Annotated in this window: 112 protein-coding genes, 1 tRNA gene and 1 riboswitch (1 of these 114 only partly in view); of the genes, 62 read left to right on the top strand and 51 right to left on the bottom strand. The window is 70.5% G+C overall.

The genetic code is table 11. The annotated features are described in order from the left end of the window. Positions 1-64: 64 nt before the first annotated feature. The 4 genes from MKK69_RS24155 to MKK69_RS24170 form a co-directional block, all read right to left on the bottom strand. Positions 65-1387 (bottom strand): SufB/SufD family protein, encoded by a 1323-nt coding sequence (locus tag MKK69_RS24155; protein ID WP_243972097.1) that lies wholly within the window; start codon positions 1385-1387, stop codon positions 65-67. Positions 1388-1390: 3 nt separating this feature from the next. Beyond that, a complete protein-coding gene (gene sufC, locus MKK69_RS24160; protein ID WP_243972099.1) occupies positions 1391-2143 on the bottom strand; it encodes a Fe-S cluster assembly ATPase SufC in 753 nt (250 codons plus the stop codon). A gap of 222 nt (positions 2144-2365) precedes the next feature. Further along, positions 2366-3835, bottom strand: coding sequence for a Fe-S cluster assembly protein SufB (gene sufB, locus MKK69_RS24165; protein WP_243972101.1), 1470 nt, complete (start codon positions 3833-3835; stop codon positions 2366-2368). 69 nt (positions 3836-3904) lie between these two features. Continuing rightward, positions 3905-5074, bottom strand: a complete 1170-nt coding sequence (locus MKK69_RS24170) for a cysteine desulfurase family protein (protein WP_243972103.1) — start codon at positions 5072-5074, stop codon at positions 3905-3907. 265 nt (positions 5075-5339) lie between these two features. On the opposite strand from MKK69_RS24170, the gene MKK69_RS24175 reads away from it, so the two are divergent. Both MKK69_RS24175 and MKK69_RS24180 read left to right on the top strand, forming a co-directional pair. After that, entirely contained in the window at positions 5340-5996 is a 657-nt protein-coding gene (locus tag MKK69_RS24175) for an alpha/beta hydrolase (RefSeq protein WP_243972104.1), read from the top strand. 88 nt (positions 5997-6084) lie between these two features. Further along, complete coding sequence (locus MKK69_RS24180) at positions 6085-6471, top strand: response regulator (RefSeq protein WP_243972105.1); 387 nt, start codon at positions 6085-6087, stop codon at positions 6469-6471. Between the two features lie 223 nt (positions 6472-6694). Here MKK69_RS24180 and MKK69_RS24185 read toward each other — a convergent pair whose 3' ends face one another. The 3 genes from MKK69_RS24185 to MKK69_RS24195 all read right to left on the bottom strand — a co-directional run bounded on the left by MKK69_RS24185 (position 6695) and on the right by MKK69_RS24195 (position 10340). Then, on the bottom strand, positions 6695-7864 hold the full coding sequence (locus tag MKK69_RS24185) for an acetyl-CoA acetyltransferase (RefSeq protein ID WP_243972107.1): 1170 nt from the start codon (positions 7862-7864) through the stop codon (positions 6695-6697). Positions 7865-7930: 66 nt separating this feature from the next. Next, the gene (locus tag MKK69_RS24190) at positions 7931-9649 is read right to left on the bottom strand and encodes an IlvD/Edd family dehydratase (RefSeq protein WP_243972108.1); all 1719 of its coding nucleotides are present in this window, start codon (positions 9647-9649) and stop codon (positions 7931-7933) included. A 121-nt stretch (positions 9650-9770) separates the two neighbouring features. Then, positions 9771-10340: an NUDIX domain-containing protein gene (locus MKK69_RS24195; protein ID WP_243972109.1), complete on the bottom strand. Its 570-nt coding sequence runs from the start codon at positions 10338-10340 to the stop codon at positions 9771-9773. Between the two features lie 197 nt (positions 10341-10537). Here MKK69_RS24195 and MKK69_RS24200 point away from each other — a divergent pair, with 197 nt between their 5' ends. From MKK69_RS24200 to MKK69_RS24230, 7 genes are read left to right on the top strand one after another with little or no spacing between them, the layout of a single operon-like run. Beyond that, complete coding sequence (locus tag MKK69_RS24200) at positions 10538-11068, top strand: hypothetical protein (protein WP_243972111.1); 531 nt, start codon at positions 10538-10540, stop codon at positions 11066-11068. Then, a complete protein-coding gene (locus MKK69_RS24205; RefSeq protein WP_243972113.1) occupies positions 11065-11316 on the top strand; it encodes a monovalent cation/H+ antiporter complex subunit F in 252 nt (83 codons plus the stop codon). Before MKK69_RS24200 ends, MKK69_RS24205 begins: the two co-directional genes overlap by 4 nt. After that, on the top strand, positions 11313-11597 hold the full coding sequence (locus MKK69_RS24210) for a monovalent cation/H(+) antiporter subunit G (protein ID WP_243972115.1): 285 nt from the start codon (positions 11313-11315) through the stop codon (positions 11595-11597). Before MKK69_RS24205 ends, MKK69_RS24210 begins: the two co-directional genes overlap by 4 nt. Beyond that, on the top strand, positions 11594-11845 hold the full coding sequence (locus MKK69_RS24215) for a Na(+)/H(+) antiporter subunit B (RefSeq protein WP_243972117.1): 252 nt from the start codon (positions 11594-11596) through the stop codon (positions 11843-11845). Before MKK69_RS24210 ends, MKK69_RS24215 begins: the two co-directional genes overlap by 4 nt. Beyond that, positions 11842-12618: an MnhB domain-containing protein gene (locus tag MKK69_RS24220; protein ID WP_243972118.1), complete on the top strand. Its 777-nt coding sequence runs from the start codon at positions 11842-11844 to the stop codon at positions 12616-12618. Before MKK69_RS24215 ends, MKK69_RS24220 begins: the two co-directional genes overlap by 4 nt. 2 nt (positions 12619-12620) lie before the next feature. Beyond that, entirely contained in the window at positions 12621-13022 is a 402-nt protein-coding gene (locus tag MKK69_RS24225; RefSeq protein ID WP_243972296.1) for a sodium:proton antiporter, read from the top strand. Next, positions 13019-14773: a complex I subunit 5 family protein gene (locus MKK69_RS24230; protein ID WP_243972120.1), complete on the top strand. Its 1755-nt coding sequence runs from the start codon at positions 13019-13021 to the stop codon at positions 14771-14773. The genes MKK69_RS24225 and MKK69_RS24230 overlap by 4 nt, the downstream gene beginning before the upstream one ends. Positions 14774-14780: 7 nt before the next feature. Here MKK69_RS24230 and MKK69_RS24235 read toward each other — a convergent pair. The 3 genes from MKK69_RS24235 to MKK69_RS24245 form a co-directional block, all read right to left on the bottom strand. Continuing rightward, a tRNA-Thr gene (locus tag MKK69_RS24235) sits at positions 14781-14856 on the bottom strand. Between the two features lie 108 nt (positions 14857-14964). Then, a complete protein-coding gene (gene aroB / locus MKK69_RS24240; RefSeq protein ID WP_243972122.1) occupies positions 14965-16110 on the bottom strand; it encodes a 3-dehydroquinate synthase in 1146 nt (381 codons plus the stop codon). An 18-nt stretch (positions 16111-16128) separates the two neighbouring features. Then, positions 16129-16740, bottom strand: coding sequence for a shikimate kinase (locus MKK69_RS24245; protein ID WP_243972123.1), 612 nt, complete (start codon positions 16738-16740; stop codon positions 16129-16131). 269 nt (positions 16741-17009) lie between these two features. Here MKK69_RS24245 and MKK69_RS24250 point away from each other — a divergent pair, with 269 nt between their 5' ends. The 3 genes from MKK69_RS24250 to MKK69_RS24260 all read left to right on the top strand — a co-directional run bounded on the left by MKK69_RS24250 (position 17010) and on the right by MKK69_RS24260 (position 18751). Next, complete coding sequence (locus MKK69_RS24250) at positions 17010-17162, top strand: histidine kinase (RefSeq protein WP_243972125.1); 153 nt, start codon at positions 17010-17012, stop codon at positions 17160-17162. Positions 17163-17164: 2 nt separating this feature from the next. Then, positions 17165-18100 (top strand): site-specific tyrosine recombinase XerD, encoded by a 936-nt coding sequence (locus MKK69_RS24255; RefSeq protein WP_313900881.1) that lies wholly within the window; start codon positions 17165-17167, stop codon positions 18098-18100. Between the two features lie 132 nt (positions 18101-18232). Continuing rightward, positions 18233-18751, top strand: a complete 519-nt coding sequence (locus tag MKK69_RS24260) for a MarR family winged helix-turn-helix transcriptional regulator (protein ID WP_243972129.1) — start codon at positions 18233-18235, stop codon at positions 18749-18751. Between the two features lie 67 nt (positions 18752-18818). Here MKK69_RS24260 and MKK69_RS24265 read toward each other — a convergent pair whose 3' ends face one another. Then, positions 18819-19184, bottom strand: a complete 366-nt coding sequence (locus MKK69_RS24265; RefSeq protein WP_243972131.1) for a c-type cytochrome — start codon at positions 19182-19184, stop codon at positions 18819-18821. Positions 19185-19523: 339 nt separating this feature from the next. Between MKK69_RS24265 and MKK69_RS24270 the strand changes: the two genes are divergently transcribed. The 7 genes from MKK69_RS24270 (at position 19524) to xseA (ending at position 25635) form a co-directional block, all read left to right on the top strand. Beyond that, positions 19524-19754, top strand: coding sequence for a hypothetical protein (locus tag MKK69_RS24270; RefSeq protein WP_243972133.1), 231 nt, complete (start codon positions 19524-19526; stop codon positions 19752-19754). A gap of 164 nt (positions 19755-19918) precedes the next feature. Beyond that, positions 19919-20182, top strand: coding sequence for a hypothetical protein (locus MKK69_RS24275; protein WP_243972135.1), 264 nt, complete (start codon positions 19919-19921; stop codon positions 20180-20182). A 117-nt stretch (positions 20183-20299) separates the two neighbouring features. Continuing rightward, positions 20300-20557, top strand: a complete 258-nt coding sequence (locus MKK69_RS24280) for a DUF6894 family protein (RefSeq protein WP_243972137.1) — start codon at positions 20300-20302, stop codon at positions 20555-20557. Between the two features lie 160 nt (positions 20558-20717). Then, positions 20718-20921, top strand: coding sequence for an Rmf/CrpP family protein (locus tag MKK69_RS24285; RefSeq protein ID WP_243972139.1), 204 nt, complete (start codon positions 20718-20720; stop codon positions 20919-20921). Beyond that, positions 20921-22249, top strand: coding sequence for an MFS transporter (locus MKK69_RS24290; protein WP_243972298.1), 1329 nt, complete (start codon positions 20921-20923; stop codon positions 22247-22249). Before MKK69_RS24285 ends, MKK69_RS24290 begins: the two co-directional genes overlap by 1 nt. Before the next feature lie 181 nt (positions 22250-22430). Beyond that, positions 22431-23903, top strand: coding sequence for an MDR family MFS transporter (locus MKK69_RS24295; RefSeq protein WP_243972141.1), 1473 nt, complete (start codon positions 22431-22433; stop codon positions 23901-23903). Positions 23904-23952: 49 nt separating this feature from the next. Continuing rightward, positions 23953-25635 carry an exodeoxyribonuclease VII large subunit gene (gene xseA / locus MKK69_RS24300; protein WP_243972142.1) on the top strand — a complete coding sequence of 561 codons (1683 nt, stop codon included), beginning with the start codon at positions 23953-23955 and terminating at the stop codon, positions 25633-25635. 159 nt (positions 25636-25794) lie between these two features. Here xseA and MKK69_RS24305 read toward each other — a convergent pair whose 3' ends face one another. Together MKK69_RS24305 and MKK69_RS24310 are read right to left on the bottom strand one after the other, a co-directional pair. After that, on the bottom strand, positions 25795-27273 hold the full coding sequence (locus MKK69_RS24305; RefSeq protein WP_243972144.1) for a PepSY domain-containing protein: 1479 nt from the start codon (positions 27271-27273) through the stop codon (positions 25795-25797). Beyond that, the gene (locus MKK69_RS24310) at positions 27267-29450 is read right to left on the bottom strand and encodes a TonB-dependent receptor (protein ID WP_243972146.1); all 2184 of its coding nucleotides are present in this window, start codon (positions 29448-29450) and stop codon (positions 27267-27269) included. Before MKK69_RS24310 ends, MKK69_RS24305 begins: the two co-directional genes overlap by 7 nt. Before the next feature lie 279 nt (positions 29451-29729). Continuing rightward, positions 29730-29924: riboswitch (cobalamin riboswitch) on the bottom strand. A gap of 349 nt (positions 29925-30273) precedes the next feature. On the opposite strand from MKK69_RS24310, the gene MKK69_RS24315 reads away from it, so the two are divergent. The 4 genes from MKK69_RS24315 (at position 30274) to MKK69_RS24330 (ending at position 35393) form a co-directional block, all read left to right on the top strand. Next, the gene (locus MKK69_RS24315) at positions 30274-31983 is read left to right on the top strand and encodes a methyl-accepting chemotaxis protein (RefSeq protein ID WP_279598590.1); all 1710 of its coding nucleotides are present in this window, start codon (positions 30274-30276) and stop codon (positions 31981-31983) included. Between the two features lie 211 nt (positions 31984-32194). Then, positions 32195-33094, top strand: coding sequence for a substrate-binding domain-containing protein (locus MKK69_RS24320; protein ID WP_243972300.1), 900 nt, complete (start codon positions 32195-32197; stop codon positions 33092-33094). Between the two features lie 308 nt (positions 33095-33402). Further along, on the top strand, positions 33403-33771 hold the full coding sequence (locus tag MKK69_RS24325; RefSeq protein ID WP_243972150.1) for a HigA family addiction module antitoxin: 369 nt from the start codon (positions 33403-33405) through the stop codon (positions 33769-33771). 248 nt (positions 33772-34019) lie between these two features. Next, positions 34020-35393 (top strand): RluA family pseudouridine synthase, encoded by a 1374-nt coding sequence (locus tag MKK69_RS24330; protein WP_243972153.1) that lies wholly within the window; start codon positions 34020-34022, stop codon positions 35391-35393. On the opposite strand, the gene MKK69_RS24335 is transcribed toward MKK69_RS24330, so the two are convergent. Then, a complete protein-coding gene (locus MKK69_RS24335) occupies positions 35360-36073 on the bottom strand; it encodes an alpha/beta fold hydrolase (RefSeq protein WP_243972155.1) in 714 nt (237 codons plus the stop codon). The two genes, MKK69_RS24330 and MKK69_RS24335, sit on opposite strands and share 34 nt — an antisense overlap. A gap of 159 nt (positions 36074-36232) precedes the next feature. Here MKK69_RS24335 and MKK69_RS24340 point away from each other — a divergent pair, with 159 nt between their 5' ends. The 4 genes from MKK69_RS24340 to MKK69_RS24355 all read left to right on the top strand — a co-directional run bounded on the left by MKK69_RS24340 (position 36233) and on the right by MKK69_RS24355 (position 38600). Next, positions 36233-36592, top strand: coding sequence for a hypothetical protein (locus tag MKK69_RS24340; RefSeq protein ID WP_243972157.1), 360 nt, complete (start codon positions 36233-36235; stop codon positions 36590-36592). 52 nt (positions 36593-36644) lie between these two features. After that, positions 36645-37310, top strand: coding sequence for an HAD-IA family hydrolase (locus MKK69_RS24345; protein WP_243972159.1), 666 nt, complete (start codon positions 36645-36647; stop codon positions 37308-37310). 46 nt (positions 37311-37356) lie between these two features. Then, complete coding sequence (locus tag MKK69_RS24350; protein ID WP_243972160.1) at positions 37357-38148, top strand: ATP12 family chaperone protein; 792 nt, start codon at positions 37357-37359, stop codon at positions 38146-38148. A 137-nt stretch (positions 38149-38285) separates the two neighbouring features. Beyond that, complete coding sequence (locus MKK69_RS24355; protein WP_243972162.1) at positions 38286-38600, top strand: hypothetical protein; 315 nt, start codon at positions 38286-38288, stop codon at positions 38598-38600. Between the two features lie 19 nt (positions 38601-38619). Here MKK69_RS24355 and MKK69_RS24360 read toward each other — a convergent pair whose 3' ends face one another. Together MKK69_RS24360 and MKK69_RS24365 are read right to left on the bottom strand one after the other, a co-directional pair. Continuing rightward, entirely contained in the window at positions 38620-39111 is a 492-nt protein-coding gene (locus MKK69_RS24360; RefSeq protein ID WP_243972164.1) for a glutathione peroxidase, read from the bottom strand. An 80-nt stretch (positions 39112-39191) separates the two neighbouring features. Further along, on the bottom strand, positions 39192-39725 hold the full coding sequence (locus MKK69_RS24365) for a hypothetical protein (RefSeq protein WP_243972166.1): 534 nt from the start codon (positions 39723-39725) through the stop codon (positions 39192-39194). A gap of 137 nt (positions 39726-39862) precedes the next feature. On the opposite strand from MKK69_RS24365, the gene MKK69_RS24370 reads away from it, so the two are divergent. Continuing rightward, complete coding sequence (locus MKK69_RS24370; protein WP_243972303.1) at positions 39863-41251, top strand: aminotransferase; 1389 nt, start codon at positions 39863-39865, stop codon at positions 41249-41251. Positions 41252-41337: 86 nt separating this feature from the next. On the opposite strand, the gene MKK69_RS24375 is transcribed toward MKK69_RS24370, so the two are convergent. After that, entirely contained in the window at positions 41338-42237 is a 900-nt protein-coding gene (locus tag MKK69_RS24375; RefSeq protein ID WP_243972168.1) for a LysR family transcriptional regulator, read from the bottom strand. Between the two features lie 173 nt (positions 42238-42410). Between MKK69_RS24375 and MKK69_RS24380 the strand changes: the two genes are divergently transcribed. After that, positions 42411-43673, top strand: coding sequence for an MFS transporter (locus MKK69_RS24380; RefSeq protein ID WP_243972170.1), 1263 nt, complete (start codon positions 42411-42413; stop codon positions 43671-43673). Here MKK69_RS24380 and MKK69_RS24385 read toward each other — a convergent pair. Together MKK69_RS24385 and MKK69_RS24390 are read right to left on the bottom strand one after the other, a co-directional pair. Continuing rightward, positions 43599-44921: an HlyC/CorC family transporter gene (locus MKK69_RS24385; protein WP_243972172.1), complete on the bottom strand. Its 1323-nt coding sequence runs from the start codon at positions 44919-44921 to the stop codon at positions 43599-43601. The genes MKK69_RS24380 and MKK69_RS24385 overlap by 75 nt on opposite strands. A 60-nt stretch (positions 44922-44981) precedes the next feature. Further along, positions 44982-46460, bottom strand: coding sequence for a hypothetical protein (locus MKK69_RS24390; RefSeq protein ID WP_243972174.1), 1479 nt, complete (start codon positions 46458-46460; stop codon positions 44982-44984). A gap of 286 nt (positions 46461-46746) precedes the next feature. Here MKK69_RS24390 and MKK69_RS24395 point away from each other — a divergent pair, with 286 nt between their 5' ends. The 5 genes from MKK69_RS24395 (at position 46747) to MKK69_RS24415 (ending at position 51700) form a co-directional block, all read left to right on the top strand. Next, positions 46747-47145, top strand: coding sequence for a DUF3775 domain-containing protein (locus tag MKK69_RS24395; RefSeq protein WP_243972176.1), 399 nt, complete (start codon positions 46747-46749; stop codon positions 47143-47145). A gap of 10 nt (positions 47146-47155) precedes the next feature. After that, entirely contained in the window at positions 47156-48445 is a 1290-nt protein-coding gene (locus tag MKK69_RS24400; protein ID WP_243972178.1) for an App1 family protein, read from the top strand. Positions 48446-48654: 209 nt separating this feature from the next. Continuing rightward, positions 48655-48912, top strand: a complete 258-nt coding sequence (locus tag MKK69_RS24405) for a hypothetical protein (RefSeq protein WP_243972180.1) — start codon at positions 48655-48657, stop codon at positions 48910-48912. Positions 48913-49058: 146 nt separating this feature from the next. Then, complete coding sequence (locus MKK69_RS24410; RefSeq protein ID WP_243972182.1) at positions 49059-51260, top strand: primosomal protein N'; 2202 nt, start codon at positions 49059-49061, stop codon at positions 51258-51260. 77 nt (positions 51261-51337) lie between these two features. Next, positions 51338-51700 (top strand): STAS/SEC14 domain-containing protein, encoded by a 363-nt coding sequence (locus MKK69_RS24415; protein ID WP_243972184.1) that lies wholly within the window; start codon positions 51338-51340, stop codon positions 51698-51700. A 58-nt stretch (positions 51701-51758) separates the two neighbouring features. Here the strand turns inward: MKK69_RS24415 and MKK69_RS24420 are convergent, their stop codons facing one another. The 6 genes from MKK69_RS24420 to MKK69_RS24445 all read right to left on the bottom strand — a co-directional run bounded on the left by MKK69_RS24420 (position 51759) and on the right by MKK69_RS24445 (position 56031). Next, positions 51759-52148 (bottom strand): hypothetical protein, encoded by a 390-nt coding sequence (locus MKK69_RS24420; protein ID WP_243972185.1) that lies wholly within the window; start codon positions 52146-52148, stop codon positions 51759-51761. Between the two features lie 387 nt (positions 52149-52535). Further along, a complete protein-coding gene (locus MKK69_RS24425; protein WP_243972187.1) occupies positions 52536-52742 on the bottom strand; it encodes a Trm112 family protein in 207 nt (68 codons plus the stop codon). Positions 52743-52754: 12 nt separating this feature from the next. Then, positions 52755-53420 (bottom strand): LON peptidase substrate-binding domain-containing protein, encoded by a 666-nt coding sequence (locus MKK69_RS24430; RefSeq protein ID WP_243972189.1) that lies wholly within the window; start codon positions 53418-53420, stop codon positions 52755-52757. A gap of 49 nt (positions 53421-53469) precedes the next feature. Beyond that, positions 53470-54384, bottom strand: coding sequence for a thioredoxin (gene trxA, locus MKK69_RS24435; RefSeq protein WP_243972192.1), 915 nt, complete (start codon positions 54382-54384; stop codon positions 53470-53472). 71 nt (positions 54385-54455) lie between these two features. Continuing rightward, a complete protein-coding gene (locus MKK69_RS24440) occupies positions 54456-54923 on the bottom strand; it encodes a hypothetical protein (protein WP_243972194.1) in 468 nt (155 codons plus the stop codon). Between the two features lie 124 nt (positions 54924-55047). Further along, positions 55048-56031 (bottom strand): glutathione S-transferase family protein, encoded by a 984-nt coding sequence (locus MKK69_RS24445; RefSeq protein WP_243972196.1) that lies wholly within the window; start codon positions 56029-56031, stop codon positions 55048-55050. Between the two features lie 274 nt (positions 56032-56305). On the opposite strand from MKK69_RS24445, the gene MKK69_RS24450 reads away from it, so the two are divergent. Next, complete coding sequence (locus MKK69_RS24450) at positions 56306-56530, top strand: hypothetical protein (RefSeq protein WP_243972198.1); 225 nt, start codon at positions 56306-56308, stop codon at positions 56528-56530. An 11-nt stretch (positions 56531-56541) separates the two neighbouring features. Here MKK69_RS24450 and MKK69_RS24455 read toward each other — a convergent pair whose 3' ends face one another. Then, a complete protein-coding gene (locus MKK69_RS24455; protein WP_243972200.1) occupies positions 56542-57510 on the bottom strand; it encodes an alginate O-acetyltransferase AlgX-related protein in 969 nt (322 codons plus the stop codon). 73 nt (positions 57511-57583) lie between these two features. On the opposite strand from MKK69_RS24455, the gene MKK69_RS24460 reads away from it, so the two are divergent. From MKK69_RS24460 to MKK69_RS24475, 4 genes are all read left to right on the top strand, one after another. Continuing rightward, entirely contained in the window at positions 57584-58699 is a 1116-nt protein-coding gene (locus tag MKK69_RS24460) for an SPL family radical SAM protein (RefSeq protein ID WP_243972305.1), read from the top strand. A 26-nt stretch (positions 58700-58725) separates the two neighbouring features. After that, positions 58726-59244 (top strand): 2'-5' RNA ligase family protein, encoded by a 519-nt coding sequence (locus MKK69_RS24465; protein WP_243972202.1) that lies wholly within the window; start codon positions 58726-58728, stop codon positions 59242-59244. A gap of 38 nt (positions 59245-59282) precedes the next feature. Continuing rightward, positions 59283-60020, top strand: a complete 738-nt coding sequence (locus MKK69_RS24470; protein WP_243972306.1) for a phosphatase PAP2 family protein — start codon at positions 59283-59285, stop codon at positions 60018-60020. 147 nt (positions 60021-60167) lie between these two features. Continuing rightward, complete coding sequence (locus tag MKK69_RS24475) at positions 60168-61466, top strand: Gfo/Idh/MocA family protein (protein WP_243972204.1); 1299 nt, start codon at positions 60168-60170, stop codon at positions 61464-61466. 23 nt (positions 61467-61489) lie between these two features. Here the strand turns inward: MKK69_RS24475 and MKK69_RS24480 are convergent, their stop codons facing one another. The 6 genes from MKK69_RS24480 to flgF are packed head-to-tail and all read right to left on the bottom strand — an operon-like array spanning position 61490 to position 65864. Beyond that, complete coding sequence (locus tag MKK69_RS24480; protein WP_243972206.1) at positions 61490-61945, bottom strand: hypothetical protein; 456 nt, start codon at positions 61943-61945, stop codon at positions 61490-61492. Continuing rightward, entirely contained in the window at positions 61924-62337 is a 414-nt protein-coding gene (locus MKK69_RS24485; protein WP_243972208.1) for a HEPN domain-containing protein, read from the bottom strand. The genes MKK69_RS24480 and MKK69_RS24485 overlap by 22 nt, the downstream gene beginning before the upstream one ends. Positions 62338-62357: 20 nt before the next feature. Further along, the gene (gene flgH / locus MKK69_RS24490; protein ID WP_243972211.1) at positions 62358-63107 is read right to left on the bottom strand and encodes a flagellar basal body L-ring protein FlgH; all 750 of its coding nucleotides are present in this window, start codon (positions 63105-63107) and stop codon (positions 62358-62360) included. Between the two features lie 57 nt (positions 63108-63164). Beyond that, on the bottom strand, positions 63165-64295 hold the full coding sequence (flgA, locus tag MKK69_RS24495; RefSeq protein ID WP_243972213.1) for a flagellar basal body P-ring formation chaperone FlgA: 1131 nt from the start codon (positions 64293-64295) through the stop codon (positions 63165-63167). A 25-nt stretch (positions 64296-64320) separates the two neighbouring features. Then, entirely contained in the window at positions 64321-65112 is a 792-nt protein-coding gene (gene flgG / locus MKK69_RS24500; RefSeq protein ID WP_243972215.1) for a flagellar basal-body rod protein FlgG, read from the bottom strand. An 11-nt stretch (positions 65113-65123) separates the two neighbouring features. Further along, positions 65124-65864 (bottom strand): flagellar basal-body rod protein FlgF, encoded by a 741-nt coding sequence (gene flgF, locus MKK69_RS24505; RefSeq protein ID WP_243972217.1) that lies wholly within the window; start codon positions 65862-65864, stop codon positions 65124-65126. Positions 65865-66119: 255 nt separating this feature from the next. Here flgF and fliL point away from each other — a divergent pair, with 255 nt between their 5' ends. The 5 genes from fliL to MKK69_RS24530 all read left to right on the top strand — a co-directional run bounded on the left by fliL (position 66120) and on the right by MKK69_RS24530 (position 70175). Beyond that, complete coding sequence (gene fliL / locus MKK69_RS24510) at positions 66120-66683, top strand: flagellar basal body-associated protein FliL (RefSeq protein WP_243972220.1); 564 nt, start codon at positions 66120-66122, stop codon at positions 66681-66683. Between the two features lie 64 nt (positions 66684-66747). Continuing rightward, entirely contained in the window at positions 66748-67962 is a 1215-nt protein-coding gene (gene fliM / locus MKK69_RS24515) for a flagellar motor switch protein FliM (protein WP_409564871.1), read from the top strand. A gap of 120 nt (positions 67963-68082) precedes the next feature. Beyond that, the gene (locus tag MKK69_RS24520; protein ID WP_243972222.1) at positions 68083-68589 is read left to right on the top strand and encodes a DUF6468 domain-containing protein; all 507 of its coding nucleotides are present in this window, start codon (positions 68083-68085) and stop codon (positions 68587-68589) included. Further along, positions 68586-69437, top strand: a complete 852-nt coding sequence (locus MKK69_RS24525) for a MotE family protein (RefSeq protein ID WP_243972224.1) — start codon at positions 68586-68588, stop codon at positions 69435-69437. The genes MKK69_RS24520 and MKK69_RS24525 overlap by 4 nt, the downstream gene beginning before the upstream one ends. Positions 69438-69575: 138 nt before the next feature. Next, the gene (locus MKK69_RS24530; RefSeq protein WP_243972226.1) at positions 69576-70175 is read left to right on the top strand and encodes a cysteine hydrolase family protein; all 600 of its coding nucleotides are present in this window, start codon (positions 69576-69578) and stop codon (positions 70173-70175) included. Between the two features lie 36 nt (positions 70176-70211). On the opposite strand, the gene MKK69_RS24535 is transcribed toward MKK69_RS24530, so the two are convergent. From MKK69_RS24535 to MKK69_RS24550, 4 genes are read right to left on the bottom strand one after another with little or no spacing between them, the layout of a single operon-like run. Next, positions 70212-71504 carry a leucine-rich repeat-containing protein kinase family protein gene (locus MKK69_RS24535; RefSeq protein WP_243972228.1) on the bottom strand — a complete coding sequence of 431 codons (1293 nt, stop codon included), beginning with the start codon at positions 71502-71504 and terminating at the stop codon, positions 70212-70214. A 3-nt stretch (positions 71505-71507) separates the two neighbouring features. Then, a complete protein-coding gene (locus tag MKK69_RS24540) occupies positions 71508-71699 on the bottom strand; it encodes a DUF1192 domain-containing protein (protein WP_243972230.1) in 192 nt (63 codons plus the stop codon). A 10-nt stretch (positions 71700-71709) separates the two neighbouring features. Continuing rightward, positions 71710-72930, bottom strand: a complete 1221-nt coding sequence (locus tag MKK69_RS24545) for a phosphopentomutase (protein ID WP_243972232.1) — start codon at positions 72928-72930, stop codon at positions 71710-71712. A gap of 2 nt (positions 72931-72932) precedes the next feature. After that, positions 72933-74570 (bottom strand): ABC transporter ATP-binding protein, encoded by a 1638-nt coding sequence (locus MKK69_RS24550; RefSeq protein WP_243972235.1) that lies wholly within the window; start codon positions 74568-74570, stop codon positions 72933-72935. A gap of 93 nt (positions 74571-74663) precedes the next feature. On the opposite strand from MKK69_RS24550, the gene MKK69_RS24555 reads away from it, so the two are divergent. The 5 genes from MKK69_RS24555 (at position 74664) to MKK69_RS24575 (ending at position 80599) form a co-directional block, all read left to right on the top strand. Beyond that, complete coding sequence (locus tag MKK69_RS24555) at positions 74664-76088, top strand: CoA transferase (RefSeq protein ID WP_243972236.1); 1425 nt, start codon at positions 74664-74666, stop codon at positions 76086-76088. Positions 76089-76119: 31 nt separating this feature from the next. Next, complete coding sequence (locus tag MKK69_RS24560; protein ID WP_409564872.1) at positions 76120-77031, top strand: lytic transglycosylase domain-containing protein; 912 nt, start codon at positions 76120-76122, stop codon at positions 77029-77031. Positions 77032-77114: 83 nt separating this feature from the next. Continuing rightward, positions 77115-78017: an alpha/beta hydrolase gene (locus MKK69_RS24565; RefSeq protein ID WP_243972238.1), complete on the top strand. Its 903-nt coding sequence runs from the start codon at positions 77115-77117 to the stop codon at positions 78015-78017. 289 nt (positions 78018-78306) lie between these two features. After that, positions 78307-79641 (top strand): O-antigen ligase family protein, encoded by a 1335-nt coding sequence (locus MKK69_RS24570; RefSeq protein WP_243972240.1) that lies wholly within the window; start codon positions 78307-78309, stop codon positions 79639-79641. A gap of 628 nt (positions 79642-80269) precedes the next feature. Further along, positions 80270-80599, top strand: a complete 330-nt coding sequence (locus MKK69_RS24575) for a hypothetical protein (protein WP_243972242.1) — start codon at positions 80270-80272, stop codon at positions 80597-80599. Here the strand turns inward: MKK69_RS24575 and MKK69_RS24580 are convergent. After that, on the bottom strand, positions 80589-81026 hold the full coding sequence (locus MKK69_RS24580) for an acyl-CoA thioesterase (protein WP_243972244.1): 438 nt from the start codon (positions 81024-81026) through the stop codon (positions 80589-80591). The two genes, MKK69_RS24575 and MKK69_RS24580, sit on opposite strands and share 11 nt — an antisense overlap. A 59-nt stretch (positions 81027-81085) precedes the next feature. Continuing rightward, positions 81086-82795 (bottom strand): pyrroloquinoline quinone-dependent dehydrogenase, encoded by a 1710-nt coding sequence (locus MKK69_RS24585; RefSeq protein WP_243972312.1) that lies wholly within the window; start codon positions 82793-82795, stop codon positions 81086-81088. 161 nt (positions 82796-82956) lie between these two features. On the opposite strand from MKK69_RS24585, the gene MKK69_RS24590 reads away from it, so the two are divergent. Both MKK69_RS24590 and MKK69_RS24595 read left to right on the top strand, forming a co-directional pair. Then, the gene (locus MKK69_RS24590) at positions 82957-83265 is read left to right on the top strand and encodes a type II toxin-antitoxin system RelE/ParE family toxin (RefSeq protein WP_243972246.1); all 309 of its coding nucleotides are present in this window, start codon (positions 82957-82959) and stop codon (positions 83263-83265) included. Beyond that, on the top strand, positions 83262-83582 hold the full coding sequence (locus tag MKK69_RS24595) for an addiction module antidote protein (protein ID WP_243972247.1): 321 nt from the start codon (positions 83262-83264) through the stop codon (positions 83580-83582). Before MKK69_RS24590 ends, MKK69_RS24595 begins: the two co-directional genes overlap by 4 nt. A 3-nt stretch (positions 83583-83585) precedes the next feature. Here the strand turns inward: MKK69_RS24595 and MKK69_RS24600 are convergent, their stop codons facing one another. Further along, positions 83586-84119 carry an ankyrin repeat domain-containing protein gene (locus tag MKK69_RS24600; RefSeq protein WP_243972249.1) on the bottom strand — a complete coding sequence of 178 codons (534 nt, stop codon included), beginning with the start codon at positions 84117-84119 and terminating at the stop codon, positions 83586-83588. A 139-nt stretch (positions 84120-84258) separates the two neighbouring features. Between MKK69_RS24600 and MKK69_RS24605 the strand changes: the two genes are divergently transcribed. After that, positions 84259-84477 carry a hypothetical protein gene (locus tag MKK69_RS24605; protein WP_243972251.1) on the top strand — a complete coding sequence of 73 codons (219 nt, stop codon included), beginning with the start codon at positions 84259-84261 and terminating at the stop codon, positions 84475-84477. 15 nt (positions 84478-84492) lie between these two features. Here the strand turns inward: MKK69_RS24605 and uvrB are convergent, their stop codons facing one another. Further along, positions 84493-87255 (bottom strand): excinuclease ABC subunit UvrB, encoded by a 2763-nt coding sequence (gene uvrB, locus MKK69_RS24610; protein WP_243972253.1) that lies wholly within the window; start codon positions 87253-87255, stop codon positions 84493-84495. 304 nt (positions 87256-87559) lie between these two features. On the opposite strand from uvrB, the gene MKK69_RS24615 reads away from it, so the two are divergent. The 7 genes from MKK69_RS24615 (at position 87560) to MKK69_RS24645 (ending at position 93384) form a co-directional block, all read left to right on the top strand. Then, the gene (locus MKK69_RS24615; RefSeq protein ID WP_243972254.1) at positions 87560-88177 is read left to right on the top strand and encodes a hypothetical protein; all 618 of its coding nucleotides are present in this window, start codon (positions 87560-87562) and stop codon (positions 88175-88177) included. After that, positions 88164-88553 (top strand): transcriptional regulator, encoded by a 390-nt coding sequence (locus MKK69_RS24620; protein WP_243972257.1) that lies wholly within the window; start codon positions 88164-88166, stop codon positions 88551-88553. The genes MKK69_RS24615 and MKK69_RS24620 overlap by 14 nt, the downstream gene beginning before the upstream one ends. A 77-nt stretch (positions 88554-88630) precedes the next feature. Next, positions 88631-89356, top strand: a complete 726-nt coding sequence (locus tag MKK69_RS24625; protein WP_243972258.1) for a di-trans,poly-cis-decaprenylcistransferase — start codon at positions 88631-88633, stop codon at positions 89354-89356. A 43-nt stretch (positions 89357-89399) separates the two neighbouring features. After that, positions 89400-90620 (top strand): bifunctional phosphopantothenoylcysteine decarboxylase/phosphopantothenate--cysteine ligase CoaBC, encoded by a 1221-nt coding sequence (gene coaBC, locus MKK69_RS24630; RefSeq protein ID WP_243972260.1) that lies wholly within the window; start codon positions 89400-89402, stop codon positions 90618-90620. Positions 90621-90942: 322 nt separating this feature from the next. Next, a complete protein-coding gene (locus MKK69_RS24635) occupies positions 90943-91359 on the top strand; it encodes an FKBP-type peptidyl-prolyl cis-trans isomerase (protein WP_243972261.1) in 417 nt (138 codons plus the stop codon). Positions 91360-91394: 35 nt separating this feature from the next. Beyond that, positions 91395-92765 carry a Wadjet anti-phage system protein JetA family protein gene (locus MKK69_RS24640; RefSeq protein WP_243972263.1) on the top strand — a complete coding sequence of 457 codons (1371 nt, stop codon included), beginning with the start codon at positions 91395-91397 and terminating at the stop codon, positions 92763-92765. Beyond that, on the top strand, positions 92758-93384 hold the full coding sequence (locus MKK69_RS24645; protein ID WP_243972265.1) for a DUF4194 domain-containing protein: 627 nt from the start codon (positions 92758-92760) through the stop codon (positions 93382-93384). The genes MKK69_RS24640 and MKK69_RS24645 overlap by 8 nt, the downstream gene beginning before the upstream one ends. Before the next feature lie 19 nt (positions 93385-93403). Here the strand turns inward: MKK69_RS24645 and MKK69_RS24650 are convergent, their stop codons facing one another. Beyond that, a complete protein-coding gene (locus MKK69_RS24650; protein WP_243972267.1) occupies positions 93404-95080 on the bottom strand; it encodes a methyl-accepting chemotaxis protein in 1677 nt (558 codons plus the stop codon). A 363-nt stretch (positions 95081-95443) separates the two neighbouring features. On the opposite strand from MKK69_RS24650, the gene MKK69_RS24655 reads away from it, so the two are divergent. After that, the gene (locus MKK69_RS24655; RefSeq protein WP_243972269.1) at positions 95444-98881 is read left to right on the top strand and encodes an SbcC/MukB-like Walker B domain-containing protein; all 3438 of its coding nucleotides are present in this window, start codon (positions 95444-95446) and stop codon (positions 98879-98881) included. Positions 98882-98911: 30 nt separating this feature from the next. Here MKK69_RS24655 and MKK69_RS24660 read toward each other — a convergent pair whose 3' ends face one another. The 5 genes from MKK69_RS24660 to MKK69_RS24680 all read right to left on the bottom strand — a co-directional run bounded on the left by MKK69_RS24660 (position 98912) and on the right by MKK69_RS24680 (position 104691). Next, the gene (locus tag MKK69_RS24660) at positions 98912-100237 is read right to left on the bottom strand and encodes a flavin monoamine oxidase family protein (RefSeq protein WP_243972271.1); all 1326 of its coding nucleotides are present in this window, start codon (positions 100235-100237) and stop codon (positions 98912-98914) included. Positions 100238-100866: 629 nt separating this feature from the next. Beyond that, complete coding sequence (locus MKK69_RS24665; RefSeq protein WP_243972273.1) at positions 100867-101151, bottom strand: hypothetical protein; 285 nt, start codon at positions 101149-101151, stop codon at positions 100867-100869. A gap of 91 nt (positions 101152-101242) precedes the next feature. Next, complete coding sequence (clpA, locus tag MKK69_RS24670; protein WP_243972275.1) at positions 101243-103729, bottom strand: ATP-dependent Clp protease ATP-binding subunit ClpA; 2487 nt, start codon at positions 103727-103729, stop codon at positions 101243-101245. Between the two features lie 37 nt (positions 103730-103766). Next, positions 103767-104168: an ATP-dependent Clp protease adapter ClpS gene (gene clpS / locus MKK69_RS24675; protein WP_243972276.1), complete on the bottom strand. Its 402-nt coding sequence runs from the start codon at positions 104166-104168 to the stop codon at positions 103767-103769. A gap of 190 nt (positions 104169-104358) precedes the next feature. After that, on the bottom strand, positions 104359-104691 hold the full coding sequence (locus MKK69_RS24680; protein WP_243972278.1) for a phasin family protein: 333 nt from the start codon (positions 104689-104691) through the stop codon (positions 104359-104361). Positions 104692-105012: 321 nt separating this feature from the next. Here MKK69_RS24680 and MKK69_RS24685 point away from each other — a divergent pair, with 321 nt between their 5' ends. Then, complete coding sequence (locus MKK69_RS24685; RefSeq protein WP_243972280.1) at positions 105013-106491, top strand: serine hydrolase; 1479 nt, start codon at positions 105013-105015, stop codon at positions 106489-106491. A gap of 102 nt (positions 106492-106593) precedes the next feature. On the opposite strand, the gene MKK69_RS24690 is transcribed toward MKK69_RS24685, so the two are convergent. Genes MKK69_RS24690 through MKK69_RS24700 form a run of 3 tightly spaced genes read right to left on the bottom strand, consistent with a single transcriptional unit; the run spans position 106594 to position 108760 of the window. Beyond that, complete coding sequence (locus MKK69_RS24690; protein WP_243972282.1) at positions 106594-107373, bottom strand: DnaJ domain-containing protein; 780 nt, start codon at positions 107371-107373, stop codon at positions 106594-106596. 2 nt (positions 107374-107375) lie between these two features. Beyond that, complete coding sequence (locus tag MKK69_RS24695) at positions 107376-107627, bottom strand: hypothetical protein (RefSeq protein WP_243972284.1); 252 nt, start codon at positions 107625-107627, stop codon at positions 107376-107378. Next, positions 107624-108760, bottom strand: coding sequence for a S1C family serine protease (locus MKK69_RS24700; protein ID WP_243972286.1), 1137 nt, complete (start codon positions 108758-108760; stop codon positions 107624-107626). The genes MKK69_RS24695 and MKK69_RS24700 overlap by 4 nt, the downstream gene beginning before the upstream one ends. Positions 108761-109174: 414 nt before the next feature. Between MKK69_RS24700 and MKK69_RS24705 the strand changes: the two genes are divergently transcribed. Continuing rightward, entirely contained in the window at positions 109175-109390 is a 216-nt protein-coding gene (locus MKK69_RS24705; protein WP_243972289.1) for a hypothetical protein, read from the top strand. Positions 109391-109486: 96 nt separating this feature from the next. On the opposite strand, the gene MKK69_RS24710 is transcribed toward MKK69_RS24705, so the two are convergent. Both MKK69_RS24710 and egtD read right to left on the bottom strand, forming a co-directional pair. After that, entirely contained in the window at positions 109487-110536 is a 1050-nt protein-coding gene (locus MKK69_RS24710) for an adenylate/guanylate cyclase domain-containing protein (protein WP_243972291.1), read from the bottom strand. Between the two features lie 31 nt (positions 110537-110567). Then, positions 110568-111156, bottom strand: the 3' portion of a protein-coding gene (gene egtD, locus MKK69_RS24715) for an L-histidine N(alpha)-methyltransferase (RefSeq protein WP_243972293.1). 371 nt of this gene lie beyond the right edge of the window; 589 of the gene's 960 nt are visible here — the last part of the coding sequence; the start codon falls outside the window, past its right edge; it ends in the stop codon at positions 110568-110570.

Below are 111156 nucleotides of genomic sequence, written 5' to 3' on the forward strand. Positions count from 1 at the left end.
CTCACCTCTCCCGCCTCACTCCGTTCGGCACCCTCCCCCGCAAAGGGGGGAGGGTCGAGTGTAGTCAGCCCCGCGCTTTCAGCCAGGCCTCGATCTCGCCGATCAGCGCCGCGCGGGCGCCCTCGTGCGTGACCGCCTCCACCGCCTCGCCCACGAAGGCCTGAACCAGCAGACTCTCGGCGATGGGGCGCGGCAGGCCGCGGGCCATCAGGTAAAACAGCAGATCCTCGTCCGGCGTGCCGCAGGTGGCGCCATGGCCGCAGGCGACGTCGTCGGCGAAGATCTCCAGCTCCGGCTTATTCATCATCTGCCCCTCGTCGGTGAGGAGGAGGCAGTCGGACTTCATCTTGCCGTCGGTCTTCTGGGCGACCTGCCGGACGATGATCTTGCCCTGGAACACGCCGGTGGCGTCGCCGTCGATCACCGTCTTGAACTGCTCGCGCCCGATACCGCCGACGGCGGCGTGATCAGCCAGCAGCGTCGAATCGGCGAGCTGACCCTTGCGCAGCATGGCGGCGCCATTGACCACGACGTTCGTGTCCGCGCCCGAGACCAGAACGTAGATCTGGTGGCGCGACAGCACCGCCCCGGTCACGAGGTTGACCGTCTCGACCCGGCCCTCGGCCTCGACCTTGAGCGACAGGGTCGAGAGCGCCACGGTGGCATCCCCCTCGATGTTCAGGCGGGTGTGCCGGAATGCGGCCTTGGGGCCGACGACCACGTCGAGGGCGTCGTTCGGCTGGCAGGTGAGGCCGTCCGGACCCTCATGGCTCTCGAGCAGGCTGAACTCCGCGCCCTCGCCGAGATTCACGAGCACGCGGGTCGCGGTCGAGAACGGTCTGTCGCCGGTCCCGACGAAGCGGAGATGGATCGGCTGCGCCGGCTTCGCACCGGGGGCGACCGTGATCAGCGCCCCGTCCGCCAGGAAGGCGGTGTTGAGCTGATAGATCGGGTTGTCCCGGGCCTGGGTCACCGGCCCGAGCAGCTTCAGCGCGGCGTCACCCGAAGTCATGGCCTCGGTGAGCGGAACGACCGTGACGCCCTCGGGGACCCGGTCGAGATCGGACAGCTCGCGGACGAGGTGACCGTTCACGAAGGTGAGGCGCGCCGCCTCGATCCCGGCAAAGCCCTTGCCGCGCCCGACGGCCACCCTGGCGGCGTCGAGGCTCGGCGCCTCTGAGGGCGGCGCGGCCTCGGAGATCGCGGCACGCAGGTCGGTGTACTTGAACGCCTCGACCCGGCGGCTCGGCAGGCCGGTCGCCTCGAAGAAGCGGAACGCCTCCTCGCGGCTGATCGCCGCCTCGCTGGCGAAACTCTGCCGGGCGGTCTCGAACAGCTTCGACAGGCCGGCCTCGGCGGGGGAGCGGAGGTTGGTGACGTCGGCCATGGCTCAGGCGGCCTCGCTGGTGCTGTACTCGGCGTAGCCGGACGCTTCGAGCTCAAGGGCGAGGTCCTTGCCGCCGGTCTTCACGATCCGGCCCTTCGACATGACGTGAACCACGTCCGGCACGATGTGGTTCAGGAGCCGCTGATAGTGGGTGATGACCAAGAACGACCGGCCCTGCCCGCGCAGGGCGTTCACGCCCTCGGAGACGATGCGCAGCGCGTCGATGTCGAGGCCGGAATCGGTCTCATCGAGGACGCAGAACTTCGGCTGCAGCAGCGCCATCTGAAGAATCTCCATGCGCTTCTTCTCGCCGCCGGAGAAGCCAACGTTGAGGGCGCGCTTGAGCATGTCCTTGTTGATCTCAAGCCGGTCGGCGGCGGCGTTCACCGCGCGGATGAAGTCCGGGGTCGAGATCTCACCCTCGCCGCGGGCGCGGCGCTGGGCGTTCAGGCAGGCCTTGAGGAAGGTCATGGTGCCGACGCCGGGGATTTCCAGCGGGTACTGGAAGGCCAGGAACACGCCGGCCGCGGCGCGCTCGTCCGGCTCTATCTCCAGCAGGTTGTGGCCGTCGAGCAGGATCTCGCCGTCGAGGACCTCATAGTCTGCCTTGCCGGCGATGACGTAGGACAGCGTCGACTTGCCCGAGCCGTTCGGGCCCATGATCGCGGCGACCTCGCCGTCCTTCACGGTGAGGTTCAGGCCGTTGAGGATGCGGTTGTCCTCGATCTGCACGACGAGGTTCTTGATTTCCAGCATAGTTCGTTAGTCCTGTCTGAATTCGCTAATCGTCCCGTCCCCGAGGCCTCGACGCTCACGCATCCTGGCGTGGTCATGCGCGACGCGCTCTCCTGCCCCGTGCGGGGAGGAGCCGGAGGTGGAGGTGGAGCAGAAGGCGACGCCGCGCTTTACCCGGCACCACCGCCACCCCTGCCCCTCCCCGCAAGGGGGAGGGAGGATGCACGCACCCGTTCCGAGCCCTCAGCCCACCGAGCCTTCAAGGCTGATCGAGATCAGCTTCTGGGCCTCGACGGCGAACTCCATCGGCAGCTGCTGCAGCACGTCCCGGACGAAGCCGTTGACGATCAGCGCGGTCGCCTCCTCCCCGGAGAGGCCGCGTTGCTGGCAGTAGAACATCTGCTCCTCGGAGATCTTCGAGGTCGTTGCCTCGTGCTCGAACACGGCAGAGGCGTTCTTCGACTCGATGTAGGGCACGGTGTGCGCCCCGCACTGATCGCCGATCAACAGGGAGTCGCAGTTCGTGAAGTTGCGCGCGCCCTTGGCCTTCTTGTGCGCCGAGACGAGACCCCGGTAGGTGTTCTGCGAGCGCCCGGCGGAGATACCCTTCGAGATGATCCGGCTGGTCGTGTTCTTGCCGAGATGGATCATCTTGGTGCCGGAATCGACCTGCTGCATGCCGTTCGACACCGCGATCGAGTAGAACTCGCCGCGGGACTCGTCGCCGCGCAGGATGCAGGACGGGTACTTCCAGGTGATCGCCGAGCCGGTCTCGACCTGGGTCCACGAGATCTTCGAACGGTCGCCGCGGCAGTCGCCACGCTTGGTCACGAAGTTGTAGATCCCGCCCTTGCCGTCGTTGTCGCCCGGGTACCAGTTCTGAACCGTCGAGTACTTGATCTCGGCGTCATCCAGGGCGACCAGCTCGACCACCGCGGCGTGGAGCTGATTGTCGTCGCGCTTCGGGGCGGTGCACCCCTCCAGGTACGAGACGTAGGAGCCCTTGTCGGCGATGATCAGCGTGCGCTCGAACTGACCGGTGTCGCGCTCGTTGATGCGGAAGTAGGTCGACAGCTCCATCGGGCAGCGCACGCCCGGCGGGATGTAGACGAACGAGCCGTCGGAGAAGACCGCCGAGTTCAGCGTCGCGAAGAAGTTGTCGGTTGAGGGCACAACCGTGCCCAGGTACTTCTTCACCAGCTCCGGATATTCCTGGACCGCCTCGGAGATCGGCATGAAGATCACGCCGGCCTTCGAGAGTTCCTTCTTGAAGGTGGTAGCCACCGAGACCGAGTCGAACACGGCGTCGACCGCGACCCGGCGCTCCGGCGCGATGCCTTCCAGCACCTCGACCTCACGCAGCGGGATGCCGAGCTTCTCGTAGGTCTTCAGGATCTCGGGATCGATCTCGTCGAGCGACATCGCCGCCGGGCGCTTGGGCGCCGCGTAGTAGTAGATGTCGTTGTAGTCGACCTTGTCGTAGGAGACGCGGGCCCACTCCGGCTCCTTCATGGTCAGCCAGCGCCGATAGGCGTCGAGGCGCCACTCCAGCAGCCACGCCGGCTCGTTCTTCTTGGCCGAGATGAAGCGCACGACATCCTCGGAGATGCCCTTCTCGGACTTCTCCATCTCGATGGTGGTCTCGAACCCGTACTTGTACTGGTCGAGGTCGATCGAGCGGACCCGGTCGATGGTTTCCTGCACGGCAGGCATCAGCGTCTCCTGGGCATCTCCGGCGTCAAGGGCCGGGAAGCGTGTGTCGGAAAGCGGGGGGAGCGGCGCTTAGGCCGCCTGTCCTCGTCGTCTATATAGGGGCTGCAACACCCGTTCGAAGGCGTCGAGGAAGCATGTCACATCCTCGTCCACCGTGTTCCAGCCGAGGCTGACGCGCAGCGCCCCCCCGGCGAGGTCGGGACCGACGCCCATCGCGGCCAGCGTCGCCGAGCGTGCGACCTTGCCCGACGAGCAGGCCGAGCCCGACGACAACGCCACGCCGGCGAGGTCGAAGGCGATCAGGGCCGAGGGCGCATCGAGCCCCCGGACCGAGACGCTGAGGGTGTTGGGCAGGCGTGGGGCCCCGGCGGCGAACACCACGGCGTCGGGCGCCAGGGCCCGCACACCCGCCTCGATCCGGTCACGCAGGGCTGACAAGCGCCGGGCCTCCGGGTCGAGCGATTCGCGGGCGATCCGGGCCGCCTCGCCCATGCCGACGATGGCCGGCAGGCACTCGGTGCCACAGCGCTGCCGACGCTCCTGGCCGCCGCCGCGCAGGAAGGCGCTCTCCAGGGTGACGCCATCGGCCAGCACGAGGGCACCGACGCCCTTCGGCGCCGCGAACTTGTGGCCCGACAGGGTCAGCGCGTCGAGGCCGAGTCCCGCGATGTCGAGGGCGACCTTGCCAGCCGCCTGCACGGCATCGCTGTGGACCAGCGTCCGGCCATGCGCCTGCGCCAGGGCCGCCACATCGCTCAGCGGTTGCACGGCGCCGGTCTCGTTGTTGGCCGCGTGGACCGACAACAGTACTGTCTCGCCCGCCAGGGCGGCCAAACGCGCCTCCAGCAAGGCGAGATCGATCACGCCGTCGCCGGTGACCGGCAACTGCTCCACCGCCGCCTCCGGGAAGCGATGGCCCGCAGCCACGCAGGGATGCTCCGTCGCCGTGTGCAGGAGGCGGGTCGGGGCCGGCAGGCCGCGACCGCGCAGGGCGCCCGACAGGACCGCGTTGGCCGCTTCGGTCCCGCCGCTGGTGAAGATCACCTGCTCGGGCCGCGCGTTCACCAGGGCCGCGACCTGGGCGCGGGCGGCCTCCAGGGCGGCCCGGGCCGCACGGCCCTCCGCGTGGATCGACGAGGGATTACCCGGAAGCATCAAGGCGCGCGCCACCGCGTCCGCGACGGCCGGGCGGACCGGGGCGGTGGCGTTGTAGTCGAGATAGGCGCGTGCCCGGCTCATCCGCGTTCCGTTTTGCCCATCGCCGCCACGCGTCACAATTCCTTGCCCGCGCGCCGGTTCGGCGTGCTAAGGCGCGCCGACAGAAAGAGATCCCACCGACCAGCCCGGGTCAGTGCGGCAGCCGGTGCGAACCACCGAACCGCCTTTTTAGAACTGTTCCAATCGACTAGAACTGTTCTAAGAGTGCTTTTATGGTGCGCACGCGACGAGTCAAGGCTGCCGCGCCGACCGCCGGGCGTGCGATCTCGAGAGTGAGAGACGAGCGATGCCCGAAGTCATCTTCACCGGTCCGGCCGGCCGCCTGGAAGGCCGTTACCAAGCCCCCAAGAAGCGCGGCGCACCGATCGCCATCATCCTGCACCCGCACCCCCAGTTCGGGGGTACGATGAACAATCAGATTGTGTACAACCTTTTTTACACCTTCGCCAATCGCGGCTTTGCAGCCCTGCGTTTCAATTTCCGCGGGGTTGGGCGGAGCCAGGGCGCGTTCGACCACGGCTCGGGCGAGCTGTCCGACGCCGCGGCGGCCCTCGATTGGGTGCAGTCGGTCAATCCTGAGGCGAAGTCCTGCTGGATCGCCGGCGTGTCCTTCGGCTCTTGGATCGGCATGCAGTTGCTGATGCGCCGGCCCGAGATCGAGGGCTTCATCTCGATCGCCGCCATGGCGAACCGCTACGACTTCACCTTCCTGGCCCCGTGCCCGTCATCCGGCCTGTTCGTGCACGGTTCGGAGGACCGGGTCGCCCCCGCCCGGGAGGTCATGCCGGTGATCGAGAAGGTGAAGACCCAGAAGGGCGTCATCATCGAGCACCAGATGGTCGAGGGTGCCAACCACTTCTTCGACGGCAAGGTCGAGGAGCTCACCCAGACGGTGGACACCTACCTCGACAAGCGCCTGGGCAAGCGCGAGGAGGCGGCCTGACGCAGCGCGGCCCCCGCGCCTTGACGGGGTGAGCCCCGGAGGAATACGGCGCGGGCTTCGGAATTCACGGCACACCTCCGCAGGCCTGATGTCAGAAAGCCCGTCCGACCAACCCGTGGTGCTCCTCGTGGAGGATGACGGACTGCTGCTGATGGAAGCCGCGGACACCCTGGCGGATGCCGGCTTCACCGTGGTGGAGGCGAGCCATGCGGACAAGGCGCTCAAGGTCCTGGAGAACCGCGACGATGTCGGCGTCCTGATGACGGATGTCGACATGCCGCAGGGTTCGATGGACGGTTTCGCCCTCGCCCGCCTGGTGGCGCATCGCTGGCCGTCGATCCCCGTGCTGGTGGTCTCGGGGATGGGCACACCCGGCCCGAACGACATGCCGGAGGGGGCCCGCTTCATCCCGAAGCCCTACGAGCCGACGACCCTGGTCCGCACCCTGCGCGCCTTCATCCAGCGGGCGGCCTGACGCCCGATCCACGTGGGCGGACGAGGGATCCGGGCGGTGACCCCCCGGCCGAGAGCCGTGACCGACACCGGCCGACAGGACTGTTTCGCCTTATCGGACTAGGGGTCACGAAAATCTCCGGGACCGCCCTCGCCCGCAGGGGGATTCGGCTCGGACCGTCGCCGTGATCCGGCGGAGCTCTGCGAGCATCGTAGCCCCTCCCGCGGGGGAGGAAGGACGCTTGTCAGCGCCGGCGTTCCAGAATGGACACGTAATTGGCCACCGCCGCGCCGCCCATGTTGAAGATCCCGGCGAGTTCGGCGCCGGGCACCTGCATTTCGCCGGCCACGCCCATGAGCTGCAGGCAGGCCATTACATGCATCGACACGCCGGTGGCGCCCACCGGATGGCCCTTCGCCTTCAGGCCGCCGGACGGGTTGATCGGCAGCCGGCCGCCTTTCTCGGCCAGCCCCTCGCGCACCACGCGGTACCCCTCGCCTGGGGCCGCGAGACCCATTGCCTCGTACTCGATCAGCTCGGCGATGGTGAAGCAGTCGTGGGTCTCCACGAAGGACAGGTCGTCGTTGCCGATCCCGGCTTCGGCCCGCGCCTTCTCCCAGGCGAGCCGTGCGCCCTTGAATTCCGTCGGATCGCGGCGGGACAGGGGCAGGATGTCGTTGACGTGGGCGCGGGCGCGGAAGCCGATCGCCCGCTCCAGCCCCTCGGCGGTCTCGGCATCCGCCACCACGAGGGCCGCCGCCCCGTCAGAGATCAGCGAGCAGTCGGTACGCCGGAGCGGTGCCGCCACGTAGGGATTCTTCTCCGAGACCCGATTGCAGAACTCGAAGCCAAGATCTTTTCGCAATTGCGCGTAGGGGTTGCCGACGCCGTTGCGGTGGTTCTTGGCGGCGATCCGGGCCAGCTCCGCGCTGCGGTCGCCGTAGCGCTGGAAGTAGCCCGCCGCGATCCGCCCGAACACGCCCGCGAAGCCGCCCTCGATCTCGGCCTCCTCCTTCCGGTAGGAGGCGCCGAGCAGGATATCGCCGGTCTCGGCCACGGTCTTGGCCGTCATCTTCTCGGCGCCGATTACCAGGGCGACGCGGCCCCGGCCGCTGTCGACGAAGTCGAGGGCCGCGTAGAGTGCCGCCGACCCGGTGGCGCAGGCGTTCTCCAGATGGGTCGCGGGGGCGTGGGCGAGGCCCGGCCGGTTCACCGCCACCAGCGACCCCTCGAAACCCTGCTTCGAGAAGCCGGTGTTCATCGAGCCCACATAGATCCCGTCGACCTGCGCATCGTCGATCCCGGCATGGGCCAACGCCTCGCCCGAGACCCGGGCGATCAAGCCCTCGACATCCGGCTCCTCGAGCTTGCCGAAGGGGGTGTGGGCCCAGCCCACGATGCAGGCGCGCGTCATCCGGTTCCCTCCCGAACTCTCGTCCGGACGATGGCCCCGGCGCGCCCGGCGATCAAGCCAGGTGGTTCAGCCCTCGCGCCCCTCCCCCATCAGGAAGTCGAAGTCGCAGCCCTCGGGGGCCTGGGTGACGGTGCGCCGGTAGAGCGCCTTGTAGCCCCGGGTCGGGGCCGGCGGCGGCGTGTGGCCGGCGAGCCGCCGCGCGATCTCCTCGGGATCGACCAGCAGGTCGATCCGCTTCTCGCGGATCGACAGCCGGATCCGGTCGCCGTCGCGCACCGCGGCCAGCGGCCCACCAATGGCGGATTCGGGGGCGATGTGCAGCACGATCGACCCGAAGGCCGTGCCGGACATCCGGGCGTCGGAGATGCGGACCATGTCCTTCACCCCCGCCCGGGCGAGTTTCTTGGGGATCGGCAGGTAGCCCGCCTCCGGCATCCCGGCCGCGTGCGGGCCGGCATTCTGAAGCACCAGCACGTCGTTCGGGCCCACGTCGAGGTCGGAATCGTCGATCCGCCGGCTCAGGTCCTCCAGGCCGGTGAACACCACCGCCCGCCCTTCCGATTCGAACAGCTCCGGCGTTGCGGCGGCGCGTTTGAAGATCGCGCCCTCGGGGGCGAGGTTGCCGGTGAGCGCGACCAGCCCACCCAGCGGTGAGACCGGGTTGTCGAAGGGGCGGATCACCGCGCGGTCGACCCAGCCGGCGGGCTCGTCCAGGCGCTCGGCCAGCGTCCGGCCCTCCACGTCCACGGTGTCGAGGTGGAGGAGCGGGCGCAATTCGCGCAGCAGCGCACCCATCCCGCCGGCCGCGTGGAAATCCTCCATGTAGCCCTCGCCCACCGGCTTCAGGTCGACCAGCACCGGCGTCGCGTCGGAGATCTCGTTGAAGCGCGCATAGGGGATGCGGATGCCAAGCCGTCCGGCGATCGCCGTCAGGTGGACGATGGCATTGGTCGAACCTGAGACCGCCATCAGCACCCGGATGGCGTTCTCCACCGACTTGCGGGTGATGACCTGCGCGGGCGCGATCTTCGACTGGATCAGGCGGACCGCCGCGCGGCCGGTCTCCTCGGCGGCCACCAGCCGGTCGGAATGCACCGCAGGGATCGCGGCCGTGCCGGGCAGCGACATGCCGAGCGCCTCCGCGATGCACGCCATGGTGGAGGCCGTGCCCATCACCGCGCAGGTGCCGGCGGTGACCGAGAGCCGTCCCTCGACCTCGGCGATCTCCTCCGCATCGACGGTTCCAGCCCGGTACTTTGCCCAGAAGCCCCGGCAATCCGTGCAGGCGCCGAGCCGCTGGCCCCGGTGGCGGCCGGTCGACATCGGCCCGGTCACGAGCTGGATCGCCGGGAGCCCCGCCGAGGCCGCACCCATGAGCTGGGCCGGCACGGTCTTGTCGCAGCCGCCGATCAGCACGACTGCATCCATCGGCTGGGCCTGGATCATCTCCTCCGTGTCCATGGCCATCAGGTTGCGGTACATCATGCTGGTCGGGTTGAGGAAAACCTCGCCGAGCGACACGGTCGGGAACGGCCGCGGCAGGGCGCCGGCGGCCAGGACTCCGCGGGAGACCGCCTCCACCAGCTCGGGCATGCCGCGATGGCAATTGTTGAAGCCCGACGGCGTCATGGCGATGCCGACCACCGGCTTGTCCAGCAGCCCCGGCGAGATGCCCATGGAGCGGGCGAAGGAGCGGCGCAGATAGCGGGCGAAGTCGCGGTCGCCGTAATTGGTCAGCCCGCGGTCGAGCCCGTGCGGTTCGGCGTGTCCTGGGTCATCGCTCATGCCATCGATCCCTGACTCGTGAGCTTGCGCCGGCCTCAGCGCAGGTGGAAGGCGATCCACCCGACCCCGGCGAGCACCGCAGCGGTCAGCAACCCCTGGGCGATAACGCGATAGCGGATTCTCACGCGCGGAACAGCTCCGGATGGCGCGCGCGCAGAGCCAGTACCAGGGTGAGCGTCTTGAGGTCGGTGATCTCGGCCCGGTCGGCCAGGCCAGCGAGTTCGGCGAGCGGCATCTCGACGACCCTGATGTTCTCGTGCTCGCCCGCGGCGCCGCCCCCCGCCTCGGCCCGGTCCGACCGGCGGTAAGAGGCGAGGTAGAGGTGGATCTTCTCGGTGGTCAGACTTGCGCAGGAATAGGTCGCGCCGATGAATTCGAGCGCGGTCAGGCGCAGGCCGACCTCCTCCAGGGCCTCCCGGCGGACGTTCTCCTCCGGGGTGCCGTCGTCGATCAGGCCGGCCGGGGCCTCCAGCTGGACCTGCTCGCCGGCGGCGAACAGCGGCGGCACCCGCAGCTCGCGCACCAGGGTCGCGACCCGGCGCTCGGGATCGTAGGGGAGCACGCCCACCGAGTTGCCGTGATCCTCGAACTCCCGCTCGACCACGGCGCCGTCGGCGAGGCGCACCTGCGCGATGCCGAATCGGCTCCAGCCCTCGTGCACGAAGCGGATGGTGAGGATCTCGGCTGTCATCGCATGTTCCTGTGCCTGCCCGTGCCCTCGATCACGGATGTCCCACCCCCGCCTCTGGAGGTCCTGCGCCGCAGGGCTTCAGCAGGCGCAGCGACTTTTGGGATACCGTGTATCGGGCCCTCACAGGCCCTACACGGAACCGTGTCGTCGGGTTCCGGGAACGCTGGCGCCCGCGGCCACGTTTGGTCGGGCAGCGCATGGCCACGCTTCCGCGGGACGTGCCCCGGGCGGGATCGATGCGGGCAGGACCGATCAGCGGCATCAAGGAACGGTCGACGCGCGACGCGGTCGCGATCTGGATCGCCCTTGCCCTGGCCTACTTGGTCTTCGCCGGGTCCCTGAGCGTGAACGAGGGCCTCGCCACGGTGGTCTGCGCCACCCTCGGCACGGCCTGGTGGTGGGTCGCGGGACGACGCGGCGGCGTGCGGTTCCGCTTCGACCGGGCAGCGCTCCGGCCGGTCGGGCCGGCCCTTGTCGGCATGCCCCGGCAGACCGCGCGGGTCGGACTGCATCTGATAAAGGCCCTCCTCGGCCGCGCCGAGGGCGGCGCGACCCGTGACCGGAGCGCTGCCGAGATTGCGTGGGCGACGCCGCACGGCGATACGGCTCCGGCCGCGCGCGCCGTCGGCCTGTTCGCCGCTTCCCTCGCCCCGGACAGCTACGTCCTGACCCTCGACCGCGAGCACGGGACCGTGGCGACGCACGCCCTGGGGGACTCGGCGTCATGAGCATCTGGACGGCCGCCATCCTGGGGCTGCTGCCGCCGATGGTGCTCGCGGCGGCGCTGGCGTGGCGCGGCCGGCCCGGCCAGCGCTTCGCGGCCTATCAGCTTGCCGGCAGCGTCACGGTGCTGATCCTGACGCTGATGGCCTTCGCCACCGACCAGGCCTCGATCACCGACCTCGCCCTCACCCTTGTCCTGCTCAACCTGCCCGGCACCCTGCTGCTCGCGGTCTTCCTGGAGCGCTGGATATGAGCGTCGTCATCGGCGTGCTGCTCAGCCTTGCGGTGGCGGCGACATGGCTGTCCGCCCTGGCCCTATGGCGCCTGCCCCGGGCCCTCGACCGGTTCCACGCCCTCGCCTTCCTCAACGTCACGGCCTCCGGCCTAGTCACGGTGGCGGCCTTCCTGGCCGACGGCATCTCCGGGCGCTCCCTGAAGATCCTCCTGATGATGGTGGTGTACCTATCCTGGGCGGCGGTGCTGTCGCACGTGTCCGGCCGCGCCGTGCTGATGCGCGAGGGCCGCTCGGCATGACGGTGATCCTGCCGCTCCTGTTCCTGCTGACGGCGATTTCCGGGACGGCCGTGGTGCTGGTGCGCGACCCCGTCCGGCAGGTCTTCGCCATCGCGGTCAACGGCCTCGTCCTGGCGATCCTGTTCGACGCCCTCCAGGCCCCCGACGTCGCCCTGTCGGAACTGACGGTCGGCGCGGCGGCGGTCCCGCTCCTGTTCCTCGTGGCGCTCATGGCGGTGCGGACCCAGCCCCCCGAGGAGAAACCGTGAGCCCGCGGATCCGCGTCGCACTGCTGGCCCTGGCGGGCCTGATCCTGCTGCCGTGCGCCGCCACGGTGATCGCCGGGCTGCCGCCCTTCGGCGCGACGATCGCGCAGTACGGCGAGCGCATCAACGCGATCACGCCTGAGGCGCGGCACGTCGCCAACATGGTGAGCGCCATCAACTTCGACCTGCGCGGCCTCGACACCCTCGGCGAGGAGTTCATGCTACTCGCCGCCATCACCGGCACGGTGGTGCTGCTGCGCGGCCGCCGCGGCGAGGGCAACACCGAGCACGCCATGCGCCGGCCCGGCCGCGCCGTGATCCCGCGCTCCGAGGCCGTCGTGCTCGCATGCCGGATCGCCGGGCCGCTCACCGCCCTGTTCGGGCTGTACGTGGTGGTGCACGCCACCGTGACGCCGGGCGGCGGCTTCCAGGGCGGCGTGATCCTCGCCTCCGCCACGCTGCTGATCTACCTCGGCGAGGGCTATGCCGGCTGGCGCGACGCGATCCACAGCCACTGGCTCGACGCCATGGAGGGGGGCGGCGCATTGCTCTTCGCCCTGTGCGGGCTGGCGCCGATGCTCACCGGCGCCGCCTTCATGCAGAATGTCCTGCCGCTCGGCACCTTCCGCGACCTGTTCTCCGGCGGGCTGATGCTGGTCGAGAATCTCGGCGTCGCCCTGGCGGTGACGGGCGGGTTCACGCAGCTCTTCCTGGAATTCATGGAGGAGACCCGCGCGGCGGACGAGCCCGACGAGCCAGGAGAGGAATCGGCGTGACGATGTTGCCCTACGCGGTCGCCGCGTGGCTGTTCGGGATCGGCCTCTACGGCATCGCCACCAGCCGGAACTTCATTCATCTCGTCGGCTGCCTCGGTATCTGCCAATCGGCGACCTACGTGTTGCTGCTCGGCCTCGGCTACCGCTGGGGCAGCATCGCGCCGATCTTCTACGACCACCCGCCCGGCACCCCCGCGGTCGATCCGGTGATGCAGGCGCTGGTGCTGACCGACATCGTGGTCGGGGCGACGCTCACCGCCCTCCTCCTGGTCCTGACGATTCAGGCCTACAAGCGCGGCGGAAGCCTAGACCCGGAGAAGCTCCGGCCGATGCGCGCGGGTGGTGGATCCCGGCGCAACCAGGCTTCGAGCCGCGCGGACGACGGCGCGGGGAAAACATCGTGACCGCTTTCCCCGCCGCGCTTCTGCCCCTGCCGGTCGCCCTCCCGCTCGTGGTCTGCGCGGCGCTGCTCGCCACCGCGCATCTGCTGCCGGGCCGCCTCCCCGACATCCTGGCGACGCTGGCCGCCCTCGGCGTCGCGATCCTCTGCGGGACGATCGCCCTGCACGCCGCCGACGGGCCCCTGGTGTACTGGTTCGGCGGATGGGAGCCGCGGGATGGCGTCCATCTCGGGATCGGGTTCTCGGTGGACGAGGCGAGCGGCTGGGTCGCCGCCTTCATCGGCTTGCTCTACGCCCTGACCTTCGTGTTCGCCTGGGGCTTCTTCGACCGCACGCACGGTCATTTCCAGATCCTGATGCTGCTGTTCCTGGCCGCCATGATCGGGTTCTGCTTCACCCGCGACATGTTCAACCTGTTCGTGTGGTTCGAGGTGATGAGCGTCGCCGCCTTCGCGCTCACGGCCTACCACCTTGCGGAATCGGCGCTCGCCGGCGCCATCAACTTCACGGTGGTCAACAGCCTCGCGGGTTTCCTGATGCTCGGCGGCATCGGGCTGATCTACGCCCAGACCGGCACGCTGGACTTCGAGGGCATCGCGGCTGCGGTGGCCCGGGGCGGGCGCGATCCAGTGGTGGCCGGAGCCTTCTGCCTCGTGGCGGCGGCCCTGATGATCAAGGGCGCGATCGTGCCGTTCCAGTTCTGGCTCGCTGACGCCCACGCGGTGGCGCCGAGCCCGGTTTCGGTGATCTTCTCCGGCTCGATGGTCTCGCTCGGGCTGTTCGGCCTGGCCAAGGTGAGCGCGGTCGTGTTCGGGGCCTCCGGACAGGTCCAGCACGCCCTGCCGGTGCTGCTGATCGGACTCGGCGGCGTCACCGCGCTCCTCGGCGGCTGGATGGCGCTGCTGCAGCGTCACCTCAAGCGGATGCTCGCCTTCTCGACGATCTCCCATGCCGGGATCATGCTGACCGGCATCGGCGCACTCTCGGCGGGCGGGACCGGCGGCATGCTGGTCTACGTGGTCGGACACGGGCTGGTGAAGGGCGCCCTGTTCATGATCGCCGGCATCCTGCTCGCCACGCAGGCCAGCATCGACGAGATCGCCCTGCGCGGCCTCGGGCGGGGGATCTGGCCGGCGGGGATCGCCATGGGGCTGGCCGGGCTGCTGCTCTGCGGCCTGCCGCTCGGCGTGCTCGACCAGGGCACGCGCCTCGTCCAGGGGGCGCTGGCGCAGCAGGGTCACGGGATCGCCCTGGCGGCCGGAACCATCGGTGCGGCGCTGACCGGGGCGGCGGTTCTGCGGGCGGCCGGCCGCATCTTCCTGGGCCTCGGTCCGGATCCCGGCGACGAGGCCGGGGCGCCGAGCGAGGACGAGCGCGAGAAGGCCAACCGGCCGCTCTGGCTGATGCTGGGACCGTGCTGCGTGCTGCTGGCCCTCGATATCGGGCTGCCGGCGGATCTGATCGGGCATGCCCTCCCGCGGGCGGCCTCGGCGTTCCTGCACCGCCCGGCGGTGGAGGCTCTGGCGGAGGGGCCCGCCTGGCTGCCCTGGGCCTCCCTGATCGCCGCCCTGGCGGGCGCCGGCTACGGGCTGTTCCGCAAGACCCTGCCGGCGCTGGTGGTCCGGCCGGTCAGCGTGACGCAATCGGCGCCGACGCGCGCCCTGGAGGTGCTGCACAGCGGCCTGATCGGCGATTACGCGGCGTGGCTGGCGGTCGGGGTCGCGCTGATCGCGGCGGTGCTGGCGATGGTTTGACCGGGAGTGGTGCCGCAAGAGGGATTCGAACCCCCGACCCCCTCATTACGAATGAGGTGCTCTACCAGCTGAGCTATTGCGGCCCGGGCCCCGGTGGGGCCGTGAACGGCGCGAGATCGGCTGCGCCGGACGTGGCAGGCTCTTAGCTGTCCGACCCGGGATAGGCAAGGCCGGAAGCGCCCCGAGCGGCGTCAGGCGCCCCGATCCGCCGCCAACTCGTCGCGCAGGAATGCCGCCACCTCGGCCCGGTCGACGCCCGGGGCGATGAAGCTCCGCCCGATCCCGCGGGCGAGGATGAAGGTCAGCGCGCCGTCGCGGACCTTCTTGTCCTGCGCCATGGCGTCGAGGATCGCTTCGGCGCCGCCGCATCCGCCCGGGACCGCCTGCAGGCGGGTCGGCAGGCCGGCCAGGGCGAGGTGGTTGGCGACGCGGCCCGCCTCCTGGCCGGCGCACAGCCCGAGCCGGGCCGAGAAGCGGAAGGCCAGGGCGAGCCCGATCGCCACCCCCTCCCCGTGGACCAGCCGGGCCGGGTTGTAGCCGGTCAGGCGCTCCAGGGCGTGGCCGAAGGTGTGGCCGAGATTGAGCAGCGCCCGCTCGCCGTCCTCCCGCTCGTCGCGGGTCACCACCGCCGCCTTGGCCCGGCAGCAGGACGCCACCGCCGCCTCGCGCTCCGGGCCGCCGGCGAAGATCCCGCGCCAGTTCGCCTCGCACCAGTCGAAGAAGCCGGCATCGGCGATCAGCCCGTATTTGGCGACCTCGGCGTAGCCGGCGCGCATCTCGCGCTCGGACAGGGTGTCGAGGGCCGCGGTATCGGCCAGGACCAGGCGGGGCTGGTGGAAGGCGCCGATCAGATTCTTGCCCAGGGGTGCGTTGATCCCGGTCTTGCCGCCCACCGAGGAATCGACCTGCGCGAGCAGGCTCGTCGGCACCTGCACGAAGCGGACGCCGCGCCGCAGGGTCGCGGCCGCGAAGCCGGCGAGGTCGCCCACGACGCCGCCCCCCAAGGCCACCACGAGATCGCCGCGCTCGACCTTCAGCGCCAGGAGGCCGTCGCAGACGGCCGCGTAGCCCGCGTAGGATTTCGAGCCCTCGCCGGGCGCGACCGTCACGATGCCGGCCTGGAGGCCGCTCGACTCCAGGCTCGCCCGCAGGCGGCCGGCATAGAGGGCCCCGACAGTCTCGTCCGTGACAATCGCGGCCCGGCGTCCGCCGAGCGCTGCTACAGGCGGCCCGGCGGCGTCGATCAGGCCGCGCCCGATCCGGATGTCGTAGGCGCGGCCTCCGTCGAGGGGCACGAGGACCGTCAGGGGATCGGGATGGGTCGAAAGCTCGGTCACGGACGGTCTCGCTCAATCCTACTGTGCGGCGACGGAGACGGTGCGCGCCCCGTTGAGATGGGTATCCAGGGCTTCGAGCACGTCCTGAACGACCCGGTCGTGCGAGACCTCGCGGGAGATCACCACCACGTCGGCGGCGGCGTAGACCGGGTGGCGCACCGCCATCAGGTCGCGCATGGTCGCCTCGGGATCGTCGGTCTGGAGCAGCGGCCGGTTGCCCCGCTTGCGGACCCGCCGCATCAGGACGTCGAGATCGGCCTTGAGCCAGACCGAGACCGCGGATTCCGCCACGCGCCGCCGCGTGGCCTCGCGCAGATAGGCGCCACCGCCGGTGGCGAGCACCAGGGGGCCGGCCCGGAGCAGGCGGGAGATCACCCGCTCCTCGCCATCGCGAAAACTCGGCTCGCCGTAGATCGCGAAGATATCGGGGATCGTCAGGCCGGCCGCCGCCTCGATCTCGATGTCGGCATCCTTGAAGATCAGGCCGAGGCGGCTCGCGAGGCGACGGCCCACGGTGCTCTTGCCCGCGCCCATCAGGCCGACGAGCACGATCGAGCGCGGGCCGAGCGCCCGGCGCAGCCGCGCCTCGATCGGTTCGCCACCCTCCGCCTCGTTCAACGGCTCCTGCATCGACCCCTGCACCGCATCCGTCCGGCGCCCCCAACGCCGCGCCGCCGCCCCGGGCGCACGGCCCCGGGCGATCTCGCATCCTGCGGCAGGCTCTTAGCGCGATTCAAGCGGCCAGCGAAACGCATCGCTGTGTCGTCGTGGGCCTTGTCAGCGCCTTGATCGCGTGGTGGAAACCGGGCACCCGCGTCGGCGCGAAGAGAACCGCCGCGCATCCCCATGCCCGCCGCCGATTCCCGCCGCCCGCAGCGCCCGCCCGAGGTTCGACCGACGTGCCGACCCTGTTCCGTTTCTTTGCCATCCTCGCGATCCTGGCGGGTCTCGTCTTCGCCGCGATGTTCGCACTCGCGAATTTCGTTCAGCCGACCCCCCGGGAAATGAGCGTGACCATCCCCGCCGCGAAGCTGCAGCCGGGCAGCCGTTGAGCGTGGCCGCGGGCGGCGACCCCGGTCCGACGCCCTCCCCGGAAGTCGCCGATTACCTTGACATGATGGCCGCCGAGCGGGGTGCCGGCGCCAACACGCTGGCCGCCTACCGGCGCGACCTCGACGATTACCTCGCTTACCTCGCCCGGGTCGGGATCGCGTTGGAGGAGGTGGATGCCGGCGCGCTCCGGACCTTCCTGGCCGATCTGGACACCCGCGGTCTCAAGGCCTCGTCGGCGGCGCGGCGGCTGTCCTGCGTGCGCGGTTTCCACAGGTTCCTGTATGCCGAGGGCGTCGTCGAGGCCGATCCGAGCGTCGCGGTGTCGGGGCCGCGCCGGGGCCGGGTCCTGCCGAAGATCCTGTCCGTCGCCGAGGTCGACCGGCTCCTCGCCGTCGCCCAGGCCTCCGTGGGCACCGGGGAGGCGCCGGGCCCGGCCCGGCGGGCGCGGCGGATGGTCTGCCTGCTCGAACTCCTCTACGCCACCGGCCTGCGGGTTTCCGAACTCGTCGCCCTGCCCCGGGCCGCGGGGGCGAGCCTCGAGCCATACCTGTTCATCAAGGGAAAAGGCGGCCGCGAGCGCCTCGTGCCGCTGACCGAGGCGGCCCGCGCCGCCATGTCGGCCCATCTCGCGGCCGTGCCCGAGGACTGCGCGTGGCTGTTTCCGGCGGACAGCGACAGCGGCCATCTGACCCGGCAGGCCTTCGCCCGCGACCTCAAGGCCGTGGCCCTTGAGGCCGGCTTGCGGCCCGACCGCGTCAGCCCCCACGTCCTCCGCCACGCCTTCGCCAGTCATCTCCTGCAGAACGGGGCCGATCTGCGCATCGTGCAGGAGCTGCTCGGCCACGCCGATATCTCGACGACGCAGATCTACACGCACGTCCTCGATGAGCGGCTGAAGGCAATGGTACGGGATCTGCACCCGCTGATGGACGGCTGAACGCCGGGCTACAACCATCGTGGTCGCGTTCCGCGCCGATTACGCCGATTGTACTGGTGTGGCGAACTGCATAAGAGAGGCTTTCCGCCATACCGGTACGCGAGCCCGTTATACTAGAGAGAGAGCATTCCTATGCCAGGCCCGACTGCTTTGCAGAGCGGCGCTGCGCCGAATCGAGCGGGTCACGCGACCGCCGACCAGCCTTCGACGCAGGAGCGGCAGCGTCTCGACAACCAACTGTGCTTCGCGGTCTACGCCGCCGCGCACGCCTTCGGGCGCGCCTACCGCAACCTGCTCGGCCGCCACGAACTGACGTATCCGCAATATCTGGTTCTGCTGGTGCTCTGGGAGCAGGACGGTCTCTCGGTCAAGGAGATCGGCAATCGCCTGTTCCTCGATTCCGGCACCCTGACGCCGCTGCTGAAGCGCCTCGAAGCATCGGGGCGCGTGCGCCGCGCGCGGGACCGGGCCGACGAACGTCAGGTCAGCATCTTCCTCACGCCGGCCGGCGCGAAGCTGCGCGGCCTCCTCGCCTGTATCCCCGATGATGCCGGCGGCCTGACCGGCCTCGACGCGGCGGGCCGGGAGACCCTGCTGCACGACCTCGTAACCTTGCGGATGGGCCTGCAGGCGGGCCTCATCACCGAATAGGTTGTCCTGAATGAATCCGGGGGCGGCCCTTCGGCCACCCCCGGATCGCGTCAGCCGTGAACAGGGATCAGGACTGCGTCTTGAGGTAGGCGATCACGTCGTTGATCTTCTTGTCGTCCGGGTAGCCCTGGAAGATCATCTTGGTGCCGGGCACCTTCGCCTTGGGGTTCTTCAGCCACTCGTGCAGGTTGGCCTCATCCCAGGTGATGCCGGACCCCTTCATCGCGGCGGAGTAGTTGTAGCCCTCGTAGGTGCCCGCCTTGCGGCCCACGACACCCTTCAGGTCCGGACCGACGCCGTTCTTCTGGAAGTTGTGGCACGCCTTGCAGGGCGCGAACGCCTTCTCGCCTGCGGCCGCGTCTCCGGCCTCCTGAGCCTGAGCGGAGAGCGGGATCAGCGCGGCGAGGACGGCGCCGAAAACCAGTGAACGCATGGATTTCCTCCTGTTGGCCGCCGTCGCGGCAGCACTGTGAGGCAGAGCTCGCCTGCCTGGAATAGCTCTAATTGAATCCACAGGCCCGGCGCAACGGCCAAGCCTCACGAAGCCGACCACCGAGGCCCGGGATTGGCGATCTTATCCGGCCGCCATAGGCCTTAACCCGCAGCCCGGCTCTCGGCTCCCTGCGGCACTTGGAAGCCGCATCGGGCCGCCGCGCGGGGCCTCCGTCACCCGTTCAGAGATCGGCGGGTGGGCGCCGTCTGTCTCGGCGGATGCCGGTGACGACGAAGGCCTTGTCGGCCCGGGCCTGAGCCCTGTACTCCACATAGTGCCGTGCATCCCGATGACCGATCCCTTCCGGAAAGCCTGACGCGCCTGCTCGTCGCGCCCCCGCCCGCGGCCCGGCACAGGTCGGCGCCAGCGAAGCCGGGTGCTGCGCGAGCGGATCGGCATTCCGCGCATGCGGCGCTCGAATCCGCCTTCCTGCGTGGCTTCGTGTACGGGGTATCCGGCCTCGTCTGGCTCGCCGTGCTGGTGCTGTTCGCCCGCCATTTCGCCGCTTGAGCCGCGGCCGAGGATCCGGGCGGAACGGCTCGGACCGTGTGGGTGGTCCCATTATTCGACCCGATCTTTCGGGACTTCATCAGCCAAGTTTGGTATTGAATCGATACAGGGCGCGGCCGGTATCGCCGTCCGTCGCAGGCGCCCTTTTGCGAGGAGACCGGATCATGTCGCTGACCGGGCGGTTCTGGTTTCGGAAATCCTGGACGGGGCGGCTCGTGCTGCTCGTCGAGGAGGAGCGTCCGCGGTGGTTCGGCCGCGGCGCCGGCAAGCCGCGCTGGCGCAATGCCAGGCTCCTCGACTTCGCCGAGCCCGAGTTGCGGCCGCTGATGTTGATGGAGAAGCATCATCGCGCCGGAACCGGGTCCGCTCAGGTGCGCACGCTCCGGCCCGTCCCCACGGCGCCGGATGCGCGGTCGGCCAACAGCTGAGCCGTCCGAAGGTCCACCGGTCGACGCCGTTCCCCGCGGCAGGGTGATGCGCCGGACTGACTCGAAGCCCACCTGTACGCGGTGCCCGAGCCGGACACTCCGCCATCGGTGAAGACAATGCCGCACTATTTTTTCCACACGCAGATCGGCGATGAGCGGATCAGCGACACGACCGGGATCGCGTTGCGCGATCCGGACGAGGCCTGGGAGGCGGCGCGCCGCACGATCCGCGCCGCCCTGCGGGACGGCCAGGATCAGACCCGCCTGATGGCCGCGTGCCTGGTGGTCACCGATGCGGCCGGCGACGTGGTGCTGGAATTTCCGTTCAGCGAGGCCGTCACCCTGCCGATCTCGGACGATCCCGTCCTGCACTGACGGCGGCGCAACCTGCGCCCTACATCGCGGTGGAGGCGACAGCGCGGCGGCCCAGGTTCCCGGAACCGGCACGCCGCGCTCGCTTTTGATGCGCGTCGCCTTCCCCGGGAGGCCGTCAGCCCGTTTTCGAGACGACGCGCCAGCCAAGGACCCGCGCCGAATGGATTCACCCCCCAACGACCTCGACACACACGCGCTCGGCCGCGCCGCCCCCGGGAAGGGTCTGGCCCGCGAGGCTTGCCCCTACGCGGAGGGCACGCAGGCCCGCACGCTCTGGCTCGCGGGCTACGACGAGGCCCTGGCGGACGGCGCCGCGCCGGTCATCGGCGGCATCGCTCAGCACCCCGTCGACGGGGGGCGATGATGGACGCCCGGACCGCCCCGCATCCCGGCGCGACGGCGCACCCGGCTCTCGACCGCAAGTCAGTCGGCGCCGTGGTGCTGGGCAACGCCCTCGAATTCTACGATTTTACGGTGTACGCCTTCTTCGCCAAGCCCATCGGGGCGGCGTTCTTCCCGGCCACCGATCCGACCCACAGCCTGCTCGCGTCCCTCGCCCTGTTCGGCGTCGGCTACGTCATGCGGCCGATCGGGGGCGCCCTGATCGGAGCCTTCGCGGATCGCGCCGGGCGCAAGCCGGCGATGCTGATCACCATCGCGCTGATGGCGCTCGGCATGCTGATCCTGGCCGCCTGCCCGTCCTACGCGGCGATCGGCGGCTGGGCGCAGGTGATCGTCATCGTCGGGCGGCTCATCCAGGGGCTCGCCCTGGGCGGCGAAGTCGGCCCGTCCACCGCCTATCTGCTGGAGGCGGCCCCACCGGATCGGCGCGGCTTCGTGACGAGTTGGCAGATCGCCAGCCAGGGCTGCGCCGCCCTGTTCGCCGGGATCGTGGCCACCATCCTGGCGCTGTCCGTCGGCGAGCACGCGATGGCGGATTGGGGCTGGCGGCTGATGTTCCTGCTCGGTCTCGGCGTGGTGCCGGTGGGCTTGATCATCCGCAGCCACCTGCCGGAGACCGCTGGCGCCGAGGAGGATCCGAACGCCGCCGCCTCGACCCTCGCGGTGGTCGGCCGGCTCCTGCGCGAGCATGGTCGCCTGCTGGGGCTGACCTTTTTGGTCATCTCCGCCTCGACGGTATCCAACGCAGTCGGCACCAACATGCCGGTCTATGCCGGCGCAACCCTCGGCCTGAGCGAGACCGCCGCCACCGCGGTTCCGATCGCGCTCGGGCTCGCTTCGGTGGCGTTCCCGCTGCTCGGCGGCTGGCTGGCCGACCGGGTCGGCCGGCGGCCCGTGATGATCTGGCCGCGGGCGGCGATCCTGATCCTGTCCGTGCCGGCCTTCGCCTGGGTGGTCCAGGCGCCGAGCGCTGCCAGCGTCTACGCGGTGACGTTCCTGCTCTCCGCGCTGTCGTCGATCAACGCCGCTGCGGTGATCGTCGGCATCCCGGAGGCCCTGCCCCGGGCGGTGCGCAGTGCCGGCCTGTCGATCGTCTATGCGGTCGCGGTCTCGGTCTTCGGCGGCAGCACCAACTACATGGTCAACTGGCTGATCGCCACGACGGGAGACCGGCTGGCGCCCGCCTACTACCTCGCGGCCTTCAGCCTGATCGGAACAGTCGCCGCCTTCCTGCTGCCGGAGACCCGCGGCCGGGACCTAGATTCGAACAGAGAGGCCGGGACAACCTGATCGGATCGCCCGGTCGGCGGAGCGGCGATATGGTCCTGAAAGCCGCTCCGGAACGCGCCCATGCGCCCCGGGCGGCTCTTCTGCCATGCTGATGTGCGCTGCCGCACAAACGTCGCGGCGGAGGCCGCGCCGCGCTGCCGGGAAACTGGGTGACGTGCCCGCCGGGGCCTAAATCGGCGCCATGTCGATTCCCCCTCAGACGCGCCGCCCGCTGGTTCTTGCCGCGGTCATGGCGGCGATGTTCATGATCGCCATCGAGGCGACGATCGTCTCCACCGCGATGCCGCAGATCGCCGGGCAGCTCGGCGACCTGCATCTCTACGCCTGGGTGTTCGCGTCCTTCCTGCTCACCCAGACGGCCACCACGGTGGTATTCGGCAAGCTGTCCGACCTCTACGGGCGCCGGCCGGTGCTGATGTTCGGCATCGCGGTCTTCCTCCTCGGCTCCCTGCTGTGCGGACTTGCGTGGTCGATGCCCTCGCTCATCCTGTTCCGCCTCGTGCAGGGCATCGGCGCGGGGGCGATCCAGCCGGTGAGCCTGACAGTGGTCGGCGACCTCTATTCGGCGCGGGAGCGCGGCCGGATCCAGGGCTACCTCGCGAGCGTCTGGGGCATCTCCTCGGTGGCCGGCCCGCTGGTCGGCGGCCTGATCATCGGCCATCTGAGCTGGTCCTGGATCTTCTGGATCAACCTGCCCATCGGTCTGATCGCGGCCGGGCTGTTCCTGCGCTTCCTGCATGAGGGCGTGGAGCGAAGCCGCCGCCGGACCGACGCCCTCGGCGCGGCCCTGCTGACCGCCGCCATCGCGGCGCTGATGATGGCATTGACCGCCGCGGGGGACTCGCCCGCCGCCGCCCTGTGGCCGGGCGTGGCCTTCGTGATCGCCGCAATCCTGTTCGTGCTCCAAGAGCGGCGCGCCCCGGACCCGATGCTCGATATCCGCCTGTGGTTGCAGCGCCCGATCGCCACCGCCAACACCGCGACGCTGCTCTCCGGCATGACGGTGATCGGTCTCACGGCCTTCCTGCCGATGTACGTGCAGGGTGTGCTGCGGCAATCGCCCCTGATCGCCGGCTTGACCCTGACCCTGATGGTGCTCGGCTGGCCGATCGGCGCCACCACGGCGGCGCGCAGCTTCGTGCGCTTCGGCCTGCGCCCGATCCTGCTGATCGGAGCGGGCTTGCTGCCGCTTGGCGCAAGCGTCTTCATAGCGCTGACACCGGACACGTCGCCGGTCGTGGCGGCCTGCGGTTCGGTCGTGATGGGCCTCGGCATGGGCTTCCTGTCGACCGCCGCCATCGTGATCATCCAGGACAGCGTCGCCTGGGCGCAGCGCGGGGCGGCCACCGCCTCGAACATCTTCGCGCGCAACCTCGGTTCGACCCTCGGGGCCACCGTGCTGGGAGCGGTGCTGAACTATCGGCTCGCGCACCCGTCGAGCGGGCCGGCGGTGGATTCCGACCAGCTCCGGCGCCTCCTCGATGATCCGGGAAGCCTGGGCGCCGGCGGCGACGCGATCCGGGCCGGACTCCAGCACGCGCTCCACGGCACCTTCTGGACGGTCTTCGCGGTGGCGGCGCTGACACTCGTGCTGTCGCTGCTGGTGCCGCGGGTCGCGATCTCGGACGCGCCGCGCGAACTCGCGGTCGAGTAGGCCGGCCCCGGACTTTGACCTTGCGACGCAGGCCGCCTAGCGTCCCGCCATGCCCCTCGTGCCGCCCCCGCGCCCCGCGTCCCAGCCCGCTTCGGATATCCCGCCGACCAGCGTGCTCACCGCCAACCAGCCGGAATGGACGGTCGGCGATCTAGCGGGCGCCCTCAAGCGCACCCTCGAGGACGCGTTCGGGCATGTGCGCCTGCGCGGGGAGATCTCGGGCTACCGCGGGCAGCACGGCTCCGGCCATGCCTATTTCTCCCTGAAGGACGGGCAGGCCCGGATCGACGCGGTGGTCTGGAAGGGCGTGTTCGGGCGTCTGCGCCAGAAGCCCCAGGAGGGGCTGGAGGTGATCGCCACTGGCCGCATCACCACCTTCGCGGGCAAGTCCTCGTACCAGATCGTGGTCGAGAGCCTGGAGCCGGCGGGCCTCGGCGCCTGGATGGCCCTGCTGGAAGAGCGCAAGAAACAGCTCACCGCGGAAGGGTTGTTCGCCCCGGAGCACAAGCGGGCGATCCCCTATCTGCCGCGGGTGGTCGGCGTCGTCACCTCACCCACCGGGGCCGTGATCCGCGACATCCTGCACCGGCTGGAGGATCGGTTCCCGCGGCCCGTGCTGGTCTGGCCGGTGCGTGTCCAGGGCGACGGCGCGGCCGAGGAGGTCGCGGCCGCGATCCGCGGCTTCAACGCGCTGACGCAGGGCGGTCCGATCCCGCGCCCGGACGTGCTGATCGTCGCCCGCGGTGGCGGCTCGATCGAGGATCTCTGGGCCTTCAACGAGGAATGCGTGGTCCGCGCCGCCTTCGAGAGCGCGATCCCGCTGATCTCGGCGGTGGGGCATGAGACCGACACCACGCTGATCGACTACGTCTCCGATCGCCGCGCCCCGACCCCCACGGGGGCCGCCGAGATGGCCGTGCCGGTCCGGGCCGACCTGATCGCCACGGTCGCGGATTTGTCCGCCCGGGGCATCGGCGCGGTCGGGCGCCGGATCGAGCGCGACCGGGCAGACCTGCGGGCGCTCGGGCGGGCGCTGCCCGGCGCCGACGCCCTCCTGGCGGCCAAACGCCAGCGGCTCGACCTCGCGGAAGCCCGCCTCGCCCCGGCGCTGGCCGCGGGCGCCAGCCGCCACCGCGCCCGGCTCCAGCTCCTCCTCGACCGGATGGCCCGGCGCTCCCCCGACGTGGCGCTGGCCAACGCCCGCGCGCGGTTGGGGCGGATCGATCACCGGCCGTTGACCGCCCTGCGCAACGACGTGCAGCGCAAGGGCGAGGCCCTGGTCCAGCTCGGGCGCCGGCTCGTCGTGGCCCGTGACGCGAGCCTGGAGCGGGCCCGCGCCCTCCAGGCCCGCCGCGCCGACCGGTTGCTCGCCCTGTCCGACCGGCACGCCCAGGCCGGTGCGCGCGGCGTCGAGCGGCGGCGCGACCGTCTGGAGGGCCTGGCGCAGCTCCTGGGCTCGCTCAGCTACCGCGCCGTGCTCGACCGCGGCTACGTGCTGGTGCGCGACGCCGCCGGCCTGCCGGTCCGCCGGGCTGCGGAGGCCGCCGCCGCCGCCCGCCTCAGCCTCCAATTCTCCGACGGGACCGTCGCCGCCGTGCCCGAGGGGACATCCGATCCGTCCCTGCCGCCAAAGCCCGGGCGTCGCGGAAGCACGCCCGCGTCCCCCACGCCCGGACGGCGAGCCAGCGCGCGTGCCGCAGCGACCCGACAGGGATCCCTGTTCGAGGCCTGAGCGGGCATTCTCGCCACGGCACGCGCAGGCTGCCGCCGTCGGCACGGGATGTCCGGCAGCCCCTCCTCGGCCGCGGCGCGTGTGCCACGGCTGACGTTCGGTCCGGTCGGCCGCGGCGCTTGCGGCCGGGCGACGCAGAAGCCGCCGATCGATCGGCTCTCAGAACCCGCCTGACCTCCCCGGAGCGGACGGGGTCCGCCGCAGCCTGCGCCAGCCCGCAACGATCCCGGTCACCGCGACGGACGCCGCCAGGAGATTCAGGATCCATTGGCCCGCATCGTGGCGCAGGCGGTTTCCGGTGAGCCCCGGCAGGTCGAGGCGGTGCGGGGCATCGAACAGCCAGCGGCTGATCCGGCCCGAGTGATCCAGCCGCTGCAGGATCCTCCCGTCCCGGGGGTCGATGTGGAGCCACGTCGAGGCCGGATCGTCGAAGCGCAGGCGCAGCACCGGGAGCGGCCGCGGATCGGCGCCGTGGGGATACCAGTAGGCATCGTAGGCGGAGAGCTGCTTGGCCGTCCGCAGGGAGCCGCCCGGCACAGCCCGAGCGGCCGCACGGGCGATGGTGCCGGCTTCGAGGTGGCCGCCCTCCGCCCCGGCGGCGCGGACGCACTCCGGCGCCTGGGCGACGATCCACCAGTCTCCCCCGATGGCGGCAAATCGCAGGCTTCGGGTCTCCGGCGCGGCGAAAACCTGCAGCTGCCGCGGGTTGAGCCCGAGCGGCGGCGGCGTTCCGGCATAGGCGGAAAGCAACTCCGCGGGCGGCCGGACCGACGAGAACCAGCGGTTCGGATTCATCGAGATCCAGCCGCTCACGATGAACGCGCCCAGGCCGATCCCGCCCGCGAGGCCGAGCAGGTGGTGCCAGCGCGCAAGCCCCCGATAGGGCGTCACGGCGCCGCCCGCGTAGCGTCGCCGGAGGCGCAGCCGCCAGATCCCGATCAGGAGGCCGCTCAGCGCCCCGAGGGACGCGAACCCCGACAGCCAGAGCAGGAGCGTCCGCCACAGCTCCGCGCGGGCGCGCAGGGGCGTGAGGTAGATCCAGTGCGCCACCGAGCCAACCCAGTTCCAGGCTCGCTCGGACCGGGTCGTGTCGAGGGCGATCTCGCCGGTGACCTGAGACACGTAGAGTTCGGTTCCCGCCGGATCGCCGAGGGCGACCTTTAGGAACGGCCGGAGCGGATCGTACTGGGCCGTGACGGTCCACTGGTCGCGCTCCACCGGCTCGACGCCCGCATCCGAAAAACCCGCGGCCGCGAGACGCAGCGCCTCGCCGGGCGTCACCGGCCCGAGCAATTCCCCGGTCCGCGCCGAGACCGTCGCCCGGGTCCCGTCGTGCTGGCTGATCCGGTAGACGGGCTCCGCCCCGCGCATCTCCAGTACGAAGGCCGCGGGTACGCCGACGAGGCCGCCGGCGCGGAGCGCGTCGTCCGGCGCAACCGAGACCCGATCCCAGGCGATCGGATCCAGCCGTGCCAGGTGCTCGGTCTCGGTGAGCGTCGGGAACGGCACGTAGAGCATGACCAGCCCGGAGCCGATCCACAGGGCGAAGAACAGCCCCGCGGCGATTCCGGCCCAACGGTGGAACAGGAGCAGCCAGCGCCGCCCCGCCTTGGCGACCCGCCGCGGCCGCCTCACCACGTCACCGTATAGGCGACCTCGGCCGATCTTGGCCGCCCGAGCAGCCAGTTGGTTCCCACCCCGTTCGCGGCGTTGCCGCTGATCGCGTAGACTTTGTCAAACAGGTTGTAGACGCGCAGGCTCAGGCGCGATTCGGCCGTCACTTGATGGTCGAGGACGAGGTTGACGAGGCTGTAGGCCGGGCGCCGCGCCGTGTTGCCGAAGTCGCTGTAGACCTGTCCCACGTTCTGCAGACCGATCCGCGCGGTCCAGTCGCGGACGGGATCCCAGGTCAGCCAGAGGTTGGCCACGCGCTCGGGCACGTCGATCGGCTGGTTGCCGGCATACGAGACGGTGGCGCCGCTCACGGTCTGGTCGAACCGGTCGTACTGCGCGTGCAGGAGCGCGAGGTTGCCGTCGAGCCGCCAGCCCGGCGCGAACCGCCAGCCCAGCGCCAGTTCGAACCCCTGCGAGGATTGGCTTCCGACCTGCGTGGAGAGCGTCGGTTGCCCCGGCACGGCCGAGATCAGATTGTCCTTGACGATCCGGTAGCCGGCGACCGTCCATTCGAGGGCGCCGTCGAAGGCGAGACCCTTGGTGCCGATCTCGACCTGGTCACCCGTGGCGAGCTTGAAGCCCGCCAGGGACTGCGACAGGGTGATCAGGCTGTTCACCGGGTCGGTGGCGACGCTGTACTGGGCGTAGAGCGCGCTGTCCGGCGTCGGGTTGTAGACGAGACCGAACCGGTAGCCGAGGGCGCGGTAGGTTTTTTCGAATCGCGATCCCGTCTGCAGATCCTCCCGGTGGAGGGTCGGCACGTCGAGGCGCACCCCGGTGAGGAACGACAGCCTGTCGGATAAAATCACGCGATCCTCGGCGAAGACCGAGGCCTGGCTCGTCTGGGTGGCGTAGGCCGGCCGCGCTCGCCCGTCCTGCGGGAAATAGCCGGGATCGTAGCCGGTCAGCGGCACGCTGGTGGTCTGGTCGAAGTAAAAATTGTTCGTGTGGCGGAAGTCGATGTGGTTCACGTCGAAGCCGGCCACGAACGCGTTCTGCAGGCCGAACAGGCTGCCCTTAAGGCTCGCGTCGAGCCGGTCCCCGACCTGCTCCTGGCTGTGATAGATTTCCAGATCGTCGCTCCGGTCGACCAGCCCGGAGCCACGACTGTAGGAATACTGCTCGACGTCGAGCCAATGGCGCCGGCTGGTCAGCCGATAGGCGGTGTTGCGCACCGTGATGTCCGCCGAGGGCGACCACTCGGCCTTGAGCTGGGTCCAGTTGTCGGCCCAGGTGATCTTCGCGTCGCGGACGTTGTAGTTGTTGAACCGGATCAGGTCCGGGATCCGGCCCCCGACGAGCGGCGTGCCCCAGTAGCGCGCCGGCTCCTGGTAGCCGAGATCGTGGCTGAGCGTGAACGCGAGGTCGGGGCTCGGCTGGAACAGCAGGGCGGCCGAGACCGCGAGATTGCGAAAATCGCCCTCCGGCCGGACCCAGCCGTCGGCGCAGTTGCCACTGACGCTGAGGCGGTACGCGAAGGTGTCGCCGAACTCGACCTGTCCGAGCGCCCCGCCGGAATCGAGGGCGAGCCGCGCGACCCCGTCCGTCCCGATGACCGCGCGGGCCGTATTGATCGGCACGAAGACCGGTTTCTTCGGCACCACGTTGATCACGCCGCCGATGGCGCCGTCGCCGTAGAGCACCGAGGACGGCCCGCGCAGCACCTCGATCCGCTCGACGTTCCAGGTGTCGAACGGGAAGGTGACGGTGTTCGCACCCACGTAGAAGCGCGTGCCGTCATAGAGCTGCTGGATTGAGTTCGGGCCTGCGAAGCCGCGGGACGTGAAGGCGCCGTTGCCGTTGCCGGGTGCCGCGATCGTGGTGATGCCGGTCGCGTCCTGGGTCACGGCCTCGGCGATCGTATCCTGGCCGCGCAGCCGGGCGGTCTCGCCCGACACGATGTCGAGGCTCGCCGGCGTCTCCAGGGGTGTCAGGCCGATCCGACTCGCGGTCCGGTCGGGCGTGCGCAGGTTGAGGCCGTTCGGCGTGACGCGGTTCGGATCGCCACCGGAGCCTTGGACGGAGAGTTCGTCCAGGGTGACGGCCTCCTGCGCCGCGGCGGGATTTGCCAGGAGTGTGAGGAGCAGGCCGCAGACCGGGGCGGACCCGCCGGAGCGGGGGTGATGGATCGATGGGGACATGTCGGGGAAAGGTCCGTGCGCAGCTCCCGCCGGCCTGATCGTCCTATAAGCAACGTAATAACACTGCAATTCCTCGATCGTCCGGATCGCGGACCGCCGACGAGCGCGGGACTGCGTCGTGGGCTCACGGTCGAACGAAACGAGACGGCGGGAACGGACATCGGGACTGGCGTCGCGGGCGCGCTTGCTGTGGCACGTCACCGCGAACGAGGCCTCGCCGACCGTGCGGGCGCACGGGCGTCTCGACACCCGCCAGGACACCCCGCCCGACGCGTTTCGCGTGTGACCACGGCTGACGGCAGGTCTCCTGGCTCACGGGTCACCGCCCTCGCACCGTCTTCCCGGGGATTACCCAGTGACGTGGTGGTGAAGGGCTCGCCGCTTACAGTTGCGGGGGCAGCCACGGCCTCGGGACGGATCCCTCACCGCGTTCCCTTTTGATCCCCGAAGGGAACCGTCGGACACAAGCTTGGCTGCACGCGCCTGGCGCGTCAAGCGTCGGGAATACCCTGCCTGGGGATCCAGCGGCGCGAAGGTCGGTACGCCATCTTCAGCGGACAAACGAATCTGTGCCGTAATTTTAGGGCGTCTGCTGAGCACGCATCGTTTTTGTGGGTTTTACAGATGCGAATTTAATAGCTTTTCCTGCCATGCAATCCCTTATTTACTTACCAATAGTTACGCATCAAATGCTTAAAGATTTTGCATTTTGTCGAAATGGAATTTCTTGTCTCAAAATTCAACCAATCTGTTAGGGTGCGCGCGTTGATGTTGCGTATTATAACCTGACCGAATCGGCACTGATTTTGAGACGGTTAGGCGAATGTCGCAAGATGTGCATAGTACGGAAAAAAGATCCATTTTTAGCTTGAGAAAACTGATAGCTGGATCATTCGTTGTCCTCTTCATACTGTCTATGTTGATCGGCATATTCGCGATCAGCCGTGTCGGGCTGATCAACCAGGCCGCACAGTCGGTGGTCGGCGAGATCGATGCCGTGGCCAATCTGGGCCTCATGAACGAGGAGAGCCAGGAACTTCGGGCCCTGGATATCCTGGCTCATAACGCGCGCGGGAAGGACCAGGCGCGGTCTTACGAGGCCCAGCTCGAGACGGCGCAGCAAGCTTTCTCGACGGCCTGGAGTCGCTATGCGCCGACCGTATCCGGCCCGGAGGAGCAGGCGCTCGCACATCGGCTGCGAGAGGCGTGGCAGCATTTTCTGGCGCTCGAGAGCCAAGTGTCCGCGCTCGATCGGGCCGGCGAGCACGCCCTGGCCGATACGGTCGTGTTCGGCGCCTTCGGCGAGGACGCGGAGGCATTCCGGAAGGCGGTCCGCGCGGTCCTCACCTATCGCCAGACGCGGGTCGCCGATCAGACCGCGGCGACAGACGCGGTCGGCCGGGCGTCGACTCTCTCGGTGGCCGCCGCTCTGGGCATCGTGGCGATCCTGACCCTCGTCGTCAGCGGCTTCATCATCCGCAGGGTGGCCACGCCGCTCATGACGATGACCGGCATCATGCGGCGCCTCGCCGAGAACGACCCCGACGTGGCGGTTCCCGCGGGCGATCGCACGGACGAGATCGGCGCCATGGCCGGAACCCTACGGGTCTTCCAGGAGAACATGCGACGGTCCAGAACCCTCGAGCAGGAGGCGGCCGAGGCGCGCCTGCAGGCCGAGGCGCAGAGCCGACAGGAGATGGCCGAAATGGCCGGCCGCTTCGAGACGGCGGTCGGCGGGATCGTGACCACGCTCGCCACGGCCTCGACGCAACTGCGCGGGACGGCCCGGTCCATGACGGGGATCGCCAGTGAGACGGCGGTGCAGTCCACCGCCGTGGCGTCCGCGGCGGAGGAGGCCGCCGCCAACGTCAAGATGGTGGCCAAGGCTGCCGGGGATCTCGAATCGTCGGTCCGCGAAGTCGGTCGTCAGGCCGAGGTTTCCTCCGCCATGGCCAACGGCATCGCCGGGGAGGCCGCGCAGACGGCTGCTTTGGTGCAGGCGCTGAGCGGGGCGGCCGCCCAGATCGGCGACATCGTCGGCATCATCTCGACTCTCGCCAAGCAGACCAACCTTCTGGCGCTGAACGCCACGATCGAGGCCGCCCGCGCCGGGGAGGCCGGACGCGGATTCGCCGTGGTGGCGGCCGAGGTCAAGGCTTTGGCGACCCAGACCGCAGCGGCCACGAACGACATCGCGCAGCATGTGGCGACCATCCAGGGATCCACCTCCGATGTGGTCACGGCCATCGGCGGCATCACCACCCGCATCCAGGACCTGAGTGCGGCGGCGGCTTCGATCGCGGCGGCGGTCGAGGAGCAGAACACCGCCACCCAGGAGATCGCACGCAACATCACCCAGGCGGCGACCGGAACCGGGGAGGTCACGGCCACGATCACCGGCGTCGCGAACCGGGCCCAGGAGGCCGGATCCGCCGCCGGTCAGGTGCTGGAGGCGGCCAATGCGCTGTCCGGGCAGGCGGAACACCTCGGCGGCGAGGTCGCCCAGTTCCTCCGCACCATCCGGGTGGCCTGAAGCCACCACGCAGCGCCCCGAGGCCGTCGATCGCGTCGCTGGCCGCTCCCGCCCTCGGGCTCACCCGCAGAGACATGAGCTCATGCCAGCAAGACCCCGATTTTTTGCCGTCGCATCCTCCCGCCTGAGAGCTTCGGGATTGGCGCTGGTCCTCGGTATCGCCGCGGGCTGTGGCGCGCCCCCCGCCTCCGCCCGGACGATCGGCGTGACGATGGTCCCGCCCGTGGCGTTCTTTCAGTTCCTCCGCGACGGCATCCAAGAGCGCGTGAAGGCTTATCCTGGCCAATCCGTGCTGTTCGCCCATGCCGAAACCGGGGATGGCGCGAAGCAGATCGAGCAGATCAAGGCCTTCATCCGCGACAAGGTCGAGGCGCTGATCGTCCTGCCGGTGGAGGCCGCCGCCACCGCGGAGATCACCCGGCTCGCGCAGGATGCCGACATCCCCCTGGTCTACGTGAACAATGGCCCGCGCGAGGACTGGTTCGCCGGGCGGGTCGCGCTCGCCCTCCCGAACGACCTCGTGGCCGGACGGCTGCAGATGACCATGCTGGCGCAGATGATGAACGGCCAGGGACGGCTCGCGATCATCCGGGGGCCGGCTTCCCACTCAGCCTCGGCCCTGCGGACGCAAGGGGCGAAGGAGGTGCTGGCGGGCGTTCCCGGCATCACGGTCGTCGAGGAAGCTGCGGCGGACTGGGACCGCAAGCGGGCCGCGTCCCTGGTGGCGAAATGGCTGGCCGACGGCCGGAAGATCGACGCGATCGCCGCCAACAACGACGAGATGGCGATCGGCGCGGCGGACGCGCTCGAAGCGGCCGGGATTCCTCTAGGACAGATCCTGATCGGCGGCGTGGATGGGACACTCGACGGCATCGAGGCGATGCATCGCAAGCGGATTCACGTGACCGTCTTCCAGGATGCGGCCCTGGAGGGCGGACGCGCCGTCGACGATGCCGTCAAGCTGATCCGGCATGAGCCGGTCCAGCAATACGATTGGATTCCCTTCGACCTCGTCACCGACCGGACGCTGCCGCGCTATCTGCGGACATGGGCGTGCGGCACCTGCATGGACGACGCGCCACGCGGCGAGTGCCTGACGGAAGGACGGTAGATGACAGATCCGGGATCGCGGAGATCGGCCCGGCACCGGTCCAATTCCTCATCCTGTATGTTTTCGAAGAAATATCAGCCATTATATCAGCATGTTATATCTTATCGATGAATATAATATTGATGTAAAATAGAATTCTATAGTATTTATACAATATAACAAACATGGAACGAAACGTGTTCCGCCGCGTAAACCGTGCGGTTCTTGGCGGTCACATGTCGGGATATCGAAGACCTCGTGATTGCGTCCGCCAAGCTCTTGTCGGGCGACCGGGATATGGCCGGTCGGTATCGCGTGAGGAGCGCGCAATGCACACGACGTATCGACTGGAAAATCCTGGTCATCCGGGAGGTTTCGTGCGTCGGCAGATCCTGGAACCGCGCAATTTGACGGCCATGAGCGCCGCCAGCAGGCTCGGCGTTCCGCGCCAAGTCCTGTCCGAATTTCTCGCGGAGAAAACCAGTCTCACAGCCGATCTGGCTCTGCGGATCGAAATCGCGTTCGGATGCGGGATGGAAACGCTGATGGAGATGCAGACGCGCTTCGACATTGCCCAGGCGCGGAAGAACGCCGGCGCGATCCGCAATGAGCTGGCGGCCACCTGCACGGACACGGGCAGCCATGGGCCCGACGAGCGGCCTCAGCCGATCATCAAGCGCGTTTACGCGTCCAGGTGATGCCGCCCCCCCAGGGATGGGTAGCGGTGAAGCCGAAACCGCCCTCCTCGGAGGGCCGATCGGCGCGGGGACGAATGCGCCCATCCCCCTGAGGCGGGTTGAGGCGAGGACCGGCGGCGCCCGGCGCCTTTGCCGCTGCGCCTCCGCGATGATAGAGCCCAGCGACCCCATGGGTCCGGACGTCCGCGACGCCGCGGCCGATGCGCCCGGACGTTCCGTCCGAAGCGGAGACGGGTGCTGGCGGAATCATGACGACACGACCACCCCCCCGCGGCGGCTCGAAGGGGCGCAGGCCCCCGGCCGGCAAGTTCCAGGCTGACGGGCGTGCCCGCACCGGCCCCCGTACCTCCGCCCGCGATGCCGCCGAGCGTGCGGCCCGGAACCGCGGCGACGATGCCGGCGCGCGCGATCCCTGGACCGCGCAGGGTACCCCCCAGGCGGCCGCGAAGCCGAAGCCCCGCATCGCCTCGGGAGGCCCGCCCGGGCGGCCCGCCCCTGCGCCGGCCCGTACCAGATCCGCCCCCAGACCCGCCGCGAAGCGCCCCGAGGCTCCGGTCCCGCCCCCTGCCCCACCCGCCGGCCCGACCCGGCGCGAGCAGCGCGCCGCCGCCTCCGCGACCCTCGCCTCGGGCGTGCAGACCCTGACGGTCGAGCCGGACGAGGCCGGCATGCGCATCGACCGCTTCCTCACCGCGCGCTTTCCCCTCCTGCCCTTCACCCGGGTGCAGAGCATCGTCCGGAAGGGCGAATTGCGGGTCGACGGCAAGCGCGCCAAGCCCAACGACCGGCTGGAGCCCGGCATGAGCGTGCGCGTGCCGCCGCTGCGCCTCGACCAGCCGACCGAGCGCCCGCGCAATGCCGGGCGCGACCAGGACGACGCCGACTTCATCCGCTCGCTGATCCTCTACGAGGACGCCGACATGATGATCCTGAACAAGCCCTTCGGCCTCGCGGTCCAGGGCGGGTCGGGGACGGTCCGGCACGTGGACGGGCTGCTCACCGCGCTGACCGGGCCCGACGGCCAGAAGCCGCGCCTCGTGCACCGGCTCGACAAGGACACGGCCGGCTGCCTGATCGTCGCCAAGACCCGGCTTGCCGCCGCGACCCTGGCCAAGAGCTTTCGCTCGCGCGCCGCGCGCAAGATCTACTGGGCGCTCACCGCGGGCGTGCCGCGGGTCCGGCAGGGGCGGGTCTCGACCTACCTCGCCAAGGAGGAACTCACCGACGCCGACGCGCGCATGCGCGTGGCCAAGCACGGCGACGAGGGTGCGAGCCACGCCCTGACCTACTACGCGATGGTCGATCAGGCCGCCCAGAAGCTGTCCTGGCTGTCGTTCAAGCCGGTCACCGGGCGGACCCACCAGCTGCGCGCCCATGCGGCCCATATCGGCCATCCGATCGTGGGTGACCCGAAATATTTCTCGGTGGAGAACTGGGAATTGCCGGGCGGCATCCAGAACCGCCTCCATCTGCTCGCCCGCCGGATCGTGATCCCGCACCCGCGCACCGGCCGGCCCGTGGACGTCAGCGCGCCGCTGCCGCCCCACATGGCCCAGAGCTGGAACCTCCTGGGCTTCGACGCCGCCCGCTACGACCCGATCGTCGAGGCACCGGAGGCCTGAGCCATCAGCCACGGCACGATCGCATCGGCGAGGGCGGCGGGGGCTTCCAGGGGCAGCATATGCCCCGACCCGTCGAGCACCGTCAGCACCGCGCCGGGGATGCCGGCCTGCAGTTCCAGGGCCTCGTCGAGGCCGCGCAGGGCGTCCTGGGCGGCCGCCACGACGCGCGTCGGGCAGGCGATCAGGCCGAGCCGCGCTTGGTCGGAGTCCCGGGCCTGCCCGGCCTGACGCAGGAAGACCGGGCCGCCGAGCCGATCGCCCATCCGCCGGATGCGCGCGATCAGCGCCGCATCACCGGCCCGTTCCGGATGGACCGACTGGAGGATCGCCGACCGGCTCAGGCCGGCGAAGCCCCGACGGCGGACATGGTCGACCGCGGCGGCCTTCCGCTGTGCCTGGGCCGGCGTGTCGGCCCGGGCCGAGGTCGCGATCAGCACCAGCGCCCGCACCCGTTCCGGCGCGCGCCGGGCGATCTCCCGGGCCACGCAGCCGCCCATGGAGAAGCCCACGAGGGCGAATCGGTCAGGCGCCGCGGCGATCGCCCGATCCGCCATGGCGCGGATCGTGGCGTCCCGACTGAGGTCGCCATGCGCGATCGGCCCGACCTGTGCGAGTCGGTCGGCGACATCGGACCACAGATCGGCATCGGTCATGAAGCCGGGGAGCAGGAGGAGGTTCATCGCCGGACCGTCTGTCCGCTTCGTTGCGGGTGAAACGCGGGCCATGATGGCGGGTCTCATCGGGCGGATACCTTGGCAACCGGTCGCCCCGCCTCATATGCTCCGGCGCGCCGCCGATCCGAAGCGGCGCTGTTCCCCGGCGGTTCGAGACCCTGACGTATGAAGCACGCGCTGCTGGCCTGCCTCGCTGCCCTGTGCCTTGCGGGGTCGATCGCGCATGCCGCCCCGGGCGAGGCGTCCAAGCCGGCGCTGCCGGCGAACGGCGCCCCGCCGGTCGAGACGGCGACGCCGCATCCGGCCGCTTCGCCCGGCGAGGCGGCGTCGCGACAGACCGTCAGCGCCCGGGTGGAGCGCCGCCGTCGATCCTACGCGGCCTGCAACCGCGCCTCGCACCAGCGGGGCCTGCGCGGCGGCAAGAGGCGGCGCTTCCTGATCCGCTGCCGCCTCGGCTACGAGCGGACCCGCAGCCAGGCGGGACAGCCCGTCGGGCAGCCGACCCAGCCGGGCCGGAAGCCGTGACGCGGTCCTACGATTCCCCGCCGCCCGGACGGCCGCCGACCCGAATCCGGCGATGAGGCTCGTCGTGTTCGACGTCGACGGGACCCTCGTCGACAGCCAGCACTTCATCGTGGCCGCCCAGGGGCTCGCCTTCGCGGAGAACGGCCTGCCCGCTCCGGGACGGCGGGAGGCGCTGTCGGTGGTGGGCCTGTCGCTGCCGCAGGCGTTCCGCCGCCTCGTCGGGGAGGACGGGCCGATCGCCGAACTCTCGGAGAGCTACAAGCAGGCCTACAACCGGCTGCGCCTCGATCCCGCCTACGAGGAGCCGCTGTTTCCCGGGATGGCCGACCTTCTGGCCCGCCTGAAGGCCCGGGACGATATCTTGATCGGCCTGGCCACGGGCAAATCTCGCCGCGGCGTCGACCGGCTGGTGGCGCATCACGGCTGGACGGACTGGTTCGTCACCACGCAGAGCGCCGACGACGCCCCGTCGAAGCCCGATCCGGCCATGCTCGAGCAGGCCATGGCCGAGGCCGGCTGCACCCCCGACGCCACGATCATGGTCGGCGATACCACCTTCGACATCGCCATGGGCGTCGCGGCCGGCGCCGCTTCGATCGGGGTCGCCTGGGGCTATCACCCGCCCGAGGCCCTCTATGAGGCCGGCGCCGCGACCGTGGTGCCGAGCGCCAGCGCGCTGGAGGCTCGGCTCCTCGAATCCGCGGCGGCGCGATCCTGATACCGGGAGGCTCGCTTGCGGGCCCGGGAACGCCTATCTCGCACCCATGAGCGATGAGACGACAGATTGGCTCGGCCGACCGGGCGCGGATGAGAAGCCTGACCCGATGCGGGCTGCCCGCGGCCATGCCAAGCCGGCCCTGCCCCAGCGGTTCTACAAGCAGGCCGGCGTCTCCGAGGGGCCGGAGGGCTTCCGCCTGACCCTGGACGGGCGTCCGGCCAACACGCCGGCCCGCAACCCGCTCCGGCTGCCGACCCGGGCTCTGGCCGAGAAGGTCGCGGCCGAATGGGATGCCCAGGAGACGCAGATCGATCCGGCGCGGATGCCCCTGACCCGCCTCGCCAACACGGCCATCGACGGCGTCGCCCCCCGGCTGGACGCGGTGGCGGCCGACCTATGTGCCTATGCGGTCACCGATCTCGTCGCCTACCGGGCCGGGGAGCCCGACCGGCTGGTGGCCGCGCAGGGGGCGGCCTGGGATCCGGTCCTCGCCTGGGCCCGGGAGGCGTTCGGCGCCCGGGTGATCCTCAGCGAGGGCGTGATGCACGTGGAGCAGCCGCCCGATACCGTGCGGGCGCTCGCGGCCGCGGTCACGGCGGAGACCGATCCGTTCCGCTTGGCCGGCCTGCACACGCTGACGACGCTCACCGGCTCGCTCCTGATCGCGCTGGCGGTGCTCCGGGGTCACCTCAGGCCGGCGCAGGCCTGGGCGGCCGCCCATGTCGACGAGGCCTATCAAGCGGAGGTCTGGGGCCGGGACGCCGAGGCGGAGGCCCGTCTCGAAGCCCGCCGCGCCGAGTTCGAAGCCGCGGCCGACTTCGTGGAGGGCCGCCGCTGAGCGGCCTACCCTGCGGCGGCCGGGCCCGGCCGATGCACGCGCGCAACAAACCGAAACTTGCGATGCGTGCCCGGTGTCGTCGGCTGACACGCGGTGGAGACTGATTTAAAGTCTGTCCCATCACGTCCGGGTCGACCATGTACGCCGATCAGACCATTCGTTGCAGGTTCGAAGGCGAGATGACCTCGCTCGTCGCGCGTATGCAATCCTACGGCGATGCGCGTGATCGCTATGCCCTCTTCGACGCCCTGAGGGATCTCGAAGATCGGGCCGTCGCCGGGGGCGCCCCGGTCCTGACCTTGCGCAAGATTGCGGAGGTACGCTTCCTCGTCGGGATCCTACGCGAGGCGGTCCGCCCCTTTCCGGCGGCCTCCCTGCGGACTGTGCTGCGCGCGTGCGGCCCGAGGGGTGCGTCCGGGGGCGCGGCAGCGGTCGCGGTCGGGGGGATTTAGGATTGCGTTCGGACCGGCCTCACACCGGCTCCGACAACGCCGCCTGCAGCTTCGCCTCGAGGGCGGCCGGCTTGGTGCCGGGGGCGTAGCGGGCGATGGCTCGGCCGTCGCGACCCACCAGGAACTTCGTGAAGTTCCACTTCACGGCCCGCGAGCCGAACAATCCGGGCCGGGTCCGGGTCAGGTGATCGAACAGCGGCTCGATCCCGGGGCCCTTCACGGCCACCTTGGCGAGCACCGGAAAGCTGACATCGTAGGTCAGGCTGCAGAAGCGCTCGATCGCGGCGGCGTCACCAGGCTCCTGGGCGCCGAACTGGTTGCAGGGGAAACCCAGGACCGTGAGGCCCGCGTCCCGATACCGCCGCCAGAGCGTTTCGAGCCCTGCATATTGCGGCGTGAACCCGCAGCGGGAGGCCGTATTCACGATGAGCAGCGCCCGACCGCGATGCTGGGACAACGGGTAGGGCGTGCCGTCGGCGGCGGTGACGGTGAAATCGTGAACCGTGGTCATGCGCGATCAGTCGGGCAAACCGACCCGCGCCGCAAGGATCGCCGTACCCCACCTGCCGCGCCGTCAGGCCGGATCCGCACTCAGGCGGGGGCCTTCTCCACGTCGAAGGTCAGACCCTGAGGCGTCATCCGCTCGCGGGAGACGATACGGTCCGCGGCCGATATCACCCCGAGGCTGACGTCGCGGTCGGGCAGGACGACGGTCGTGCTCTTGTTCACATGGACCAGCACGTGCCGGCGCTGCGGCACCGAGGCGACGGCCCAGCGCTTGAGCTGCGCGTAATAGGGCTCGCGCCGCCACGCATTCGCCTGCCCGGGATCGACCTGCACGTTCATGTTGCGGGTGAGCGGATCCAGGGCCAGCACCATCTTGGCGCGGTCGGGCTTCCATTCCGGCCCGAGCCAGCTCTCCGTCATCCACAGGCAGTGGAAGGCCCGGCAATGGTCGGGGCGGGTGGCGTGGATCGCGCAGCCCTGTCCGGCCCGCGTATGGCGGCACCACGTACCCGCCACGCTCTCCACCGCCGGCACGTCGTAGACCTTGCAGCAGAGCGTGCAGGCACCGCAGCTGCGGCCGGGAGCGGGCTGGGCCACGAAGGTTTCGGGATTCAGCATGGGTCGTGCGTCGCCAGGCACCGTCGCTTGCGGCATGCGTCCGGCAACGGCCGGACGCGGTTCCGACGGGCTACCTGCCGGTGCTTCGGGTCGGTAGTGTGGCGGTCGATCCCCTCGGGATGAGGACCTTGCAGCCGATGCTCTCGAATCTCGCGACCCGCGACGTCGAAACCCTGCTTCACCCCTACACCAACCTGTCGACGCACCGGCAGGTGGGCCCGCTGGTTCTGGAGCGCGGCGAGGGCGTCCACGTCTTCGACGCGGAGGGGCGCTCCTACATCGAGGGCATGTCGGGTCTGTGGTGCACGGCGCTCGGCTATTCGAACGCCGAACTCGTCGAGGCGGCCCGGGCGCAGATGGCGCGGCTGCCGTTCACGCACCTGTTCTCGGGGCGCAGCCATGATCCGGGGATCGAGCTCGCCGAGACCCTCAAGGAGCTGATGCCGGTTCCGACCGCGAAGATCTTCTTCACGTCCTCCGGTTCGGAGGCGAACGACACTCAGGTCAAGCTGACCTGGTACTACAACAACGCGCTGGGGCGTCCGCAGAAGAAAAAGATCATCGCCCGGCAGAAGGGCTATCACGGCGTCACGGTGGCGAGCGCCTCCATGACCGGCCTGACGGCGAACCACGCCGATTGGGACCTGCCGCTGCCGGGCTTCCTGCACGTCGCCTGCCCGCATTTCTATCGGGGCGCCCATCCGGGCGAGACCGAGGAGGCCTATTCGGGCCGGCTCGCCGCCGAGCTGGAGGAGACGATCCTGCGCGAGGGCCCCGAGACGGTGGCGGCCTTCATCGCCGAGCCGGTGATGGGCGCGGGCGGGGCGATCGTGCCGCCGCGGGGCTACTTCCCGGCGATCCAGGCGGTGCTGGCGAAGTTCGATGTCCGGCTCATTGCCGACGAGGTGATCTGCGGGTTCGGCCGCCTCGGCACGTGGTTCGGCAGCGAGGCCCTGGGGATCAAACCGGACTCGATCTCCTTCGCCAAGGCGCTCACCTCGGCCTACATGCCGCTGGGGGGCGTGAGCATCGACCCGGCGCTCGACGACGCCCTGGTCGCCCAGAGCCAGAAGCTCGGCACCTTCGGCCACGGCACGACCTATTCCGGTCACCCGGTCGCGGCTGCGGTGGCGCTGAAGGCGATCGAGATCTACCGGCGCGACCGCGTCATCGAGGGGGCGGCCGAGAAGGCACCGCACTTCCAGCGCCGGCTCTCGGCGCTCGCCGATCACGCCATCGTCGGCGAGGCGGGCGGCCTCGGTCTGATCGGCGGGCTGGAGATCGTCGCCGACAAGGGTAGCAAGCGGCAATACGATCCGAAGGCCGGCGTGGCGGCCCGCTGCGTGACCTTCGCGCAGGGCGAGGGGCTGATCGTGCGGTCGCTCGCCGGCGACCGGGTCGCGGTCTGTCCGCCGCTGATCATCACCCCCGACGAGATCGATGCGCTGTTCGACCGCCTCGGCCGGGCCCTCGACCGCACCCGCGACTGGATCCGCGCCGAGGGGCTGGAGGCGATGCCGGGCTGAGGCGGGGGCAGCGGCAACCTGGCTCGTAAAGCCGGTTTCCCTGCGCGCAGTCCTCGGGATGGCTTATCGAGAGCGGCGCGGCTCGATCAGCTTCGCAAGCCCTCCAACGCAAGATGGAGGGCGAGGGTCTCGACGAACAGGCGCGTTCGTACCGGCGTCCCCGCGGCCCCGAGCCAGACGGCCTGGACCGGAATCGGCGGGGGTTCGAATTCCGCGAGCACTATCTTCAGGCGGCCGTGATCGAGATCCGCCTGGATCTGCCAGAGCGGGGCGAGGCCGAGGCCGGCACCCGCCGCGACGGCCGCATTGGCTGCGGTCGCCTCGTTGCAGCGAAGAGTCCCATGCACCGGGATGCGCGCGGGCTGGCCGTCGATCACGACGGGCCACGCATCGCCTTCGGGCCCGAAGGTCCGGACGACGCAGACGTGATTGCCCAGGTCCTCCGGCCTCCGAGGCATGCCGTGGTGCGCGAGATATTCCGGCGCGGCGACGATCACCCGGCGCAGTTGCGCGAGGGGGCGGATCTTCAGGTGGAGCGGACCGGGGTCGCCGATCCGGATCGCGACGTCCAGCCGCTCATCGACGAGATTGGCTTGCGCATCGGATAGGATCAGGTCGATCTCGAGCTCCGTGTGCCGTTCGAGGAACGTGACGCAGGCCGGGACGACGTGCCGCGGCGCGAACAGGACCGGGGCGCCGACCCGCAACGTTCCGGCGACGCGCTCGCTGTCGCGGCCGATCTCCGCGCGCGCGCTGTCGATCTCGATCAACGCCGCCTTGATGCGGGCGTGAAACAACAGACCCGCCGCCGTCGGCTGCAATCGACGCGTCGTGCGACGGACCAGTTCGACCCCGAGTTCGCTCTCCAGCCCCGAGAGCGCCCGGCTCACCGATTGTAGCGACACGCCAAGATGCCGGGCTGCGACCGTCAGGCTTCCGCGATCGACGATCTCGACGAACGTTCGGTATCTGTCCAGGGACGACATCAATCTCACGACTTTTGTGAGAGTCTATCTCGGAACGGTTTTATTGTCACTATAAAATCAGCGAGCTATGATTTGGTCATTGGAAAGATCAAATTCGGCGGATTTTCATGAATTACTCTGCTCATACACAGTCTATCGGATCTGGTAACATCAGAACACCCTCTAGAAGTTTCGTGATAACACTAGCCATAGCGGCTGGCGTCATCGTTCTGAGCCTGTTCGCCTCGCAGCCGCTCGCGGGTCTTATCGGACCGTCGCTCGGGCTCGATGCAGCAGAAACCAGCCTCGTCACGACGGTCACGCTGCTGGGCTACGCCGGCGGATTGTTCCTTCTGGTGCCATTGACCGACCTGATCGAGAATCGTCGGCTCATCGGACGGACGCTCACGGCCGGAACGCTCGCGCTCTTCGTGGCCGCCGTGGCGCCCTCGGCGCCGCTCTTTCTGATCGCCTCGTTCCTGATCGGGCTGACCGCCAGCGCGATCCAGATGCTCGTGCCGATCGCCGCCAGCCTCGCGCCGGAGGCCGAGCGCGGGCGCGTCGTCGGAAACGTCATGACCGGCCTGATGCTCGGGATCCTGCTGTCCCGGCCGAGCGCGAGCGTAATCGCCGAATATGCCGGATGGCGCTGGTTCTACGGGCTGCTCGCCGGCCTCGTCGCGTTGCTCACGATCATCATCGCACGGACCATCCCGGAGCGCCGGCCGTCCCAGAAGACCTCCTATCGCGGCCTGCTCGCTTCGTTGCTTGTGCTCCTCAAGGAGGAGCCCATCCTCCGGCGCCGGGCGGGCTATCAGGGGCTCTGCATGGCGGCCTTCGGGATCTTCTGGACCACGGTGGCCCTGCGGCTCGCTCTGCCGCCCTTCAACCTCGGCCAGACCGGAATCGCCGCCTTCTCTCTGACCGGTGCAGCCGGCGCCGTGATCGCGCCGATCGCCGGCCGCGCCGGCGACAGGGGCCTGACCCGACCTGCGACGATCCTCGCGCATCTGAGCGTCATCGCGGCCATGGTGCTGGCGGCCATGGGCGGGGCGGGATCCGCTGACGGGATGCCGGGGCCGGTCGCGCTCGCCGTGATGGCTTTCGCGGCCGTGATCCTCGACCTGGGTGTCATCGCCGATCAGGCGCTGGGCCGACGAGCGATCAACATGCTGCGGCCGGAGGCGCGGGGGCGCCTGAACGGGCTGTTCACCGGCCTGTTCTTCATCGGCGCAGCGCTGGGTTCGAGCCTTTCGGGCCTCACCTGGGTGCTCGTCGGCTGGTCGGGTGCCTGTGCGCTCGGCGGCCTGTTTGGCCTCGCTGCGCTCGCTCTCTCTCTCTTAGGGACGGACGCTCGCCGCAGGCTTGATGCGACGCCGGGCTCACACCGCGTCGCGTTGCGCCTCGGCCGGCCCGCTCGCCTGCACCCCCGTCGCAGTCAGCGGCGTGATCCGTAGGGTCGTGATCCGGTTCTTGGTCTTCCGGATCACCTGGAACCGGAAGCCGTGGAAATTGAAGGCGGTGCCCTGGTCGGGGATGGTCCGTGCCTCGTGGATGACGAGACCCGCGATGGTGGTGGCCTCCTCGTCCGGCAGGTTCCAGTCCATGGCCCGGTTCAGGTCGCGGATCGGGACGCCGCCGTCGACGTTCACCGAACCGTCGCCCTGCGGCCGGACCCCGGAGACCGTGACGTCGTGCTCGTCGGCGATCTCGCCGACGATCTCCTCCAGGATGTCCTCCAGGGTCACGAGGCCCATGACCTCGCCGTACTCGTCGACCACCAGGGCGAAATGGGTCTTCTTGGTGAGGAAGGCCTTGAGCTGGGCGCGCAGCGATGTTGTGCCCGGCACGAACCACGTCTCGAGCGCCAGCGCCTCGACTTTGAGCCCCGAGGCGTCCCCCCCCGCGGCGTCGAGCGCCCGGAGCAGATCCTTGGCGTGGAGCACGCCGACGATGTTCTCCGGCGTCCCCCGCCACAGGGGCATGCGCGTATAGGGCGAGGACAGCACCGCCCGCACGATGTCCTCGGAGGGCTGGTCGGCGTCGATCGCCCGCATCTTGGTGCGGTGGACCATCACGTCGGACACCAACAGGTCCGACAGGTCGAGCAGGCCGCCGAGCATGTCGCGCTCGGCCTTGGCGACGCCGCCCTCCCGGTGCATCAGCGCCACCTGGCCGCGCAGCTCCTCGGCGGCGGTGAGGATCGACTGGTGCTCACCGATGGTGACGCCGAATGGCTTCAGCATCAGCCGCACGAGGTGCTCGATCGCGATGGCGGCCGGGCCCATGATCGCCACCGCGAAGGCCACGGGCCGGGCGGTGAGCAGGGCCGCCTTGTCGGGCTTGGAGATGGCGAGCGTCTTGGGCAGCACCTCGGCAAAGACGATGACCAGCACCGACATGCCGACCGTGGCGTAGATCACGCCGTTCTTGCCGAATAGGGCCGTGAGCACGCTCGTGGTGAAGGCCGAGGCGCCGATCGCCACGATGTTGTAGCCGATCAGCATCGCGCCGATGAAGCGCTCGCGAATCGCCAGGATGCGGTTGACGATGGCGGCGCGCGGATCGCCCGCCTGTTCCAGGGCGTGCATCCGGGCCCGGGAGGCAGCCGTGAAGGCGGTCTCGGCGCCCGCGAAGAAGGCCGAGAGCAGCAACGAGATCACCACGATGCTCGCGGCGAACCACAGGTCGATATGGGTGTCCATCGGTTCCAAGAGGCACGACTCGTGCGGCGGGAAGGCCGCCCATATAGCGGGTCGCGCAGCTTATTGCGCGCCGATCCGGCGCACCGTCCACGTCGCCCAGTAGACCGGCCGGCCGTAGAGGCTCGATGTGTCGCGTCCGGAGGCGGTGGGCGCCAGCCGGTCGAGCCAGGTCAGGAACCCGGCCTTACTGGGGTAGATCGACGGCGTGTCGAGGTTGCCCTGCGCATCCGTCATCCAGAAATGGGCGCTCCGGTCATAGCGGCCGCTGCCGTCGCCGCCCGAGCGCAGGCCGAGATAGGCCGGCGAGCGGCCGGCCTCCACCGGATCCGCGTAGAGCGTGAGGGCACCGATCCCGTCGAGGTTCATGTCGGTGGTGTATTGCAGGCAGATATCGGCCACGGGACCGCCCGGCGCGTTGGCGGGCCGCTGGCAGGTATAGGACACCGCCCAGCGCTGCATCCCCTTGGCCCGCGCCACCCGCACGAGGCTCCCCGGCGGCAGCGGCCCGGCAAGCTTTCGGGCCGTGGACCACACCTTCGGGCCCGACAGGTCCTGCGCGGTGCGCAGGTAGAGCGCCGTACGCCGCTTCTCGGGGGCGAGGCCGCAATCCTCGGGCAGCACGTCGGTGTAGACGTAGTGGTAGGTGTGATCGACGACGCTGATCGATCCGGCGAGCCCGTGCGTCTCGAAGGCAGGCGCCGTGCAGGCGGACGCCACCGGCTTGCCGGCCTCGTCGATCACCGCCGCGGGATTGGGCGGCTCCCTCCGGCCCGAACCGGGGGCGAACGGGGTCCAGGCGAGGCCGTAGCCATCGGCGGTGCGGGTGCGGATCTCGAAGCTCTGGAAGTCGAGGGTGCGGGCCTCGATCTGTACCCGGCGCCGGACATCGGCCGGTCCGTCGGCGGGATCGTCCCGGTCGGACGTCCGGCGGCCGCGGCGGCCCTGCGTCTGCGTGTCCGAGTCGTCGGCCGCGGCGACCCGTTCCTGTCCGAGCAGGAACACGTAGCTGTAGGCCTCGCCGGCCCAGTCGCGCCCCGCGACCGCGATCGGGTCGCGCGGGCCGATCCCCTCGGCGGCCGGCGTCGGCTCGGACCAGCCGCGGGACCGCCCGCGCACCTCGGGCAGATCGACCCAGAACCGGTCGGCCGTGGGCGGCAGCGTCGTCACCAGGGCCTCGAAGGTCCGGCCGGTGCGCAGCGAACCGCCGTCCCGGCTGTCCGTGGCGCGCCGCTCCGGACAGGGCTCGTCCCGGCGGGATGCGATCGGAGTCTGACCCTGGAACAGAGTCTGGATCGGACCGGGCGCCTCAGTGCGGGGGAGCCGCAGGATCTGGACGCCGCGCACGAAGGCGCAGGGTGCTGGCGCGATCAGCACGCCCTCGGCCTCCGAGCCGTCCCGGCAGATCTCCAGCCCACCACCCCCGGTAACGAAGCAGCTCGGCGCGCCGCTTTCCATGCCGGCGGGACGCGCCGCGACGATGCCCGGCGCGATCAGCGCGGACACCACCAGCGCCCCGAGCCCCCCGAAGATCGGGATCAACGCGCGCCACGCGGCGGCGCGCCTGAACCTGCCATCATCGACTTGGGAGTAAACGGTATCGGCAAGCGATATTCGGGCCGTCTTCTGAGAAACCACGTCTATCGCCAGCATCGATCCGATCGTCGAAAAATTTTCCCGGCTCTAACCCACGGACGTCGGGCCGGGAAGTGGCGCGGACCACGCATGCGGCCTTCGATGGGGATGGGGCGAACCCGTCGCCCGCTCGCCCGTTGTCGCGGCTCGAGGGCCCGGCGGGCCCGACCCATTCACGTCCGGAGATCAGCGCATGGATATCCCCGTCGAGACCGTCACCGACATCGTCATGCGGTTGCGGGCGATCGAGGTGAAGGAGGGCGACACCGATCCGGATTCGGGTTCGAACCCGATCGACGACGGCTCCACCGACGTCCTCGTCGCCGGCACCGACGATGCGACGGAATCCGAGGTGCGCGGCGTGATCGCCGGGCTCGACGACGATTCCCGCGCGGAGTTGCTGGCCCTGCTCTATGTCGGGCGCGGCGACATGGAGCCGGAGGAGTGGGGCGAGGCGGTGCGCTTCGCCCGCGAGCGCGAGGCCGCCGGCGAAGGTGCCATGAAGGAACTGCTCGGCTCGCCCGATGCCGGAGACCTGCTGGAAGAGGGTTTGGACGCGATGGGGCTGAGCCCCGAGCTTCCGCAAGCCTGAACGGCCCGCCATGGCCTCGCGCGCAGGCAGGGGCGTCGCCAAGGCGCTGCGGATTCTCGTCCGCCCGGTCCGCCGCGCCCAGGGTCATGGCGGCAAGGGCCGCGGCGGGCTCGTGGTCGAGCCCTACCGCGGCTACGGCTCCCGGGATGCGATCTTCCTGATCGGCCGGGTCTTCCGGCAATCCCCCGGGATCCCGGGGGAGGATCCGGACTCGCTGCGGGCACAGTGGCGCGATCTGCGTCGCCGCATCGCCCGGCGGACGGTCGCCGGGGCAGTGGTGACCGCCGCGTTCGGCGGCGACCGGGCTCGCGTCGAGACCGACCGCGACGGTTACTTCCGCGTGCACCTGCACCCACAGGACTTTCCGAACGATCGCGGCCGCTGGCATCCGGTCGACCTCGTCCTTGAAGGACAACCGGCGATCCCCGCCGAGGGCGCGGTGTTCATCCCTCCGGACGGCTGCCGCTGCGTCGTGGTCAGCGACATCGACGACACGGTCATGCGCACCGGCGTCGCCAACAAGCTGAAGATGCTGTGGCGGCTGTTCGTGGAGGATGCCGAGAGCCGGGTCGCCTTCCCCGGGGTCGCCGCCCTGTACCGGGCGCTCCACGCGGGCGCCGGCGGCGCCGAGGGCAACCCGATGCTCTACGTCTCCCGCGCGCCCTGGGGCCTCTACGAGATGCTGTCGGAGTTCTTCCAGCGTCACGGCATTCCGGTGGGACCGGTGCTGTTCCTGCGGGAATGGGGGCTGTCCTGGACGCACCCGCTGCCGCGTCGCGCCACGGACCACAAGCAGGCGCTGATCCGCCACATGCTCGCCCTCTACCGGGACTTGCCCTTCGTGCTGATCGGCGACAGCGGCCAGCACGATCCGGAAGTCTATGCACAGATCGTCGAGGAGAATCCCGGGCGGGTGCTCGCGGTCTACATCCGCAACGTGTCCCGCGATGCCGCCCGGGTCGAGGAGATCGTGCGGCTGGCAGGCGCAGTCGCACGGGCGGGATCGAGCCTGGTCCTGGCCGCCGACAGTGTCGCCATGGCCGAGCACGCGGCCGCCATCGGCCTGATCGCCCCCGATACCGTGGCGGGGGTTGCCGACGAGCACGCCGCCGATGCGGAAACCGGGCCCCGGCGGGAGACCGCCCGGATCACGCCGGTGCCGTCGGGCACCGGCGGATCAGCCGGGGCGGCGATCGAGCCGGAGACCCTCGCGGACGCCCTGGCCGGAGAAGGCGCCGTACCGACAACGGTGGTGGTCGAGCCGGAGAACCCAGCCGGCCTACCCGGCATCAGGAGCTGATTGCGGGCCGGACGGCCCACCCGCAGAGGTGCTTCCCGGACGCGTCTGCAACCCGCTGAGCGAATAGGAACCCGGTTGTATCGGACCGGCGGCCTCACGAGATGTTGCAATGCAGCACTTCGGCGAACGCGCTTCACATCCCGGCCGCGGTCCCTAGCTTCCGCCGCTGTCGCGCCGGTCCCCGCTTACGGAGAGTCTGGAGCTCATTCGTGCAAACCTACACCCTGGCCATTTCCGACGGCGTCCTGTTCGCCTGCCTCCCCGACGAGGCCGACATCGCCTCCGCCATCACGGAGGCGACGGCCGTCAGCTACGGCTTCGGCCTGAATCTCGACATCGTCCGCGGCGCGACCCTCACGAATGCCGCGGGGCCCGACGATGAAGTCGTCTGGCAGGAGAGTCCCGACAGCGAACTGCTCGATGCGCAGGGCCGCCGCTACCGCTACGCCGTCCGCCGCACCTGCTGATTCCGCCCAGGCGAGGGCCCATCCGGGGATGATGGGGTTGCTGCTCGCCGCTCCGGGTCCCCGGCCTGCGCCGTCGCTGAAGCGGCGGGTCTTTTTCGCGCGGCTTATGGTACGTACCCGGAACGGAGCCGCCCGAAAAGCCCTGCATGCCCTTCGTCGCCGAGATCCTGATCCCGCTCGCCCTCGATACGACCTACAGCTACGTGGTGCCGACGGGGCTCGACCTCGCCGCCGGCGACGTGGTCCAGGTGCCGCTGGGCCCGCGCGAGATCGTCGGTGTCGTGTGGGGGCTGACCGAGACCGCGGGCGGCTCGAATTTGCGGCCGGTGACGGGCCGTTTCCCGGTAGCGCCCCTCTCGGAGCCGCTGCGCAGCCTGGTCGACTGGATCGCCCGCTACACGCTGGCGCCGAAGGGCTCGGCGCTTGCTATGGTGCTGCGCCTGCCGGACGAAGCCGCCGCGACCGAGACCGCGCGAGTCGCGGTACGCCTCACCGACAAGCCCCCCACCCGGGCCACCCCCGCCCGCACCAAGGTGCTGGCGGTCGCCGCCGATGGCGCGCTGCGCGGCAAGAGTGCGCTCGCCAAGGAGGCCGGGGTCTCGCTTTCGGTGGTCGACGGGCTGATCGACGACGGCGTTCTGGCGACCGTCGCGGTCGAGCCCGAGCCGGTCGCACCGCGGCCCGATCCGGACTTTCCCCGGACGCCCCTCTCCCCCGCCCAGGCGGAGGCCGTCACGGCCCTGCTGGAGGGATTTCCGTGGCATCGGCCGTCCGATGAGGCGGCGGCGTCCGATGCCGTCGACACCAAACCGGTGCTGCTCGAAGGCGTCACCGGCTCGGGCAAGACCGAGGTCTATTTCGAGGCGGTCGCCGCCTGCATCCGGGCCGGGCTGCAGGCGTTGATCCTGATGCCCGAGATCGCCCTAACGGCGCAGTTCCTCGACCGTTTCGCCGCCCGGTTCGGGGTGCGTCCGGCGGCGTGGCATTCCGGCATCGGCGGCAAGCGGCGCGAGCGGCTCAGGGCCGCGGTGGCCGAGGGCGCGGCGCTGGTCGTAGTCGGGGCCCGCTCGGCCCTGTTCCTGCCCTTCGCCCGCCTCGGCCTGATCGTGGTCGATGAGGAGCACGAGACCGCCTACAAGCAGGAGGACGGCGTCCATTACCACGCCCGCGACATGGCGGTGGTGCGCGGCCGCCTCGAAGGCTGCCCGGTGGTGCTGACCTCGGCGACGCCCGCCATCGAGACCCGCGTGAACGCGGCGCGCGGGCGCTACCGGCACGTCCTGCTCCCGGAGCGGTTCGGAGGCCGGCGCATGCCCGACATCGCGGCGATCGACATGCGCAAGGACCAGCCCGAACGCGGCCGCTTCCTCAGCCCGCCGCTCGTCAACGCGGTGAAGCACACCCTGGAGCGGGGCGAGCAGGCGCTGCTGTTCCTCAACCGCCGCGGCTACGCGCCGCTCACCCTGTGCCGCGCCTGCGGCCACCGCTACCAGTGCCGGAACTGCTCGACCTGGCTCGTGGAGCACCGATTCCGCCGGGCCCTGGTCTGCCACCAGTGCGGCTACGCCGAGCGGCGTCCGGAGGCCTGCGCCGAGTGCGGCACCTTCGACAACCTCACCGCCTGCGGCCCCGGCGTCGAGCGGATCGCCGAGGAGGCTGCCGACGTGTTTCCGGGCCGGCGCATCGTCGTGCTGTCGAGCGATTTCCCCGGCGGTGCCGAGCGCCTGCGGCAGGAACTCGACGCCGTGGCGGCCGGGGAATGCGACCTCGTGATCGGCACGCAGCTGGTGGCCAAGGGCCACAACTTTCCCTTCCTGACACTGGTCGGCGTCCTCGACGCCGATATCGGCCTGACCTCGGGCGATCCCCGGGCGGCGGAGCGCACCTTCCAGCTGCTCCAGCAGGTGACCGGCCGGGCCGGCCGCGGCGACAAGCCCGGCCGGGCGCTCGTCCAGACCTACCAGCCCGATCATCCGGTGATCGCGGCCCTGCTGTCGGGGGATGCCGAGCGCTTCTACGCGGAGGAGATCCAGGCCCGGGAGGCGGCCGGCCTGCCGCCCTTCGGCCGGCTCGCCGCCCTGATCGTCTCGGCCAACGATCGCGCGGTCGCGGAGGCGCACGGGCAGGCGCTGGCCCGGGCCGCCGAGCCGCCCGATGGGGTCATGGTCCTCGGGCCCGCCGAGGCGCCGCTGGCCCTGATCCGGGGGCGCTACCGCTTCCGCCTGCTGGTCAAGACCGAGCGCAACGTCGACCTCCAGGGCTATCTCCGGGCCTGGCTCTCCCGGGGGCCGAAGGTGCGCGGCAACGTTCGAGTCGCCATCGATGTCGACCCGCAGAGCTTTTTGTAGGACACTGGAGCCACGGGCGGCGAACCCCGCGCCTCAGAGCGGCGACGGGGCGCGGGCGGTTCCCGGAGGAGCGATCAGTGCTGACTTATACCAAGACGCCGGATTCAAACGTCGCCGAGATCGTGGTCGACGGCAAGATCTCCGACGAGGAGATGAACGCGGCGATGACGGCCATGAAGGCCGACCTCGACAAGGGCGGCAAGATCAAGCTGCTTGAGGATATCCGCGCCTTCGAGGGCATGGAGCCGGCGGCCTTCTTCAAGGACCCGCGATTCGGCTTCTCGATGATGAAGAGCGTCAGCCACGTCGCCCTGGTGACGGACGCCCCCTGGCTGAAGGCCCTGGCTGAGACGTTCAACTTCGTCTCGCCGACGCAGATCAAGGTGTTCGAGCGCGCCCGCCTGAACGAGGCACGCAGCTGGCTCGCAGCGGCGGCCTAAGACCTGATCCCGAAGGGTGACAATCGCGCTTCGGGAGCATCGACGATCTCAGGCCCCGTCACTCCACCTCCGCGGTGCGGGTGTCGCTGCGCCGGGCAGTCCAGCGTCCGGCGCAGAGGGACGAGACCTTCCAGGTTCCGGCGCCGCTGCCGCCCTGGAGCCGTCCGGTCCCGGTGCCGCTCGCGGTGCCGTTGTTGACGGTGAGCCCGACAAGGCCGTCCGCGCTGACGTGGCCGTTCACCCGGGCGCCGGCGCCCCCTGAGACGAGCTGTACCTGTCCCTCACGGATGGCGAGCGCGTAGGAATAGCGGGCGCTGCACAGGCCGCTGTCCGTGACCAACTCCACCGCCCAGGTCCCGTTGTGGCTGCTCGGCTCAGCCTCTGCGGGCATGCCGATCATGAGGGACAGGCCAGTGGCGATGGCCGCAACGGCGGTTGAATTGATCATCCGGGGCAATCTCTCAGCAATGCAAATTCTGCACGCCGCGGCGCGCAGAAGTAGAATCGTTGATCGAGGATGACCCTAGGCTGAACGCGGGACACGGCAAGAGTATGGCCGGCGGCGATGTCCGGCGTGATTAGATCCTGCAGACATGGTTGGCCGGATCTTTCACCTGCGGCGAAGTGATGCGTGCCGTATCATGTCAGACGGTGCTGGTTTGACTGCGCTCAGTCGCTCTCTGGTCTGGGTTGCGAGAAATGGTGTCGCAGGTCCCCGCCCCCGAAGAATCTGCCGGATTGACAGATCGGGTTTGGGCTCATCCCCCCGTCACGGGGTATGGCAGTCCAAACCTGCCACGCGTCTCAGTTCCCCCGGCAGACCCCCGACCGGCCGTCAATCCGTGAGCGGCCGGGCCTCCTCCGGCAGCATGATCGGGATGCCGTCGCGGATCGGATAGGCGAGCTTGGCGGAGCGGCTGATCAGCTCCTGACGGGCGGAATCGTATTCCAGCGTCTCCTTGGTCAGCGGACAGACCAGGATCTCGAGGAGCTTCGGATCCACCCGGGTCGCCTCCACGGGGGTGGTGAGGTCGTTGGACATCGCGCGCGCACCCTATTGCATCGTCGATTCGGGGCCCGAACCCCGAACCATTTCCATCTGCGTGACCGCGATCAGGATCTCCGCCCGGGTCTTGAGGTCCGGGGCTTCGAGCATCGCCTGCTTCTCGCGGACGCCGAACGGGCTCATCATGCAGAGCGCGTTGACCAACGCCTCGTCGGGCGCCTCGTCGATCCCCGCCCAATCCACCTTGAGGTCGTTCGACTCCACGAAGTCGCGCAGGGCCTTGAGCACGCCGTCGCGGTCGACATGCTCCTCGCCCGCCCGCGGCGCGAAGTCCACCGCGAAGGTGTCATAGGAGACGTGGCAGCGCCGATAGAGGCTGGTCGAGGCGAGCTCGCTCTCGATCCGGAATCGGCTGATCCCGGTGAGCGAGACCAGATAACGGCCATCGCCGGTCTCGGCATATTGCGTGATCCGGCCGGCACAGCCGACGCGGTAGAGCTTCGGGCTCGCCGCACCCGACCCCTCCGGATCGGGCTGGATCATGCCGATGATCCGATCGGTCCGCATGGCGTCGTCGATCATCGCCACGTAGCGGGGCTCGAAGATGTTCAGCGGCATCTGCCCACGGGGCAGGAGCAATGCCCCCGAGAGGGGGAAGACCGGGATCACCGCGGGGCAATCCGCCGGGCCCTTGTAGCTCGCATGGGTGCTCATGGCGCCTCGCAGAGGGGCGGACGGATAGGCGTGAGCGCGAGCCGGCGCCTCACGAGAAGAGAAGGGCCGAGAGCTTGCGCCGCCCGCGGATGGTGTCGGGATCCATCACGCCCCAGGCCTCGAAGAACTGCAGAAGCTGCTTGCGCGCGCCGTCGTCATTCCAGGCGCTGTCGCGCTTGCGCAGCTCGATCAGGTGATCGACCGCTTGGCCGCGCTCCCCTGCGGCGGCAAGGGCCAGGGCGAGGTCGAACCGCGCCTGATGGGCATCCGGATCGCCGTCGACCTGCCGCTGCAAGCCCGCCAGATCGCCCAGCGAGGCGGCCTGCTCCGCGAGGTCCAGGGCGGCGCGGATGCCGGCAAGAGCCGGATCGGCGGCCTTCGCCTCGGGGACCATCGCCATCACCCGCTTGGCGTTCTCGATCTCGCCGGCGTCCAGCTGCATCTTGGCGAGGCCGGCCAGCGCCGGGACGTTGTCGGGCTGCTGCTCCAGGATCGCGGCGTAGATCTCGGAGGCGCCGGCGAGGTCACCCTCCTCGATCAGGGCGGCGGCATCGGCCAGGGCGGCCTCGATCGGATCCTGCATCGGACCGGCCACGCGCCCGATCAGTTCCTTGATCTGGCTCTCGGGCACCGCACCCATGAAGCCGTCGACCGGTTGGCCCTTCTGGAAGACGATGACCGCCGGGATCGACTGGATGCCGAGCTGGCCCGCAATCGAGGGGTGCTCGTCAATGTTCATCTTCACCAGCGCGACGGCGCCCGCGGCCTCCTGGACGACCCTTTCCAGCACCGGCGTCAATTGCTTGCAGGGCCCGCACCAGGGCGCCCAGAAGTCGACGAGCACCGGACGGTGCATCGACTCGGCGATCACATCCTGGCGGAAGCTCGCGGTGGTCGTGTCCTTGATCAGGGAGCCTGTGTCGACGGCCGGGGCGCCGGCCCCGGCGAGGATATCGTTGAGCATCGGTCTGGCTTCGGAACCTTTTTGCTGGAGCCGCTTAAATGGGGCTTGCGAGGCCGTCTGACCAGTCCGGTTCAGCGCGGTGCCGGGGCGGCCGGCGCCCCCGCCGCGGCCCGAGCCACGGTCACGAAAGTCCCCGCGAAGGGTCGCCCATCTGCCGCGCTGGCCTCGCAGGTGATCGCCGTGCGGCCCGGTTCCGGCGTCGAGAATCGGCAGGCGCCGATCGCCAGGGTCGGCGCGGCGTCCGTGCCGGTGGTGACGACATTGATCGGCTGCAGCGGATCGGTCTCCTCCGTGGCCTCCTGCTGGGCGCCGTTGCCGCTGAAGCTGAGGGTCCGACCGTCCGAGGTGGAGAAATCGAAGCTGGTGCGGTTGCGGCTCACTGCGTTCGTCAGGACATTCCGGCAGGAGGCGCTGAGATCCTGCGTCCCGATCACGAGCTTCTCGCAGGTGCCGTCCAGGCGCAGAGCCGCCTGGGCGCGCGCCGCGGAGGGCAGGGTGACGAGGGCGCAGAGCAGGGCGAGGCGCAGGCGGTTCGTCATGGCGTGTCGGACATCCTCCGGTTGAAGGCCGACTTAGAGCACGCGGCGCCGAAGGGGATACCGTTTCAGCGCCGCGCGCGCGTCAAATCCGGGATCCGGTCGTCGTGCCGCGGCGGTCGTGGGCTCACGCCCGCGCGCCGAACCGCAGGACCCGATCGTTCGGGGCGGAAAAGTCGAGGTCCGGCCCGAGCGGCACGATCCCGGTCGGGTTGATGGTCGGATGACTCTCGTAATAGTGGCGCTTGATATGTGTGAGGTCGACGGTCGCCGCGACGCCCGGGAGCGCGTAGAGATCGCGCAGATAGTTCGAGAGGTTCGGGTAATCGGCGATCCGGCGCCGGTTGCACTTGAAATGGCCGACATAGACGGGATCGAACCGCACCAGGGTGGTGAACAGGCGGATATCCGCCTCGGTGAGCCGGTCGCCGCAGAGGTAACGGGTCCGGCCGAGGCGATCGTCGAGGGCATCGAGTTCCGCGAACAGGGCCTCGAAGGCGCCGGCATAGGCGTCCTGCGTGGTGGCGAAACCCGCCTTGTAGACGCCGTTGTTCACCCCGTCGTAAACGCGGGCGTTCACCGCATCGATCTCGGCGCGCAGGTCCTCGGGGTACAGGTCAGGCCCCGTGCCGCCGAAGGCGCCGTTCAGCATTCTCAAAATCTCGGCCGATTCGTTCGACACGATGGTGGCCCGCTGGCGGTCCCACAGCACCGGAACGGTGACGCGGCCGGTATAGGACGGGTCCGCCGCCAGATAGACCTCGTAGAGGCGCCGGGCGCCGTGGATCGGGTCCGGCGTCGCCCCCGGCGTATCACCGAACACCCACCCCTCCGATCCCATATGCGGATCGACCACCGATACGGTGATTGCCGCCTCCAGGCCCTTCAGGGCACGCCCGATCAGGGTGCGGTGGGCCCAGGGGCAGGCCAGGGAGACGTAGAGGTGGTAGCGGCCCGGCTCGGCGCGGAAGCCGCCCGCCCCCGAAGGCCCTGGCGCGCCGTCGGCGGTGACCCAATTGCGGAAGGCCGAGGCCTTCCGCTCGAAACGGCCACCCGTGGCGGCGGTGTCGTACCACTGATCGCGCCAGACGCCGTCTACCAGAAGTCCCATCGTCGTATCCCGTCCCACCAGTCCAGCGCCAAGGCCGGTCCCGTTCCAGATGGGACGCCCGTCGCCCGGGGGAAGTCGCCCGGCGCTGGGGCTCCGAGCACGTACCCGACGCCCGCCCGGTGCGTGCCCCCCGGCCCGCGAGTTCAGCGCAAGGCAGGCTTGCATCGGCCCTTCTGTTGCAGTGCAGCAAAATGCGGCATCTCTCCCGCGTCCGTCCGCCGGCGCCGGTCAGATCGGCCACAGGGCTTGGCGGGACGTCGATGGAGGTGGAGTGATGTCGTTCGCGCTGGTGCCCGTTGCCGAGGCGGCCCTGTTCACGTTCGGATGCCTGTTGATTCACGCTCTGAGGCGGCACGCGGACGTGGTCACGGCCACGCTCGCCTGCCTCGCGACCCTCCTCGTCCTCATGATCGGGATCGCCTGCGCGCCGGAATCCTTCGCCAAGTACCAGGCCGCCGGCATCAACGACTTCGCCCGGATGGATACGGCGATCTACTGATCGGCACCGATCTACCGATCGGCACCTTCGCTCGGCCGCCGTTTCAGGCCGCCTGCCCTGATCTGTGCGAGCCGGCCGCCCGTCCCGCGCTGGCCCGCGACCGTGACGTCGAAATCGTCCTTCGGCAGGCGTGCGAGGAACCGCTCGGCCACCTCGAACAGCAGGATATCGGGGCGCACGCGCTCGATATACGGCCAGTCGAGGCCCGCGGACCAGACGAAGTGGACCTCGCAGAAGCTCTCGGCGAGCAGCCCGGTCAACATGAACGGGTCGAAATGCGCGCAGGAATCGCCGAACAGGACGAGGCGACGGGGATCCGCGGTCGGCGCATCGTTCCGGTAGACGACATGCGCGCCGACATGCACCTCCCGGTCGCGTTCCTCCGCCTCGTAGGCGGCGAGCAGCGGGCCGGTCTCGACCCGGCGCGCATCGCGCTGCAGCATGAATCGTTCGAGGCGTTCGCGTGGCCGGTCGCGGAGCTTTTCGCCGAGATCCATGAGCTCGTCCGAGACGACCTTCGGGCGCGTCCCGATATCGGCCGGCGGGATCGCCCCGAGCACGCGCATGATCTCGCGGTAGGCCAGCAGGCAGCCCTGCACCGTCCAGTGGGTGTCCGTGCGCAGGTAGAGCGGCACCGGCCCGTGCCGGGCGGCCCGGAGCGGGGCCAGGAGATCGAGATAGGCGGGGTGGCGGGCGAGGCGGCGGGCCAGGCGCCGGGTCGAGGCCCTGGCGGGGGCGTAGCGCAGGCCGTCGGTCTTGTCGTCGTAGACCGAGAGCTTCTCAGGTACGATCACGTGGAGGCAGCGGATGCCGAGGCGGTCCGCGTGCCGCGCTCGCGTCGTGATCAGCCGCGCCCAGCGCCGCAGCAGCAGCCAGTGCCGCAGGCCGCCCCGGTAGCGGTCCAGGACGCGGTTGGTGCCCCCGGTGAGAAACAACCAGCCCTCGCGGCCGACATGTACGCTCTCCCTGCCTGCTGACATGGCGGTGCTTTAGCCGCACCGGGACCGGTCGACTAGGCCGGACCCGCCTCGCATGGCCGCGCGTTCGCCCGGGATGTTGCCCTCGCCCGCCCCGGTCCTCGAAACCCCCGATCGCCGGGAGCGCCCAAGGCCGATCCGCCTCTGGCAGCCCCGGCGGGTGCTGGCGACGCCGGCGGCGCTGGAGCACGCCCATGGCCGGGCCATGCTCGACCGCGCCGAGGCGCTGGGCCTGCCGGTGGAGCGCCTCGCATCGAACCGCCTGCCGAGCCCGCGCGAGCCCGACCCGCGCCGGGCCTACGCGGCCGCCAAGGCGACCCTCGCCCTCACGGTGGCGCCGCCCACCAAGCTGCGGCTCCAGCCGATCCCGCCCTCGGCCGACTGGCGCTTCGATCTCGCCGAGGGCTGCCCGGCCCATTGCCAGTACTGCTACCTCGCGGGCTCCCTCCAGGGGCCGCCGGTGACCCGTGCCTACGCCAATCTCGACGCGATCCTGGGCAATCTCGAAGCCTATGCCGGGCGCGGCACGGTGACCTCGGCCTCCGCCGAGCGCGCGCAGGAGGGAACCACCTTCGAGGCCTCCTGCTACACCGATCCGCTGGGCATCGAGCATCTCACCGGCTCGCTGTCCGCGGCGATCCGCCATTTCGGCGCCTGGGACGCGCCGGTGCAGCTGCGCTTCACCACGAAGTTCGCCGCGGTCGCGCCGCTCCTCGACCTGCCGCACAACGGCCGGACCCGGATCCGCGTCTCGGTCAATGCCCGGGCCGCCACCCGCTACGAGGGGGGAACCGACCCGCTCGACGCCCGGCTCGCGGCCCTGGGGCAGATGGCGCGGGCCGGCTATCCCGTGGGCCTGACCATCGCGCCGATCCTGCCGGTCGAAGGTTGGGAGGCGGGCTATGCCGAGCTGATCCGCGCGGCCGCCGACGCCCTTGCCGGCGTGCCGGACCTCGACCTCACCGCAGAGTTGATCACCCACCGCTTCACCCCCGGATCCAAGACGGTCCTGCGCGGCTGGTATCCGGGCTCGGACCTGCCCCTGGACGAGGCCGACCGCGTGGAGAAACGCACCAAGTTCGGCTCGGTGAAATACGTGTTCCCGAAGCCGCTGATGCAGGCGATGCGCGCCCATCTGACGACATGTCTCGCCCGTGACCTGCCCGCGGCGCGGGTGCTCTACTGGACCTGAGCGGCCACGGGCGCCATCTCGGCCGCATGACCGAGACCGCCCCCCTGATCCTGACCCTCGCCTTCGACGAGCCGACCTTCGTCCGCTTCGACGGCGAGCGACGCCGGCATTTCCCCGAATCCCTGAATGTCATCCCCGCCCACGCCACGCTGTTCCATCACCTGCCCGGGGACCGGGAGCGCGGCGTGATCGCGGCGGTCGCCGCCCTCGCGCGCACGGTCCCGCCCCCGGAGGTCGCGGTGACGGGCCTGCGCTTCACCGGACGCGGCGTCGCCTACGTGCTGGACGCGCCGGCCCTGGCGGCCTTCCGGAGCCGCCTCGCCGCCGAGTTCGAACCCTATCTGACGGCACAGGACCGGCAGGGCTGGCGCCCGCACGTGACGGTGCAGAACAAGGTCGCACCGGACGTGGCGCGCCGGCTCCACGCCGATCTGGCGGCGGGCTTCATGCCGTTCCGCTTCACCGCCCCGGCGACCCGGCTGTGGCGCTATCTCGGCGGGCCCTGGGAGGCGGTCGCCCGCCTCGCCTTCGGGGAGAACGCCTGATGGCTCGGGACAACCGTGCCGTGCCGGTCCCGGGCGGCATGCGACGTAACCGGCTGATCGAGCCCGCCACGGCTGTCTGGCTCCGGCTGCGCCTCAACGAGGTCGGGCCCCTGGTCGCCCTGCTCGGCCTGAGCATCCTCGGCTACGGCTTCTTCTACCTCGCCCATGAGGTCGGCGAGGGCTCCACGGCGGCCCTCGACCGGCGCATCCTGCTCGCCCTGCGCAACCCGGCCGACCTCGCCGATCCGATCGGGCCGCCCTGGCTCGAGGAGACAATGCGCGACATCACCGGTCTCGGCAGCGTCTTCACGGTCCTGTTCCTGACCTGTGCGATCGCCGCCTATCTGGCGGTGTCCGGCCGGCGGCGGATCGGCCTCTACGTGCTCGCGGCCGTCGGCAGCGGCGAGTTGGTCTCGACGGTGCTCAAGCTCTTCTACCAGCGGCCGCGGCCGGACCTCGTCCCCCACGGCATGGAGGTGTTCACCGCGAGCTTCCCGAGCGGGCACGCCACCATGTCGGCCATCGCCTACCTGACGCTGGCGACCCTGGTGGCGCGGGTGGAGCGCCACCGGCGGGCGAAGGCCCTGGTGCTCGGGCTCGGCGTCGCCGTGACCCTGCTGGTCGGCATCAGCCGGATCTATCTCGGCGTCCACTGGCCCAGCGACGTCCTGGCCGGCTGGTGCATCGGCGCGGCCTGGGCATGCCTGTGCTGGTTCGTCGCCCTCCAATTGCAGCGCCGCGGCGAGGTCGAGGCCCCGGACCCACCGCCCGCGTGACGACGCGTCCGCGCGCCGCGCAGCTTTGTGGAAACAGCCCGGAACCTGGCGGCGTTCATAAGCGAAACGGGTGCGCCATCGGCGCCCCGGGCCCATAACCCCGGCGCCCCGGCGCCACCCTTCCGATGCTGCGACACGGCGAGGCCCATGGCGGACGATACGCGGCTCTCTCGACGCACCCTCCTCGCCGCCGGGAGCGCCCTGGCGGGTGCCACGATCGGCGGCGGCGCGCAGGCGGCCCCGCCGGCACCCTCGGTCCCGGCCGATACCGGCGCGGTCCAGGGTGGACGGGTGATGTTCCCGAACTGGCGCGGGCCGGGCGATCGTCCGCCCGCGCCGACCCCGGCCCCGCAGCCGCCCGGCCAGCGCGTCGGCTACTGCGTCGTCGGCCTCGGACGCCTGAGCCTCGACGAGATCCTGCCGGCCTTCGGGGAGGCCAAGCGCTCGCGGCTCGCCGCGGTGATGTCGGGCTCCCCCGACAAGGCCAAGCTCGTGGCGCGCCAGTACGGCCTGCCGGAGGACGCGGTCTACGGCTACGACGAATGGGACCGGCTCCGGGCCAATCCCGATGTCCACGCGGTCTACGTGGTGACGCCCAACGGCGTCCACCGGGACAACGTCCTGGCGGCGGCGGCCGCGGGCAAGCAAATCCTCTGTGAGAAGCCAATGGCGGTCTCCTCGCAGGAATGCCGCGACATGATCGCGGCCTGCGCCGGGGCCAACGTCAAGCTGATGATCGCCTATCGCTGCCAGTACGAGCCGCATAACCGCGCCGTGATCCGGCTCGCGCGCACCGGCGAATTCGGCAAGCCGCGGCTGATCCAGGCGTTCAACGGGCAGACCACCGGTCTCCCGGAGCAGTGGCGCCTCCGGAAGGCGCTGTCGGGCGGTGGCGCGCTGCCGGATATCGGCCTCTACTGCCTGAACACAGCCCGCGCCGTGCTCGGCGAGGAGCCGGATCTGATTCAGGCGCAGATCCATTCGCCGCCCGACGACCCCAAATACCGCGAGGTCGAGGAGACGGTGAGCTTCACGATGCGGTTCCCGTCGGGCGTGATCGCGCAGTGCCTGTCGAGCTACGGCGTCTACGAGGCGCGCAGCCTGACTCTGCACACCGGTAACGCCTCGGTCGATCTCCAGAACGCCTTCGCCTATGAGGGCCAGCGCCTGTTCGTGAGCCACAAGGACGGAAAGGCCGGCGCCCGGAACGAGAGGATCCTGACCGCGAAGAACCAGTTCGCCCTGGAGATGGACCATTTCTCCCGATGCATCCAGGAGAACCTGCGTCCGCGCACCCCCGGCGAGGAGGGGTTGCAGGATCAGGTGCTGATGGAGGCGATCTACGAGGCCGCCCGCACCGGCGCCCCGGTGAAGGTCGGGCCGCCGCCCGGCGCGGGATCAGGCCTCGACGTGACCCGGGGGCCGGAGCCGGAGGAGGCGGGCTGAGTGCCGGCGGTTAACTGAGAAAGTCAGGCCACGCGCTTGCGCAGGACGCCCTTCTTCCCGCCTGGAGGGATCGGCGCCACTTCCGTCGCGCGTCGATCGAGTGCGAGGTGAAAGAAAAACGCCTTGTCGATGTCAACATGATTCACGCGGAAGCTCCAGACCTCTCGGACCCCTTCCGTTAGCGTCTTGGGCAGGGACGCAAGATCGTCGAGCACCTGCCGAGACGTGTTGAAGAAGAACAGGTCGTCCCGGTTTATGCAGTCGGAGAAACCGGTCTGACGGACCGCATCCGTGAGCCTGATGACCGAGAGCGGACCGTGGGCTTGAACGTTGGGGCTGGCGATCCCGAGCATCCACGTGTCGTACGACAGCTGCCGGAACCACATCGCTGCTGCGACCGGCAAGCCGGCCTTCTCCAGCGCAGCGACAAACCGTCGGCCGACACCGATATCATCGTCTACCAGTGACGTCTTATCCATGGCATCACACCGGATCGCCGCCGCGCGACGGCATCGAGCATATCGTGTGCTTCCTCCTCTGACCACTCGGCGTAACGGGCCTCGACCGTCCACTTCGCCACGATATCCCAGGCATCGAGAAAGGGTGGATCGCGCAAGGCGGCGACCAGCCGCTGGTCGCGCAGCTCCGCTAGGATGACGAGCCGTGACAGGTCGTGGGTGTGTATGTCGTTGGCGAATTGCCGGAGTGGCCACGTCGCGCTGCGGAACGACCGCGCGATCCGCGCCTTGAGGGCGCATTCGACCGCCAGCCCGGCCAGATAATAGGCGACGCTGAACTGTCCGGCCGCCAGGAGGGTCTGTGCGGCGCGTAGATGATCCTCCGCGCGCCTCTTCCACGCCCGTCGGTTCATGGGCCGCCCGAATCATCACCTCAGAACGGCAGCAGGATGTCCACGATCTGCTGGCCGTAGCGCGGCTGCTGCACGTCGGTGATCTGGCCGCGGCCGCCATAGGCGATCCGGGCCTGGGCGATCTTGGCCGAGTCGATGGTGTTGTCGGATTCGATGTCCTCCGGCCGGACCACGCCGGCGACGACCATCTCGCGGATCTCGAAATTGACCCGGATCTCCTGCTTGCCCTCGACCACGAGGTTGCCGTTGGGCAGGACCTGCGTGACCACGGCGGCGACGTTGGTGGTCACGGTCTCGGCGCGCTGGACCGATCCGACGCCGTCGTTGGAGGTCGCCGAGGTGGCGGAGAGCAGGGCGGTTGCGCCGACCCCGAGGGACTTTCCGACCGCGTTGTTCTCGAGTCCCAGGGCGTTCGGCAAGCCGAAGCTCTCGGTGTTGGCCCGGGTCCGCTTGGTCTCGTTGCTGATGTTGGCCTGATCGGTGACGTTGACCTTCACGGTCAGGATGTCGCCGAGCCGGGCCGCGCGCTGGTCCTTGAAGAAGGCGCGCGAGCCGGTGCGCCAGAGCGAGTTCGGCGCGTAGGAGACCGGCTGCACGTCGGGCATCGGCATCCGGACCGGCTTGTAGCCGGGCTGGCTGGTCGGATCCTCGATCGCCGACAGGGCTGGCGTCGCGCCGACCTGCGACAGCCGGTCGGCGGTGTTGCAGGCGCCGAGCGCCCCGGCGATCAGCGCGGCGGCGAGCGGGTTCAGGACGGTGCGCGGGGCCATCGGGGTACTCTCGGGCTACTCTTGCGGTCTACGCGTGGACCACGCCGAAACGGGCGATCAGCGCAGGGAGGCGGTCGCCTGGATGGGGGCGGCGGCCTGCTGGGTCGCCGGGCCGGGGCCCACCGAGACCCGGCCCGGGCCGATCACGGTCGCCTGCAGGACCTTCTGGGAGGCCGTGTTGACGACATTGACGACGGCGCCGAGGCGGCCGCCCTGGTTGGCGAGGCCGCGCATCGCCAGGCTGATGCTGGGCGTCTCGTAGACGATGGTCACGCTCTCGCCCCGGGTGACGAGTTCGGGCGGGGCCGTGTCTCCGGTCCGCAGCACGGTTCCGGCCGCCAGGGCGTGCTGGGCGACCTCACCGGCGACCGCGCCGGCGCTCGCCAGGGCGTCCGCGGCCACCGCCTCGCGCGGGCGCCGGTCGGTGACGAGGTCGCCGGCCTTCACCGTCTCGCCGCGGTCGAGGGCGCGGGTGAGGACCGCCACCTCGCGCATCTCGAGGACCACGCCGGAGACGCGCAGCGACGCCTGCCGCTCGCCCAGGCTGACGAGCCCCGCGACCCGGCGGGAGCGCGGATCGTAGGTCAGGTCCACGGCCGCGGCCTGGCCCTGGAGGTCGACCGGCGCCAGGAGCGTCGGACCATCGCCGTCGAACCGGACCGACAGGTTGCGCGGGTCGAGGCCGTAGCCGGTCTCCAACCCGTGCTTGAGCGCGGCCTCGATCTCCGGCGGCCCGATCCGGCGGGCCGCGCGCTGCACGGCGATCTGCAGCCGGCCGCCGGTCTCGATGCCGGTGAGGCCCAGCGCTTCGACGGCCTCGAGGATGCGGCGGCTCTGGATCGTCCCGGTGGCACCGAGGGCGGGCGAGCGGAACAGCGGACGTGCCGCCAGGGCGGTCGGCGCCCCCTCGATCAGGTCGGCGAGCGTCAGCACGTCGCCGCGGGCGGTCACGTCGCCGCGCAGGCGCAGGCCCTCCGCCCGGGCTATCGCCGGGATCGCCAGGGCGCCGAGCATCGCGACGGTCAGCACGGCCAGCACCGCGCGCACCACCGGAGCCATTCCTAGGGGCGTGACCCGCGGGCGGGGTCGGCGGAGGATCGGGTTGAGGTCGGACTCGTCCTCGCCCGTGCCGACGAGGGGCAGGGCGAGGAAATCGGAGGCGGAGTCGGGGAGCAGACCGGTATTCATGATCTTGAACCTGAAGGCGGTGCGCTTAGCCGCGGAACATCTGCGAGGCGGTGGAGAGCATCTGGTCGGCCGCGGTGACGACCTTCGAGTTCATCTCGTAGGCGCGCTGCGCCGCGATCAGCGACGAGATCTCCGTGACGGCATTGACGTTGGCCTCCTCCAGGTAGCTCTGCTGGAGGTTGCCGAAGCCCTCGGCGCCGGGCAGGCCGCTGATCGCCGGCCCGGAGGCGGCGGTCTCGACGAACAGGTTGTCGCCGATCGATTCGAGGCCGACCTTGTTGACGAAGCGCGAGAGCTGGAACTGGCCGAGCGCCTGCGGCGCCGTCTGGCCCGGCAGCGTCGCCTGGACGGCGCCGGTGGCGCTGATCGTCACCGAGGTCGCGGTCTGCGGCACGGTGATGGCCGGATCGAGCAGGTAACCGTCCCGGGTCACGAGCTGGCCCGAGGCCGAGAGATCGAAGGAGCCGTCCCGGGTGTAGCCGGTGCGGCCGTCCGGCATGGTCACACGGTAGAAGCCCTCGCCGCGGATGGCGACGTCGTAGTCCTTCTCCGTGGAGGTGAGGGTGCCCTGCGACATCACCCGGGCGGTCGAGGTGGTCTTCACGCCCGAGCCGATCGCCAGCCCGGCGGGGAGCTGCGTGTTCTGCTCGGAGGTGGAGGAGCCGGCCCGGCGCAGGTTCTGGTAGAGCAGATCCTGGAAGTGCACCTGCTGGCGCTTGTATCCGGTGGTACGCAGGTTCGCGATGTTGTTGGAGATGACCTGGACGTTCAGCTCCTGGGCCGCCATTCCGGTGGCGGCGGAGTAGAGGGCGCGCATCGCCGGTCCCCTTAGGCGACGTTGGCGAGGCGGCTGATCGCCGTGCCCCGCAACTCGTCGAGGCGCGTGATCATGCTCGACACCATGGTGTAGGACCGGTTCACGTCCATGAGCCGGGTCATCTCGATCACCGGGCGGACGTTCGACCGTTCCAGGGCGCCGGATTCGACGCGGCCTTCGAGGCCGGCCGGGGTCGCGGCCTCCGGCGAGGCGTAGAGGTTACCGCCCTCGTTGGTGAGCCGCTGGGGGTTGGCGAAGGTGACCAGCTTGATCTTGCCGCGGATGCCCAGATTGGTCGACACCGTGCCGTCGGAGCCAATGGCGAGGCCGGTCTCCTGCGCGTTGATGCTGATCGGGCCGCCGTCGCCCACGACCGGGTCGCCGTCGCTGGTCACCAGGGTGCCCTGCGCGTTGATCTCGAAGGCGCCGTTGCGGGTGTAGCGTTCCCCCTGGGCCGATTGCACGGCGATGAAGGCCGGTCCCTTGATGGCGACGTTGAGCGGGTTGCCGGTCTGCTCGATCGGGCCCTGCCCCAGGTCGAGGGTGGTGCCCTGGTCGATGACGTAGGACAGGCGCCGGTCCGGCCGGGCGAAGGAATCCGCGCTCGCCACCGGCATCAGGTATTCCTGGAAGCGGCTGCTGCGGGCCTTGAACCCAGTGGTCGACACGTTCGCCATGTTGTTGCCGATCACGTCCAGCTCGCGCTGAAGCGCCATCTGGCTCGACACGCCGACGAGGAGAGCATTCTGCATCGTGGACTCTGGGACTCGCGTGCCGCGGCGGCGGCAACGATCCATTCAGCATGCGGCATGCCACGGGAATCCGTTCGGAATTTCCGTTAATCTGTAGGGACTTGATTGTGAATCCGGTGGTCCTCGCGGCGGGTCGGGGCTGCGCTGCGGCAATCCTGGCCCGGCAGGAATTGCCGGCTTAACGGCGCGTTAACCGTGATGCTCCGATATCGAGGCGTACCCGGGCGCGGATTCCGGCGAGAGAGCATTATTGCCATGGCCAAGAAGCCCAAGAAGGCCTCCGCCGAGGAGGGCGAGGCCGGCGCCGAAGCCGCCCCGAAGGGCAAGAAGAAGCTCATGATCATCGTCGCCGCCGCCGCGGTCCTGATCCTGGGCGGCGGGGGGGCCTTCCTGATGATGGGGCATGGCGGTGGCCACGACGACGGCAAGGAGGTCGCCGAGGGCGGACATGGGGGCGGGCACGGGGGCGGCCACGGCGGGGACGCCGCCGGTCCCGACGGCAAGAAGCCGGTGGTGTTCGTCGAGGTGCGCGAGATGGTGCTGAACCTCAGCCCCGACCTGCCGCAGGACAAGGTCAAGTACGCCAAGGTGCGGCTCGCCCTCGAACTGAAGGACGCCAAGGTCGAGGAGGAGGTGAAGCCGCTGATGCCGCGGGTCGAGGACGCGCTGCAGGTCTACATGCGCGAATTGCGCGCGAGCGACCTAACCGGCTCGGTGGGCCTGTTCCGGCTGCGCGAGGAACTGCTGCGCCGCGTCAACGTCGCGCTCTACCCCGCCAAGGTCGAGGCGGTGCTGTTCAAGGACGTGATCGTCCAGTGATGCGGCCGGAGATTCTTCCCGTCATCGGCGCGGCACACGGCCGGGGCCCGAGCGAGCAGGCCTGATGGAACCCGAGGACGCACTCCCCGAGGACGACTGGTCCGCCGCCCTGCTGGAGCAGGGGGCCGAGGGCGGTGACTCGTCGCTCGCCGAGGAATGGGGCGCGGCGCTCGCCGAACAGGGCACGACGCGCAGCGCAGGGGACGTCGCCGCCGAATGGGCGACGATGATCGAGGACGGGGAGAGCGACAACCTCCCCGAACTCGCCGGCAACGACCGGGTGCTGAACCAGGACGAGATCGACGGCGTCCTCGGCTTCTCGATGCGCGAACTCTCGGCCTCCGGGGCCGGGGGCGTGCAGGCCATCGTCGATTCGGGCGTCGTTCAGTACGAACGCCTGCCGATGCTGGAGATCGTCTTCGACCGGATGATCCGGTTGTTGTCGACCTCCCTGCGCAACCTGTTCCAGGACAACGTCGAGGTGACGCTCGACAACATCACCTCCGTGCGGTTCGGCGACTACCTCAACGCGATCCCGCTGCCGACGCTGCTCGGCGTGTTCCGGGCCGAGCAATGGGAGAATTCCGGCCTCGTCACGGTCGATTCCAACCTCGCCTACGCGACCTTCGACCTGCTGCTCGGCGGCAAGCGCGGCGGCACGTCGAGCCGACTCGACGGCAGGCCGTTCACCGCGATCGAGATGACGCTGGTCCGTCGCCTCGTGGAGATCGTGCTGGGTGACCTGGAATTGTCGTTCCAGCCGCTCTCGCCCGTGACCTTCGGCATCGACCGGATCGAGACCAATCCGCGCTTCGCCACCATCACCCGGCCCGGCAACGCCGCGATCCTGATCAGCCTGCGCCTCGACGTCGACGGGCGCGGCGGCATGCTGCAGATCCTGTTTCCCTACGCGACGATCGAGCCGATCCGCGAACTCCTCACCCAGAGCTTCATGGGCGAGAAGCTCGGCCGCGACCATGTCTGGGAAGGCCACCTCGCCACCGAGATCTGGCAGGCCGACGTGACCATGCAGGCGGTGCTGCACGAGATGATGCTGCCGCTCAAGCAGGTCATGGGCCTCAAGGTCGGCGACACGCTGATGTTCGAGGCCAAACCCTCCGATCTCATCACCGTGCGCTGCGGCGACTGGGCGCTGACCCAGGGCCGGATGGGCCGCGTCGACGGCCACATCGCCGTGCAGGTCACCCGGCCCCTGCGCCGCTCGCGCACGACGATCCAGGCCTACGAGGCCTCCATGAACAATCGCTCGGACAATTGAAGCCGCGTCCCGTCAGATGGTCGCCGGCTTTCGGAAAAACACGATGCCGATCAACAAGCTAGCCCAGCGTCCAGGGTCCGGTGCCCCGGACGTTGGGCGAGGATCGATGAGGGTCCCATCATGAGTCTCTTCGTCACCCTCGCCACCGACATCCTGGTGGCGGTCCTCCTGGCGGCGACCATCGTCACATCCCTGCGGCTCTCGCGCCGGATCGGTCAGCTCAAGGGCGACGAGGGCGCCCTCCGACAGACGATCGGCGACCTGATGGTGGCGACCGGCACCGCCGAGCGCGCCATCGCGGGCCTGCGCGCCGCGATCGACGAGGCCGACCGCACCCTCAATGCCCGCCTGGAGGCCGCCGCGGCCCGCACCGTCGAGCTGTCGCAGCAGGTCGAGGCCGGGGAGGCCGTGGTCGCGCGGATCGGAGCGATCGTGGCGCAGATGCGCGCCGTGCCGGCCCGACCGGAACCGGCGCCCGCCGCGCCGGCGGCCCCCGAGCCGGCGATGCCGACGCCGCGCCGTGCCGAACCCGCGAGCCCGAACGGCGAGCGCCTCGGCGCCGCGGCCGCAGCAGCCCTCGCCATGAGCGAGCGCGCGCTGGCCCGCGTCCGGGCGCGCGCCGCGTGACCGGGGTCAAGGCTCCGAAGATCCCGCCGCCGAAGCCGGATCCCGAGGCGAAGATACGCCGCGCCGGCACGGCGCTCCGACGCTCCCGCCCGAAGACCGTGCGGCCGGTGCGGCTGCGCCTCATCGATGCCGTGGCCCTCGCGGCGGGCGGGCTCCTCGTCCTGAAGCTCCTCAGCCTGCTTCAGGCCGGCCTGCCGGAGAGCGGTCTCCTGCCGGATTATGGACGGGCGGTGGCCCGGGCCCGCACCGGTTTCGACGTGTCCGATCCCGTCACCACCGGATCGGTCGGCACCAAGGCGGAACCCGCCGAGCCCGAGAAGGCGCCGGAACCGCCCCCGGCCCAGCCGGCCGCCGCCGCGGCTTCGGCTTCCCCCACCGAGCGCGCGATCCTGGAGAAGCTCGGCGCCCGGCGCGACGCCCTGCGCCAGAAGAGCGACGAATTGGAGCTGCGCGAGAAGATGCTGGGCGAGGCCGAGCGGAAGCTTGAGACCGGGCTCGGCGATCTCAAGAAGGCCGAGGACAAGGTCGACGCGGTGGCCAAGGCCAAGGAGGATTCCGAGAAGCAGGGCCTCAAGAACATCGTCACGATGTACGAAGCGATGAAGCCCAAGGATGCCGCCCGGGTGTTCGACCGGCTCGGCCACGAGGTGCTGGTCCCGATCGTTCTGGCCATGAACCCGCGCAAGATGGCCGAGGTTCTGGCGGTGATGCAGCCGGAGACCGCCGAACGCCTGACCGTGGCGCTCGCCAACCGCGCCCGGGGCGGTGCCGGGACGCAGGTCCAGGCCGGCGCGGGCCTGCCGGCGAGCGAGCTTCCGGCGATCGATCCCGGGCCGCCGGCGCGGTAGCGCAGCCCCCCGGCTTGCCGCGCGTCTGGCGCGGCGCGACGGCGCTATGATTTATGGTGCGGGCTCGGACGCCCGGTGTAGGATCCCGCCCAACAGAACGCCGTCGCGCCCCGCGCGGCGCGCCCCGGGAGCAACCGCATGTCCGATCTGGCGACCCTCCGCGGCCTCTCCGGCCTCAGCCCGGAGCCGGCCCCGCTCGCGGGCTCGGCACTCGTCATGATCGACTTGCAGCAGACCTATCGCGAGGGGGTCATGCGGCTCGACGGCGTCGAGAGCGCCCTCCGCGAGGCGGCGGATCTCCTGCGGCGTGCGCGGGCGGCCGGCATCCCGATCCTGCACGTGCGACACGATGCCGGGCCCGGTTCGCCCTACGACGTGACCGCTCCGATCGGCCAGATCAGTCCGGAAGTGTCCCCGCAGGGCAGCGAGCCGGTGATCACCAAGGCCTATCCGAATTCCTTCGTCGGCACCGACCTCCAGGCTCGGCTCGAGGCGACGGGCGTTAGGGACGTCGTGCTGGCGGGCTTCATGACGCATATGTGCGTGAATTCCACCGCCCGCGGCGCCTTCACGCTCGGCTTCCGCCCGACCGTGGTGGCCGCCGCCACCGCCACGCGCGAGCTGCCCGGCCCGGACGGCAGCGCGGTGCCCGCCGCCCAGCTCCAGGCTGCGAGCCTCGCCGCGCTGGGCGACCTGTTCGCCGTGGTGGCGCGCCGGCAGGCCGACATCCCGGACTGAGCCGCGCGCGCGAATCCCGGGCGAGACGCGCCCCCGCTAGGCTGAGGCGGATAGCCGTCGCAGCGTGGCGGCCACCTCCGCCGGTCCGGGACGCCGGGCCGGGTCTGCGTGCAGGCAGACCTGTTCCAGGGACCGCAGGTCCGCCGGGGGCTGAACGCAACGGTCGAGGAGTTCGCCGAGCAGGATCCCCAAGGCCCGCACCTCGATCCGTCCGAGCGCCGCCTCGCCCTCCCCCGCCGGCAGCGCCGAGGCGGCCCCGAAGTCGCTGAGCACGGCCGCACCGGTCCCGGCGTCCCACAGCGTGTTGTGGGCGTAGACGTCGCCATGGAGCAGGCCGCGCCCGTGCAGGTGGGCCACCGCCTCGGCCACGGATTGTGCGATCCGCAGGACCCGCTCCCGATCGAGCCGCAGATCCGGATCGTAGACGTCGCGGCTGCAGCTTGCGAGGCTCGGCGGTCCGGCGAGGACGCGCCAATGCGGCGGCAGCAGCCGGAGCAGCAGACCCTGGGTGCCGTCGGGATGGCCTTCGAGCCGGCCGAGGGCGCCTGTGAGGGCCGGATGCGTACCGGCTGCCAGGCAGGCTTCCATCTCGCGCTCGGGCAGGCCGTCGCTGGTCATCGCCCCCTTGAACAGCTTCAGCGCCACGGGCTTCCCGCGCCACGATGCGCGATGGACCCGGCCCGAGGCCCCCTCCCCCAGGAGATCGCCGACCGCCACCTCCCCCCAGGGCACGCGCGCGGCCGCCGCTGGCTCCGTCGCCGGCTCGGCGGGATTGCCCGCATAGGCGATCCAGGCTAGGCGCGGCAGCCGGGTGAGCCATGGCGGCAGGGCGTCGAGCCGGTTGCAGGATAGGCGGATCAGCTCCAGATTGTCCGCGGCCGCGAGGCCTTCGGGCAGATGCGCGAGCCGGTTGCCCGCCAGCATCAGCTTCTGCAGGTGCGGACGGGCGCCGATTGCGTCAGGAAGAGTCCCGATCCGGTTGTCGGTAAGCGTGAGCCAGCGCAGATCGCGCGGCAGCGACTCCGCCGGCACCTCCCCGATGCCGCAGCCGCGGAAGCCGAGCTGGCTCAGCGTCGGGCAGTCGCCCAGGACCGGCGGCAGGCGCGGGAACGGGTTGCCGGAGGCGAACAGCACCCGCAGGCGGTGCAGGCGGCCGAGATCGGCGGGCAGGTCGGTCAGGCTGCCCCTGCCGAGGTCCAGCACTTCCAGCGTGTCGGCCAGCGCGAAGACCTCCCGCGAGACTTCCGTGAGCCCGTCGGGCAGCCGCAATTCGCGGGCGCCGCCAAGCTCACCGCGCCGCAGGGCCGCAAGCGTTTCGGTCCGGTCCAACCCTCAGCCCCGCTTGAAGAAGGCGTCGGCCGCCCCCTGCGCCGCCTGCTTGGCCGCCCGCGCCGCCTCGATCCGGGCGATCTCGGCCCGCAGCAGCGCGATGCGCGCGTCGAGGTCAGAGAGCGACAGCGTGTCGAGGGGCTGCCCGATCTCGTGGACCGCGGCCTTGCGCGGCCGTTCGTCGTCGTCCCGCACGTCGTCCTCCCTACAGGAACGGTCGTCCGGCGCCGTCCCAGGGCAGGCCCAGATGGGCCGCCACCGTGGCGCCGATATCCGAAAGGCTGTCCCGCCGGCCGATGGAGCGGGGCGTCACGCCGGGTCCGAAGGCCAGGACCGGCACCTGCTCGCGGGTGTGGTTGGTCCCGGTCCAGGTCGGGTCGTTGCCGTGGTCGGCGGTGATGATGGCGAGGTCGCCGGGGCGGAGCGCCGCCTGGATCTCCGGGACCCGGGCGTCGAACGCTTCGAGTTCAGCGGCATAGCCCGGCACGTCCCGGCGATGGCCGTACTCGGTGTCGAAATCCACGAGGTTGACGAAGATCAGGCCGCCGTCGGTCAGGTCGGCCAGGGCATCGAGGCCCGCTTGCAGGCAGGCGGCGTTCGGACCCGGCTTGATCTCGCGGCCGGTGGCCCGGTGGGCGAAGATGTCGCCGATCTTGCCGACGCTCACGATGCTCCGGCCGGCCGCCTCGGCGCGGTCGAGCAGGGTGCGGCCCGGGGGTGCCACCGCGAAGTCCTTGCGGTTGCCGGTCCGGCGGAACCCTGCTTTCGCCGAGCCCACGAAGGGACGGGCGATGACCCGGCAGACCCGGTACGGATCGCACAGGCGGCGCGCGACGCGGCATAGGGCGTAGAGCGCTTCCAGGCCGAAGGCCTCTTCGTGGGCGGCGATCTGGAACACGCTGTCGGCGGAGGTGTAGCAGATCGGCCGGCCGGTCCGGACGTGCTCGGCCCCGAGTTCATCGATGATGGCGACGCCGGGGGCGTGCCGATCGCCCAGGATCCCGGGCAATCCGCCCTCCGTGATCAGGGCCTGCGTCAGCGCCGCCGGGAAGGCCGGCCGCGTCTCGGGGAAATGGCCCCACGGTTCGGGCATCGGCAACCCGGTGATCTCCCAGTGGCCGGACGGTGTGTCCTTGCCGGCGGCCGTCTCCACGGCATGGCCGTAGGCGCCGGCCGGCCGGCCCGCGGTGTTAAGACCGGGCGGGATCCGGCCCGAGGCGCCGGCGGCGGCGAGCCCGAGGCCGAGGGCGGCGAGATGGGGCAGGCGCAGCGCGCCGGCGCGGAGCCCCGCCCGGTCGCCCAGGCCCGCCGCACAGCGTTCCGCGATGTGTCCGAGGGTGTCGGAGCCGGCATCCCCGTAGGCTTCGGCGTCGGGGGCGCCGCCGATGCCGACGGAATCGAGGACGATCATCAGCGCGCGCGGCACGGTCAGACGGGCTCCAGCTCGGTCGGCGCGTCGCTGTCGAGGGCGAAGGCGGCCTTGAACAGGGCGCGCGTATAGGCGGTCCGCGGATCGGCGAAGATCGTCTCGGCGGGGCCTTCCTCGACCACGCGGCCGTTCTGCATGACCATCACGTAGTTGGCGAGCGCCCGCACGACCTTCAGGTCGTGGCTGATGAACAGGTAGGCCAGCCCGCGCTCCCGCTGCAGGTCGCGCAGCAGGGTCACGATCTGGGCCTGGACCGAGCGGTCCAGCGCCGAGGTCGGCTCGTCGAGCACCACGAAGCGGGGGTTCAGCACGATGGCCCGGGCGATGGCGATGCGCTGGCGCTGTCCGCCGGAGAATTCGTGCGGGTAGCGATCCATGGCGGCCGGGTCCAGGCCGACATCGGCCAGCGCCTTCGAGACGACCGCCCGGCGCTCGGCCCGGCCGCGCACGGCGCCCTGCACCACCAGGCCCTCGGCGACGATATCAGCCACGGACATGCGCGGCGATAGCGAGCCGTAGGGGTCCTGGAAGACGACCTGCATGTCCCGCCGCAGGGGCCGCATCTGCGCCACCGTGAAACCATCGATCGTGCGGCCCAGGAACACGATCGGCCCCTCCGAGGCCGTCAGCCGCAGCAGGGCGAGACCCAGCGTGGTCTTGCCCGAGCCGGATTCGCCGACGACGCCCACGGTCTCGCCGGCGCGGACCTTCAGCGAGACCCCGTCCACCGCCTTGACGTGGCCGGTGACCCGCCGGAGCAGGCCGGTCTTCAGGGGGAACCAGACCTTGAGCGGCCCGGCCTCGAGCAGGTTTGCGGCATCGGCCGGGACCGGGTTGGCGCGGCCCTTCGGCTCCGAGGCGATCAGGCGCCTCGTGTAGTCGTGCTGCGGGTCGGCGAAGACCGCCTTCGTCGCCCCCGCCTCCACGATCCGGCCCTTCAGCATCACGCAGACCCGGTCGGCGATCCGCTCGACGATGCCGAGATCGTGGGTGATGAACAGCATCGCCATGCCGAGGCGCTTCTGCAGGTCGGCAAGGAGCGCCAGAATCTGCGCCTGGACCGTGACGTCGAGGGCGGTGGTCGGCTCGTCGGCGACGAGCAGGTCCGGCTCGCAGGCGAGCGCCATGGCGATCATCACCCGCTGGCGCTGGCCGCCGGAGAGTTCGTGCGGGTAGGCACCGATGCGGCGCTCCGCGTCGCGCAGGCCCACGAGGTCCAGCAGTTCGAGGATGCGCCGGCGGGCGGCGCGCCCCGTCAGGCCGCGGTGGAGCCCCAGAACCTCGCCGATCTGCCGCTCGATCGTGTGGAGCGGATTCAGCGACGTCATGGGTTCCTGGAACACCATGGTGATGTCGGCGCCGCGGACGTCGCGCATCGCGCGTTCCGGGAGGGTCGCGAGGTCGCGGCCCTTGAACAGGATCCGGCCCTCCTGGCGCGCCGCCCCGTCGAGGAGCCGCAGGATCGCGAGCGCCGTCACGGACTTGCCGGAGCCCGATTCGCCGACCAGCGCCACGGTCTCGCCGCGCCGGATGGTGAAGTCGATCCCGTCGACCGCCGCCGTCTCGCCCGCGCGGGACCGGAAGGCGACGGACAGGTTCTCGACGGCCAGCAGCGGCTGGGATTCATCCAACGTCATGCCGCTCCTTATAGCGCGCGGGGCCAATGACCCTAGTCTATCTTGCTGCGACGATGGTCCGCCCGGACGCGGCGGATCGGACGGGAGATCGCGATGACGGCCGGATCCCACGCCTTCGCCGCCCGGATCTGGCAGGCCCTCGACGGGCCGACCGGCGCCCTCGACCGCCTGCACGTCACCGGGATGGGCGCCCTGCCCTCGGCCTTCGCGGTGAGCGACCTCGCGGCGGGCTCGGTCGCGGCGGCCGCGCTGGCGCTCGCCGAGGTCGCGGAACTGACGGGGCCGGTGACCGTGGACCGGCGGCTCGCCTCGTTCTGGTTCGCGACGTCGCTGCGGCCGGAAGGCTGGCGCGTGCCGGCGCCCTGGGACCCGGTGGCGGGCGACTACGGGACGCGGGACGGCTGGATCCGGCTCCACACCAACGCGCCGCATCACCGGGCGGCGGCCGAACGGGTGCTCGGCGCCCAGGCGGATCGCGCCGGCATGGCGCGGGCGGTGGCCAACTGGGACACGGGCACCCTGGAGGCCGCGATCCTGGCCGAGGGTGGCTGCGCCGCCGAGATGCGCGGGCTCGACGCCTGGGCCGCGCACCCGCAGGGCCGTGCGGTGGCGGCCGAACCTCTGGTGGCGCTGGCGCCGTGTGGCGGCCGGCCGACGAATGCGGCGGCATCGGGCTGGGCGCCCCGGCCGGGGCGCCCGCTGGCCGGCCTGCGCGTGCTCGACCTGACGCGGGTGCTGGCCGGGCCGGTGGCGACGCGCTTTCTCGCGGGCTTCGGGGCCGATGTGCTGCGCATCGACCCGCCCGACTGGACCGAGGCCGCCATCGAGCCGGAGGTGACCCCCGGCAAGACCTGCGCCCGCCTTGACCTGCGCCGCGACGCCGACCGGGCCATCTTCGACGCCCTGCTCGCCGGGGCGGACGTGCTGGTCCACGGCTACCGGCCCGGCGCGCTGGACGGGCTCGGCTACGGGATCCGCACCCGGTCGGACCTGGCGCCGGGCCTCGTTGAGGTCTGCCTCGACGCCTATGGCTGGACCGGCCCCTGGGCCGGACGGCGCGGCTTCGACAGTCTCGTCCAGATGAGCACCGGGATCGCGCAGGCCGGGCAGGATTGGCGCGGGGCCGACGCTCCGGTGCCGCTCCCGGTCCAGGCCCTCGATCACGCCACCGGCTACATGATGGCGGCGGCCGTGCTTCGGCTGCTGAGCCGTCGCCTGTCGGACGGCACCGGCGGCCGGGCGCAACTCTCCCTCGCCCGCACGGCCGCCTGCCTGATCGAGGCAGGTGCGGCTCCGCCCGAACCGGCCTTCGCGGCCGAGACCGCGGAGGATCTGGCGCCGGACTTCGAGGCAACGGCTTGGGGCCCGGCGCGGCGCCTGCGGCCGCCGGTTTCCGTCGTTGACGCCCCGATGCGCTGCGAGCGGCCGGCGCGTCGTCTGGGGGAGGATGCACCGGCCTGGGCGACCGATGAGCACGGTGCCGTGATCGGCCGCGCCCCACCCTTTCCGATGGATTGATCCGCAACCGGAGGTCGCTACAAGCGCCGATGTGGACATCTCACGCCTGCGCCACGGCGCGCTCCTCGCCCTCTTCCTCCTCGGCTCGGCCCGTCCGGCCGCCGCCGTTCCATCCGAGGGGGCGACCGAGACCGTCGAGCAGGCGCTGTGCCGCCTGATCGACGAATCCGCCAAGGCCCGTGCCCTGCCGGTGCCGTTCCTGACGCGGCTGATCTGGCGCGAGAGCAGCTTTCGCGTGGGCGTCGTCAGCCCGGCGGGGGCACAGGGCGTCGCCCAGTTCATGCCCGGGACCGCCCGGGAGCGCGGGCTCCTCGACCCGTTCGACCCCGAACAGGCGATCCCGCACGCCGCCCACCTGCTGGCGGACCTGAAGAGCCAGTTCGGCAATCTCGGGCTCGCCGCGGCGGCCTATAACGGGGGGGCGGCCCGTGTCAGCAAGTGGCTGGCCGGGGATGGCGGCCTGCCCGCCGAGACCCGCGCCTACGTGGCCGCCATCACGGGCGTCCCGGCCGACGATTGGCGCACCGGTCCCGCCAAGGCGATCGAATACCCGGAGGGCGGCGCGCCCAAGAAGCCCGAGACGGCGGACGCGAAACCGGAGCCGGCGCAGACCTGTCTTCAGGTCACCGCCAGCCTGCGCATCCCGTCCCGCGGCGATCGCTTCGCCCTGGGGGCCAACGAGGGCCCGGCAGCGCCCTGGGGGATCCAGCTCGCCGGCAACTTCTCCAAGGCGCTGGCGCTCCAGAGCTTCAACCGGGCGCGGAGCGCCTATGCGGGGGTGATCGGCGACGTGCGGCCGATGATCATCGGCACGCGCCTGCGCAACCGTGGCACCCGGGCGTTCTACCGGATCCGGATCCCGGCACAGAACCGGCAGGCCGCCGACGACCTGTGCGGCCGCATCCGCAAGGTCGGCGGCGCCTGTTTCGTGCTGCGGACCTGATTTTTCGCGCGCCGCCGCGCGGCCGTCATCAATCCGCCCCGAGCCTGGCGCCGTATGGACCGGTCGCGACAACCGGACGGGATATGACACGGCTCTTCACTGCGCTTGCCAGCCTGCTCTGCCTCGGGCTCGCCGCGTTCGGCCTCAACGCGGCTTCGCCGCTCGCGCTGTTCGACGCGATCGGCCCGCGGGATCCGGGCGGGCGCCTCGCCGCGAAGGACCAGCCCTTCGGCGAAGGGTCGCGGCGGCGCCTCGACGTCTACGTGCCCGCCGCGGCCGCCGAGAACGCCCCCGTGCTGGTGTTCTTCTACGGCGGCTCCTGGCAGAGCGGCTCGAAGGACGACTACGCCTTCGTCGGACATGCGCTCGCCGCCCAGGGCTTCGTCACGGTGCTGCCGGACTATCGGCTCTATCCCGAGACGGCGTTCCCGGGCTTCCTGGAGGACGGCGCCGCGGCGCTCGCCTGGGTGCGCGACAACATCGCGGCCTATGGCGGCGACCCGCGCCGGATCGTCCTGGCCGGGCATTCCGCGGGGGCCTACAACGCCGTGATGCTCGGCCTCGACCCGCGCTACGTGATCGCAGCCGGCGTCGATCCCAAGGCGATCAAGGCGGTGGCCGGCTTGTCCGGCCCCTACGATTTCCTGCCCCTCGATCAGGACACCACAATCAAGGTGTTCGGACAGGCGCCCGACGCGGCCGCGACCCAGCCGGGCAGCTTCGTCGGACCGCTGTCACCCCCCGCCTTCTTGGCGACCGGCGATGCCGACACGGTGGTGAAGCCCCGGCACACCGTCAGCCTCGCCGCGCGCCTGCGCGCCGAGCATGTGCCCGTGCAACAGCGGATCTATCCCGGCCTCGACCACAAGGACACGCTGCTGGCTCTGTCGGTGACCTTCCGCTCGAAGGCCCCGGAACTCGCCGAGATGGCGGCGTTTCTGATGCGCCAATCCGCCAGCCGGTCGCAGTACACGATGCGGCGCTGAACCCGGAAAACCTTCGTCAAGGTTAGTGCGCGATCGGTGGGTGCAACTTTTGATTTGCCATCGCCCGGGCCGTGTCCAGGACTAAGATGAGGCTGCGGCCAACCACGCCGTCCCAGACAGAAGCCACGAACGTCCGACCCAATTCTCTCATCCTCGGGTGCCGGAGCGCGGCGGAGCCTTCCTTCCGGGCCCGCTGACGCGGTCACCCCGGGATAACGGAAGTGGGTGGGATCACCGGGATGCTTCTCTGGGACCTCGATGGGTCGCGGGCTCGGCGGTGGAACGGGACATGGCTTCTGCGGACGCGGCGATCGGGATCCCCGCCGAGGGGCGGCAGCAGGGCATCGCCGGCCGCGATGTTCCGGACGTGCTGCGCGTGCTCCTGAACGGGGCGGTCTTCGTCCTCCTCTGGAACCACGTCTGGCTGAAGGACCTGTCCGATCGCTCGATCCTGGCGGCCTCCGAGGACGGCAGCCTGCTGACCCAGGTGCTGTTCCTCGCCGCCGGTGCCGCCATGGCGGCGGCGATCCACCGGATCGGCGTGCGGCACCTGCGCCCGCTGATGACGCGGCCGCTCCTGCTCTGCGCCCTCTGGCTCGGCCTGACGACCCTCCTGTCCATCGAACCGGGCCTGTCGCTGCGGCGGCTGGCACTGTTCGCCATCGCCGCCATGCTCTCGGCGGGTGTCCTGATCGTCGCCCGATCCCCGCGGCAATTGGCGTTGACCATGGCCGGGGCGGCCCTGGTGATCGTGCTGTCCTCTTACCTGGCGGTGGCGTTCGTACCGAGCCTCGCGATCCATTCGGCCTTCGACGTCAATTCCGATCCGAGCCATCCGGGCCTCTGGCGCGGGATCTTCCCGCAGAAGAACGAGGCCGGGGCCGCCATGGTGATCCTGGTGATCGTCGGCCTCTACGTCGCCTCGGCGGCGAGCCGGCTCCTGGGCTGGGGGATCGTGCTGTTGGCGGCGGGGTTCCTGGTGGCGAGCGGCTCCAAGACCGCGATCCTGCTGCTGCCGGTGATCCTCGCCACCACGGGGCTTTGCCAGATCCTGACCGGGGGCCTCGCCCGGGGCCTTCTGCTTCTCGGCCCGGTGGTCGGGTTCTCGCTGATCTCCATCGGTTCCGTCCTGGTGCCGCCGATCCAGGACGCGGTCGGGGCGCTCCTCACCGACGCGACCTTCACGGGGCGCAGCGAGATCTGGCAATTCGCCATCGACAACATCCTGATCCGGCCCTGGCGCGGCTGGGGGCTCGGCGCGTTCTGGATGACCGAGCGGACCATGTATGCCGGCTCCGAGGAACTGACCTGGGTCAACACCGTCGATCACGCTCACAACGCCTATCTCGACACGGCGCTGATCGGCGGCCTGCCGCTCCTCGCGCTCACCGTGGCGGCCTTCGTGCTCGCCCCCGTGCGCGACCTGCAGCGTGTGGCCGGCGGCGGCCGTCTGGACGCCGAGACGCTGCTGTTCCTGCGGTTCTGGTTCCTGGGCCTCGTCTCGGCCTCGTTCGAGACGGTTCTGTACAACGGCAACAACGCCACCTGCTGCATGTTCATGATGGCGGTGTTCGGCCTGCGGCTGCGCACGCGCTACGCGCTCGCCGGCAATCGAGGCGGCTGATCCGCCTGTCACGCCGCGCCGTCATCGCGAGCGCCGCCCTCGACGGTGTGACACCGGCCCGCGATGAGCCGGCCTCACCGAACTCCGCCCACGCGACGGCGCGGCGGGTCTCGTCCGCCGGTCTCGCTGATGACGGCCATGGGGTGGATTCGAAGCGATTTGATAGGGGATCCGACGTTCAACGCATCGTCCTGAAGATCTGAATCAAGACGATGCGCTAGGTCTTTGGTTTTGCATTATCGTTTTCCGAAAGCCGGAAAATACCTCTTGGGATGATGCTAGGGGCACATCCGTTCACGCAAATCTCGGTCCGCGAGAGTCGCGTGCCGATGGCCTCGGTCAGCGCGACCGCCCCCTCTTTCGGGTAGACTACGATATTCACATTTCTCCGGAAGTAGCGCGGATCCCCTTGCTCTGCTTGCAGGAAACGAAGGGAGGAGCACCGGCGCCAATACGAAAGCATAGCTAGATTCATTGTCCGTCACAAAATCATACGCGGCTGGTTTGGCCTTTTGCATGCCAGCCAAAATTGTGTAAATTTTAGTCGCACCAGTCGATCACCGATTAGCGTGATCTCAATATCTTACTTGCACCATCCCCCCTGAGGTATTCGTTCGGACTTTCACGGATGGCAAGCAGCATCGGATCGGTCACCCCGCGCGGCGCGGACACCCTATCATTTAAACCCCTGGGGCAGTCGCAATCGGCCAAGTCGGTCCAGGCGGCACAACAGGCTACCCGGACGCAGGCGGGAGTCGCGACAGCGCAGCAGGCGCTCGCCGACGCCAACAGCGTTGTCGATCAGGACAAGCGCAATCATAGCCCCAGCTGCGTCGCCTGCGACCAGAAGCTGGTCGATAAGGCGCAGGCACAGCTCGCTCACGCCAAGGCGTCTGCGAGCGACGACAACGTGCAGACGCCGCCCGCACCTGGCACCACCGTCGATATCACGGCGTAATCCCGCCCACCTCCGGCGGCACCGGCCGCGGGCGCCGGTCGTCGCCGATCGCCACGAAGGTGAAGGTCGCCTCCGTCACCTTCATGGTGGTCTCGCTCGCCCGCTCGCGCCGCCAGACCTCGACCTGAATGCGGAGGGACGAGCGCCCGACCGTGACCAGCCACGCGTAGAGGCTGACCTCGTCGCCGACGAAGACCGGATGATGGAACGTGATCGCGTCGACCGCGATGGTGGCACAGCGTCCACGCGAGCGTCGGGCCGCGACGTTGCTGGCCGCGAGATCCATCTGCGCCATCAGCCAGCCGCCGAAGATGTCGCCGGCCGGGTTGGTATCGGCGGGCATCGCGATGGTGCGGATCACCGGCAGCCCGCGATCGGTCGGTTGCGAACCCGCGTCGGCGCCGGCCGCGCTCCCCTCGTCAGCCATCGATGGGATGAGTCCCCGCCGTCATTGCTTGGAACTTCTCCAGCCAAGCTCAGTGGGCGTCAATCGGGCAGCGCGAAGACCAGGAGTGCGTCGCCGGTGCCGAAGCCCGCCGCCTTCGTGTAGGACGCGCCGCCCGCCGCCACCGCGACGTATTGCCGGCCGTCGAGGGCGTAGGTCATGGCCGGGCCGCTGATGCCCGCCCCGCACTGGAAGCGCCAGAGCACCCGGCCGTCACTGGAATCGTGGGCATCGAGATGGCCGTCCTCCTCGCCGGAGAAGACGAGGCCGCCGGCGGTCGCGAGCGTCCCCCCGGACAGGCGGCTCGCCGCGCGCACCGACCAAGCGATCCGGCCGCCGTCGGCAAGGTCGACGGCGCTGAGCGTGCTGAAGGCGGGCTCGCCCTTTGCCTCGGCGGTCTCGCTGTAGCGGATCTCCGGCCGTCCGGCGGCCGCCGGCACTGTCTTCACCGTGTAGGTCGTCGCCCCGTGGCGGACCTGCACGTAGGCCAGCCGCCCGTCATAGGCGGTCGGCGGCCAGGAGACCGCGCCGAGGGGCCCGGGTGCCACCACCGTGCCCTGCGCGCTCGGCGGCGTGAACAGGTTCTTCTGGTCGAGGAGCGGCGCCGAGCGCTTCAGCAGCTTTCCGGTCGCGCGGTCGTGGACATAGATCCAGCCGGTCTTGCTCGCCGAGGCCACCGCCTTCGTCCCACCCGGCATGTCGAGCAGGAAGGGCGGCGCGGCGACGTCGTAGCCCCACTCGTCGTGGGGCACCTGCTGGTAGTACCAGCGCAAGGTGCCCGTCTTCACGTCGAGGGCGACGAGGCACATCGTGTAGAGATTGTCCCCCGGCCGCGACAGGCCGAAATTCTGTGGCGCCGGATTGCCGGTCCCGAGGAAGATCAGGCCGAGATCGGGATCGTAGGCCGGCGTCATCCAGAGGGAGCCGCCGCCGACGCGCCAAGCCTCGCGGTTGGCGGGTGCCGCCGCCTTCTCGGCCGCGATGTCCCGGTGGAGCGGCGTTCCGTCGGCGGTTTTTTCCACGAATCCGCCCTCCCAGCCCTCCGCGGGGGTGACGTACCAGCGCCAGCGCTCCGCGCCCGTCTTGGCGTCGTAAGCCGCAAGCCAGCCGCGCCGGCCGTAGCCGCCCTCGATGCCGACCACCGCGCCGCCGTCGAGGCCGCCCGCCTCGTCCTCGATGTGGAGGCCGTAGCCCGCGCCGGTGACGCCGACGATCACCAGCCCGTCGGCGACCAGCGGCGGCATCTTGAAGCCCAGGCGGCTCGAGCCCTGAACGGGTTTGCCGCCGAGCGTCGTCGCCAGCCCCGAGGCGGTCTCGGTCTCGCCCTCCTCCGGCCGGACCGCCTCCTTGTCCCAGACCACGCGGCCGGTCTTGGCATCCAGGGCGATCAGCCGTCCGTCCATGGTCGCCTCGTAGACGAGGCCGCCCGAGACGGCGAGGCCGCGGTTCGACGGCGGTCCGAAGATCTTCTCCGTCCGTGGTTTGTGGGTGTAGGTCCAGAGCGGCTTGCCGGTGCGCGCATCCAGCGCCGCGACGTTGTTCTGCGTCGTGGAGATATAGAGGCTTCCGTCCACCATCACGGGCTGGGCCTGGAAGTAGCCGGTGACCCCGGTCTGGAAGATCCAGGCGGGGCGCAGCCGTCCGACGCTACCGCGGTCGATCTGGGTGAGTTCGGAGAAGTTGCGGTTGCTGGGATCGTGCCCGAAGGCCGGCCAGGGGGTCTCGGCGGCGACGGCTCCGAATGGCGCCACGACCAGCCCCGCGCAAGCGAGCCAAAGTCCTGTGTCGATCCGAGTGATGGGCGGCACGGCGTTTCGTCTCCCGGTTCTCCGGTCGCCCATTGCCCCAGAGGATGCATCCCCCCGGATGTCGGGCGCCGTTGCGATCGTTTGTATCTTATGGGATACTGATTGTGCCCGAGGTGTTGACTACGGAGGTGTTCGACCGGTGGATCGACAGTCTGCGCGATGCCGCAGGCCGTGCCCGCATCCTGCGCCGGATCGTGCGCCTCCAGGAGGGTCATCGCGGACAGGTGGCCCCGGTCGGCGGTGGGGTTAGCGAGATGAAGATCGATACAGGTCCCGGTTGCCGTGTCTACTTCGTCGAGCGTGGCGATGGCGGGATCGTCATTCGCCTGTGCGGCGGCGACAAGGATTCGCAGACCCGCGACATCGCTCGGGCCCGCGATCTCGCACGCACAGTTTGGGTAGGCAACGCATGACGAACGGCACGACACCGACGCGCCCCTTCGATGTGGCCACCTATATCCGCACGCCCGCGGAGGCCGCCGCCTACCTTTCGGCGGCCTTGGAGGAGAATGATCCCGCAGCGTTCCGGCAGGCGCTCGGTGACGTCGCGCGGGCCAGCGGCATGACGGCCGTGGCCGATGCCAGCGGACTTGGACGCGAGAGTCTCTACAAGGCTCTGTCGCAGGGCGGAAACCCGAGCCTCGACACCGTTCAGCAGGTAATTACGGCTCTCGGGCTGACGATGGCCGTGATTCCATCGCAGTCTCCCGCGGCCGTGGATCTCGACTGACGTTCAGCCCACCGCCCGCGCCGCCGCGTCGAGCTGGCCCGGGGTCGCCTGCGCGCCCATGGCCCGGGCCATGTCGGCGGCACTCTGGCCGGAGGCGTCGCGCCTGTCCGGGTCGGCCCCGTGCTGGAGGAGCAGGTCGACCATCTCGGTCCGGTCGAACATCGCGGCGGTCATCAGGGCCGTGCGCGTCCCGTCGCCGGTGCCGTCGACCGCGGCCCCGTGTTCGAGCAGCAGCCGCGCCACCGCCAGGTCGTTCTTGAACGCCGCCCCGGCGAGCGGCGTCTGGCCCCGATCGTTGGCGAGCTCAGGATCGCCGCCGGCCTCTAGGATCACCCGGGTCGCCTCCGCCTGACCGTTATAGGCCGCGAGCATCAGCAGGCTGTCGCCCTTGTCGTTGCGCAGGTTGGCCGGCAGGCCCTGGCCGAACAGCTCGGCGAGTTCCTGCGCATGGCCCATCCGCGCGTATTGGAAGACGCGGCCGGCGAAGGCCAGGGTCTCGTCGTCGAGGGCGGGGGGCGTATTCGTCTCTGAGGCCATCGTGTGCTCGTCTGTCACCGGGGGTGATTTGGGCCGGTGCGGGCTGCGCGTCCAGCGCCGCAGGGAACGGTTTCGCCGGCCCGCTCGTTCCAGCGGCCAACCGAAGCCGGAGCGACCCGGCGCCTGCCGGAGCGCCGCGATGCCCCGACCGTTCGAACCCTTCGCCGACGCGCTGCGCACCGCGCGCGAGATCGTCCGGGACCGGGTCGGCGCCGTCGCGGAGGCTGCCGTCCAGGCGGATCCCCGCGCCTACGACGCGGCCTGCGACGCCCTCGTGGTTCGGATCGCGCAAGCGATCGTCGACGCGGGCGAGGAAGCGGCGGCGCAGGGTGTGGGCCGGAACCACGAAGCCGCGTGAGGGTCCGGCGCCCGTTCAGTCGCGCCGCCGCCCGCCGCCGCCCTTGTATTTTGGTTTCTGCCCGCCGAGGCCCTGCGTCGAGCGCGGCTTCGGCCTTTCCTGCCAGACTGGCGCGCCGCCGCCGACCGGCAGCTCGCGGTCGGTGCCCGGACCCATATTGTCGAGGTCGGGCTTGGCGATGCGGCTGTGCCCCGCCCCGCGCGGGGCTTTCCGGCCGAACTTGCCGGCCTCGCGCTCCACGTCCCCCTGCCGGGCCATCGGGTCGTCCGAGACCAGCAGCTCGGTCGCCTGGAGCCGCTTCAGCTCGTCGCGCAGCCGCGCCGCCTCCTCGAAGTCGAGATCGGCGGCCGCCGCGCGCATGCGCTTCTCCAGATCGGCCAGCACCGCCTTCAGGTTATGGCCGACCGTGATCGCGTCCTTCGCCAGGCCGGTATCGACCTGGACGTGGTCGCGCTCGAACACGCTGCTGAGGATGTCGGCGATGCCGCGCTTCACGCTCTGCGGCGTGATCCCGTGCTCCTCGTTGTAGGCGAGCTGCTTGGTCCGGCGCCGCTCGGTCTCGGCCATCGCCCGCTCCATCGAGCCGGTGATGTTGTCCGCGTAGAGGATGCAGCGCGCGTCCGCGTTCCGGGCGGCGCGGCCGATCGTCTGGATCAGCGAGGTCTCCGAGCGCAGAAAGCCCTCCTTGTCGGCATCGAGGATCGCCACCAGGGCGCATTCCGGGATGTCGAGACCCTCGCGCAGCAGGTTGATGCCGATCAGCACGTCGAAGGCGCCGAGGCGGAGATCCCGAATGATCTCGATCCGCTCCAGCGTGTCGATGTCGGAGTGCATGTAGCGCACCCGCACGCCGTTCTCGTGCAGGTACTCGGTGAGGTCCTCGGCCATTCGCTTGGTCAGCGTTGTCACCAGCGTCCGATAGCCAGCCTGGGCCACCTCCCGGACCTCGCCCAGCAGGTCGTCGACCTGGCTGCGGGCGGGGCGGATCTCGATCACCGGGTCCACGAGGCCGGTCGGACGGATCACCTGCTCGGCGAAGACGCCGCCGGTCTGCTCCATCTCCCACTTCCCGGGCGTCGCCGAGACGTGGACGGTCATGGGCCGCATCGCGTCCCACTCCTCGAAGCGCAGCGGCCGGTTGTCCAGGCAGGAGGGCAGGCGGAAGCCGTATTCGGCGAGCGTCGCCTTCCGGCGAAAGTCGCCCCGGTACATGCCGCCGATCTGCGGGACGGTGACGTGGCTCTCGTCGGTGAAGACCAGGGCGTTGTCGGGCAGGTACTCGAACAGGGTCGGCGGCGGCTCGCCGGGCTTCCGGCCGGTGAGGTAGCGGGAATAGTTCTCGATGCCGTTGCAGGCGCCGGTGGCCTCGATCATCTCGATGTCGAAGGTACAGCGCTGGTCGATGCGCTGGGCCTCGATCAGCCGGCCCATCTTGGTCAGCTCTTCGATCCGGCCGTTCAGCTCGTTCTTGATGCCCTTGATTGCCTGCTGCAGCGTCGGGCGCGGCGTCACGTAGTGCGAGTTCGCGTAGACCTTCACGAACTTCAGCTCGGCGATGGTCTTGCCGGTGAGCGGATCGAACTCGACGATGCTCTCGATCTCGTCGCCGAACAAGCCGATCCGCCAGCCGCGATCCTCCAGGTGGGCGGGCCACAATTCGATGGAATCGCCCCGCACCCGGAAGGTGCCGCGGGCGAAATCGGACTGGATGCGCTTGTACTGCAGGGCCACGAGGTCGGCGATCAGCTGGCGCTGCTCGATCCGCTCGGCCAACGAGACGGTGAACGACATCGCCGTGTAGGTCTCGACCGAGCCAATGCCGTAGATGCACGAGACCGAAGCGACGATGATCACGTCGTCCCGCTCCAGCAGGGCGCGGGTGGCGGAATGGCGCATCCGGTCGATCTGCTCGTTGATCGAGGATTCCTTCTCGATGAACGTGTCCGAGCGCGGGACATAGGCCTCGGGCTGGTAGTAATCGTAGTAAGAAACGAAATACTCAACGGCGTTGTCCGGGAAAAAGGACTTGAATTCTCCGTAGAGCTGGGCGGCCAGCGTCTTGTTGGGGGCGAGGATCAGCGCCGGGCGCTGGGTCTCCTCGATGATCTTGGCCATCGTGAAGGTCTTGCCCGAGCCGGTCACGCCGAGCAGGACCTGATCGCGCTCGTGTACCTGCACGCCCTTGACCAGTTCGGCGATGGCGGTGGGCTGGTCGCCGGCCGGCTCGAACTCGGATCTCAGCGTGAACCGCAGCCCGCCCTCGGATTTCTGCGGGCGCTCCGGCCGGTGCGGGGTCCAGGTCTGGCCGTCCTTGAACAGCGGGTTGCCCTCGGTGAGCAGCCGCTCCAGCGCCGTCACGGTAGCCGAGGCGCCCCCGTCGCCGCCGGGATCCGTCAGATCGGCACCCTCCGGGACGGGGCCGTCCTCGGGCGGGATCAGGCCCAGGGCCTGGGCGAGGCGCGGGTCGACATCGGCGGCGTCGCCCAGGGCGTAGCCGGCCTGGGGCGCCTCCGCGAAGCCGTCGCGGGCGATCTCGGCCCGGCGCGTGGCGGCCGGGGAGGAGCCGCCGGTGGTCCCGTCCTTGGCGCCACGCTTCTTGGGCCTGCCCGGCCGGGCGGGCGCCTCGGGCGCCGGCTCCACGGGCGGCGGCCGGTTGCGGTTGAGTGCCGGGTTCAGCAGTGCGGCGAGATATGTGTCGAGGGGCTTCAGTTCGGGCTTCGACGCCTTGGCGGACGAGGCCGTGACGGAGGCGGCGCGCGATTTCTTCGGAGCGGGCATGGACACAATATGGGCCGTGCGGCCGCCGGGAGAAACCCTGTCCGAAGGAGAGTTTTACCGCGCCCCGGCCGCCGGTCCCGCCGGCCCGCTGGCCGGCCGGACACCGGATCGTGGGAGCGGTTTTTCCGGCCCGGTGATTGTCCGAATACAACCGGTAGGTAGATTTCATCCCATGTCAGACTCGACCTGCAGCGCCGATGCTGAGAAATTCCGCCGCCGTGACCGGTCGAATTGGCTTGCGACGATCCGGCCGGGCCGGTACTTTGCGGCGCAAAGCACGATGCAGCCCCGGGGCATGAGGCGCATGCGGGACCTGGACAAGGCATTGGCCGACATCGTGGCGATCCGTTCGCAGATCGCGCGCGACACGGCATTTCGCGGGGTCGGAGCGGCGACCGTCGCCGGCACCGGCGGCCTCGCGCTGGCCTGTGCGGCCGGCCAGGCCCTGTGGCTGGGCGATCCGGCGGCCAAGCCCGGCCTGTTCTTCGGACTCTGGGTCGCTGCCGCCCTCGCGGCCTTCGCGATGATCGGCGTGGAGGCGATGCGGCGCTCGCGGCGCCTGCATTCCGGCCTCGCCGACGCCATGGTGTGGAACGCCATCGAGGTCTTCCTGCCGGCCGCCGGCGCGGGGGCGTGCCTGGCCCTGGTGATCGCCCGCTTCGCCCCCGGGGAGGTCTGGATGCTGCCCGGCCTGTGGCAGGTCCTCGTCGGCCTCGGCCTGTTCGCTTCGGCGCGGATCCTGCCGCGGGCGGTGCAGGGCGTGGGCGCCTGGTATCTGCTGGCCGGGCTCGCCGTGCTGGCCCTCTCGGCGGAGACGCGCCTCCTCTCCCCCTGGGCGATGGGCCTGCCGTTCCTGGTCGGCCAGGCCTGGCTGGCGGGGATCATCCATCACAGCGCCCGGGCCTTCGATGACGACCGCTGACCGCGCCGTCGGGCGCTTCTCCTACGAGGGGCTCGACCGGCTGATCCACGAGCGGGCGCGTCTCTCCGTGCTCACCTCCCTGGTGGCGCATCCGAAGGGCCTGCCGTTTCCGGATCTCAAGCGTCTGTGCGGGTTGACCGACGGCAACCTGAGCCGCCACCTGGCGGTGCTGAGCGAGGCAGATCTGGTGAGCCTCGAGAAGGGTCTCGCGCATAACCGCCCGCAGACGGTGTGCCGGCTGACCGACACCGGCCGCCAGCGCTTCATCGGCTACCTGAGCGTCCTGGAGCAGGTCGTGCGCGATGCCGCGGAGGCCGCCGATCGCGGGCCGGAATCGGGGCGCCGCGGCCTCGATCCGGCCACGAAACCGGTGTGAGACTGTCTAAGCTTCCCAAGATTATTAACTCCGCCCCGATAAACTTAAGCGATACCCCCATGCCGGGAGACTTTACGATGCGAAGCGAAGCGGAGCCGAGGGCCCTGCACGCCGCGATCATCATGGACGGCAACGGGCGCTGGGCGACGCAGCGCGGGCGGCCGCGGCTGGCCGGGCATCACCGGGGCGTCGAGGCGATCCGGCGCACCGCCGAGGCCTGCCCGGATCTCGGCATCGGCACGCTGACGCTCTACGCCTTCTCGGCGGACAATTGGCAGCGTCCCGCCGACGAGGTCGGCGGGCTGATGCGGCTACTGCGCTCCTATCTGCGCAACGAGACCCAGAGGCTCGCCCGCACCGGTACGCGCCTCAGCGTCGTGGGCCGGCGGGACCGGCTGCCGGAGGGCATCCCCGAGGCGATCATCGCCGCCGAGACCGCCACCGCGGCCGGGACCCGCCTGCACCTGCGGATCTGCGTGGACTACTCCGCCCGCGACGCGATCCTCGCGGCGGCGCAGCGCCTTCAGGGGGCGGACGCGCTCACGCGGGAGAATTTCGGCGCGCTGGTCGCCGGGCCGATGCACGGCTCACCGGTCGAGGTCGACCTGCTGATCCGCACCGGGGGCGAGCAGCGGCTGTCGGACTTCATGCTGTGGGAGGCGGCCTACGCCGAACTGCATTTCACCGAGCGGATGTGGCCCGATTTCGGGCCCGAGGACCTCGCCGAGGCGACGGCGGAGTTCCACCGCCGTGAGCGCCGGTTCGGCGGGCTCAAGGCGTCGGCCGTCCCGGCCGCGGCCTGAGCTCGGCTTGACGGGCGGGCGGCCGCGCGCAGAGGGTCCCGGCATGAGCGAGACCCTTGCCAACCGCCGCGTCCTCCTCGTCATCGGCGGCGGCATCGCGGCCTACAAGGCCCTCGATTTGATCCGGCGCCTGCGCGAGCGCGGCGCCAGCGTCTGCCCGGTCCTGACCGCGGGGGCGCAGGAATTCGTGACGCCGCTGGCCGCGGCTGCGCTGGCCGGCGAGCGAGCCCATACCGACCTGTTCGACCGGGCCTCCGAGGCGGAGATCGGCCACATCAAGCTCGCCCGGCAGGCGGATGCCGTGGTTGTGGCCCCCGCCACTGCCAACCTCATGGCCCGGATGGCGGGCGGCCACGCCGCCGACCTCGCGACCACGATCCTGCTGGCGACCGCCCTGCCGATCCTGATCGCGCCGGCCATGAACGTGCGGATGTGGGCCCACCCGGCGACCGGGCGCAACCGCGCGATCCTGGAGGGCGACGGCGTGCGCATCGTCGGCCCCAACGCCGGCCGGATGGCCGAGCCCGAGACCGGCCCCGGCCGCATGGCCGAGCCCCACGAGATCGCCGACGCCCTTGAACGAATGCTCGGCCTGGATGGCGACCGGCCCCTGACCGGCCGGCGCGTGCTCGTGACCTCCGGCCCGACCCACGAGCCGATCGATCCGGTGCGCTACATCGCCAACCGCTCCTCCGGCCGCCAGGGCCACGCCATCGCGGCGGCCGCCGCCCGGGCCGGCGCAGCCGTGACGCTGGTCTCCGGGCCGGTGGCGATCCCGGATCCGCCGGGCGTCACTGTCATCCGGGTGGAGACCGCCCGGGAGATGCTGACGGCCGTCGAGACGGCGCTCCCGGCCGATATCGCGATCTTCGCCGCCGCGGTGGCGGATTGGCGCCCGGAGCACGAGGCCGGCGCCAAGAAGATTAAGAAGGACGGCACCGGCCCCGCGCCGCTGGTCCTCGCCGAGAACCCCGATATCCTCGCGACGATCGCCCGCCGGTCCGTCGCGCGCCCGCCCCTGGTGGTCGGCTTCGCGGCCGAGACCGATGCGGTGCTGGAGAATGCCCGGGCCAAGATCGCCCGCAAGGGCTGCGACCTGATCGTGGCCAACGACGTCTCGGCGGCGGGCGGCGTGATGGGCGGGTCTGAGAACACGGTCCACCTGATCCGCCGGGACGGCACGGTGGAGACCTGGCCGCGCCTCGGCAAGGACGAAGTCGCCCGGCGGCTGGTGGTGTCTCTCGCGGGGATGGTGGCGGGCTGAGGCCGGGTCTTTCTGAAGCGGGCGATCAGATCCGCCCCATGGCTTCCCCACCCGCAGACCGACGGGCGACACAGGTTTGAGGTTTCAGCGTGCTCGCCGGTCAGATCGGCGGGGCTCGGGTCCCCTCTCCCGCACGGGAGAGGGGGCCAGTCGCGCTGCGTCATGAGCCGCGTGCCTTGAACCTGCGTCGCCCATAGCCCGCAGAGGGGGGAGAGAGGAGCGGAACCGCCGCGCCCTCAACCCCGCCCTGGCCTGCCGCGGCCCGAGTCGCTAGAAGGCGCGCGACGACCGGCGCGCACAGCGCCGGTTCCAGGGAGAAACCATGCCTCGCCTGTCCCTTATCGCCGGAGCCGCGTTGATTGCCATGACCACAGCCGCCAATGCCGAGACCGTGACCCTGCCGTCCGGTCTGCAGTACCAGGACGAAGTCGTGGGCACCGGGCCGGAGCCGAAGGCCGGGCAGCAGGTCACCGTCCAGTACACCGGCTGGCTCGACGAGGGCGGCAAGAAGGGCAAGAAGTTCGATTCCTCCCGCGACCGCAACCAGCCCTTCAGCTTCCCGCTCGGGGCCGGCCAGGTCATCAAGGGCTGGGACGAGGGCGTCGCGACGATGAAGACCGGCGGCAAGCGCACCCTGATCATCCCGCCGCAGCTCGGCTACGGCGCCCGGGGCGCCGGCGGCGTGATCCCGCCGAACGCCACCCTGATCTTCGACGTCGAGCTCCTCGGCGCGAAGTAAGGGCACGGCTGCGCGACGGCGAAAGTCCTCAAAGAATGCTGTTCGCGCAGCTGCCCGACGAGCTGTTCAAGCCCCTGGCCGCGCCGAGCCGGGGCTTCAACGCCGCCCTGCTGCTGCACCTGCACCGGCGTGTCCTCGGGGCCGAGCCGGTGCGCAAGGCCGAGCTGCTGGCCGAGATCGGCGACTTCGCCGCCGGCTGGAGCGATCCGGAGGTCAGCGGCGACGAGCCGATCTCCGCCGAACCGGCCGAGCGCCGCACGGCGCTTTACCGGCGCCTCCTCGACACCGGCTGGCTGATCGAGCGCCGCGAGCGCTACGTGCCGGTGGTGGAGTTCGACCCCGAGGCGCGGCTCCTGCTGGAGGAGCTGTCGCGCCTCGAACGGGGTGAGACCCGCTCCTACGGCGGCGCCGTGCTGGAGGTGCTGGGCGGCCTGGAGAGCGCCCTCTCGGATCCGGGCAACCGGTCCGAGGCCCTGTCCAACGCCGCCCGGGCGGCGGCGGCCTTCCTGGCGCATGTCCGCGGCCTCGCCGCCGGCATGCGCAAGGTCGAGGAGCGCATCCTGCGCGAGCCCGACCGCGCCAAGACCTTCCGGCTGTTCTTCGAGGATTTCGTCGAGCGCCACCTGATCAGCGACTACCGGACGCTGCACACACGGTTCAACCCGTTTCGCTTCCGGGCCAGCGTGGTGCGTGAGGCCGGCCGGGCCCTGCGCGACGCCCTCACGGTCCGGGCGCTCGCCGAGGGCCTGATCCGCGAGGGCCGCAGCCCCGATCTCGACGCCGCCCAGCGGGCGATCCGGTCCGATCTCACCCAGATCCTGGCGGTGTTCGAGGGGCTCGACAACCACCTCGACGCCGTCGACGCCGTGGTGGCGCGGCTTGAGCGCCGGATCGGCGCCGCCCTCCACGTCATGGATCGTCCGGATCCGAGCGCCGTCGAGCGTGCCGCCGCGCTGTTGCGCGCCGTCGGCGGGTCGGAGATCGCCCCCGACGTCCCGGCCGAGGTCTCGCTGCTGCGGCCGCCGATCGGCCACGCGCATCTCCAGGCCCCGCGGGCTCGCAAGGCCGCCATCGACATGGAGCCCCTGCCCGACTTGGAGGACGATCCCGTAGTGGACGCCTTCGCGGCCGCCAAGGCGGCGTTCCGGCGCCGCACCACCGTCACCCCCGAGGGCATGACCGCCTTCGTGGAAGCACGGCTCGGACACGCCCCGGCGCTGCGCGGGGCCGAGATCGCGATCATGGGGGTGGACGACTTCATCGTGTTCCAGCGCCTGCGCGAGATCGACGTCCTGTTCGACGCCAAGCTCGGCGACCTTTACGCCGTCTCGCGGCTGCCCGGGCGCGTCACCAACGGCTGGCTCGACTGCCCGGACTTCATCCTGGAGCGGCGCTCCGGTGCTTGAGGGCTTCCGCGCCATCATCGACGGCGACGAGCCCGCGCCAGCGGGCGCCCGGGCGCCGGACGCCGAGGAACTCAGCCGCGCCCTCCAGGTGCTGTTGAAGGGCCAGGTGATCTACGCCGACACCCAGGGGATCGGGCGCTCCTACGAACTCGCCCGGCACTACGCCCCGTTCTTCACCGACTATTTCGCCTGCCTCGGCTACGCGCTGACCGTCTCGCACCGTGACCAGATGGTCTCGCTGAGTCCCGCCGCGGACGCCCCGCGCCACGACATCGTCTCGGAGCGCCTGCGCAAGGACGAGACCCTCGTGCTCCTGGCGCTCCGGCTTCTCTACGAGGAGGGCCTGCGCGACCATCGCGCCGGCACGGACGGGATCGTTGAATGCACCACCGACGAGATCGTCGAGAAGATCCGCACCGTGGCCCGCAACGAGCCCCCCGAGGAGGGACGGCTCGCCGACATCCTGCGCCTTTACGCAAGGCGCGGCGGCCTGCGGCTGGGCGAGCGCGACCGGGTCGAACGGGTCACCCCGCTCGCGCTCCTGCCGGGCCTGACGGTGCTCGCCTCGGACGCGTGGCTCGAACGCCTGCGGGCCTGGTCCGAGGCCGGGGAGGCCTGATCGGCCCCGTGGGTGCGGGTCAGGCGGCCCGCACCGTGGCGAGGAACCGCTCGACCTCGGTGCCGAGCTCGAACGCCTGCCGGGCCATCTCGGAGGCCGAGGCCAGCACCTGCGCGGCCGCCGCACCGGTCTCCTCGGCGGCACCGGCGACCCCCGTGACGTTGGCGGTCACGGAAGCGGTGCCGGTCGCCGCCTCGGCGACGTTGCGGACGATCTCCTGCGTCGCCGCGCCCTGCTCCTCCACGGCCGCGGCGATCGAGGTGGCCATGCCGCTGATCTCCCGGATCCGTCCGGCGATCCCGTCGATCGCCTGGACCGCCTGACCGGTTGAACCCTGGATATGGGCGATCTGCGTCGCGATCTCGGCGGTCGCCCGACCCGTCTGATCGGCGAGCGCCTTCACTTCGGTGGCGACCACCGCGAAGCCCCGCCCGGCCGCGCCGGCACGGGCCGCCTCGATGGTGGCGTTGAGGGCGAGCAGGTTGGTCTGGCTGGCGATGGCCGAGATCAGGTCCACGACCTCCCCGACCCGGCGCGCAGCCCCACTGAGCTCCTGGACCAGGCTGGCGGTCGCGCCCGCCTCGCGGACGGCGACCAGGGCCAGATCCGCGGAGGCCCCGACCTGCCGGCCGATCTCGTTGACCGACGAGCCCAGCTCCTCGGTTGCCGCCGCCACCGTGTTCACGTTGGTGGAGGCTTGCTCGGCCGCCGCGGCCGCGCTGGTCGACTGGCCGGCCGTCCGGGTCGCCGTGGCGGTCAGGCTCTCAGCCGTCGTCCGCAGGTGCGTCGCCGCGGCAGTGACGGACCCGACGATCCCGCCGACGGTGGTCTCGAACCGGCCCGCGAGCGCGATTGCGGCTTGCCGCCGCTGCGCCTCCGCATCGGTCCGGGCGAGCGCCGTCGCGGCTTCCAGGGCACGGGCATGCAGCAGGTTCTGCTTGAACACCTGAAGGGTGGCCGACATCGCACCGATCTCGTCGCGCCGGTTCGCGCAGGGGATCTCGGCCTGCGTCTCGCCATCGGCCAGACGGCGCATGGCGCGGGTCATGACGGTGATGGGCCGCGACACGCCGACGAAGCTGTACAGGGTGGCGCCGAATGCGATCACAAGTGTGGCGCCGAGGATCACGACGGTCCAGCGGACCGCGGCCGCCTGGCTCGCCCGGGCGGAAAGTCCGGCCGCCTCGACGCCCTTCACATGGCATTCAACCAGTGCGTGCGCAGCCTGAGCCGCCTCCACGTAATGGTTGTGCATCGCCCCGCGATAATAGGACATCGCGGCTTCGCGCTGACTGAGACCGAACGCGCGCAGGCGGTCCCAGTCGTAGCGCTGGATTTTCAGTTTCGCCGCCAGGGCGTCGTACAGCGCCTGCTCGTCCGCCGACGCGATGCGGGCCTGATAGGCGCCGACCCTCGCGGTCCGGGCCTGGACCAAATCATCGACCGTCTTCTCACCGGCTTCGCGTTCGGAGGCGAAATCGGCGGTGGCGAATCGGACCTGTTGAAGTCGTATTCTAGCGATCAAGGCGTCGATCGCCTGTGCTTCATTCAAGGACGGCACCGCCACATCGAGTAGCTGTGAAATGTGTCCGTTCACAACAAGCATATTGTAGATTGCAACACCGCCCTGAAGCGCGGCTGCGAACATGAGAGTAGCAATGAGTCCACTCAATGTGAGCTTTAGACTGGCGCGCATGACGATTATCGATCCTCCCGGCGCGAACGATACAGGGATCAAATTGTCTGACAAGTTGTGAAGTGCAGCCGCGGTGACAGGGGCGTGCGTCCCTTCCCATCGCTGATCCCGGCGAGCGGACCGGCCGTTCACCCGTCCGCCACCGATCGGAGACGATTCTGCGACAGCGCCGCGTCCGATCGATCACCGAGGAATCCGGGCCGGTATCGGCTCCGGTATCCCTTCAGGCAGGGAATACCGATGGCCTCGTCGGCTGCGTCTGCGGTCGGAATTCGCGCGGGGCCGGTGGTCGCTTGCATACGCGGGCGAAGCCGGCCAACTGGAACCCCGATCCACCCGCGCGCCGCCCAGCCCCCGACCCCCGTGTACGTCCTCACCGACATCGCCCTCTCGAACTGGTATCTGATCCGCCGCGAGCAGATCCGGCTGCGCGGGGCGGCGGCGCTCGTCGGGCCGACCGGGGCCGGCAAGTCCACGATCTTCGACGCGGTCGGCACCGTGCTCGCCGGCAACAATGCCAGCCGCCTCGCCCTCAATGCCTCGGCCTCCGGGCGCAGCGCCCGCACGGTGCGCGACTATTGCCTCGGCTGGATCAGCGACCCCGCGGAGGGCGGCCGCCCGACCCGGGAATCCTGCGAGACCGTGCTCGCACTGGTCTTCGAGAACCCGGCCTCGGGGCGCGTGGTCACGGTCGGCCTGGCGCTGGCGGCCCGGGCCGCGGAGCCGAAGGAAACGGTCCTGTCGCGCTTCATCGCGATCGGGCACCGGTTCGAGATCGCCGACTATGCCCGCACCGCCCCCGGCGGCAGCTACACGGCGCCCTGGAGCGAGATCGCCGGGGACCTGCGGGCCCGGGCGGCGAGCTTCACCGAGTACCGGACCTCCGGCGAGCGCTTCACCGCCGATGTCCTGGCCACCCTGCGCGAGGGCGCGCCGGCGCCGGAGCCGCGGCATTTCCTGCGCAGTTTCGCCAACGCGGTGGCGTTCAAGCCGATCTTCGACACCAGCGCCTTCGTGCGCGCCTTCGTGCTGGAGCCGGAGCCGCTGGATGTGGAGCGGGTCCGGCAATCCATCGCCAACTGGCGGCGCCTCCTGGAGACCATCGCCGAGCTGGAGACCCGGCTGGCGCGGCTGCGCCGCCTGCGCGACCGCTACGAGGCCTGGAGCGAGGCGGTACTCGCCACGGCGGCGCACGAGCTGCGCGCGGCGTCCGCCGAGCTGCGCCGCCGCAGCCTAGACCTCGTCGCGGTCCGCACGCGCCTGCGCGAGGGCGCCGACACCCTGCGGATCGCCCGGGAGCGCGTCGCGGCGAGCCGCGGCCACGTGCGCGAGATCGACGGCGAGATCGCCGAGAAGAAGGCGCTGGCCGCCGCCGGCGCCGCCGAGCGTCGCCTCGCCGCCTCGACCCTGGGCCTCTCGATGCTGGAGCGCGACCGCAAGGAGCTGGCCGGGCGGATCGCCGACCTCGTCGGTCTCGTCGGCCAGATGGGCAAGCTCCAGCCGGTCGCCCCGATCCTGCGTCAAACCTGCCCGCAGGCGGCGCGCCTGGCCGAATCCTGCGCCCGGGCGGGCCTGCGCCGCGAAGCCCCGCCCGAGGAAGTCCTGCGCCCCGAGGGGCCCCTGGCCGAGCTCCTCGACGGGCTGGCGCGATTGCCCGACTTCGAGGAGGCCCTGGAACGGGCGGCCGAGGACGCGGCCCTGAAGGCGCGCGCCCAGGAGAGCGAGGCCGAGCGCACCGCCCCCCGCACCGGCACCGGCCCGGCGGCGCGCTTGTCCTCCGACACGGTGGCGTTCCGCGGCGAGCTGGAGCGCCGCGGCATCGCGGCGATGCCGATCTGCGAACTGGCCGAGATCGTCGATCCAAGCTGGGGCCCGGCCCTGGAGGGCCTGCTCGGACGCGCCCGCGAGGCCCTGGTGGTGGCGCCGGACCGGTTGAGCGAGGCCCTCGGCGTCCTCCAGTCGGGCCGCGACCGGTTCCATCGCTGCATCCTGGTCAAGACCACCGACACCGCCAAGCAGCGCGCCCGCCGCTACGACGACGGGCCGCTGACGGTGATCGAGACCAGCGACCCGCACGCGGAGGCGTTCCTGGGGGTGCGGCTCGGCGCCTATGACCTCGCCCGGGACGATGCCGAACTCGCCCGCCTCGCCCGAGCGGTGGCGCCGAGCGGGCGCACCACGGCCGGCATGGCCTATTCGGTGACCCGGAGCGTCGATCTGCTCATGACCCGCGGCCATCGCGGGCCGACCGTCGACAGCCGGCGGGTCCACGAGGCCGCGGTCGCGGAGGCGCGCCGCCTGCGCGGCGAGGCGGCGGTGCTGCGCGAGGCCGCCCGCACCGCCGCCGCGATCCGGGCCCGCATCGCCCGCGGCCTCGACGATATCGACACCCTGCGGGCCGAACTGAACGGTCTCGACGGACGGCGGCGGACCCTTCAGACCGAGCGCGAGGGCATCGAGAAGCGCGACAGCACGGGCCTTGCCGCCGAGATCGCCGCCCTGACGACCGAACGGGTCGGCTATCTGCGCGAATTGTCGGAGACTCTGGAACCGACGCTCGATCGCCTGCTGGCCGACGAGGCGGCCCTGCGCGCCCGGCTGGTCACGATGCGCGAGGCCGCCCGCGCGGCGCTCGCGGCCCGGCGCTCGGCCCTGCGACAGCTGACCGGCGGCGATGCGGCCCGGGTCCGGGTCGCCCGCTCCGAGCGGTTCGACCCGGGGGTGATCGCCGAGGCCCGGCGGGCGCTGGCCGGCCTCGACGGCAAGGCCGCCGGCACCCGGGCGACCGCCGAGCGCGGCCTCGCCCGGGAGACCGCCGAAGCGGCGCGCTCCCACGGGCGGATTGCCGAGCGGGAGCTGGCGGAGGCCTGCGCCGCCTGGCGGGTCGAGAACCCGCTCAACCAGGGGGATGCGCCGGCCATCGACGGGTTCGCCTGGGTCCGGCGGGAATACGACGCCGTGGAGGGCCACGAATTGCGGCGCTACCGCGCCCAGGCCGAGCGCGCCGAGGTCGAGATGCGGCGGCTCATGACCGAGGATCTGCTGACCCGCCTGGCCGACCGGTTCGAGCGGGTGCATGCCCGGCTGGAGGCCCTGAACGAGCGGCTCTCGGCCCGCAGCTTCACGGGCCAGACCTATGCGTTCGAGGCGGCGGTGGACCGCCGCTACGCCGCCGTCCACGCCCTCGCCACCGAGACCGCCCGCTCGCCCGAGGCCGCGCAGGCGGTGCTCGCCGGGGAGGCGGAGGGTCCGATGGCGGCGGCGCTGGAGGAGATCACCGCGCTGATCGCCGGCCAGGAGGATGCGGCGCGGCTCGCCGATTACCGCAACTACTTCGTGTACGAGATCGGCATGCGCGACCGGGCGGGCAACCGCACCACCATGTCGGCGCGGGCTTTGCGGGGCTCGGGCGGCGAGGCGCAGGCGCCGTTCTACGTGGCGATCGCCGCCTCCCTCGCCAGCGCCTACTATCCGGGCGACCGGCCGGGCGACGAGAATCCCGGTCTCGGCCTGTGCCTCCTCGACGAGGCGTTCTCGAAGCTCGACGTGCGCAACAGCCAGGCGCTGGTCGATCTCTACCGGGCCTGGGGACTGCAATTGCTGATCGCGGCGCCCGAGGACAAGCGCACGACCCTGACCGAGGTGATGGACACCATCGTGACCGTCTACAAGAGCCCGGACCTGACCTCGGTCCGGATCGAGGCCGAGCACCCGCTGGAGGCGGCCCGGCGGGCGCTGCACGCGATCAACCCCGATCAGATCGGGATCGAGGGATTCCGCCAGTCCGACGCGGCGGAATAGGCGGAGGAACCACCGCCCTGCCCGGGCCGATCAGGCGCCGAGCGCCTTCAGCACGTCCCGCGCGGCGCGCTCGCCGTCGAGGGTCGCGCCGCCGACCGTCATGGCACCGCCGCCGGCCAGCGCTTCGCCGGCGAGGAACACCCGTCCGCCCATCGGCGCACGCAGGGTGTCCCGGGCCTCCGCATGGCCGGGCGCCACGATCGAATAGGAGCCCAGGGCCTGCGGATCCGTCCACCAGCCCGCGAGCCGCCCGGCCAGGACCGCGCCCCGCGCCTGGGCGCCCAGGATCGCGCCGAGCCGCTCGGTGGCGTGCGCCACCGCGGCCGCCTCGCCGGCGCGGCAGAGGTCGCGGGCGCCATCGCCGCCGAGATTGGCCACCGCGAGGGGTCGGCCGAACGGGCCCATCTCGAAGTAGAGTGTCGGGCCGCCGGTCGCGACCGAGACCGCGTCGCCGAACGCCGCCGGATCGATCTTCCCCGGGTCGAGGCGCAGGCCGATTTTCGTGTAGGCGCCCATGTGGAGCCCGTCGAGCGCCGCCTGCTGGAGGTCGGGGAGGCCGGGCGTGAACCGGAGGGCCCCGGATTTCAGCACGCCCACCGGCACCGTGACGATGACGGCCGCCGCCGACAGGGCGCCCCGGGCGGTCCCGACCCGGACAGCCGGCCCGGACCAGTCGATCACCTCAACCGGACAGGCGAGGCGCACCGGAAGGTCGGCGAAGTGGCGCGCGACGAGGTCGCCGTAGCCGTCGACCCACAGGTCGGTGCCGGACCAGAGCCGGTCGTAATCGACCGCCGAGACCCGCTCGGGATCCTCACCCAGCGACAGCCGGCTCAGGCCGGCGGCGGCCTGTTCCGCATTCGGTCCGCCGGCCCGCGCCGCCTCAGCCAGGGACGGGTCGCCGCCCTTCGGCGCCAGCAGGGCGTCGAGGCCGGAGAATCCGGCGCGGCGGGCCGCCTGCTCGGCCTCCGTGGCCGCCCGGTCGTCGATGGTGAGGGTGCGGGCCCAACCATCCTCGCTGGCGAAGCGGACGCCCGCCGCCCGGGCGATGGGGGCCCAAGGATTGCGCTCGGCCCAATGGATGTATTCGGCCCCGGCGTCGAAGGGGCAATCCGGGCCGAGCGACCGGTCGGTGAAGGCCCGGCCGCCGATCCGGTCCCGCGCCTCCAGGAGGGTGAAGCTCTGGCCCGCCTCGCGCAGGAGCGCCGCGGCCGCCAGGCCCGCCGATCCGGCGCCGACTACGACCACGGTCCCGCCGCGGGCCGCCGCACGGAGGGCTGGTGCCGCCAGCAGGGGCGCCGCCAGCAGCGGAGCGGCGAGGATCGCGCGTCGGGTCGGTGGTCGCGCTGTGCGCATGGACGTTCCCGGGTTGCTCGGGGCGGCTAGGCCCCTCCACGACGAACCTTGGGGGTGCCGGTGCCGTTCCGGATAGCTCCGGCGGTTCAGCCCGCTCGACGAAGGCTGCGCAAAGGCCGCTGCGTCGCGTGACGGGCGCCCTCACTCCGGCGGACTACGCGGGTCACATATCGGTTCCGGATATGCGCAACGGCCGACCCGGGCGCGTCTCCCTCGCCCTCTGCGCGCCGATACTCCCACACCGGCTGGCACAGGACGCGACGTGGTTCCTCGCCCGCGCAGGCCACCGGATTCCCACTGATCAAGCTGGCGCTAACACCTTGAGACCGCGGCGCATTCCCCCCCCTTGCGGGGAGGAGTGCGCGTCGCGCCTTGCAACTGGAGATGTGTGAACATCTTAGCCCGCACGGGAGAGGGGACGCGCGCCTCATCCTGTCCCATGTGTCGCCTGGCGCGATCCGTGAGTCCGGAATCCCCTTTGCGGTGAAGGGTCACCCCCAAGGGACACCGCGCCCAGTCCCGTTAACAGACGCGCGTCTCCGCTCGCTCGAGTGCGGGCCGGGCTCCATGGATCGTCGGAACTGACTGGCAGCCTCGCAAGCTCCCAGGCCTAGCGATCCGCAGCCGCCCTATCCGCGCGCGCCCTGCGTACCCGAACGCTTCTCCATCATGGCCTTGACCTGCATCAGCTGATCCCAGACCTGCCCAGGTGAAGTCCCGAAGAAGTCGAAACCGGCGTTGACGCCCAGGTAGATGCCGACGCAGATCAGCGGCACGAGCACCCAGGCGAGGACCTCCTCGCCGCGCTTGCGCCGCTGGCGGCGGCGACGACGCTCCTCGCGCCAGGTCAGCGTCTTCGGGGGCGCCGGCTGCGCGACGGGGGGAAGCGGTCCCTCGTGCAGTTTGTCAGTCATCGGCCGCCTCCTCGCCGCGGCGCGTTCGCGTCGCGGCGGTCATAGACCGGCAGCCCCTAGTCCGGAAGGCCACCGGCCGGCCTGTGCATCATTAGGCACGCACGAGTGGCACCTTCGGCACGGTCCGGACGCCGCCGCCCGATCCGCCACCACCGCCCTTGTCGTCCTTCGGCGTCTTCTTCCGCGCCGCGGCGCGCGGCTTGACCCGCTTGTGGCGCTTGGCGGCGTTGGTCACGTCCTTCTCGGGCTTCGGCGTCACCGGACCGGCCGGGAAGTCGAAGGCCAGCTTATCCTTGGCGCCGGCCTTCGCCTCCTCGTCCTCGGGCTTGCGCACCACCACCCGGACGGCGCCGCCATCCTTGAGCTTGCCGAACAGCACCTCGTCAGCCAGCGGCGTCTTGATGGTCGACTGGATCAGCCGCGCCATCGGGCGTGCGCCCATGGCATCGTCGTAGCCGTGCTCGACCAACCACTCGCGGGCCTCGTCCGAGAGCTCGATCGTGACGTTGCGGTCGGCGAGTTGGGCCTCGAGCTGGAGGACGAACTTGTCCACCACCTTCGCCACCACCTCCTTCGGCAGGTGGCCGAACGAGATGATCGCGTCGAGCCGGTTGCGGAATTCCGGGGCGAACAGCTTGTTGATCGCCTCGACGTCGTCACCCGTGCGCTTGGTCTGGGTGAAGCCGTAGGCCGACTTCGCCAAGTCCGAGGCGCCCGCGTTGGTCGTCATGATGATGATGACGTTGCGGAAATCGACCTGCTTGCCGTTGTGGTCGGTCAGCTTCCCGTGGTCCATCACCTGCAGCAGGATGTTGAACAGGTCCGGATGCGCCTTCTCGATCTCGTCGAGCAGGAGCACGCAGTGCGGGTGCTGGTCGATTCCGTCAGTCAGCAGACCGCCCTGATCGAAGCCGACATAGCCGGGGGGCGCGCCGATCAGGCGGCTGACCGTGTGGCGCTCCATATATTCCGACATGTCGAAGCGCAGCATCTCGACGCCGAGGGAGGAGGCGAGCTGCTTCGCGGCCTCGGTCTTGCCGACGCCGGTCGGACCCGCGAACAGATACGAACCGATCGGCTTGTCCGGATCACGCAGGCCGGCCCGGGCCAGCTTGATCGCCGAGGTCAGGGCCTCGATGGCGTTCGGCTGACCGTAGACCACCCGCTTCAGGTTCTCGGTCAGGTGCTGGAGCACCACCGCATCGTCCTTCGAGACGGTCTTCGGCGGGATCCGGGCCATCGTGGCGATGGTCGCCTCGATCTCCTTGATGCCGATGGTGCGCTTGCGGCGCGCCTCCGGCACCAGCATCTGCGAGGCGCCGGTCTCGTCGATCACGTCGATCGCCTTGTCGGGCAGCTTGCGGTCGTTGATGTAGCGGGCCGACAGCTCCACCGCGGCCTTCACGGCCTCGGTCGTGTACTTGAGCTTGTGGAACTCCTCGAAGTACGGGCGCAGGCCCTTCACGATCTCGATCGTGTCCGGGATCGACGGCTCGTTGACGTCGATCTTCTGGAACCGGCGCACCAAAGCGCGGTCCTTCTCGAAGTACTGGCGGTACTCCTTGTAGGTGGTCGAGCCGATGCAGCGCAGCGTCCCGGAAGCCAAGGCGGGCTTGAGCAGGTTCGACGCGTCCATGGCGCCGCCCGAGGTCGCACCGGCGCCGATCACCGTGTGGATCTCGTCGATGAACATGATCGCGTTCGGGTGCGCCTCGATCTCCTTCATCACCTGCTTGAGGCGCTCCTCGAAGTCGCCCCGGTAGCGGGTGCCGGCGAGCAGCGTGCCCATGTCGAGGGAGAAGACGGTGGCGTCGGCCAGGACCTCCGGCACCTCGTGCTGGATGATCTTCCGGGCCAGCCCCTCCGCGATCGCGGTCTTGCCGACGCCGGGGTCGCCCACCAGAAGCGGGTTGTTCTTCTGCCGGCGGCACAGGACCTGGATCGTCCGCTGGACCTCGGTCTCGCGGCCGATGAGCGGATCGATCTTGCCGTCCCGGGCCTTCTTGTTGAGGTTGACGCAGTAGGCGTCCAGCGCATCGCCCTTCTTCTTGGCGCCGCGGGGATCACCCTCGTCGCTCGGACGCTCGGCGGCGCCCTCCTCCTCGGCGCCCCGCACCGGCTTCGACTCGGAGGCGCCGGGGCGCTTGGCGATGCCATGGCTGATGTAATTGACCGCGTCGTAGCGGGTCATGTCCTGCTCCTGCAGGAAGTAGGCGGCGTGGCTCTCGCGCTCGGCGAAGATCGCCACCAGCACGTTCGCCCCCGTCACCTCCTCGCGACCGGAGGATTGGACATGGATCACCGCGCGCTGGATCACGCGCTGGAACCCGGCCGTGGGCTTGGCGTCCTGCCGTCCGTCCCCGGTCAGATTGGACAGTTCCGTGTCGACGTAATCGACCAAGCTGCGCTTGAGCGTCTCGACCTCGACGTTGCAGGCGCGCATGACCGCGGCCGCGTCCTGATCGTCCACGAGGGCGAGCAGGAGATGCTCCAGCGTCGCGTATTCGTGCCGTCGCTCCCCCGCGAGCGCCAGGGCGCGGTGGAGGGCTTGTTCTAGGCTGCGTGAGAAGCTTGGCAAAGCTGGCCTCTGTCTGGGTGCCTACCGCGAGCGGCGCCTATTTCTTTTCCATAACGCACTGGAGAGGATGTTGGTGTTTGCGCGCGAAGTCCATGACCTGCGTCACCTTGGTCTCGGCGACCTCGTAGGTAAAGACTCCGCACTCGCCGACCCCGTTCTGATGCACGTGCATCATGATGTGGTAGGCGTCCTCGTGGCTCTTGTTGAAGAACCGCTCGACCACCAGCACGACGAACTCCATCGGCGTGTAGTCGTCGTTCAGGAGCAGGACCCGATAGAGGCTCGGGCGCTTGGTCCGAGGCTTCGTGCGGGTGATGATCGCGGTGTTGGACCGGTCATCGCCGCCCGGCGCGCGCGAACCGGATGCCAGGGCCGCGCCGCGCGCCGGCCTGTGAGCCCTCGTCGAACCTGCGGTGCCCTGTGGGGGGACCTGTGTCATGTGCGTCGAACCGATCCCTCGTTCGGAGCGGGCGTCGCCGGCCCCGAGGGCCACGTCTGTCCTGGCCCTGCCGGGAGCAGCGCTCAGCTCCACGGGGGTCAATCTACAGACGGTGAGCCGACTTCGCCAGACGCCTGTGCGCACTTGTCCGCCCCGCTGCGCTTGTCTCGGGCGCACGGACCCAGACCCGCTAACGCGCGCGGCCGGGACGTGGCGCCGTTGGCGGCCTCAGGAGGTCGGTGGTCAGGGCCGAGACGAGATCGGCGGCCACCGTGGTCCGCGCCACGAGGCGCGCGCCGGCCCGTTGCAGATACGCGCTCTGGACCGACAGGACTTCCGCCGGACCACGCGCGGTCGCGAGCTTGCCCAGCGTCGCCTTGAGATCATCGAGGCCCTGCCGGGCGGAATCCGCCCATTCGATCCCGACGCTCTGGGCGGTTCGGCTCACCGCTCCGAACCGCCGCAGCGGGGTGCCGAAGCCGGGCGGGACCGGAAACGAAGGATGGGGGTTGCGAGTCTGCATGGCCGATCTCCGGGCCGCCGCCGGCCGGCCCCGAGTGACCGGCACGAAGGGCGGCATCGATCCGAAACGGACTGTGTGCGCCGCAAGGACAACCGTCAAGCTGGACGATGGCGGCCCAGCGCGCCGACCCGGGATCCCCGGGATCAGGCCCCGTAACCGATAGAAGAAACGACACGATCGCGACCTCGCGCCGATCGCATTAACGGGCCTGTAACTGCGCTTGCCTAACTCTTCGATGATGCAGCGGGGCCACGCGACCGGCGCCGCTCCGCACAGGGGACATGACCGGCCCGTGCCGGTCTCGCGAGGCAATCAGGCGTGATGCGTAGCGTAGTAGGCGGCTCCCGGACGATTCCCGCGCTGCCGGCCGCGATCCTGGCCGCCGCGGTCCTGACGACCTTGGCCAGCCCGGCGGATGCACGGCGCGGGCGCCACCACCATCACCACGCGAGCGGCGGCGGAGGCTACAATCCCCCCTACGCGGCCATGGTGGTGGACGTGAAGAGCGGGAAGACCCTGCACGCGGTCAACGAGGACGCGCTGCGCCATCCCGCCTCGATCACCAAGGTCATGACCCTCTATCTGCTGTTCGAGCAGATGGAGCGCGGCAAGTTCGCCCTCGATTCCGAGCTGTCCATCTCGGCCCATGCCGCCGCCCAGGCGCCCTCGAAGCTCGGCCTGCGCCCCGGCCAAACGATCGCGGTCGAGGACGCGATCAAGGCGATCGTCACCAAGTCGGCCAACGACGTGGCCTGCGCGATCGGCGAGAACATCGCCGGCTCCGAGGAGCGCTTCGCCCAGATGATGACCGCCAAGGCGCACGCCCTCGGCATGAGCCGGACGCATTACGCCAACGCGTCGGGCCTGCCCGATCCCGACCAGCTGACCACCGCCCGCGACCTGACGGTGCTCGCCCGGGCAATCCAAGACCGGTTCCCGCATTATTACCGCTACTTCCAGACCCGGTCCTTCGCGTTCCGCGGCCGGGTGATCGGCAACCACAACCACCTGCTGGGCAACGTCGAGGGCGTCGACGGGATCAAAACCGGCTACACCCGCGATTCCGGCTTCAACCTGATGACCGCGGCCAAGTCGGAGGGCCGCCAGATCGTGGCGATCGTGCTCGGCGGCAAGTCCGGCGGGAGCCGCGACCGGATCATGGCCGATCTCGTCCGCGGCAGCCTGCCGCGGGCCTATGCCGGCGCCCGGATCGCGCCTCCGGTGACCGAAGTCGCCGAGCGCGCCCGCCCGGCCGTGGTCGCCGACGCGGTATCGCGGACCCGCACGCAGGTCGCCGACGCGGACGACGGGGATGTCGAGACCACGGGCACCACCGGCGAGCCCCTCGACCTCGCCCCCCGGGCCGCGGCGACGACGACGCCGGGCGGAACCTGGAAGCCCGGCCCCCAGGGGATCCCGAAGGCGGCCCAGGCCTATGCCGGCGCGAGCAGCGCCCAGGCCCCCTTCCCCGGCACGGCCAAGGTGGTGGCCCGGGTCGCCTCGATGGAGCGCGACGAGCCACCGAAGGCGGTCTCCGGAGCCCGCGTCGTGCCGACCGCCTGGGTGATCCAGCTCGGCGCCATGGACGACGAGACCAAGGCCCGCTCGATGCTCTCGGAGGCGCGCGCCAAGGTCGGTGGCAGCCTGTCGAAGGCGGCCCCCTACACGGTGAAGGTCGAGCACGGCGGCACCACTTTGTTCCGCGCCCGCTTCTCGGGTTTCGCCGAGCAGGATTCCGCCCAGGACGCCTGCACGGCCCTGAAGCGCAGCGGCTTCAGCTGCTTCGCGACCCGGAGCTAAACGACCAGGACCCGCCGGCGCGCCCTCGCGCCGGTTCGGCACGCCGCGGCGCAGTTAGCCCGCGGCCGCGACCCTCTCATCCCCTGACAACGCGCGTGGAGTTCAGCGATGTCGGTTCAGAAGCCTGTCCCGGGCGGCGTTGACGCGCGCCGCCCCCTCGGCACTGCCCCCCTGGTCGGGATGGGCGCGCTTCATCAGAGACCGGTGGGCCGACCGGATCTGCTCAGCGGTCGCCCCGCGCTGAAGCCCCAGGATCTGGTACGCCTCCTCCTCCGTCATCGCCCCTGGGTTCGGCGGGCGGCGCGGCCGCGGGTCACGATCGCCCTCAGCGTCTACACGCCAGCCGGGCGCCCGGCGGTCGAGATACGGCTCTAGCAGGGCGGCGCCGGCCGGGTCGCGCTGGCGACAGGCCCGCAGCAGCGCGATCAAGGCCGCTCCCGACATGGTGTCGAGCCAGGCCCCGGCATCGGGCCCGGCGATCACGCGACCGGTGCGGAGGCCGCCGTCCGGACGCAACTGCGCCTCGATCAGCGTCGTGCGGTAGAGGCGGTCCGGGATATCGCCAGATTGCCGGGGCGTGCGGGGCGTTCGCCCTGCGACCGGCCGGATCAGGCGCCGCAGCCGCGCGGTCATCGACTCCTGACCCTCGATCATCCAGACGCCGCTCAGCCCGAGGAGCGCCGCCAGGACGAGGTTGCCGTGCAGGAGGAGGAACCCGCCCGCCAGGAGCGCCAGGGCGCCGAGCATCCGCGTCTGGGATCCGCCGGTCGCCGCGCCGAGACCCTGGCCGAGGGCGCGCTTTAGGCGCGGACCCAGTCCACGACTGTTCTTGGACAGCCACCACAGCGTCAGGCAGGCGAGCAGACCGGCGAGCAGCGCCATCCTCAGCGCCGCACGCCATACTCGGCCGAGGCCCGGCCGCCGACCTGAACCGTCGTCCCGTTGCCCAGGTCGTAGAACCCGTCCCGGCGCGGAACCGGGTGGCGGGCACCGGGCGTGCAGCCGGGCTGCGGCGGCAGCCGGACGCCCTCGGGCAGATCCTCCGGGCAGAGGCGGGAGCGGCTGGGCTGTTCGGCGGCCTGCGCGGCACCGACCCCGAGCAGGACGAGGAGCGTCAGGCGGGACAGGGACCTCATTGGCGGTTCTCCGCGACGTCGGCGGTGGTGATCCGGACCTGTCGGACCCGGCCGCCGCGTTCGACCTTCAAGGTCAGGGCCGCGCCGAGCCCGGCCTCCTCGATGGCCGCCGTGAGGTCGGCCAGGCGGTGGACGGGGCGGTCGTTGGCCTCGACGATCACGTCGCCGAGATCGCCGGTCCGCACGTCGACGCCGCGCAGGCCGGCCTGCGCGGCCGGCGACCCGGCCAGGACCCGCACGATCACGACCCCGTCGATCCCGAGCCGCGCCGTGGCGGCCTCCTGGGCGGCGATGATGCCGATGCCGGGATTGCGCACCCGCCCGACCTTGATCAGTTCCGGGACGATCCGGTTCACCACGTCCACGGGGATCGCGAAGCCGATGCCCGCGCTCGCCCCGGAGGGCGACACGATGGCGGTGTTGACGCCGATCAGCCGGCCCGCGGAATCCAGCAGGGGGCCACCGGAATTGCCGGGGTTGATCGCCGCGTCGGTCTGGATGACGCCGGACACCTCCCGGCCCTCGCTCGTCGGCATCCGCCGCCGCAGGGCGCTGATCACGCCGGTGGTCAGCGTATGGTCGAGGCCGAACGGGTTGCCGATGGCGAAGGTCGACTGGCCGACCTTGAGATCCGTCGAGGTGCCGATCGCCAGCGGCGGCGGCATATGGGTCACACGCCCCAGCTGCAGCACCGCCAGATCGTAGGACGGCGCCAGCCCGACGAGGCTCGCCGACACCACCGCGCCGTCGCTCAGCCGCACCGAGACGGAGCCACCGCTCTGCGCGGCGTTCTGCACGACATGGGTGTTCGTGACGATGTGGCCGGCCCCGTCCCAGACGAAGCCGGTCCCGGTCTGCGTGCCGCCGCCCTGCTGCTCGCCGCCATCCTCGTCGAGGTCGAGCAGGTCGCGGTTCTGGGTGGCGCCCTGCGCGAAGACGTGGACCACCGACGGGCTCGCCTGCTCGAACAGGCGGATCGTCGCCTGTTCCGATTGGGCGAGATCGCCGCGAGCCGTCACCGCCCGGGGCGCGTCCGCGGAATAGAGCAGCGGCTGCAGGTAGGGCTGGACCACGTAGAGGGCCAGCAGGACCAGGACCGCGGCGAGCACGATGCGCACGGTACGATCCGGCACGGATGTCTCCGGGAGTGGGTCGAGGGAATGCCCCGGCGGGCGCGGGTCTTAAGTGCGCGTTCAGGATCAGGGCGTCAACACGGGAGCGGTCGGCCGCCGACGCGCCCCGAACCTGTTCTGGGACACGTCGGCGGCCGGCGCATAGCGGCTAACGGAATGGTCATCATTCGATAGTCACAATTCTCGCAAGACCACGGCAGCCCATACGCGCTCAATACGGATATGGAAAACGCGACCGTTCCGTCCATCGTGCTTCCGCGCGGGACGATGGTTTCGGAAACCGCCCGAATTGATCGCAAAGCCGCCGCAGAGATGCTTGCTTTGACGCTCAGACCGGCGATCCCCGCTGTTCCCTGGCTCCGGCCGACGGCGGTGATCTGAACGGTCCCATACGGTTCGGAAGGACGAGTACCCATGGAAACCGAAGCTCTGGAACGGCCCGCGGATCTGACGATCTGGCGCACGGCCCCGGCCAGCACTCCACTGGCGCAACCCGAGCGGTTCGACACCCTGCGCGAGGCGATCAGAGCCGCCGCCGGCGCCCTGGCCGATCCGGCCAAGCAGCCCTGGATCATCACCGAGGAGGGCGAGATCCTGTCGCCGAACTGGATCCGCACCTACCTGAACTGACACCCGTTCGACGTGAAGACCGGGGATATCGGGGATGGCGGCGCGTGCCCCGCCCCCACACCGCCGGCCGGGGGCACCGGGGCGCAAGCCTCGCGGTCATCCCGGCAAGGCACGGCTCAGCGCCGTCGTCTCGGGGCGTTGCCGGATCGCCGCCACCGCCAGGGGCGCCGCGCGCCCTCGCAGGGTGTGGGCGCCGAGATCCTCGGCCACGAGATCGCCGGGTAGCGGGCCGAGCCGGTCGAGGAGATCGGCCGAGATCAGCACGTGGACGTCCAGCGTCTTGGACAGGGCCTCGAGCCGGGCGGTGGTGTTCACCGCGTCGCCGAAATACGCGATCTTGTGTCGCTCCAGCCCGATCTCGGCGGTGACCACCGGACCGCAATGCAGCGCCGCGCGGAATTCCGGCACCTGTCCGAAGCGGCTCCGCCACGCCTCGGACTCGGCCGTGAGGCGGGCCGCGAAGTCGAACACGCAACGCAGGCAGGCGGCGTCGCGCAGGCCGCGCTCCATCGTCCAGGTCACGAGCGCCAGGTCGCCGATATAATCGTCGATGGAGCCGCGGGCCTGCGAGACCGGCAGCGCCAAGGCGTTGAACACCTGCCCGAGAAAGGCCTGGGCCGCGTGGTCGCCGTGGCGGTCGGCGAAGCGCGTCGAGCCGGTCACGTCGAGGAACAGGAAGATCCGCTCCTCGCTGATCGGCCGGTGGTAGCGGCCGATCAACAGGTTGGCGAAGACCTCCGGTCCGATCAGGTCTCGGACCCGGAACACGAAGACCGCGACGGCCGAGATGGCGAGCGCATAGAGAAGTCCGGTATCGGACATGAGCATCGCGTTCCGCTCGCTGGACATGAAGCGGAACAGGCGGTTCAGGACCGTGCTGGCCACGGCGTTCCCGCCGACGATCATGGCGATGTAGAGCGACACGGTGGCCAGCAGGAACAGCGGCGTGGCGAGGCCCCGGATCCGCTCCCGCAGTGCCGGCAGGAGGAGCCGCCGCTCGTAGAGCATGATCGGCGTGCCGATGATCGCCCCCCTGATCGCCGCGCCGGTCAGCGCGCCGACCTGGAAGATCGCGCCGTAGAGCAGCCCGGCCAGGGCGCCGAGCGCGGGGGCGACGAGGAAGAACCAGGGCCAGCGGAACCGCATCGGTGCGCCCGGGCCGCGGCGCGCCCCGCCCTCAATCCAACCGCAGGGCGTGGACCGAGAACAGGTTCTGCGGGTCGGTCCAGACCTTGATCCACGTCCAGCCGGCGCGCTCAGCGAGCGCCCGGAAGGTCTCGCGCGTGTATTTGTAGCTGCTCTCGGTATGGATCGTCTCGCCGGCCGCGAAAGCAAAGGTGTCGGAGCCCACCGCCACGTCCTGCGCGTTCCGGGCGACCAGATGCATCTCGATCCGCGAGGCCTGCGGGTTGAACACAGCCCGGTGGGCGAAGGCGTCGAGGTCGAAACGGCCCGCGAGTTCGCGATTGATCCGGGTCAGGAGGTTGAGATTGAACGCCGCGGTGACCCCCTCGGCGTCGTCATAGGCGCTCTCCAGGGTGGCCGTGTCCTTCACCAGGTCGACGCCCACGATCATGTGGGCCCCCGCCCCCAGGATCCGCCCGAAGCGGCGCAGCAAGGCCTCCGCCTCCTCCGGCTCGAAATTGCCGATGGTCGAGCCCGGGAAGAAGCCGGCCCGGGGCAGACCGGCGAGGCTCTCGGGAAGGTCGATGTCGCGGGTGAAGTCGGCTACCACCGGTTCGACCCGGAGATGCGGGAAATCGCCG

This window comes from Methylobacterium sp. J-026 (assembly GCF_022829585.1).
Classification (GTDB): domain Bacteria; phylum Pseudomonadota; class Alphaproteobacteria; order Rhizobiales; family Beijerinckiaceae; genus Methylobacterium.

Bases quoted from the DNA above. Each gene is read 5' to 3' on its own strand.
- MKK69_RS24200 (WP_243972111.1), top strand. From the start codon at position 10,538: ATGGCCACGCTTCCGCGGGACGTGCCCCGGGCGGGATCGATGCGGGCA.
- trxA (WP_243972192.1), bottom strand. From the start codon at position 54,384: ATGCTCAACGATATCCTCGCCGGGGCCGGCGCCCCGGCCGTCGACACA.
- MKK69_RS24260 (WP_243972129.1), top strand. From the start codon at position 18,233: ATGCCAGGCCCGACTGCTTTGCAGAGCGGCGCTGCGCCGAATCGAGCG.
- MKK69_RS24520 (WP_243972222.1), top strand. From the start codon at position 68,083: ATGAGTCTCTTCGTCACCCTCGCCACCGACATCCTGGTGGCGGTCCTC.
- MKK69_RS24710 (WP_243972291.1), bottom strand. From the start codon at position 110,536: ATGCGGTTCCGCTGGCCCTGGTTCTTCCTCGTCGCCCCCGCGCTCGGC.
- MKK69_RS24320 (WP_243972300.1), top strand. From the start codon at position 32,195: ATGGTCCCGCCCGTGGCGTTCTTTCAGTTCCTCCGCGACGGCATCCAA.
- MKK69_RS24580 (WP_243972244.1), bottom strand. From the start codon at position 81,026: ATGGCTGACGAGGGGAGCGCGGCCGGCGCCGACGCGGGTTCGCAACCG.
- MKK69_RS24445 (WP_243972196.1), bottom strand. From the start codon at position 56,031: ATGGGACTTCTGGTAGACGGCGTCTGGCGCGATCAGTGGTACGACACC.
- MKK69_RS24400 (WP_243972178.1), top strand. From the start codon at position 47,156: ATGGCCTCGCGCGCAGGCAGGGGCGTCGCCAAGGCGCTGCGGATTCTC.
- clpS (WP_243972276.1), bottom strand. From the start codon at position 104,168: ATGACACAGGTCCCCCCACAGGGCACCGCAGGTTCGACGAGGGCTCAC.
- MKK69_RS24215 (WP_243972117.1), top strand. From the start codon at position 11,594: ATGACGGTGATCCTGCCGCTCCTGTTCCTGCTGACGGCGATTTCCGGG.
- MKK69_RS24410 (WP_243972182.1), top strand. From the start codon at position 49,059: ATGCCCTTCGTCGCCGAGATCCTGATCCCGCTCGCCCTCGATACGACC.
- fliM (WP_409564871.1), top strand. From the start codon at position 66,748: ATGGAACCCGAGGACGCACTCCCCGAGGACGACTGGTCCGCCGCCCTG.
- flgH (WP_243972211.1), bottom strand. From the start codon at position 63,107: ATGGCCCCGCGCACCGTCCTGAACCCGCTCGCCGCCGCGCTGATCGCC.
- MKK69_RS24365 (WP_243972166.1), bottom strand. From the start codon at position 39,725: ATGCTGAATCCCGAAACCTTCGTGGCCCAGCCCGCTCCCGGCCGCAGC.
- MKK69_RS24475 (WP_243972204.1), top strand. From the start codon at position 60,168: ATGGCGGACGATACGCGGCTCTCTCGACGCACCCTCCTCGCCGCCGGG.
- MKK69_RS24190 (WP_243972108.1), bottom strand. From the start codon at position 9,649: ATGAGCGATGACCCAGGACACGCCGAACCGCACGGGCTCGACCGCGGG.
- sufB (WP_243972101.1), bottom strand. From the start codon at position 3,835: ATGCCTGCCGTGCAGGAAACCATCGACCGGGTCCGCTCGATCGACCTC.
- MKK69_RS24555 (WP_243972236.1), top strand. From the start codon at position 74,664: ATGACGGCCGGATCCCACGCCTTCGCCGCCCGGATCTGGCAGGCCCTC.
- MKK69_RS24575 (WP_243972242.1), top strand. From the start codon at position 80,270: ATGGCAAGCAGCATCGGATCGGTCACCCCGCGCGGCGCGGACACCCTA.
- MKK69_RS24420 (WP_243972185.1), bottom strand. From the start codon at position 52,148: ATGATCAATTCAACCGCCGTTGCGGCCATCGCCACTGGCCTGTCCCTC.
- MKK69_RS24180 (WP_243972105.1), top strand. From the start codon at position 6,085: ATGTCAGAAAGCCCGTCCGACCAACCCGTGGTGCTCCTCGTGGAGGAT.
- MKK69_RS24325 (WP_243972150.1), top strand. From the start codon at position 33,403: ATGCACACGACGTATCGACTGGAAAATCCTGGTCATCCGGGAGGTTTC.
- MKK69_RS24225 (WP_243972296.1), top strand. From the start codon at position 12,621: ATGTTGCCCTACGCGGTCGCCGCGTGGCTGTTCGGGATCGGCCTCTAC.
- MKK69_RS24695 (WP_243972284.1), bottom strand. From the start codon at position 107,627: ATGAGGTCCCTGTCCCGCCTGACGCTCCTCGTCCTGCTCGGGGTCGGT.
- MKK69_RS24680 (WP_243972278.1), bottom strand. From the start codon at position 104,691: ATGCAGACTCGCAACCCCCATCCTTCGTTTCCGGTCCCGCCCGGCTTC.
- MKK69_RS24440 (WP_243972194.1), bottom strand. From the start codon at position 54,923: ATGACGAACCGCCTGCGCCTCGCCCTGCTCTGCGCCCTCGTCACCCTG.
- MKK69_RS24385 (WP_243972172.1), bottom strand. From the start codon at position 44,921: ATGGACACCCATATCGACCTGTGGTTCGCCGCGAGCATCGTGGTGATC.
- MKK69_RS24600 (WP_243972249.1), bottom strand. From the start codon at position 84,119: ATGGCCTCAGAGACGAATACGCCCCCCGCCCTCGACGACGAGACCCTG.
- fliL (WP_243972220.1), top strand. From the start codon at position 66,120: ATGGCCAAGAAGCCCAAGAAGGCCTCCGCCGAGGAGGGCGAGGCCGGC.
- MKK69_RS24170 (WP_243972103.1), bottom strand. From the start codon at position 5,074: ATGAGCCGGGCACGCGCCTATCTCGACTACAACGCCACCGCCCCGGTC.
- MKK69_RS24455 (WP_243972200.1), bottom strand. From the start codon at position 57,510: ATGTCAGCAGGCAGGGAGAGCGTACATGTCGGCCGCGAGGGCTGGTTG.
- MKK69_RS24430 (WP_243972189.1), bottom strand. From the start codon at position 53,420: ATGAGCACCCATGCGAGCTACAAGGGCCCGGCGGATTGCCCCGCGGTG.
- MKK69_RS24530 (WP_243972226.1), top strand. From the start codon at position 69,576: ATGTCCGATCTGGCGACCCTCCGCGGCCTCTCCGGCCTCAGCCCGGAG.
- flgA (WP_243972213.1), bottom strand. From the start codon at position 64,295: ATGAATACCGGTCTGCTCCCCGACTCCGCCTCCGATTTCCTCGCCCTG.
- MKK69_RS24570 (WP_243972240.1), top strand. From the start codon at position 78,307: ATGGCTTCTGCGGACGCGGCGATCGGGATCCCCGCCGAGGGGCGGCAG.
- MKK69_RS24465 (WP_243972202.1), top strand. From the start codon at position 58,726: ATGACCGAGACCGCCCCCCTGATCCTGACCCTCGCCTTCGACGAGCCG.
- MKK69_RS24175 (WP_243972104.1), top strand. From the start codon at position 5,340: ATGCCCGAAGTCATCTTCACCGGTCCGGCCGGCCGCCTGGAAGGCCGT.
- MKK69_RS24460 (WP_243972305.1), top strand. From the start codon at position 57,584: ATGTTGCCCTCGCCCGCCCCGGTCCTCGAAACCCCCGATCGCCGGGAG.
- flgG (WP_243972215.1), bottom strand. From the start codon at position 65,112: ATGCGCGCCCTCTACTCCGCCGCCACCGGAATGGCGGCCCAGGAGCTG.
- MKK69_RS24345 (WP_243972159.1), top strand. From the start codon at position 36,645: ATGAGGCTCGTCGTGTTCGACGTCGACGGGACCCTCGTCGACAGCCAG.
- MKK69_RS24650 (WP_243972267.1), bottom strand. From the start codon at position 95,080: ATGCGCGCCAGTCTAAAGCTCACATTGAGTGGACTCATTGCTACTCTC.
- MKK69_RS24310 (WP_243972146.1), bottom strand. From the start codon at position 29,450: ATGTCCCCATCGATCCATCACCCCCGCTCCGGCGGGTCCGCCCCGGTC.
- MKK69_RS24205 (WP_243972113.1), top strand. From the start codon at position 11,065: ATGAGCATCTGGACGGCCGCCATCCTGGGGCTGCTGCCGCCGATGGTG.
- MKK69_RS24155 (WP_243972097.1), bottom strand. From the start codon at position 1,387: ATGGCCGACGTCACCAACCTCCGCTCCCCCGCCGAGGCCGGCCTGTCG.
- MKK69_RS24275 (WP_243972135.1), top strand. From the start codon at position 19,919: ATGTCGCTGACCGGGCGGTTCTGGTTTCGGAAATCCTGGACGGGGCGG.
- uvrB (WP_243972253.1), bottom strand. From the start codon at position 87,255: ATGCCCGCTCCGAAGAAATCGCGCGCCGCCTCCGTCACGGCCTCGTCC.
- MKK69_RS24245 (WP_243972123.1), bottom strand. From the start codon at position 16,740: ATGCAGGAGCCGTTGAACGAGGCGGAGGGTGGCGAACCGATCGAGGCG.
- MKK69_RS24640 (WP_243972263.1), top strand. From the start codon at position 91,395: ATGCTGTTCGCGCAGCTGCCCGACGAGCTGTTCAAGCCCCTGGCCGCG.
- MKK69_RS24370 (WP_243972303.1), top strand. From the start codon at position 39,863: ATGCTCTCGAATCTCGCGACCCGCGACGTCGAAACCCTGCTTCACCCC.
- MKK69_RS24185 (WP_243972107.1), bottom strand. From the start codon at position 7,864: ATGACGCGCGCCTGCATCGTGGGCTGGGCCCACACCCCCTTCGGCAAG.
- MKK69_RS24280 (WP_243972137.1), top strand. From the start codon at position 20,300: ATGCCGCACTATTTTTTCCACACGCAGATCGGCGATGAGCGGATCAGC.
- xseA (WP_243972142.1), top strand. From the start codon at position 23,953: ATGCCCCTCGTGCCGCCCCCGCGCCCCGCGTCCCAGCCCGCTTCGGAT.
- MKK69_RS24665 (WP_243972273.1), bottom strand. From the start codon at position 101,151: ATGACTGACAAACTGCACGAGGGACCGCTTCCCCCCGTCGCGCAGCCG.
- MKK69_RS24470 (WP_243972306.1), top strand. From the start codon at position 59,283: ATGCGACGTAACCGGCTGATCGAGCCCGCCACGGCTGTCTGGCTCCGG.
- MKK69_RS24360 (WP_243972164.1), bottom strand. From the start codon at position 39,111: ATGACCACGGTTCACGATTTCACCGTCACCGCCGCCGACGGCACGCCC.
- MKK69_RS24690 (WP_243972282.1), bottom strand. From the start codon at position 107,373: ATGGCGCTGCTCGCCGGTCTGCTCGCCTGCCTGACGCTGTGGTGGCTG.
- MKK69_RS24660 (WP_243972271.1), bottom strand. From the start codon at position 100,237: ATGCGCACAGCGCGACCACCGACCCGACGCGCGATCCTCGCCGCTCCG.
- MKK69_RS24615 (WP_243972254.1), top strand. From the start codon at position 87,560: ATGCGGGACCTGGACAAGGCATTGGCCGACATCGTGGCGATCCGTTCG.
- sufC (WP_243972099.1), bottom strand. From the start codon at position 2,143: ATGCTGGAAATCAAGAACCTCGTCGTGCAGATCGAGGACAACCGCATC.
- MKK69_RS24485 (WP_243972208.1), bottom strand. From the start codon at position 62,337: ATGAACCGACGGGCGTGGAAGAGGCGCGCGGAGGATCATCTACGCGCC.
- MKK69_RS24450 (WP_243972198.1), top strand. From the start codon at position 56,306: ATGTCGTTCGCGCTGGTGCCCGTTGCCGAGGCGGCCCTGTTCACGTTC.
- MKK69_RS24195 (WP_243972109.1), bottom strand. From the start codon at position 10,340: ATGACAGCCGAGATCCTCACCATCCGCTTCGTGCACGAGGGCTGGAGC.
- MKK69_RS24295 (WP_243972141.1), top strand. From the start codon at position 22,431: ATGTCGATTCCCCCTCAGACGCGCCGCCCGCTGGTTCTTGCCGCGGTC.
- MKK69_RS24315 (WP_279598590.1), top strand. From the start codon at position 30,274: ATGTCGCAAGATGTGCATAGTACGGAAAAAAGATCCATTTTTAGCTTG.
- MKK69_RS24330 (WP_243972153.1), top strand. From the start codon at position 34,020: ATGACGACACGACCACCCCCCCGCGGCGGCTCGAAGGGGCGCAGGCCC.
- MKK69_RS24425 (WP_243972187.1), bottom strand. From the start codon at position 52,742: ATGTCCAACGACCTCACCACCCCCGTGGAGGCGACCCGGGTGGATCCG.
- MKK69_RS24375 (WP_243972168.1), bottom strand. From the start codon at position 42,237: ATGTCGTCCCTGGACAGATACCGAACGTTCGTCGAGATCGTCGATCGC.
- flgF (WP_243972217.1), bottom strand. From the start codon at position 65,864: ATGCAGAATGCTCTCCTCGTCGGCGTGTCGAGCCAGATGGCGCTTCAG.
- MKK69_RS24395 (WP_243972176.1), top strand. From the start codon at position 46,747: ATGGATATCCCCGTCGAGACCGTCACCGACATCGTCATGCGGTTGCGG.
- MKK69_RS24335 (WP_243972155.1), bottom strand. From the start codon at position 36,073: ATGAACCTCCTCCTGCTCCCCGGCTTCATGACCGATGCCGATCTGTGG.
- MKK69_RS24480 (WP_243972206.1), bottom strand. From the start codon at position 61,945: ATGGATAAGACGTCACTGGTAGACGATGATATCGGTGTCGGCCGACGG.
- coaBC (WP_243972260.1), top strand. From the start codon at position 89,400: ATGAGCGAGACCCTTGCCAACCGCCGCGTCCTCCTCGTCATCGGCGGC.
- MKK69_RS24210 (WP_243972115.1), top strand. From the start codon at position 11,313: ATGAGCGTCGTCATCGGCGTGCTGCTCAGCCTTGCGGTGGCGGCGACA.
- MKK69_RS24355 (WP_243972162.1), top strand. From the start codon at position 38,286: ATGTACGCCGATCAGACCATTCGTTGCAGGTTCGAAGGCGAGATGACC.
- MKK69_RS24265 (WP_243972131.1), bottom strand. From the start codon at position 19,184: ATGCGTTCACTGGTTTTCGGCGCCGTCCTCGCCGCGCTGATCCCGCTC.
- MKK69_RS24620 (WP_243972257.1), top strand. From the start codon at position 88,164: ATGACGACCGCTGACCGCGCCGTCGGGCGCTTCTCCTACGAGGGGCTC.
- MKK69_RS24685 (WP_243972280.1), top strand. From the start codon at position 105,013: ATGCGTAGCGTAGTAGGCGGCTCCCGGACGATTCCCGCGCTGCCGGCC.
- MKK69_RS24705 (WP_243972289.1), top strand. From the start codon at position 109,175: ATGGAAACCGAAGCTCTGGAACGGCCCGCGGATCTGACGATCTGGCGC.
- MKK69_RS24565 (WP_243972238.1), top strand. From the start codon at position 77,115: ATGACACGGCTCTTCACTGCGCTTGCCAGCCTGCTCTGCCTCGGGCTC.
- MKK69_RS24595 (WP_243972247.1), top strand. From the start codon at position 83,262: ATGACGAACGGCACGACACCGACGCGCCCCTTCGATGTGGCCACCTAT.
- MKK69_RS24340 (WP_243972157.1), top strand. From the start codon at position 36,233: ATGAAGCACGCGCTGCTGGCCTGCCTCGCTGCCCTGTGCCTTGCGGGG.
- MKK69_RS24290 (WP_243972298.1), top strand. From the start codon at position 20,921: ATGGACGCCCGGACCGCCCCGCATCCCGGCGCGACGGCGCACCCGGCT.
- MKK69_RS24625 (WP_243972258.1), top strand. From the start codon at position 88,631: ATGCGAAGCGAAGCGGAGCCGAGGGCCCTGCACGCCGCGATCATCATG.
- MKK69_RS24635 (WP_243972261.1), top strand. From the start codon at position 90,943: ATGCCTCGCCTGTCCCTTATCGCCGGAGCCGCGTTGATTGCCATGACC.
- MKK69_RS24285 (WP_243972139.1), top strand. From the start codon at position 20,718: ATGGATTCACCCCCCAACGACCTCGACACACACGCGCTCGGCCGCGCC.
- MKK69_RS24350 (WP_243972160.1), top strand. From the start codon at position 37,357: ATGAGCGATGAGACGACAGATTGGCTCGGCCGACCGGGCGCGGATGAG.
- MKK69_RS24605 (WP_243972251.1), top strand. From the start codon at position 84,259: ATGCCCCGACCGTTCGAACCCTTCGCCGACGCGCTGCGCACCGCGCGC.
- MKK69_RS24550 (WP_243972235.1), bottom strand. From the start codon at position 74,570: ATGACGTTGGATGAATCCCAGCCGCTGCTGGCCGTCGAGAACCTGTCC.